The organism is Prochlorococcus marinus str. MIT 9515, assembly GCF_000015665.1.
GTDB classification, from domain to species: domain Bacteria; phylum Cyanobacteriota; class Cyanobacteriia; order PCC-6307; family Cyanobiaceae; genus Prochlorococcus_A; species Prochlorococcus_A marinus_P.
In genome coordinates, this window is sequence record NC_008817.1 from 863,024 (window position 1) to 974,857 (window position 111,834).

Annotated in this window: 144 protein-coding genes and 2 tRNA genes (2 of these 146 only partly in view); 82 read left to right on the top strand and 64 right to left on the bottom strand. The window is 28.7% G+C overall.

Annotated features, from left to right (window positions below):
* The 3 genes in view from P9515_RS04710 to dapF are tightly spaced (each overlapping or abutting the next) and all read right to left on the bottom strand, a layout consistent with a single transcriptional unit that may run on beyond the window.
* Positions 1-349, bottom strand: partial view of a DUF1995 family protein gene (locus tag P9515_RS04710; protein ID WP_011820277.1) — the 5' portion only. The gene continues 299 nt to the left of window position 1, outside the view; the window shows 349 of its 648 coding nt (coding positions 1-349); it begins with the start codon at positions 347-349; the stop codon falls past the left edge of the window.
* Positions 349-1,521, bottom strand: a complete 1,173-nt coding sequence (locus P9515_RS04715) for a cysteine desulfurase family protein (protein WP_041710595.1) — start codon at positions 1,519-1,521, stop codon at positions 349-351. The genes P9515_RS04710 and P9515_RS04715 overlap by 1 nt, the downstream gene beginning before the upstream one ends.
* A complete protein-coding gene (gene dapF, locus P9515_RS04720) occupies positions 1,522-2,382 on the bottom strand; it encodes a diaminopimelate epimerase (protein WP_011820279.1) in 861 nt (286 codons plus the stop codon).
* 109 nt (positions 2,383-2,491) lie between these two features.
* On the opposite strand from dapF, the gene leuS reads away from it, so the two are divergent.
* Positions 2,492-5,086 carry a leucine--tRNA ligase gene (gene leuS / locus P9515_RS04725; protein WP_011820280.1) on the top strand — a complete coding sequence of 865 codons (2,595 nt, stop codon included), beginning with the start codon at positions 2,492-2,494 and terminating at the stop codon, positions 5,084-5,086.
* Here the strand turns inward: leuS and P9515_RS04730 are convergent, their stop codons facing one another.
* Complete coding sequence (locus P9515_RS04730) at positions 5,087-6,670, bottom strand: glucose-6-phosphate isomerase (protein WP_011820281.1); 1,584 nt, start codon at positions 6,668-6,670, stop codon at positions 5,087-5,089.
* Positions 6,671-6,853: 183 nt separating this feature from the next.
* Here P9515_RS04730 and purN point away from each other — a divergent pair, with 183 nt between their 5' ends.
* Complete coding sequence (gene purN / locus P9515_RS04735) at positions 6,854-7,510, top strand: phosphoribosylglycinamide formyltransferase (RefSeq protein ID WP_011820282.1); 657 nt, start codon at positions 6,854-6,856, stop codon at positions 7,508-7,510.
* Here the strand turns inward: purN and argC are convergent.
* Positions 7,494-8,549 (bottom strand): N-acetyl-gamma-glutamyl-phosphate reductase, encoded by a 1,056-nt coding sequence (gene argC, locus P9515_RS04740; protein ID WP_011820283.1) that lies wholly within the window; start codon positions 8,547-8,549, stop codon positions 7,494-7,496. The genes purN and argC overlap by 17 nt on opposite strands.
* Positions 8,550-8,637: 88 nt before the next feature.
* Here argC and ribBA point away from each other — a divergent pair, with 88 nt between their 5' ends.
* A complete protein-coding gene (gene ribBA, locus P9515_RS04745) occupies positions 8,638-10,371 on the top strand; it encodes a bifunctional 3,4-dihydroxy-2-butanone-4-phosphate synthase/GTP cyclohydrolase II (protein ID WP_011820284.1) in 1,734 nt (577 codons plus the stop codon).
* On the opposite strand, the gene P9515_RS04750 is transcribed toward ribBA, so the two are convergent.
* The 5 genes from P9515_RS04750 to P9515_RS04770 form a co-directional block, all read right to left on the bottom strand.
* The gene (locus P9515_RS04750) at positions 10,368-10,805 is read right to left on the bottom strand and encodes a peptidylprolyl isomerase (protein ID WP_011820285.1); all 438 of its coding nucleotides are present in this window, start codon (positions 10,803-10,805) and stop codon (positions 10,368-10,370) included. The two genes, ribBA and P9515_RS04750, sit on opposite strands and share 4 nt — an antisense overlap.
* A 36-nt stretch (positions 10,806-10,841) precedes the next feature.
* Positions 10,842-11,222: a DUF3110 domain-containing protein gene (locus P9515_RS04755; RefSeq protein ID WP_011820286.1), complete on the bottom strand. Its 381-nt coding sequence runs from the start codon at positions 11,220-11,222 to the stop codon at positions 10,842-10,844.
* Between the two features lie 36 nt (positions 11,223-11,258).
* Positions 11,259-12,218 carry a DnaJ C-terminal domain-containing protein gene (locus P9515_RS04760; RefSeq protein ID WP_011820287.1) on the bottom strand — a complete coding sequence of 320 codons (960 nt, stop codon included), beginning with the start codon at positions 12,216-12,218 and terminating at the stop codon, positions 11,259-11,261.
* Positions 12,169-14,166: a molecular chaperone DnaK gene (gene dnaK / locus P9515_RS04765; RefSeq protein ID WP_011820288.1), complete on the bottom strand. Its 1,998-nt coding sequence runs from the start codon at positions 14,164-14,166 to the stop codon at positions 12,169-12,171. Before dnaK ends, P9515_RS04760 begins: the two co-directional genes overlap by 50 nt.
* Before the next feature lie 229 nt (positions 14,167-14,395).
* A tRNA-Ser gene (locus tag P9515_RS04770) sits at positions 14,396-14,482 on the bottom strand.
* Between the two features lie 49 nt (positions 14,483-14,531).
* On the opposite strand from P9515_RS04770, the gene P9515_RS04775 reads away from it, so the two are divergent.
* The 9 genes from P9515_RS04775 to psaK all read left to right on the top strand — a co-directional run bounded on the left by P9515_RS04775 (position 14,532) and on the right by psaK (position 20,766).
* Positions 14,532-14,906 (top strand): 2Fe-2S iron-sulfur cluster-binding protein, encoded by a 375-nt coding sequence (locus P9515_RS04775; RefSeq protein ID WP_011820289.1) that lies wholly within the window; start codon positions 14,532-14,534, stop codon positions 14,904-14,906.
* A gap of 5 nt (positions 14,907-14,911) precedes the next feature.
* Positions 14,912-15,760, top strand: a complete 849-nt coding sequence (locus tag P9515_RS04780) for an inositol monophosphatase family protein (RefSeq protein WP_011820290.1) — start codon at positions 14,912-14,914, stop codon at positions 15,758-15,760.
* Between the two features lie 22 nt (positions 15,761-15,782).
* Positions 15,783-16,934, top strand: a complete 1,152-nt coding sequence (locus P9515_RS04785; RefSeq protein ID WP_011820291.1) for an ATP phosphoribosyltransferase regulatory subunit — start codon at positions 15,783-15,785, stop codon at positions 16,932-16,934.
* Positions 16,935-17,079: 145 nt separating this feature from the next.
* Positions 17,080-18,984 carry a molecular chaperone HtpG gene (gene htpG, locus P9515_RS04790; RefSeq protein WP_011820292.1) on the top strand — a complete coding sequence of 635 codons (1,905 nt, stop codon included), beginning with the start codon at positions 17,080-17,082 and terminating at the stop codon, positions 18,982-18,984.
* 39 nt (positions 18,985-19,023) lie between these two features.
* On the top strand, positions 19,024-19,260 hold the full coding sequence (gene rpmB / locus P9515_RS04795) for a 50S ribosomal protein L28 (protein ID WP_011820293.1): 237 nt from the start codon (positions 19,024-19,026) through the stop codon (positions 19,258-19,260).
* Positions 19,261-19,265: 5 nt separating this feature from the next.
* Positions 19,266-19,799, top strand: coding sequence for a peroxiredoxin (locus P9515_RS04800; RefSeq protein WP_011820294.1), 534 nt, complete (start codon positions 19,266-19,268; stop codon positions 19,797-19,799).
* A 3-nt stretch (positions 19,800-19,802) separates the two neighbouring features.
* On the top strand, positions 19,803-20,105 hold the full coding sequence (locus P9515_RS04805) for a DUF2499 domain-containing protein (RefSeq protein WP_011820295.1): 303 nt from the start codon (positions 19,803-19,805) through the stop codon (positions 20,103-20,105).
* Complete coding sequence (locus P9515_RS04810) at positions 20,102-20,425, top strand: DUF3593 domain-containing protein (protein WP_041710596.1); 324 nt, start codon at positions 20,102-20,104, stop codon at positions 20,423-20,425. The genes P9515_RS04805 and P9515_RS04810 overlap by 4 nt, the downstream gene beginning before the upstream one ends.
* 77 nt (positions 20,426-20,502) lie before the next feature.
* Complete coding sequence (psaK, locus tag P9515_RS04815) at positions 20,503-20,766, top strand: photosystem I reaction center subunit PsaK (protein ID WP_011820298.1); 264 nt, start codon at positions 20,503-20,505, stop codon at positions 20,764-20,766.
* A gap of 10 nt (positions 20,767-20,776) precedes the next feature.
* Here psaK and dxs read toward each other — a convergent pair whose 3' ends face one another.
* Positions 20,777-22,672, bottom strand: a complete 1,896-nt coding sequence (gene dxs / locus P9515_RS04820) for a 1-deoxy-D-xylulose-5-phosphate synthase (RefSeq protein ID WP_011820299.1) — start codon at positions 22,670-22,672, stop codon at positions 20,777-20,779.
* Positions 22,673-22,788: 116 nt separating this feature from the next.
* Here dxs and ilvA point away from each other — a divergent pair, with 116 nt between their 5' ends.
* The 3 genes from ilvA (at position 22,789) to P9515_RS04835 (ending at position 25,204) form a co-directional block, all read left to right on the top strand.
* Positions 22,789-24,330, top strand: a complete 1,542-nt coding sequence (ilvA, locus tag P9515_RS04825) for a threonine ammonia-lyase, biosynthetic (RefSeq protein ID WP_011820300.1) — start codon at positions 22,789-22,791, stop codon at positions 24,328-24,330.
* Between the two features lie 82 nt (positions 24,331-24,412).
* Positions 24,413-24,895, top strand: a complete 483-nt coding sequence (scpB, locus tag P9515_RS04830; RefSeq protein WP_011820301.1) for an SMC-Scp complex subunit ScpB — start codon at positions 24,413-24,415, stop codon at positions 24,893-24,895.
* Between the two features lie 30 nt (positions 24,896-24,925).
* Positions 24,926-25,204, top strand: a complete 279-nt coding sequence (locus tag P9515_RS04835; protein WP_011132543.1) for a YggT family protein — start codon at positions 24,926-24,928, stop codon at positions 25,202-25,204.
* A 2-nt stretch (positions 25,205-25,206) separates the two neighbouring features.
* On the opposite strand, the gene P9515_RS04840 is transcribed toward P9515_RS04835, so the two are convergent.
* The gene (locus tag P9515_RS04840; RefSeq protein ID WP_011820302.1) at positions 25,207-25,536 is read right to left on the bottom strand and encodes a nucleoside triphosphate pyrophosphohydrolase family protein; all 330 of its coding nucleotides are present in this window, start codon (positions 25,534-25,536) and stop codon (positions 25,207-25,209) included.
* A 61-nt stretch (positions 25,537-25,597) separates the two neighbouring features.
* Here P9515_RS04840 and pyk point away from each other — a divergent pair, with 61 nt between their 5' ends.
* The 5 genes from pyk (at position 25,598) to P9515_RS04865 (ending at position 31,150) form a co-directional block, all read left to right on the top strand.
* A complete protein-coding gene (gene pyk, locus P9515_RS04845; protein WP_011820303.1) occupies positions 25,598-27,388 on the top strand; it encodes a pyruvate kinase in 1,791 nt (596 codons plus the stop codon).
* On the top strand, positions 27,381-28,610 hold the full coding sequence (locus P9515_RS04850) for an ABC transporter permease (RefSeq protein WP_011820304.1): 1,230 nt from the start codon (positions 27,381-27,383) through the stop codon (positions 28,608-28,610). Before pyk ends, P9515_RS04850 begins: the two co-directional genes overlap by 8 nt.
* A gap of 139 nt (positions 28,611-28,749) precedes the next feature.
* A complete protein-coding gene (locus P9515_RS04855) occupies positions 28,750-29,199 on the top strand; it encodes a biotin transporter BioY (protein WP_225867072.1) in 450 nt (149 codons plus the stop codon).
* Complete coding sequence (gene lspA / locus P9515_RS04860) at positions 29,199-29,657, top strand: signal peptidase II (protein WP_011820306.1); 459 nt, start codon at positions 29,199-29,201, stop codon at positions 29,655-29,657. The genes P9515_RS04855 and lspA overlap by 1 nt, the downstream gene beginning before the upstream one ends.
* Positions 29,658-29,659: 2 nt before the next feature.
* Positions 29,660-31,150, top strand: a complete 1,491-nt coding sequence (locus P9515_RS04865; protein WP_011820307.1) for a GTP-binding protein — start codon at positions 29,660-29,662, stop codon at positions 31,148-31,150.
* A gap of 129 nt (positions 31,151-31,279) precedes the next feature.
* Here P9515_RS04865 and P9515_RS04870 read toward each other — a convergent pair whose 3' ends face one another.
* Positions 31,280-32,662, bottom strand: coding sequence for a pyridoxal phosphate-dependent decarboxylase family protein (locus P9515_RS04870; protein WP_011820308.1), 1,383 nt, complete (start codon positions 32,660-32,662; stop codon positions 31,280-31,282).
* A gap of 62 nt (positions 32,663-32,724) precedes the next feature.
* On the opposite strand from P9515_RS04870, the gene P9515_RS04875 reads away from it, so the two are divergent.
* Positions 32,725-33,222 (top strand): nucleoside deaminase, encoded by a 498-nt coding sequence (locus P9515_RS04875; RefSeq protein ID WP_011820309.1) that lies wholly within the window; start codon positions 32,725-32,727, stop codon positions 33,220-33,222.
* Here the strand turns inward: P9515_RS04875 and P9515_RS04880 are convergent.
* Positions 33,197-34,381 (bottom strand): pyridoxal-phosphate-dependent aminotransferase family protein, encoded by a 1,185-nt coding sequence (locus P9515_RS04880; protein WP_011820310.1) that lies wholly within the window; start codon positions 34,379-34,381, stop codon positions 33,197-33,199. The two genes, P9515_RS04875 and P9515_RS04880, sit on opposite strands and share 26 nt — an antisense overlap.
* Positions 34,382-34,595: 214 nt before the next feature.
* On the opposite strand from P9515_RS04880, the gene glnA reads away from it, so the two are divergent.
* The 3 genes from glnA to P9515_RS04895 all read left to right on the top strand — a co-directional run bounded on the left by glnA (position 34,596) and on the right by P9515_RS04895 (position 37,457).
* Positions 34,596-36,017: a type I glutamate--ammonia ligase gene (gene glnA, locus P9515_RS04885; RefSeq protein WP_011820311.1), complete on the top strand. Its 1,422-nt coding sequence runs from the start codon at positions 34,596-34,598 to the stop codon at positions 36,015-36,017.
* A 109-nt stretch (positions 36,018-36,126) separates the two neighbouring features.
* Positions 36,127-37,182, top strand: a complete 1,056-nt coding sequence (locus P9515_RS04890; protein WP_011820312.1) for a class I SAM-dependent methyltransferase — start codon at positions 36,127-36,129, stop codon at positions 37,180-37,182.
* Positions 37,183-37,202: 20 nt separating this feature from the next.
* Entirely contained in the window at positions 37,203-37,457 is a 255-nt protein-coding gene (locus P9515_RS04895) for a DUF6439 family protein (RefSeq protein ID WP_011820313.1), read from the top strand.
* Here P9515_RS04895 and P9515_RS04900 read toward each other — a convergent pair.
* Positions 37,446-37,889, bottom strand: coding sequence for an ATP-binding protein (locus P9515_RS04900; protein WP_011820314.1), 444 nt, complete (start codon positions 37,887-37,889; stop codon positions 37,446-37,448). The genes P9515_RS04895 and P9515_RS04900 overlap by 12 nt on opposite strands.
* A gap of 49 nt (positions 37,890-37,938) precedes the next feature.
* Complete coding sequence (locus P9515_RS04905) at positions 37,939-38,658, bottom strand: GUN4 domain-containing protein (RefSeq protein ID WP_041710718.1); 720 nt, start codon at positions 38,656-38,658, stop codon at positions 37,939-37,941.
* 33 nt (positions 38,659-38,691) lie between these two features.
* On the opposite strand from P9515_RS04905, the gene mnmH reads away from it, so the two are divergent.
* The 3 genes from mnmH to P9515_RS04920 are packed head-to-tail and all read left to right on the top strand — an operon-like array spanning position 38,692 to position 41,211.
* A complete protein-coding gene (mnmH, locus tag P9515_RS04910; RefSeq protein ID WP_011820316.1) occupies positions 38,692-39,744 on the top strand; it encodes a tRNA 2-selenouridine(34) synthase MnmH in 1,053 nt (350 codons plus the stop codon).
* A gap of 55 nt (positions 39,745-39,799) precedes the next feature.
* On the top strand, positions 39,800-40,153 hold the full coding sequence (psb28, locus tag P9515_RS04915) for a photosystem II reaction center protein Psb28 (RefSeq protein ID WP_011820317.1): 354 nt from the start codon (positions 39,800-39,802) through the stop codon (positions 40,151-40,153).
* Positions 40,154-40,167: 14 nt separating this feature from the next.
* Complete coding sequence (locus tag P9515_RS04920; protein ID WP_011820318.1) at positions 40,168-41,211, top strand: AI-2E family transporter; 1,044 nt, start codon at positions 40,168-40,170, stop codon at positions 41,209-41,211.
* A gap of 206 nt (positions 41,212-41,417) precedes the next feature.
* Here the strand turns inward: P9515_RS04920 and secF are convergent, their stop codons facing one another.
* The 6 genes from secF to rsmA form a co-directional block, all read right to left on the bottom strand.
* The gene (gene secF, locus P9515_RS04925; protein ID WP_011820319.1) at positions 41,418-42,335 is read right to left on the bottom strand and encodes a protein translocase subunit SecF; all 918 of its coding nucleotides are present in this window, start codon (positions 42,333-42,335) and stop codon (positions 41,418-41,420) included.
* Positions 42,336-42,359: 24 nt separating this feature from the next.
* The gene (secD, locus tag P9515_RS04930; protein WP_011820320.1) at positions 42,360-43,820 is read right to left on the bottom strand and encodes a protein translocase subunit SecD; all 1,461 of its coding nucleotides are present in this window, start codon (positions 43,818-43,820) and stop codon (positions 42,360-42,362) included.
* Between the two features lie 3 nt (positions 43,821-43,823).
* Positions 43,824-44,807, bottom strand: a complete 984-nt coding sequence (locus tag P9515_RS04935) for a pyruvate dehydrogenase complex E1 component subunit beta (RefSeq protein WP_011820321.1) — start codon at positions 44,805-44,807, stop codon at positions 43,824-43,826.
* A 182-nt stretch (positions 44,808-44,989) separates the two neighbouring features.
* On the bottom strand, positions 44,990-45,307 hold the full coding sequence (locus P9515_RS04940; protein WP_011820322.1) for a DUF3082 domain-containing protein: 318 nt from the start codon (positions 45,305-45,307) through the stop codon (positions 44,990-44,992).
* 22 nt (positions 45,308-45,329) lie between these two features.
* Entirely contained in the window at positions 45,330-46,268 is a 939-nt protein-coding gene (gene ispE, locus P9515_RS04945; RefSeq protein ID WP_011820323.1) for a 4-(cytidine 5'-diphospho)-2-C-methyl-D-erythritol kinase, read from the bottom strand.
* Between the two features lie 4 nt (positions 46,269-46,272).
* Positions 46,273-47,103, bottom strand: coding sequence for a 16S rRNA (adenine(1518)-N(6)/adenine(1519)-N(6))-dimethyltransferase RsmA (gene rsmA, locus P9515_RS04950; RefSeq protein WP_011820324.1), 831 nt, complete (start codon positions 47,101-47,103; stop codon positions 46,273-46,275).
* 58 nt (positions 47,104-47,161) lie between these two features.
* On the opposite strand from rsmA, the gene P9515_RS04955 reads away from it, so the two are divergent.
* From P9515_RS04955 to P9515_RS04975, 5 genes are all read left to right on the top strand, one after another.
* A complete protein-coding gene (locus P9515_RS04955) occupies positions 47,162-47,473 on the top strand; it encodes a hypothetical protein (RefSeq protein WP_011820325.1) in 312 nt (103 codons plus the stop codon).
* Between the two features lie 20 nt (positions 47,474-47,493).
* Positions 47,494-47,907, top strand: coding sequence for a 23S rRNA (pseudouridine(1915)-N(3))-methyltransferase RlmH (locus P9515_RS04960; protein WP_011820326.1), 414 nt, complete (start codon positions 47,494-47,496; stop codon positions 47,905-47,907).
* Between the two features lie 86 nt (positions 47,908-47,993).
* Positions 47,994-48,410 (top strand): LexA family protein, encoded by a 417-nt coding sequence (locus P9515_RS04965; protein WP_041710598.1) that lies wholly within the window; start codon positions 47,994-47,996, stop codon positions 48,408-48,410.
* Positions 48,407-49,699, top strand: coding sequence for a Y-family DNA polymerase (locus P9515_RS04970; protein WP_011820328.1), 1,293 nt, complete (start codon positions 48,407-48,409; stop codon positions 49,697-49,699). Before P9515_RS04965 ends, P9515_RS04970 begins: the two co-directional genes overlap by 4 nt.
* Positions 49,700-49,707: 8 nt before the next feature.
* The gene (locus P9515_RS04975) at positions 49,708-50,166 is read left to right on the top strand and encodes a hypothetical protein (protein ID WP_011820329.1); all 459 of its coding nucleotides are present in this window, start codon (positions 49,708-49,710) and stop codon (positions 50,164-50,166) included.
* A gap of 12 nt (positions 50,167-50,178) precedes the next feature.
* Here P9515_RS04975 and dnaG read toward each other — a convergent pair whose 3' ends face one another.
* A complete protein-coding gene (dnaG, locus tag P9515_RS04980) occupies positions 50,179-52,215 on the bottom strand; it encodes a DNA primase (protein ID WP_011820330.1) in 2,037 nt (678 codons plus the stop codon).
* A 97-nt stretch (positions 52,216-52,312) separates the two neighbouring features.
* Here dnaG and P9515_RS04985 point away from each other — a divergent pair, with 97 nt between their 5' ends.
* From P9515_RS04985 to P9515_RS05005, 5 genes are read left to right on the top strand one after another with little or no spacing between them, the layout of a single operon-like run.
* Entirely contained in the window at positions 52,313-53,200 is an 888-nt protein-coding gene (locus P9515_RS04985; RefSeq protein ID WP_011820331.1) for a DMT family transporter, read from the top strand.
* Between the two features lie 22 nt (positions 53,201-53,222).
* Positions 53,223-53,573 (top strand): glycine zipper 2TM domain-containing protein, encoded by a 351-nt coding sequence (locus P9515_RS04990; RefSeq protein ID WP_011820332.1) that lies wholly within the window; start codon positions 53,223-53,225, stop codon positions 53,571-53,573.
* Entirely contained in the window at positions 53,574-54,260 is a 687-nt protein-coding gene (gene ruvA, locus P9515_RS04995; RefSeq protein ID WP_011820333.1) for a Holliday junction branch migration protein RuvA, read from the top strand.
* A 32-nt stretch (positions 54,261-54,292) separates the two neighbouring features.
* On the top strand, positions 54,293-54,562 hold the full coding sequence (gene rpsO, locus P9515_RS05000) for a 30S ribosomal protein S15 (protein ID WP_011820334.1): 270 nt from the start codon (positions 54,293-54,295) through the stop codon (positions 54,560-54,562).
* A gap of 9 nt (positions 54,563-54,571) precedes the next feature.
* Positions 54,572-55,018, top strand: coding sequence for a PAM68 family protein (locus tag P9515_RS05005; protein WP_011820335.1), 447 nt, complete (start codon positions 54,572-54,574; stop codon positions 55,016-55,018).
* A gap of 1 nt (position 55,019) precedes the next feature.
* Here P9515_RS05005 and P9515_RS05010 read toward each other — a convergent pair whose 3' ends face one another.
* The 9 genes from P9515_RS05010 to P9515_RS05050 all read right to left on the bottom strand — a co-directional run bounded on the left by P9515_RS05010 (position 55,020) and on the right by P9515_RS05050 (position 64,842).
* Positions 55,020-58,517: a DNA polymerase III subunit alpha gene (locus P9515_RS05010; protein WP_011820336.1), complete on the bottom strand. Its 3,498-nt coding sequence runs from the start codon at positions 58,515-58,517 to the stop codon at positions 55,020-55,022.
* Positions 58,518-58,595: 78 nt separating this feature from the next.
* A complete protein-coding gene (gene gatA, locus P9515_RS05015) occupies positions 58,596-60,050 on the bottom strand; it encodes an Asp-tRNA(Asn)/Glu-tRNA(Gln) amidotransferase subunit GatA (protein WP_011820337.1) in 1,455 nt (484 codons plus the stop codon).
* A gap of 33 nt (positions 60,051-60,083) precedes the next feature.
* A complete protein-coding gene (locus P9515_RS05020; protein ID WP_011820338.1) occupies positions 60,084-60,299 on the bottom strand; it encodes a DUF1816 domain-containing protein in 216 nt (71 codons plus the stop codon).
* Positions 60,300-60,450: 151 nt separating this feature from the next.
* A complete protein-coding gene (gene rlmB / locus P9515_RS05025; RefSeq protein ID WP_011820339.1) occupies positions 60,451-61,500 on the bottom strand; it encodes a 23S rRNA (guanosine(2251)-2'-O)-methyltransferase RlmB in 1,050 nt (349 codons plus the stop codon).
* 12 nt (positions 61,501-61,512) lie between these two features.
* Complete coding sequence (locus tag P9515_RS05030) at positions 61,513-61,905, bottom strand: ribonuclease III domain-containing protein (RefSeq protein WP_011820340.1); 393 nt, start codon at positions 61,903-61,905, stop codon at positions 61,513-61,515.
* Positions 61,902-62,270, bottom strand: a complete 369-nt coding sequence (locus P9515_RS05035) for an STAS domain-containing protein (RefSeq protein ID WP_071818455.1) — start codon at positions 62,268-62,270, stop codon at positions 61,902-61,904. The genes P9515_RS05030 and P9515_RS05035 overlap by 4 nt, the downstream gene beginning before the upstream one ends.
* A gap of 63 nt (positions 62,271-62,333) precedes the next feature.
* Entirely contained in the window at positions 62,334-63,473 is a 1,140-nt protein-coding gene (gene carA / locus P9515_RS05040; RefSeq protein WP_011820342.1) for a glutamine-hydrolyzing carbamoyl-phosphate synthase small subunit, read from the bottom strand.
* An 18-nt stretch (positions 63,474-63,491) separates the two neighbouring features.
* The gene (gene trpD, locus P9515_RS05045) at positions 63,492-64,520 is read right to left on the bottom strand and encodes an anthranilate phosphoribosyltransferase (RefSeq protein WP_011820343.1); all 1,029 of its coding nucleotides are present in this window, start codon (positions 64,518-64,520) and stop codon (positions 63,492-63,494) included.
* A gap of 25 nt (positions 64,521-64,545) precedes the next feature.
* The gene (locus P9515_RS05050) at positions 64,546-64,842 is read right to left on the bottom strand and encodes a DUF3288 family protein (protein ID WP_011820344.1); all 297 of its coding nucleotides are present in this window, start codon (positions 64,840-64,842) and stop codon (positions 64,546-64,548) included.
* 79 nt (positions 64,843-64,921) lie between these two features.
* On the opposite strand from P9515_RS05050, the gene P9515_RS05055 reads away from it, so the two are divergent.
* From P9515_RS05055 to P9515_RS05065, 3 genes are all read left to right on the top strand, one after another.
* A complete protein-coding gene (locus tag P9515_RS05055; RefSeq protein WP_011820345.1) occupies positions 64,922-66,667 on the top strand; it encodes an ABC transporter ATP-binding protein in 1,746 nt (581 codons plus the stop codon).
* 22 nt (positions 66,668-66,689) lie between these two features.
* Complete coding sequence (gene msrA, locus P9515_RS05060) at positions 66,690-67,418, top strand: peptide-methionine (S)-S-oxide reductase MsrA (protein WP_011820346.1); 729 nt, start codon at positions 66,690-66,692, stop codon at positions 67,416-67,418.
* 27 nt (positions 67,419-67,445) lie between these two features.
* A tRNA-Pro gene (locus P9515_RS05065) sits at positions 67,446-67,519 on the top strand.
* On the opposite strand, the gene P9515_RS09705 is transcribed toward P9515_RS05065, so the two are convergent.
* From P9515_RS09705 to P9515_RS05085, 6 genes are all read right to left on the bottom strand, one after another.
* The gene (locus P9515_RS09705) at positions 67,520-67,678 is read right to left on the bottom strand and encodes a hypothetical protein (protein WP_187146012.1); all 159 of its coding nucleotides are present in this window, start codon (positions 67,676-67,678) and stop codon (positions 67,520-67,522) included.
* Between the two features lie 60 nt (positions 67,679-67,738).
* On the bottom strand, positions 67,739-68,539 hold the full coding sequence (locus P9515_RS05070) for an undecaprenyl-diphosphate phosphatase (protein WP_011820347.1): 801 nt from the start codon (positions 68,537-68,539) through the stop codon (positions 67,739-67,741).
* A 510-nt stretch (positions 68,540-69,049) separates the two neighbouring features.
* On the bottom strand, positions 69,050-69,175 hold the full coding sequence (locus tag P9515_RS10060) for a hypothetical protein (RefSeq protein ID WP_011820349.1): 126 nt from the start codon (positions 69,173-69,175) through the stop codon (positions 69,050-69,052).
* A gap of 388 nt (positions 69,176-69,563) precedes the next feature.
* A complete protein-coding gene (locus P9515_RS05075; protein ID WP_011820350.1) occupies positions 69,564-70,505 on the bottom strand; it encodes a kinase in 942 nt (313 codons plus the stop codon).
* Positions 70,505-71,305 carry a mannosyl-3-phosphoglycerate phosphatase-related protein YedP gene (yedP, locus tag P9515_RS05080; protein WP_011820351.1) on the bottom strand — a complete coding sequence of 267 codons (801 nt, stop codon included), beginning with the start codon at positions 71,303-71,305 and terminating at the stop codon, positions 70,505-70,507. Before yedP ends, P9515_RS05075 begins: the two co-directional genes overlap by 1 nt.
* A complete protein-coding gene (locus P9515_RS05085; RefSeq protein WP_011820352.1) occupies positions 71,298-73,067 on the bottom strand; it encodes a sugar phosphorylase in 1,770 nt (589 codons plus the stop codon). Before P9515_RS05085 ends, yedP begins: the two co-directional genes overlap by 8 nt.
* A 49-nt stretch (positions 73,068-73,116) precedes the next feature.
* Here P9515_RS05085 and P9515_RS05090 point away from each other — a divergent pair, with 49 nt between their 5' ends.
* Positions 73,117-74,343, top strand: coding sequence for a glycosyltransferase family protein (locus P9515_RS05090; RefSeq protein ID WP_011820353.1), 1,227 nt, complete (start codon positions 73,117-73,119; stop codon positions 74,341-74,343).
* A gap of 74 nt (positions 74,344-74,417) precedes the next feature.
* On the opposite strand, the gene P9515_RS05095 is transcribed toward P9515_RS05090, so the two are convergent.
* Both P9515_RS05095 and P9515_RS09710 read right to left on the bottom strand, forming a co-directional pair.
* Complete coding sequence (locus P9515_RS05095; protein ID WP_011820354.1) at positions 74,418-74,612, bottom strand: hypothetical protein; 195 nt, start codon at positions 74,610-74,612, stop codon at positions 74,418-74,420.
* Between the two features lie 265 nt (positions 74,613-74,877).
* Complete coding sequence (locus P9515_RS09710) at positions 74,878-75,051, bottom strand: hypothetical protein (RefSeq protein WP_011820356.1); 174 nt, start codon at positions 75,049-75,051, stop codon at positions 74,878-74,880.
* A gap of 394 nt (positions 75,052-75,445) precedes the next feature.
* On the opposite strand from P9515_RS09710, the gene P9515_RS09715 reads away from it, so the two are divergent.
* The 5 genes from P9515_RS09715 to P9515_RS05115 all read left to right on the top strand — a co-directional run bounded on the left by P9515_RS09715 (position 75,446) and on the right by P9515_RS05115 (position 78,713).
* Positions 75,446-75,604: a hypothetical protein gene (locus tag P9515_RS09715; RefSeq protein WP_011820357.1), complete on the top strand. Its 159-nt coding sequence runs from the start codon at positions 75,446-75,448 to the stop codon at positions 75,602-75,604.
* A 61-nt stretch (positions 75,605-75,665) separates the two neighbouring features.
* Complete coding sequence (gene petP / locus P9515_RS05100) at positions 75,666-76,055, top strand: cytochrome b6-f complex subunit PetP (RefSeq protein ID WP_011820358.1); 390 nt, start codon at positions 75,666-75,668, stop codon at positions 76,053-76,055.
* A gap of 85 nt (positions 76,056-76,140) precedes the next feature.
* Positions 76,141-77,130 carry an ABC transporter ATP-binding protein gene (locus P9515_RS05105; RefSeq protein ID WP_011820359.1) on the top strand — a complete coding sequence of 330 codons (990 nt, stop codon included), beginning with the start codon at positions 76,141-76,143 and terminating at the stop codon, positions 77,128-77,130.
* Positions 77,131-77,922 (top strand): ABC transporter permease, encoded by a 792-nt coding sequence (locus P9515_RS05110; RefSeq protein ID WP_011820360.1) that lies wholly within the window; start codon positions 77,131-77,133, stop codon positions 77,920-77,922. It abuts the gene before it with no gap.
* On the top strand, positions 77,919-78,713 hold the full coding sequence (locus tag P9515_RS05115; protein WP_041710602.1) for an ABC transporter permease: 795 nt from the start codon (positions 77,919-77,921) through the stop codon (positions 78,711-78,713). The genes P9515_RS05110 and P9515_RS05115 overlap by 4 nt, the downstream gene beginning before the upstream one ends.
* A gap of 3 nt (positions 78,714-78,716) precedes the next feature.
* Here P9515_RS05115 and P9515_RS05120 read toward each other — a convergent pair whose 3' ends face one another.
* From P9515_RS05120 to P9515_RS05130, 3 genes are all read right to left on the bottom strand, one after another.
* Complete coding sequence (locus tag P9515_RS05120; RefSeq protein WP_041710604.1) at positions 78,717-78,983, bottom strand: hypothetical protein; 267 nt, start codon at positions 78,981-78,983, stop codon at positions 78,717-78,719.
* Positions 78,983-79,210, bottom strand: coding sequence for a hypothetical protein (locus P9515_RS05125; protein WP_011820363.1), 228 nt, complete (start codon positions 79,208-79,210; stop codon positions 78,983-78,985). Before P9515_RS05125 ends, P9515_RS05120 begins: the two co-directional genes overlap by 1 nt.
* A 476-nt stretch (positions 79,211-79,686) precedes the next feature.
* Complete coding sequence (locus tag P9515_RS05130; RefSeq protein ID WP_011820364.1) at positions 79,687-80,478, bottom strand: sulfite exporter TauE/SafE family protein; 792 nt, start codon at positions 80,476-80,478, stop codon at positions 79,687-79,689.
* Positions 80,479-80,641: 163 nt separating this feature from the next.
* Between P9515_RS05130 and P9515_RS05135 the strand changes: the two genes are divergently transcribed.
* Positions 80,642-80,983, top strand: a complete 342-nt coding sequence (locus P9515_RS05135; RefSeq protein WP_011820365.1) for an HNH endonuclease — start codon at positions 80,642-80,644, stop codon at positions 80,981-80,983.
* A 17-nt stretch (positions 80,984-81,000) separates the two neighbouring features.
* Here the strand turns inward: P9515_RS05135 and P9515_RS05140 are convergent, their stop codons facing one another.
* Positions 81,001-81,189 carry a hypothetical protein gene (locus tag P9515_RS05140; protein ID WP_011820366.1) on the bottom strand — a complete coding sequence of 63 codons (189 nt, stop codon included), beginning with the start codon at positions 81,187-81,189 and terminating at the stop codon, positions 81,001-81,003.
* A 9-nt stretch (positions 81,190-81,198) separates the two neighbouring features.
* Positions 81,199-81,561 (bottom strand): hypothetical protein, encoded by a 363-nt coding sequence (locus P9515_RS05145; RefSeq protein ID WP_420805072.1) that lies wholly within the window; start codon positions 81,559-81,561, stop codon positions 81,199-81,201.
* A 233-nt stretch (positions 81,562-81,794) separates the two neighbouring features.
* On the opposite strand from P9515_RS05145, the gene P9515_RS05150 reads away from it, so the two are divergent.
* The 7 genes from P9515_RS05150 to rpsU all read left to right on the top strand — a co-directional run bounded on the left by P9515_RS05150 (position 81,795) and on the right by rpsU (position 84,369).
* A complete protein-coding gene (locus tag P9515_RS05150) occupies positions 81,795-82,001 on the top strand; it encodes a hypothetical protein (protein ID WP_225867074.1) in 207 nt (68 codons plus the stop codon).
* 33 nt (positions 82,002-82,034) lie between these two features.
* Positions 82,035-82,259: a hypothetical protein gene (locus tag P9515_RS05155; protein ID WP_041710606.1), complete on the top strand. Its 225-nt coding sequence runs from the start codon at positions 82,035-82,037 to the stop codon at positions 82,257-82,259.
* A gap of 224 nt (positions 82,260-82,483) precedes the next feature.
* Positions 82,484-82,987: a hypothetical protein gene (locus P9515_RS05160; RefSeq protein ID WP_011820370.1), complete on the top strand. Its 504-nt coding sequence runs from the start codon at positions 82,484-82,486 to the stop codon at positions 82,985-82,987.
* A 76-nt stretch (positions 82,988-83,063) separates the two neighbouring features.
* A complete protein-coding gene (locus tag P9515_RS05165; RefSeq protein ID WP_011820371.1) occupies positions 83,064-83,249 on the top strand; it encodes a hypothetical protein in 186 nt (61 codons plus the stop codon).
* Between the two features lies 1 nt (position 83,250).
* Complete coding sequence (locus P9515_RS05170) at positions 83,251-83,646, top strand: phosphoribosyltransferase (protein ID WP_011820372.1); 396 nt, start codon at positions 83,251-83,253, stop codon at positions 83,644-83,646.
* Positions 83,643-84,107 carry a nucleoside 2-deoxyribosyltransferase gene (locus tag P9515_RS05175; RefSeq protein ID WP_011820373.1) on the top strand — a complete coding sequence of 155 codons (465 nt, stop codon included), beginning with the start codon at positions 83,643-83,645 and terminating at the stop codon, positions 84,105-84,107. The genes P9515_RS05170 and P9515_RS05175 overlap by 4 nt, the downstream gene beginning before the upstream one ends.
* A gap of 85 nt (positions 84,108-84,192) precedes the next feature.
* Positions 84,193-84,369, top strand: a complete 177-nt coding sequence (rpsU, locus tag P9515_RS05180) for a 30S ribosomal protein S21 (protein ID WP_002806486.1) — start codon at positions 84,193-84,195, stop codon at positions 84,367-84,369.
* A gap of 103 nt (positions 84,370-84,472) precedes the next feature.
* On the opposite strand, the gene P9515_RS05185 is transcribed toward rpsU, so the two are convergent.
* The gene (locus tag P9515_RS05185; protein ID WP_011820374.1) at positions 84,473-84,805 is read right to left on the bottom strand and encodes a helix-hairpin-helix domain-containing protein; all 333 of its coding nucleotides are present in this window, start codon (positions 84,803-84,805) and stop codon (positions 84,473-84,475) included.
* A gap of 514 nt (positions 84,806-85,319) precedes the next feature.
* On the opposite strand from P9515_RS05185, the gene P9515_RS05190 reads away from it, so the two are divergent.
* Positions 85,320-85,922 carry a uridine kinase gene (locus P9515_RS05190; protein WP_225867075.1) on the top strand — a complete coding sequence of 201 codons (603 nt, stop codon included), beginning with the start codon at positions 85,320-85,322 and terminating at the stop codon, positions 85,920-85,922.
* On the opposite strand, the gene P9515_RS05195 is transcribed toward P9515_RS05190, so the two are convergent.
* The gene (locus P9515_RS05195) at positions 85,906-87,066 is read right to left on the bottom strand and encodes an NAD(P)-binding protein (protein WP_011820376.1); all 1,161 of its coding nucleotides are present in this window, start codon (positions 87,064-87,066) and stop codon (positions 85,906-85,908) included. The two genes, P9515_RS05190 and P9515_RS05195, sit on opposite strands and share 17 nt — an antisense overlap.
* A gap of 13 nt (positions 87,067-87,079) precedes the next feature.
* A complete protein-coding gene (locus P9515_RS05200) occupies positions 87,080-87,898 on the bottom strand; it encodes a hypothetical protein (protein ID WP_011820377.1) in 819 nt (272 codons plus the stop codon).
* A gap of 236 nt (positions 87,899-88,134) precedes the next feature.
* Here P9515_RS05200 and P9515_RS05205 point away from each other — a divergent pair, with 236 nt between their 5' ends.
* Entirely contained in the window at positions 88,135-88,539 is a 405-nt protein-coding gene (locus tag P9515_RS05205; protein ID WP_011820378.1) for a hypothetical protein, read from the top strand.
* Positions 88,540-88,560: 21 nt separating this feature from the next.
* On the opposite strand, the gene P9515_RS05210 is transcribed toward P9515_RS05205, so the two are convergent.
* Positions 88,561-89,241: a peptidase E gene (locus P9515_RS05210; protein ID WP_011820379.1), complete on the bottom strand. Its 681-nt coding sequence runs from the start codon at positions 89,239-89,241 to the stop codon at positions 88,561-88,563.
* 20 nt (positions 89,242-89,261) lie between these two features.
* On the opposite strand from P9515_RS05210, the gene P9515_RS05215 reads away from it, so the two are divergent.
* From P9515_RS05215 to P9515_RS09725, 5 genes are all read left to right on the top strand, one after another.
* Positions 89,262-89,738 (top strand): GNAT family N-acetyltransferase, encoded by a 477-nt coding sequence (locus tag P9515_RS05215; RefSeq protein WP_011820380.1) that lies wholly within the window; start codon positions 89,262-89,264, stop codon positions 89,736-89,738.
* Positions 89,738-90,055, top strand: coding sequence for a hypothetical protein (locus P9515_RS05220; protein WP_011820381.1), 318 nt, complete (start codon positions 89,738-89,740; stop codon positions 90,053-90,055). The genes P9515_RS05215 and P9515_RS05220 overlap by 1 nt, the downstream gene beginning before the upstream one ends.
* Positions 90,056-90,182: 127 nt before the next feature.
* Positions 90,183-90,335 (top strand): hypothetical protein, encoded by a 153-nt coding sequence (locus P9515_RS09720; protein WP_011820382.1) that lies wholly within the window; start codon positions 90,183-90,185, stop codon positions 90,333-90,335.
* A gap of 96 nt (positions 90,336-90,431) precedes the next feature.
* A complete protein-coding gene (locus tag P9515_RS05225) occupies positions 90,432-90,749 on the top strand; it encodes a DUF3303 domain-containing protein (RefSeq protein ID WP_011820383.1) in 318 nt (105 codons plus the stop codon).
* Positions 90,750-90,774: 25 nt separating this feature from the next.
* The gene (locus P9515_RS09725) at positions 90,775-90,951 is read left to right on the top strand and encodes a hypothetical protein (protein ID WP_187146013.1); all 177 of its coding nucleotides are present in this window, start codon (positions 90,775-90,777) and stop codon (positions 90,949-90,951) included.
* Positions 90,952-91,161: 210 nt separating this feature from the next.
* Here P9515_RS09725 and P9515_RS05230 read toward each other — a convergent pair whose 3' ends face one another.
* Entirely contained in the window at positions 91,162-91,425 is a 264-nt protein-coding gene (locus P9515_RS05230; RefSeq protein ID WP_011820386.1) for a hypothetical protein, read from the bottom strand.
* A gap of 114 nt (positions 91,426-91,539) precedes the next feature.
* Positions 91,540-91,677, bottom strand: coding sequence for a hypothetical protein (locus tag P9515_RS09730; protein ID WP_011820387.1), 138 nt, complete (start codon positions 91,675-91,677; stop codon positions 91,540-91,542).
* 225 nt (positions 91,678-91,902) lie between these two features.
* On the opposite strand from P9515_RS09730, the gene P9515_RS05235 reads away from it, so the two are divergent.
* The 6 genes from P9515_RS05235 (at position 91,903) to pepN (ending at position 96,904) form a co-directional block, all read left to right on the top strand.
* Positions 91,903-92,283, top strand: coding sequence for a DCC1-like thiol-disulfide oxidoreductase family protein (locus P9515_RS05235; RefSeq protein ID WP_011820388.1), 381 nt, complete (start codon positions 91,903-91,905; stop codon positions 92,281-92,283).
* Between the two features lie 107 nt (positions 92,284-92,390).
* Positions 92,391-92,576 (top strand): hypothetical protein, encoded by a 186-nt coding sequence (locus P9515_RS05240; RefSeq protein WP_011820389.1) that lies wholly within the window; start codon positions 92,391-92,393, stop codon positions 92,574-92,576.
* Between the two features lie 43 nt (positions 92,577-92,619).
* Positions 92,620-92,928 carry a hypothetical protein gene (locus tag P9515_RS05245; RefSeq protein ID WP_011820390.1) on the top strand — a complete coding sequence of 103 codons (309 nt, stop codon included), beginning with the start codon at positions 92,620-92,622 and terminating at the stop codon, positions 92,926-92,928.
* 143 nt (positions 92,929-93,071) lie between these two features.
* Positions 93,072-93,788 (top strand): MBL fold metallo-hydrolase, encoded by a 717-nt coding sequence (locus P9515_RS05250; RefSeq protein ID WP_011820391.1) that lies wholly within the window; start codon positions 93,072-93,074, stop codon positions 93,786-93,788.
* Positions 93,789-94,052: 264 nt separating this feature from the next.
* On the top strand, positions 94,053-94,223 hold the full coding sequence (locus P9515_RS09975; protein WP_011820392.1) for a hypothetical protein: 171 nt from the start codon (positions 94,053-94,055) through the stop codon (positions 94,221-94,223).
* A 71-nt stretch (positions 94,224-94,294) separates the two neighbouring features.
* Positions 94,295-96,904: an aminopeptidase N gene (gene pepN, locus P9515_RS05260; RefSeq protein WP_011820393.1), complete on the top strand. Its 2,610-nt coding sequence runs from the start codon at positions 94,295-94,297 to the stop codon at positions 96,902-96,904.
* Here pepN and P9515_RS05265 read toward each other — a convergent pair.
* Positions 96,901-97,143: a hypothetical protein gene (locus P9515_RS05265; protein WP_041710612.1), complete on the bottom strand. Its 243-nt coding sequence runs from the start codon at positions 97,141-97,143 to the stop codon at positions 96,901-96,903. The genes pepN and P9515_RS05265 overlap by 4 nt on opposite strands.
* A 198-nt stretch (positions 97,144-97,341) precedes the next feature.
* Here P9515_RS05265 and P9515_RS05270 point away from each other — a divergent pair, with 198 nt between their 5' ends.
* On the top strand, positions 97,342-97,503 hold the full coding sequence (locus P9515_RS05270; protein WP_187146014.1) for a photosystem II reaction centre N prot: 162 nt from the start codon (positions 97,342-97,344) through the stop codon (positions 97,501-97,503).
* A 16-nt stretch (positions 97,504-97,519) separates the two neighbouring features.
* On the opposite strand, the gene P9515_RS05275 is transcribed toward P9515_RS05270, so the two are convergent.
* The 3 genes from P9515_RS05275 to P9515_RS05285 form a co-directional block, all read right to left on the bottom strand.
* The gene (locus P9515_RS05275; protein ID WP_011820395.1) at positions 97,520-97,717 is read right to left on the bottom strand and encodes a hypothetical protein; all 198 of its coding nucleotides are present in this window, start codon (positions 97,715-97,717) and stop codon (positions 97,520-97,522) included.
* 102 nt (positions 97,718-97,819) lie between these two features.
* A complete protein-coding gene (purT, locus tag P9515_RS05280) occupies positions 97,820-98,992 on the bottom strand; it encodes a formate-dependent phosphoribosylglycinamide formyltransferase (RefSeq protein WP_011820396.1) in 1,173 nt (390 codons plus the stop codon).
* A 17-nt stretch (positions 98,993-99,009) separates the two neighbouring features.
* Positions 99,010-99,249, bottom strand: coding sequence for a hypothetical protein (locus tag P9515_RS05285; protein WP_011820397.1), 240 nt, complete (start codon positions 99,247-99,249; stop codon positions 99,010-99,012).
* Between the two features lie 151 nt (positions 99,250-99,400).
* Here P9515_RS05285 and P9515_RS05290 point away from each other — a divergent pair, with 151 nt between their 5' ends.
* Complete coding sequence (locus P9515_RS05290; RefSeq protein WP_011820398.1) at positions 99,401-99,880, top strand: glutathione peroxidase; 480 nt, start codon at positions 99,401-99,403, stop codon at positions 99,878-99,880.
* Between the two features lie 174 nt (positions 99,881-100,054).
* Here the strand turns inward: P9515_RS05290 and P9515_RS05295 are convergent, their stop codons facing one another.
* Positions 100,055-100,816 carry a hypothetical protein gene (locus P9515_RS05295; protein WP_011820399.1) on the bottom strand — a complete coding sequence of 254 codons (762 nt, stop codon included), beginning with the start codon at positions 100,814-100,816 and terminating at the stop codon, positions 100,055-100,057.
* A 48-nt stretch (positions 100,817-100,864) separates the two neighbouring features.
* Entirely contained in the window at positions 100,865-101,257 is a 393-nt protein-coding gene (locus tag P9515_RS05300; protein WP_011820400.1) for a hypothetical protein, read from the bottom strand.
* 167 nt (positions 101,258-101,424) lie between these two features.
* On the opposite strand from P9515_RS05300, the gene dusB reads away from it, so the two are divergent.
* Positions 101,425-102,432, top strand: a complete 1,008-nt coding sequence (gene dusB / locus P9515_RS05305) for a tRNA dihydrouridine synthase DusB (RefSeq protein ID WP_011820401.1) — start codon at positions 101,425-101,427, stop codon at positions 102,430-102,432.
* Positions 102,433-102,451: 19 nt separating this feature from the next.
* Positions 102,452-102,706 (top strand): DUF2470 domain-containing protein, encoded by a 255-nt coding sequence (locus P9515_RS05310; protein ID WP_011820402.1) that lies wholly within the window; start codon positions 102,452-102,454, stop codon positions 102,704-102,706.
* Positions 102,707-102,950: 244 nt separating this feature from the next.
* Here P9515_RS05310 and P9515_RS05315 read toward each other — a convergent pair whose 3' ends face one another.
* Positions 102,951-103,196, bottom strand: coding sequence for a hypothetical protein (locus tag P9515_RS05315; RefSeq protein WP_011820403.1), 246 nt, complete (start codon positions 103,194-103,196; stop codon positions 102,951-102,953).
* 465 nt (positions 103,197-103,661) lie between these two features.
* On the opposite strand from P9515_RS05315, the gene P9515_RS05325 reads away from it, so the two are divergent.
* The 5 genes from P9515_RS05325 (at position 103,662) to P9515_RS09985 (ending at position 105,519) form a co-directional block, all read left to right on the top strand.
* Positions 103,662-104,075, top strand: a complete 414-nt coding sequence (locus tag P9515_RS05325) for an acyl-CoA thioesterase (RefSeq protein ID WP_011820404.1) — start codon at positions 103,662-103,664, stop codon at positions 104,073-104,075.
* Positions 104,076-104,132: 57 nt separating this feature from the next.
* Positions 104,133-104,333, top strand: coding sequence for a hypothetical protein (locus P9515_RS05330; RefSeq protein ID WP_011820405.1), 201 nt, complete (start codon positions 104,133-104,135; stop codon positions 104,331-104,333).
* Positions 104,334-104,372: 39 nt separating this feature from the next.
* Entirely contained in the window at positions 104,373-104,624 is a 252-nt protein-coding gene (locus P9515_RS05335; protein ID WP_011820406.1) for a hypothetical protein, read from the top strand.
* A 23-nt stretch (positions 104,625-104,647) separates the two neighbouring features.
* Positions 104,648-104,869, top strand: coding sequence for a hypothetical protein (locus P9515_RS09980; protein ID WP_011820407.1), 222 nt, complete (start codon positions 104,648-104,650; stop codon positions 104,867-104,869).
* A 212-nt stretch (positions 104,870-105,081) separates the two neighbouring features.
* A complete protein-coding gene (locus P9515_RS09985) occupies positions 105,082-105,519 on the top strand; it encodes a restriction endonuclease (protein WP_011820408.1) in 438 nt (145 codons plus the stop codon).
* Here P9515_RS09985 and P9515_RS05345 read toward each other — a convergent pair.
* Entirely contained in the window at positions 105,516-105,929 is a 414-nt protein-coding gene (locus P9515_RS05345) for an MAPEG family protein (protein ID WP_011820409.1), read from the bottom strand. The genes P9515_RS09985 and P9515_RS05345 overlap by 4 nt on opposite strands.
* A gap of 404 nt (positions 105,930-106,333) precedes the next feature.
* Here P9515_RS05345 and P9515_RS05350 point away from each other — a divergent pair, with 404 nt between their 5' ends.
* The gene (locus P9515_RS05350; protein ID WP_011820411.1) at positions 106,334-106,639 is read left to right on the top strand and encodes a hypothetical protein; all 306 of its coding nucleotides are present in this window, start codon (positions 106,334-106,336) and stop codon (positions 106,637-106,639) included.
* Positions 106,640-107,244: 605 nt separating this feature from the next.
* Complete coding sequence (locus P9515_RS05355) at positions 107,245-107,529, top strand: DUF1330 domain-containing protein (protein WP_041710722.1); 285 nt, start codon at positions 107,245-107,247, stop codon at positions 107,527-107,529.
* Between the two features lie 278 nt (positions 107,530-107,807).
* Here the strand turns inward: P9515_RS05355 and P9515_RS09735 are convergent, their stop codons facing one another.
* The 3 genes from P9515_RS09735 to P9515_RS05365 form a co-directional block, all read right to left on the bottom strand.
* The gene (locus P9515_RS09735) at positions 107,808-107,978 is read right to left on the bottom strand and encodes a hypothetical protein (RefSeq protein WP_011820413.1); all 171 of its coding nucleotides are present in this window, start codon (positions 107,976-107,978) and stop codon (positions 107,808-107,810) included.
* A 319-nt stretch (positions 107,979-108,297) separates the two neighbouring features.
* A complete protein-coding gene (locus tag P9515_RS05360) occupies positions 108,298-108,609 on the bottom strand; it encodes a hypothetical protein (protein ID WP_011820414.1) in 312 nt (103 codons plus the stop codon).
* Between the two features lie 121 nt (positions 108,610-108,730).
* Positions 108,731-108,910 carry a hypothetical protein gene (locus P9515_RS05365; protein WP_041710724.1) on the bottom strand — a complete coding sequence of 60 codons (180 nt, stop codon included), beginning with the start codon at positions 108,908-108,910 and terminating at the stop codon, positions 108,731-108,733.
* Between the two features lie 244 nt (positions 108,911-109,154).
* Between P9515_RS05365 and P9515_RS05370 the strand changes: the two genes are divergently transcribed.
* From P9515_RS05370 to P9515_RS05380, 3 genes are all read left to right on the top strand, one after another.
* Positions 109,155-109,337, top strand: coding sequence for a Nif11 family protein (locus tag P9515_RS05370; RefSeq protein WP_041710617.1), 183 nt, complete (start codon positions 109,155-109,157; stop codon positions 109,335-109,337).
* A 78-nt stretch (positions 109,338-109,415) separates the two neighbouring features.
* The gene (locus tag P9515_RS05375) at positions 109,416-110,168 is read left to right on the top strand and encodes a PAP/fibrillin family protein (protein WP_011820417.1); all 753 of its coding nucleotides are present in this window, start codon (positions 109,416-109,418) and stop codon (positions 110,166-110,168) included.
* A gap of 476 nt (positions 110,169-110,644) precedes the next feature.
* On the top strand, positions 110,645-110,959 hold the full coding sequence (locus P9515_RS05380; protein WP_041710619.1) for a hypothetical protein: 315 nt from the start codon (positions 110,645-110,647) through the stop codon (positions 110,957-110,959).
* Between the two features lie 15 nt (positions 110,960-110,974).
* Here the strand turns inward: P9515_RS05380 and P9515_RS09740 are convergent, their stop codons facing one another.
* Both P9515_RS09740 and P9515_RS05385 read right to left on the bottom strand, forming a co-directional pair.
* On the bottom strand, positions 110,975-111,136 hold the full coding sequence (locus P9515_RS09740; protein WP_011820419.1) for a hypothetical protein: 162 nt from the start codon (positions 111,134-111,136) through the stop codon (positions 110,975-110,977).
* 93 nt (positions 111,137-111,229) lie between these two features.
* On the bottom strand, positions 111,230-111,583 hold the full coding sequence (locus tag P9515_RS05385) for a hypothetical protein (protein ID WP_011820420.1): 354 nt from the start codon (positions 111,581-111,583) through the stop codon (positions 111,230-111,232).
* A 177-nt stretch (positions 111,584-111,760) separates the two neighbouring features.
* On the opposite strand from P9515_RS05385, the gene P9515_RS05390 reads away from it, so the two are divergent.
* Positions 111,761-111,834, top strand: partial view of a hypothetical protein gene (locus tag P9515_RS05390; protein WP_011820421.1) — the 5' end (the start) only. It continues 130 nt past the right edge of the window; only the first 74 of its 204 coding nucleotides appear in the window; the start codon lies at positions 111,761-111,763; its stop codon lies beyond the right edge, outside the window.

Below are 111,834 nucleotides of genomic sequence, written 5' to 3' on the forward strand. Positions count from 1 at the left end.
GTGGAAGTATAGAAATGACTATTGAGTCATCTTGATCAATATAAATAGATTCATTAAAACCATTAAATGTAAAAATATTTTCTTTTATATCCGGATAATCTCTCTGGGCTAAAGCTACAGCTCCCGGATCAGAGTAAGTAACAAAAACACTTTTTTTTATTTTTTTATTATTAAAATAATTTGCAAGGATCTTATAAATATTTATACCTATCTTATTAAACCTTAATCCCTCAAAATTAAATTCAACTGTGAATCTACTATTTGAATTTTTTAAACTAGAAATTATTGCACTTTCCATATTTTTTAAGGCATCATTAAGATCCTTTGGAAGTATATAGCTATTAGTCATTAGAATTTTTTTATACAATTTTGAATTAATTCAAACAGTCTATCTAAATCAGATTTTTTATTCATAGATCCTAAACTAACACGAATATTTGAATAAAGTTGATTACTATCATATCCCATATTCTCAAGAATTTGACTAGGTTTACCTGACGAGCTTGAACAAGCACTACCACTACTAATTTCAACATTATTATCAGACATGTAATTAATAACTTTATAAGCTTTTATAGGCTCACGTTGAGAATTAAATAAAATAAATGATATATGATTAGGAAGTCTTTGAGTATAACTACCAGTTATTTTAATATTTGGTATATTATTTATTTTGCTTATAAAGTAGTTTTTTAGTATTTCATTTTTGTTTAAATCAAATACTGTTTTATCTGAACTAAAACTAATTCTACCCTTGATATTTTTTATAGATTGATACATTCCAGCTATTAAAGGAAGAGGAGTTGTACCTTGCCTTATTTGATATTCTTGAGTAAGTGATATGTCCTTATTTTTTAAAAAAGATCTAGATTTTGAATTAGTCAGAAGTAAACCGATACCTTTAGGACCTCCAAATTTATGTGCTGATAAACTTAATAGATCACATTTAAGTTCTTTCCAATTAAAAATACCATTGCTCAGAATCTGAGTCCCGTCGATATGAAATAAAATATCTAACTCTTTACATTTAGTTCCTATTAATTGAACTGGTTGTAAACTTCCAATCTCACTTTGACCCCAAATAATCGAGACAAGATTTGTATTATTTTTAATTACCTCATCTACTTCCGAAATATTTATTATTCCATCGTGATTGACAGGCCATTCATAAATATCCCAGCCTTTTCGTTTAAGTTTATTTGCTGAAATAATTGTGGCTTGATGTTCAACTTTAGAGATTACAACTCTCCCTCTTTTATATCTATCAGAAAGATTACTAAAGACAATTGATGTTGACTCAGATGAACCAGAAGTAAAAATAATATCCTCAATCTCAGCATTTAAAATTTCGGCTATTTTTTGTCTTGTTTTTTCAAGATACATTGCACATTTAATCCCAGATTTATAAGTTGAAGATGAATTATTCCAAAAATTATTGTAAGTAGAGTTTATTTTTTTTAATACATTTTTAGATAATGGCGTTGTTGATGCATTATCAAGATAAATATAATTATTGAACATTTAGTTTAGAAAATAATTTCCAGAAAAAACTTTTTTTGCAGTACCGCTCATAACTATCTCTTCCTCTAATCTTGACCAATTTATTTTTAGATTACCTCCAGGCAGAATTATTATTGTTTCTGAATTACATAATCCCAGATTAAATGCTGCAACATGTACTGCACATGCTCCTGTTCCGCAAGCAAGTGTTGCTCCAGCTCCTCTTTCCCAGACAAGGACTTTAATAGTATCTCTATTAATTATTTGTGAAAAATGTACATTAGTTTTTTCAGGAAATAATTTATGATTTTCAAAAACAGGACCTAATAAAGAAAGAGATATTTTTGTGATATCCTCTACAAAAAATATTAAATGTGGATTTCCCATACCAACCGCATATCCTTCATATTCAAAATTAGATTCTTTAAAAAGAAATGCTGGCAGAAAGTTTTGTTTCTTATCTATATTAGTTGGAATAGACTTAATATCTATAATTGGTTTTCCCATTTTTACAGAAATTTGACCATCATTATATTGAGCAATTTTTAAGCCGGCTTTTGTTTCTATTCGATACTCAGAAGAGTTATGAGATCCTTTCTTAGAATTATGTAGATATTGAACCAAACACCTAATTCCGTTTCCACACATTTGAGCTTCTGAACCATCTGAATTATAGATAATCATCCTTGCGTGATTATTTCCATTAGGTTCCAAGATAAAAATCAAACCATCTCCTCCTATACCAAATTGTCGATCACACAATTCTTTAATATCGAAAATATTTTCTGATATAAATTTATTGAATATATTTTTGTTTCTAGTATCAATAATTATAAAATCATTACCATTCCCATGATATTTTTCAAAAATTATATTTTTCATTTAGGAATTAATATATCTCATAAATTTTAATAACAAATTAAACCTTTAACAATCTATTCCTTATTTATACAATGGATACTAAAATAATAATTTATTAAAGACAAAATAAGTGATTTATTCTGAGAATACAGATGAAAAGTCCAATCAACATACAAATAATTTATATAAACCATGTGAGATAGAAAATAAATGGCAGGAAATTTGGGATAAGGAAAACTTATATAAAACAGATGACAAATCTAGTAAGAAAGAAAAATTCTATGCGCTATCTATGTTTCCTTACCCATCAGGGAATCTTCATATGGGACATGTACGAAATTATGTAATAACAGATTTAATTGCTCGATTTCAAAGATTTCAAGGGAAATCATTATTACATCCAATGGGCTGGGACGCATTTGGTTTACCTGCAGAGAACGCAGCTATAGAAAGAGGAATTAACCCTAATGATTGGACCAAAAAAAATATCGCTCATATGAAATCACAATTAAAATTATTAGGTTTATCAGTTGATTGGGATAAAGAATTTGCCACTTGTGATGAAAATTATTATCTCTGGACACAATTTTTATTTTTAGAGTTACATAAATCAGGTCTTGTTTATCAAAAGGAATCAGAAGTTAATTGGGACCCAATTGATAATACAGTTTTAGCTAATGAACAAGTTGATTCAGAAGGTAAATCATGGAGATCCGGAGCAAAAGTTGAAAAGAAACTTTTAACACAATGGTTTTTAAAAATAACAAATTATACAGAAGAGTTATTGCAAGATTTAGAAAAATTAAGCGAATGGCCAGAACGAGTAAAAATAATGCAGGAAAATTGGATTGGCAAATCAAAAGGGGCAAATATAATTTTTAAAATAAATGAATTTGAAAATGAAAAAATAAAAGTATTTACTACAAGACCAGATACTCTTTTTGGGGTTACCTATATAGCAATTTCAATTAACAATCCTTTAATTAACAAAATTTCTGATAATGAAATCTTAAGTAAATTAGAAAATTTAAAAATTTATTTAAAGAAAAATCAAGATAAGGATCAAAAGAAAATTGGAATTCCAACCAATTTAAAGGCTATAAATCCTATAAATTCAAATGAAATTCCTATTTGGATAGCAAGTTATGTTCTTGATGAATATGGAACTGGAGCTGTAATGGGCGTTCCAGCCCATGATCAAAGAGATTTTGAATTTGCAAAAATTAATTTTATTGATATAAAACAAGTAATTATTAAAGATAAGGATAATGATAAAAGTACTTTTAAATTAAAAAATGCTTTTACTGATAATGGCTTTTTAATTAATTCAAACAATTTTAATGGATTATGTAATAATGATGCCAAAAAGCAAATACTTGAACAAGGCAAAATAAATGGATGGGCAGAAGAAGAAATTCACTATCGATTAAGAGATTGGTTGATTTCAAGGCAACGATATTGGGGATGCCCAATACCAATTATTAAATGTAATAATTGTGGCTCTATTCCCGTAAATAAAAAAAATCTACCTGTGAAATTACCGAAAGAAATTGAAATTTCTTCTAATAAGATTAATTCTCTAGGTAGTTACAAGGATTGGGTTAAAACAACATGTCCAAAATGCGGAAATTTGGCGAGTAGGGAGACTGATACTATGGATACCTTCATGTGTTCATCATGGTATTTTTTACGTTATCCCTCATCAAAATGTAAAACAAAGCCATTCGAAAAAGATAATGTAAACAAATGGTTACCTGTAGATCAATATGTTGGTGGTGTAGAACACGCAATTCTTCACCTTCTTTATGCAAGATTTCTTACCAAAGCACTTAGAGATAATAACCTTTTCGATATTGATGAACCATTTAAAAAACTTTTAACACAAGGTATGGTTCAAGCTGCAGCTTATAAAAATACAAAAACAGGAAAATATATCTCTCCAAAAGATATTAAAGATTTTAATAATCCTACTGATCCAAACGATGATTCAAAACTTGAGGTTCTTTTTGAAAAAATGTCAAAATCTAAATATAATGGGATAGATCCGGAATCGGTAATTAAAAAATATGGAGCAGATACAGCCAGAATGTTTATATTATTTAAGGCTCCTCCAGAAAAAGACCTTGAATGGGGTGACTCTGATGTAGAAGGACAATATAGATTTTTATGTAGAATATGGAAACTTTTCTTAGATTACAGAAATAACGAAAGCTGGGATAATCAAAAGAACTACAATAGAGAAAAAGAAAATTCATTAACTAAGTCTATTAATATAGCTATTAAAGAAATTTCTAATGATATAAAAAATAATCAATTTAATACAGCTATATCCGAATTGATGAAATTTTATAATTCATTATCCTCCAGTATGATTTACGTAAATAAAGACTTAAGGAAAGATGCTTTTAAAAAATTCTGTATATTACTAGCACCATTTGCTCCTCACATAGCAGAAGAGATTTGGAATTTAATAGGTTATCAAAAATCTGTACATTTAGAAAGATGGCCAATATTTAATGAAGATGCTTTAAAGGAAGATTGTTATGAATTAGTCATCCAAATCAATGGAAAAGTTAGAGACAAAATTAATGTAGGAATCGATATTTCTGAAGATCAAATTAAACAAAAAACATTAACAAGACCTAACGTAAGAAAATGGATTGATCAAAAAACCATAAGAAAAATAATAATTGTAAAAGGTAAAATAATGAATATTGTTGTTTAATTATTTACTATTTTTTTTAATGATTATTGAAATAGGGTTTGACCAATCTCCTTTTATTAGATAATCATCATTGCCAAAGCACATCTGACGTATTATAAAAAATATTGGTTCAGATGTTGAATTCTCAATAAGAGAAGTAATTTTTTTTATTGAGAATTCTTCTCCATTATTTAATAATTCAGTAACTTTTTTTTGATATTCAAGTATTTCTGCTGCTGCTTTTTTACCTGCTTCAACTCCAGGTTGATCATAAGCATTTATATCAACTAATTCTGCGTAAAAAGAAACAGCTCGCTCAAATAATGCAATTAAGGCTCCGAGAGTTAAACAATTTAATTTATCTAAGGTAATTGTTATGCTTTGTCTGTTTTCGTTAGATAATGCTGATCTTGTACCTTGCAAAAATCCAGATAAAAATTCTTTAGGATTTTCAGAACCAAAATATTTATTGTCATCAGGAATATCAAGTAACTCTATGAAAACACAAAAGAAATTATCAATTCCATCTCTTAACTGTTGAACATATGCATGTTGATCAGTGGAGCCTTTGTTACCAAAAACAGAAATTCCTTGATGAACTATTTTACCCTTTCTATTGAATTTTTTTCCTAATGATTCCATAACTAGTTGTTGAAGATATTTACTAAATACTTGTAACCTGTCTCTGTAAGGTAATACGACCATATCTCTTTTCCCTATTCCATTTCCAGAAAAAAACCAAGCCGAAGAAAGTAATGCAGCTGGATTATCTTTAATGTTAGTTATCCGGGTTAACTCATCCATTATGGATGCTCCTCTAATAAATTCAGAGACATCTTGATTAATAAGGGCTAAAGGAAGCAGGCCAACTGAGCTCGTTATACTTGTTCTTCCGCCAACCCAATCAGGTAAATTAAAGATTTTTAACCAATTCTCTAATTTTGCTTTTTTATATAGTTGACTATTTTTCATTGTTATAGCTATTGCATTTGAATTCCACAATATATTTTTATCTTCAACATGCCTCTTAATTATATTCATTGCTATTTTGGGTTCAGGTGTTCCACCTGACTTACTTACAACGACAAATAATGTGGTAGGCAATTTGTCCGATAATTCATCTAATTTCTCACTTATTAAGAATGGATCAATATTATCAATGTATGAAAAATTTAATCCAACAGAATTTTCTTGTAATGCTTCAGTTATTAGTAATGGTCCTAGACCACTTCCTCCAATACCTATCCATAAAACATCAGTATAAGTTTGATTTTTATTATTTTTAATTATACCCTTTAAAACCTTATCTCCAAATTCTGAAATATCTCTAATATCTTTAATAATTTCATCCTTTATAAATGTATTTGGAGCTATAGATGGATTTCTTAACCAATAATGCCCAACTTGTCTTTTCTCATCTATATTTGAAATCGCACCTGCTTCTAATTCCTTTATGGAGGAAAAGACACCTATAAATTTATTTTCTAAAGATGAAATTTGATCATAAGAAAAATTAATTTTGCTGATATCTAACCAAATATTTATTTTTTGGTCATACCAGAGGTAATCACAATATTTGTCCCAAGAATTAAAATCATTATTCATTTTATATTTTTGACTTTTTCTGATTTTATTTATTATATCTAGTTTATTGCTTGTAAATACTAATCATTTCAATTTATTTAGTTATATTATTTTTAAATAATAATGTTTGTGATTTTAAATAATTAATATAAAGGGTTTTATTTATTTATTTCTGATTTATTATTCAATTAAAAATATCAGATTTTGGATAAGTCATTCAATTATTTAATTTCACCCGAGACTATAAAACTTAGGGGATTTTCACCAAAATTAAAAATTGCAATTTTAGCTTCAGGTGAAGGATCAAATTTTCAGGAATTAATTGACCTATCTAAATCTAATAAATTTGATATTGATATTAGAATTCTAATTACAAATAAATCAGATGCTGGTTGTATATCAAGAGCAAAAAAATCTAATATTTCCTACAAGATAATTAAAAAATCTGACAATGAAAATAACGATTGTTTTGAGGAGGAAATTATCAACACTATAAAAAATTATGATGTAGAACTTATTGTTATGGCAGGATGGATGAAAATTATGTCATCGAGATTTGTTAATGTATTTAGGAGTAAAATAATAAATATTCATCCATCCTTACTTCCTTCCTTTAAAGGAAATAATGCGATTAAAGAAGCCATAAAACATGATTCCAAGATCACTGGTTGTTCAGTACATTTTGTAGAACCTGAAGTTGATAGCGGTGACCTAATTATGCAAGCAGCATTACCTATTCTTGATCAAGACAACTTAGAGACCATATCGAAGAAAATACATTTTTTGGAACATAAGATTTTACCACTCTCAATTTCGCAGGCAGGATTTATAGTAAGAAATAGCTTCAAGGGTAATGATTAATCATTTCTAATCCATTATTTAATGGTAAACCAGATATAAGATTAAGATTTTGTATAGCTTGACCTGTTTGTCCTTTAAGTAAATTATCTATTACTGATAATAAAATAATTCTTCCATTTCTATTATCAACTTTAACGGATAAGTGAATTTCGTTTGTATTTTTGACCCATTTGGTGGAAGGGTAAATATCAACAGGTAAAACTCTAATATTAGAATAGTTTCTATAGAAATTTTCTAATATAATTCTACAATCAGAAGAAGTTAAGCCTGGATCTCTTAATCTTCCATATATTGTCGAATGCATACCTCTTATCATTGGTAATAAATGCGGAGTGAATAATAGTTCAATATCGTTACCTGAAATAAAACTCGCGATTTGCTCTATTTCAGAAGTATGTCTATGATTAATTAATCCATATGCAGAAAGGCCATCTCCACATTCCGAAAATAATAATTTTTGACTAGATTCTCTTCCACCACCTGATGTACCACTTTTAGAATCTATTATTATGCCCTCATTATCAATAATTCCTTGAGATAAAAAGGGGATTAGAGGAATTAGAGCAGAAGTTGGATAACAACCAGGACATGCTATTAACCTTGCTTTAGAAATATCTTTATTATTAATTTCAGGGAGACCATAAACTGCTTCCTTACACAAATCATCATCATCTCTTTTATATTTTGCCGCTTCATTAGAGTAAATTCTTTTCCATTGTTCAAGAGACTTGTATCTATAATCGGCTGATAAATCAATTACTTTTACACCTTTTTCTAATAAACCTCTTGTTAAAGTAGAAGAAATTCCATTCGGTAAGCAAAGTAAAGCAACATCTGCTTTATCAGCGATCCTGTCTATGGATATTTTTTCAATTAAATTATTCGAGTCTAATTTTATAAATGGAAAATTATCACTCCATTTTGTTCCTGAAGTTTTATACCCTCCTAAATAGGATATTTTGTAGTTTTTATTATCCTTTAATAAATTTACTGATTGTATTCCCCCGTAACCAGTAGCACCAACTATTGCAACATTCATATCTCTTTATTGGCAAACTTTAAGTTAGGATTAATAGTGTTGAAATAAACAATAATTAAAACACTTTTTTCTATCTTGAATAGTAATAATGAAAGAAACAAGTCCCAAATCAAATAATGGAACAATTTTGGATAATAATGAAAAGTTTAAAATAGAATTTGATCAGATAAGCGATGCATTAGCTGCTATAAGGAATGGAGAATGCATCATTGTAGTTGATGATGAAAGAAGAGAAAATGAAGGAGATTTAATTTGCGCTGCTCAGTTTGCAACTCCTCAACAAATTAACTTTATGGCAACTGAAGGAAGAGGACTTATATGCTTAGCAATGCAAGGAGATAAATTAGATGCATTAGATCTTCCTTTAATGGTTGATCGAAATACTGATAAGAATCAAACTGCCTTTACTGTATCAATAGATGCTGGGCCAGAGAATAATGTAACTACAGGCATATCAGCAGAGGATAGAGCTAAAACTATACAAGTAGCAATAAATCCTTCAACGAAACCTGAAGATTTAAGAAGACCTGGACACATATTTCCACTTAGAGCAAAAAAAGGAGGAGTCCTAAAAAGGGCAGGACATACCGAGGCTGCTGTTGACATTGCGGCAATGTCTGGTCTATATCCTGCTGGTGTTATTTGCGAAATCCAAAATCCGGATGGCTCTATGTCTCGACTGCCTCAACTTAAGGAATATGCTAAAGAATGGGGAATGAAGTTAATATCTATTGCAGACCTTATTAGTTATAGATTTCAAAACGAAAGATTTGTTTATAGAAAATCAGAGACAATTCTTCCAAGTATTTTTGGTAATTTCAAAGCATATGGATACATAAATGATCTTGACGGCTCTGAACATATTGCATTAGTAAAGCAAAAATCAAATAAATTAAGTGAACCAGTTTTAGTAAGGATGCATTCAGAATGTTTAACAGGAGATGCTTTTGGCTCACTACGATGTGACTGCAGACCTCAGCTTGAAGCGGCATTATCTAGGATAGAAAAAGAAGGCGAGGGAGTAGTTGTTTATTTAAGACAAGAAGGAAGAGGGATCGGTTTGATTAATAAATTAAAAGCATACAGCCTACAAGATGGAGGTTTGGATACTGTGGAAGCAAATGAAAAATTAGGTTTTCCCGCTGACCTCAGGAATTATGGAGTTGGAGCTCAAATATTAACTGACTTAGGTATCAAAAAATTAAAACTACTAACTAATAATCCTAGGAAAATTGCAGGATTAGGTGGTTATGGAATAGAGGTTACTGAGAGAGTTCCACTAGTCATATGTCCTGGAGATCATAATGCTGAATATTTAAATGTAAAAAGACAAAAACTTGGTCACTTATTAGAAGAAGATAAAATAAATTCTAGATTTGTGGACCCATATATTGCTATTTTCTTAGATGGTGATTACAAATCGATTGATTTAGTTCCTATCAAAAATAAAACATTTGAATTCTGTACCAAAAAAAATATAAATATTATGTTAGAGAGTTCTCCAAGATTATTAGCTTTTTGGAATAGACCAAAATTAGTATGGAGAATATTACATGATAAAAACAGAGAAGATTTCACAATAAACGATAATGAAATTAAAAATATAGAAATTTTTATTAAGTTTTTATCTGAATTTGATAAAAGCTCGAAAGTTGGTATTATCGTCTCCAAAAATATCGAGCAGGCGTTACATCCGAAAAATAACATTAAATTGAAAAATACAAAGTTTTCAATAAAAAATGATTATTTATATTCCTCTACTAGAAAATTTAATCTTGATAAAGAAACTTTTAGTATTATATTTAATAAAGATTTAGCTTAGACTAAGCTAGCTTTAATAATTTTTGATCCGTTTGTAAGTTTTAAAACAATATCCATATCTTCTGTTTTTCCAAAGACAGTATGAACTCCGTCTAAATGAGGTTGAGATTCATAGACTATAAAAAATTGGCTACCACCAGTATCTTTACCTGCATGTGCCATAGAAAGTGAACCTTTAAGATGTTTATTTGAATTAATTTCGCATTTAATATTGTATCCCGGTCCCCCTGTCCCAGGCATTCCTGAAGATCCTTCGCGGGTATTAGGGCAACCTCCCTGAGCCATAAAGCCAGGGATGACGCGGTGAAAGGCCAAACCGTCATAAAAACCTTCAGTAATTAATTTTGTGAAATTATTAACTGTATTAGGTGCGTCATTGGTAAATAATTCAATATTAATAATGCCTGCATCAGTTTCAAATAAAGCTTTTGTCATTTTAAATTTTATACTTTGATATTTGCATAATAAACGTTAAAGAAGCTTTTCAAGATTCTCCTTAATGGAATTTAAATCAATATTTTCATCTTTATGTTCATCTTCGTTCCAATTCTCTACTTCTAAATTTTTTTGAGGGGGAGAGATTAATAATCTATCCTCTGCCGTTTTTGGAACAAAATTCTTCTCAACTAATTTACATTCATAATCTAATTTGATACAAAAATCTCTAATTTCATCGATCGAAATCATTTCTACAGAGGGTAAGGGGAAATCTTGAGCCTCTAAAAGTCCACAGTAACGTTCTGCGTCTTCTTTTTCTTCAAACATTAAAACTATAGTTCTACCTTTTAGTTCTATTGAATGTATACCTTCTTTTTCTGTTCCGAAGTTATAAAGTAAAACATAAATATTCATAAGAACATCCTAGCGTAAATAAATATTATTTAACTATTAATCTGATAGTGATAATTCTTGAAGCCTTGTATACAAAGCAATTTCTTCATCATTAATATCAGCAGGAATAACTACAAGAATTTCGACAAACTGATCCCCAATGTTATCTCCAAAAATCAAACCTCTCCCTTTTAATCTAAGTAATCTTCCAGTCGATGACTTTGGAGGAACTTGAAGAGTTACATTTCCATCAAGAGTAGGAACTTCTACTGCACAACCAAGAAGAGCATCTGGCGGAAACAACTCTAATTTATAAAGAACACGTAAGCCGTCTATGCGAAGTCCATTTTTAGTTTGGACCTTTAATTGTAAATAATGGTCCTTTCCACCTTTTGCAATATTCTCTAACCTTAATCTCCAACCATCTCCAGCAAATGGTGGAGTATCTACTTCTACAACAGTTTGATCTTCTAGTTCTATTAATATAGATGCTCCACTCAAAGCTTCTTCTGGAGTTAATTCGATAATAGTTTCGATATCTTGATGAAGTTTTACTGGTGGTGGTTCATCTGGAGATGTTGCTGGGTAGTCATAATTATTAAATACTTCATCTTGTTTTTCTTCTTCATAAACATCAGAGAAGTTATCATCATAATATTCGTTATCTAACTCAGATTTATATTCAAAGCCAAATAGGGAATTTAAATAATCCTTATATTCAGGAAACCCTGTACTGAAGTTATTTATGTTTTCATCATTAGAAGAATTAAAATCTTTAGAGGTAACTCTTCTGTCAGGATTTCGTAAGAATTCGTAAGCTTCATTAATTAGTTTAAATCTCTCTTCAGCATTAATATCATTTTTATTTAAATCAGGATGCCATTTTCTAGCTTCCCTTCGAAAGGCCTTTTTAAGTTCATTATCATCAAATTCGTAGGATAAACCTAAAATCGATAAGTAGTCTTTTTTAGAGGAAGTAGTCATTGTCCCACGGATCGTCGTTCCTAGAATTACCATACCTCGAATCTCTATAATTTCTATTCATTTGATTATCCCAAGGATCATCATCCCAGTAATCATCTGAAAATAATTCATCTTTTAAGGAACCAAAGGTATTTTTAATGCCTTGTAAGGGATTATTATCAACTTTCTTCACAGACGCAAATTTTCTATTTAAACCAAAAAGAGCTTCTTGTAAGGAGCTTACAGAAATTTCTAATTCTTGAGGATCATTATCATCTATAAATTCCTCCACATCTTGAATTGCAATTTCTACTGCCCTTTGTTGTCGCTCTGCTCCATATGGACCAAATTCTAAGGCAGCATCTCTTAACCTCCTTTCAGCTTGAGCAATTAATGTAAGTGCATTGTTTTTCCTATCAATTACTGATCGTTTCATCCTATCTTCAGTTGCTTTTGATTTAGCTTCAGCGATCATCATATTAATTTCCTGTTCATTAAGATTAGAACCCCCAGTAATACTTACTGTTTGTTTTCTTCCAGTGGTTCTATCAGTTGCACTCACTTCTAGCAAACCATTTGCGTCAATGTCGAAAGCTACTTGTACTTGAGGGATTCCCCTAGGAGCTGGAGGAATTCCTGACAATCTAAATTTTCCTAACGATTTATTCTCAGAGGCTAATGGTCTCTCTCCTTGTCTTATCTGTACAACGACCGATGATTGATTAGATTCCGAAGTACTAAAAACATCTGATTGTCTAACAGGTATTGGGGTATTACGTGGAATAAGCACCTTCATAAGTCCACCAATAGTTTCTAATCCTAAAGATAAAGGAGTAACATCATTTAAAAGTAAATCACGTAAATCTCCACTAATTATTCCTGATTGTATTGCCGCACCAATTGCCACAACTTCATCCGGATTTACAGACTGACATGGTTCATTAGGAACAAGAGTCTTAACTAGTTGTTGAACCATTGGTATACGTGTGCTTCCACCAACAAGAACGACTTCATCTATTTCATCAGCATTCCAACCAGAATCCTCTAAAGCAATCTGAACGGGTTCAAGCAACCTGTCAAGAAGATCTTCAGATAAAGATTCAAATAATTTCCTGTCAAAATCCTCTTCAATATGTAATGGACCATCATCGTTTGTCGTTATAAAAGGTAATGAAATTTTAGTTTTTTGCAACCCTGACAATTCACATTTAGCTTTCTCAGCGGCTTCGCTAAGTCTTTGATAAGCTTGTCTATCTCGTCTTAAATCAATCTTGTGTTTCTCAAGAAATCTTTCGGCAATCCAATCAACTATTTTGGAATCAAAGTTATTACCTCCTAGTTGAGTGTCTCCACAGGTGGCTTTTACATCAAAAACGCCATTAGATATCCTCAATAAAGAGACATCGAAAGTACCTCCCCCCAAATCAAAAACTAATACATTATGAGAGGAGCTTTTTTCAAAACCATACGCTAGAGCTGCTGCAGTAGGTTCATTTAAGATTCTATCAACTTTTATCCCAGCCAATAATGCAGAATCCTTGGTAGCTTGCCTTTGAGACTCATTAAAATAGGCAGGAACAGTTATTACGGCAGAATCAATAGTATCTCCTAAATAAGTTTCAGCGTCATTGATTAATTTTCTTATTATGGAACTTATCAATTCTTCTGGAGCATACTCCCGCTTAGTAAATGGACTTAGTATCCTCACACTTCCATTATCATTCGATTTGACATTATATGGGACAGAAATACTCGTTTCATCAAGTTCGTCCCAATCCCTACCTACGAATCTTTTTAAGTTATAAAATGTATTTTTAGGATTCAAAACAAGTTGCCTTCTAGCCTGATCACCAATAACTATTTCAGAGTTTTTGGTAAAACCAACTATTGAAGGAGTGGTTCTTGTACCTTCTGAATTTGCAATCACAATGGGGCGACCGGCCTCTATAACTCCTATCACGGAGTTAGTAGTGCCTAAATCAATTCCAACTATTTGCCCCATAGTATTACTTGATTAATTAAAAGTTATCCTTAACCAATAATTTAATCAATTTAAATTCTTTAATATGTATACATATAATAATAAAAATCATTTATTTTCAACGTTGTTTAAATAAATAAACTTATTTTTATTGATAAAAGACAACTTATAAATAGTTAATGTATTTTATATATTATTGACTAGTAAAAATTCTAGTTGATATTTTATATTTTAATCGATTAAAATAAAACGGAGAGAGAGGGATTCGAACCCTCGATAAAGTTGCCTCTATACAGCATTTCCAGTGCTGCGCCTTCAACCACTCGGCCACCTCTCCGAAGATTTATATTTTACCCTTTTAATATCCCATTGTTGAGGAAAGTTACTTGAACAAGACTTATAAAGTCACTATTAGGAATAAAGAAACTGGTAAAATATATCAGGAAAATATCAGTGATGAGGAATATATCCTAAAAGAATTTGAAAAAAAAGGATTAAAGCTTCCATTTTCTTGTAGAAATGGATGCTGCACCAGCTGTGCCGTAAAAATTGTTTCAGGTAAACTTACGCAACCTGAAGCCATGGGAGTATCTCAAGAGTTAAAAGATAAAGGTTATGCTCTTCTTTGTGTTGCGAAAGTGATAGAAGATATTGAAGTTGAGACAACGTATTATGATGAAGTTTATGATTTACAATTTGGACAGTATTTTGGAAAGGGTACTACTAGAAAAGCACCTCCATGGGAATTTGAGGAAGATTAATTATAATGTTTGAAATTAATGTTATTGATGAAATAAAATCAGAATTCGATTTAACGAATCTCACCCAAATAGCAAAGGATACTGCACTAATAGGTAATGAGATTCTCATTAAAAATTATAATAAAATACAAACAATTACTTCAAAGGGAAGAAAAGGTGATTTAGTTACAAACGTAGATTTAGAAGTTGAAGAAAAGATCAAGGAGTATCTATCAGCAAAAACACCAAATATTTCAATACATGCAGAAGAATCTGGAAAGTTAATAAAGTCTTCTAAGTTGACTTGGTGCATCGATCCATTAGATGGAACTACTAATTATTCCCACGGATATCCTTTCTTTGGTACTTCAGTAGGTCTTTTATATAAAAACAATCCAATACTAGGTGCTATATCGGTTCCTTACTTAAATGAACTTTATTCTGCCTGTATTGGAAAAGGATCATACTGTAATAATAAAAAAATAAGAGTCTCTAATACTTCTAAACTTATTGAAAGTCTTCTTGTTACTGGTTTTTCTTATGACAGATTTGATATTGAAGATAATAATTATTCTGAATTTTGTTACTTAACACATAAAACAAGAGGAGTAAGGAGAGGTGGAGCTGCGGCGGTAGATTTAGCATTTGTTGCTTCGGGAAAGGTAGATGGATACTGGGAAAGAGGCTTAGAAATTTGGGATTTAGCTGCTGGTGCTATTATTGTAAAAGAAGCTGGTGGAATTATTTCTGATTATCCAAATGGTGAATTTAGCCTTAGTTCGGGAAGAATATTGGCTTGCAGTCCAAAATTAGAAGAAGAACTTAAATTAGAACTAGGAAACGTAACTCCTTTTAATAAAAACATTTATACTTAAAAATGCAATTTATAATATTAATATGAGTGATATAAAAGAATTTAATTTAATAGATGTAAGGAATAATTCCACAATTGTTAATGATTTAAATAATGTATATAAGCTTTGGGGTTACGAAGAAGTTTCACCTTCATTTATTAATAACCTTGACACAATTAAAGGTAGTGAAGTAATCAATGAGGATGAACTTATTGGAATAGTTAGTAATAATTCATTATGCTTAAGACCTGAAATGACAACATCAATTGTTAAGTTAACTTCAACAAGATTATTAAATAAGAAGAGACCAATAAGGCTTTATAACAGTGGTATTGTATTTAACAAAAAACAAAGCTATAAAAATACTTATAAATTTCAAGAAAATTTACAAAGTGGTATTGAACTAATTAGTTATGATACAAAATTTCCCGAAATTGAAGTAATAAATATATTATTTGATGCTATTGATAATATAAATTTAATAGAGAATAGTAATCTTACTCTCCTTGTCAGTACAACAAAAATAATGGATTTAATTTTATTTAATTATAAAAATAATAATTATGAGGAAATTAAAAAATGTATGGTTAACCTCGATCAAGAATCATTGAATAGATTAAATATTGATAAAAATGATCAAACTATATTAAAGGAGTTAATCTTTACGAGAGGAGAACCAGAAATCATACTTAAAAAGCTTAAAAATATTTACGGTTACAATGATGTTATTAAGGAACTTGAAAACTTTTTTAATACTTTATCTAAAATTGCGAAAAGATATAATATTAAAATACAACTTGATCCTACATATCAACCTCATCTTAATTTATATGCAGGTATAGTTTTCCAACTTATATGCGAAAATAGTTTTGTTAAAACAATTATTGCAAAAGGTGGAAGGTATGACGAATTAGTAAGGTACTTCAATCCTAATGAAAAAATAATTAATGGAATTGGTTTTACAATCTCTATAGATAATTTAAGGGAATTAATTATTGACGATTCGCAATCTAAAAAGAAAGTATTGTTGTTATTTAAAGATTCTTGCTTATTAGATAAAGGTATAAACGAGCAAAAAGCTTTGCAAAAAAAAGGAATAACTACAATATTACATTTGAATCCATGCAATGAAAATTCAAAAGCTAATATTCTTATGAAAGAACATAATTGTACAGAAATACAATGGATAAAATAAAAATCTCTCTTTAAAATTTTTAAAGAATAAAAAACTAGAAACTTTTATTTGTTAATTCAATATTTTAAGTACGGACAATACTCCTGTTAATGGTTGATTAAGCCGAAAATAGGAAATAAGATTTAATAAATTTGTATTTTTAAAAATGGAAAAAGGTGAAATCAGAATTAATACTGAAAATATATTTCCAATAATAAAAAAAGCTGTATATTCAGACCATGAAATATTTTTAAGAGAATTAGTAAGTAATGCGGTAGATGCAATTAGTAAAAGAAGGATGGCCTCAATGGCTGGTGATTGTGAAAATTCAGATAAACCTCAGGTCAAAATCACTATTGACAGGGAGAAATCTATATTAAAAATTTCTGATAATGGTATCGGAATGAATGATGATGAAATTAAAAAATACATAAACCAAGTAGCATTTTCTAGTGCGGAAGAATTTTTAACAAAATACAAGCAAGGAAATGATGAATTTATAGGTCATTTTGGATTAGGATTTTATTCTAGTTTTATGGTTGCTGACAGAGTTGACATTCTAACCAAATCAGCAATAAGTGACAGTAAAGCTTTTAATTGGTCATGTGATGGTTCACCTAATTTCACCTTAGAAGAATCTGAGAGAGATTCAGTTGGGACTGATGTAATCCTTCATTTAATGGATGAAGAGAAAGAGTTTATAGAACCTGAAAGAATTAAATCCTTAATAAAAAAATATTGTGACTTTATGCCTATAGATGTGCTTTTAGAGGGTGAAATAATTAATAAAAAAAATCCCCCATGGAGAAAACAACCAAATGAATTAAAAGATGAAGATTATATTGAGCTATACAAATATCTATATCCATTTCAAGGTGATCCTCTCCTATGGATACATCTAAATACAGATTATCCATACGACATACAAGGAATTTTATATTTTCCAAAACTAACAGGTAGAGCTGATTGGGAAAAAGGTGAAATTAAACTATTTTGTAATCAGGTATTTGTAAGCGACTCAATTAAAGAAATTGTACCTAAATATTTATTACCCTTAAGAGGAGTAATTGATTCAACAGATATACCTTTAAATGTAAGTAGAAGTGCCTTACAAACTGATAGAAAAGTAAGATCAATTTCATCCTTCATATCAAAAAAAATTGCCAATAAGCTAAAGGATTTACTCAAAAATTCTCCTGAATTTTATACACAGATATGGGACTCTATTTCTGCCTTTATTAAGATTGGTGCCATAGAAGACGAAAAGTTTGCTGATCTCGTAGAAAATAGTATTATTTTTGAAACAATTATAAATTCAGACAAAGATATAACAAAATATATTGATGATAAATCTCTTATAAAATCTAATGATAAATTTTACACAACCCTATCAAATTACAAAGATAGAAATAACATTACCGATTCCAAAAAAATTATTTATTGTTCTGATGTAATTGGTCAATCCAGCGCATTAAATATTTGTCTCTCTGATAACAAAGAAGTGATCAAATCTGATCCATTAATAGATGCACAATTTCTTCCATGGATAGAAAGTAAGCATGATAATTATCAATTTCAAAGAGTTGACTCAGAAATAAATGAGCTTGAAGATAAAGATTCAAAAGAAATTGTTGATAAAGATGGGAAATCAAGCACAGACAATCTAAAGGATATTATTTCAAAAGCATTAAATAATGAAAAAGTAACTGTAAAAATTCAATCTCTTACTAATAAAGATGCTCCTCCAGCAATGATATTGTTACCGGAACAAATGAGAAGAATAAATGATATGGGAGCATACATGGAACAAAAGATGCCTAGCTTACCTGAATATCATGTCCTATTAATAAATAAAGAGCATCCTTTAATTTTAGGATTAAGTAATATGACCGGAAGCAAATTAATTCTTGATAAAAAAGATCCAGGTGAAAACCCTTTAGCATCAAAAATTGCTAATCATGTTTATGACATGGCCAAATTAAGTGTGGGAGGATTAGATCAAGAACAAATTATAAATTTGCAAAATAATAATGCCGATTTAATTTCAGATTTACTTAAATCATCAACATAAATAATATGTTAAAATTAGTAATAATATTTATCAAATAATATGTCTAGAGTTTGTGAATTAACTGGAGCAAGAGCGAACAATGGGATGGCAGTAAGTCACTCCCATATTCGTACTAAGAAGCTACAACAAGTAAACCTTCAGAAAAGGAGACTTTGGTGGCAAGAAGGCAAAAAGTGGATCAACATAAAAATCAGTACCAAGGCATTAAAGTCTATACAAAAAGTAGGTTTAGATAAAGTTGCGAAGACAAATGGGGTGGATCTTAATAAGTTCTAAATTAGATGAAGAGTTTATTTAGTATTTTTATAATAATAATTTCATTTTTTTTTAATTTCAAATCTGTAATTGCCTTTGATTATGCCCCAGAAGTGGGAGATATTGCTCCTAGTTTTCATTTAGAAGGAATAAACAAAAATATCAAATCAAAAAAAATATGGGACTCTAATGAATTAAAAGGCAAATGGGTAGTTTTATACTTTTATCCTAAGGATTTCAGTGCTGGTTGTACTCTGGAAGCCAAAGGTTTTTCTAAATTAAAAAAAGACTTTTCAAAATACAATGCTGAAATAATTGGAATAAGTGCTGACAAAGAAGAAACACATGAAAGTTTTTGTAGTGAACAATCAATAAATTACACTTTATTATCTGACCCAAATGGAACTATTAGTGAAAAATATGGTTCTTGGATCCCTCCTTATTCTGATAGAAATACTTTTTTGATTTCACCAAAAGGAGAAATAGTATTCAGATGGATAAGTGTCTTACCTATAAACCATGCGAAAGAAGTTCTTAATGTATTAAAGAAAAATATATAAATTTTGCACGAACTCTCCTTTGGCACATGGTTAATTCATATTAGTTCAGTAATAGAATGGATATTTTCAATTTTTATAATTTATAAAATAAGTACGTTTAAAAATTTTAACATTTATTACTGGTTAAGTCTTGCAATGATTCCCAATTTAATAGGAGCTATGTGTGCAATAACATGGCATATTTTCGATAATCAAACAGCACTATATGGGTTAGTTACACTTCAAGGAATATTTACTTTTATAGGAAACTCAACATTAGCGATAGCTGCATTTGCTATTTATAAATATGAGGAATCTTATTTATGAATGATTTTTTTTTAAGATTTATAGATTTCTTGTCAAAATTTGATAATACAGCTTTGTTTGCAGCATCAATAATCCCATATTCAATTTTTTTATATTTTCTGTATAAAATAAAATCGATTAACAAACTAATCAAAACTGGATTTTCATTAACTGTGTTGTTTGTATTTATAACTATTGTAATTTCTATATATTCATTAAGTTATTTGAATTTAACGCTTGTGGAAGTTGACGTACTTCATGGCTCAGCTGAATTTTTTTTAACGTTAAGTGATGCAGTGATTTTAGTAGGATTTATAAAAATGTTTAAAGTCATTAGATAAATAACTCTTAAGACCTTTTACAATTTTGTGTTTTTTTGCACAAAATGTAGGAAGATATAAAAAAATAACATTTTCTTATGCTTACAACATTATTTGCCGCGGCATCTGCTCCAGCAACCTTTGAATGGTCTCCAAAATGTGCTGTAGTGATGATTGCATGTAATATATTGGCTTATGCAATAGCGAGAGCAACAATAAGAAAACCAACAGACGGTTTTATGATGCCTAATGCTAGATTTTTCGGAGGATTAAGTCATGGTGCTTTTGTAGGAGCTAATTGTTTAGGTCATTTATTAGGAGTGGGTTCCATATTGGGTCTTGCTTCAAGAGGAGTTTTGTAAAAAGTTATATTTAGAAATTTTTTATTAAATTGAATCTATTAATAATATTCTCAGACATCTGATTGGGCATAAGACCTAATTGTGTTTTGCTTTGATCAGGTGAAGCATGGTCAACTAATACATCTGGTATTCCAATTCTAAAAACAGGAATGTTAATATCATTATCATTTAATAATTCAACGATTGCAGAGCCAAATCCTCCAATCAAAGTACCCTCTTCCATAGTTACAACTTTTTTAATTTTATTTGCTAAAGGTAGTATTAAGTCTTTATCAAGAGGTCTTACAAACCTAGCATTAATGACACAAGGTGATATATTTTTATCTTTTAATAATTTTGATGTTTCAATAGCTGAGGAAACCATAGATCCATAAGCAACTATAAGAATATCCTCCCCATCTTCTAATATTTCGCCTTCACCAATATTTAAAGGTTCCCATCCTTCATCCATAACTGCAACACCACGCCCTGAACCTCTAGGGATACGTAATGCAGTAGGACCTTTATGATTAATTGAAGTAATTAACATTCTCTGCAATTCGGCTTCATCCTTTGGTGCCATCAAGACAAAATTTGGAATTGATCTCATATAGCTAATATCGTACTGACCTTGGTGTGTAGGACCATCAGCACCTACGATACCCGCCCGGTCAAGAACAAAAGAGACTGGCAAATTTTGAATACCAACATCATGAATTAATTGATCAAAAGCACGTTGTAGGAAGGTGCTGTAAATAGCAACTACAGGTTTTAGACCATCGCATGACATGCCTGCAGCAAGAGTAACAGCATGTTGTTCTGCTATACCAACATCTATATATTGTTCAGGAATATTCTTCTGTAACAAATCAAGGCCTGTTCCTGTAGCCATAGCAGCTGTGATACCAATTACTTTACTGTCTTGTTCACAAATTTTCAAAAGAGTTTGGCCAAATATTTTACTATAACTAACTGGTTTAGGTTTACTTGATGGGATAGATTTTCCAGTTGTTAAATTGAAGGATGACTGAGCATGATAACCTACTTGATCCGCTTCAGCGTATGGATATCCCTTTCCTTTAGTTGTAACCACGTGAACAAGTACAGGTTTTTTAAGTCTATGAGCAGCATTAAAAGTATTAATAAGATTAGAAATATCATGACCTTGAATTGGACCCATATATGTAAAACCAAGTTCTTCAAAAACTGCACCAACTTTAGGAACAGCTAATCTTCTCACGCTTCCTTTTATAGTTTTTAATTCTTCAGGTAGATCCTTGCCTATAAGCGGAATATTTTTAACACTTTCTTGAACACTATTTGATAAAAATTGTAAAGGAGGACTTAATCTAACTTTATTTAGATAGGTAGAAAGGGCTCCAACAGGTGGAGAGATAGACATGTCATTATCGTTAAGTATTACTAAAAAAGGAGTCTCTGGTAAGGTCCCTGCATGATTTATAGCTTCTAAAGCCATTCCACCTGTTAGTGCTCCATCTCCTATAACAGCAACGCATTTATGATTTTCACCTTTAGCATCTCTTGCAATTGCCATTCCCAAAGCTGCTGAAATAGAGGTACTTGCATGACCTGCTCCAAAATGGTCGAAAATACTTTCAGAGCGTTTTAGATAACCTGCTATGCCTTTTTGTTGACGTAAAGAATCGAATTCATTAAAACGTCCAGTAACTAATTTATGTGGATAAGCTTGATGACCAACATCCCAAACAACTTTGTCGAAATCAAGATCTAATGTTTGATATAAAGCAAGTGTTAATTCAACTACGCCTAGTCCAGGACCTAAATGACCTCCACTTGTTGAAACTACCTGCAAATGTCTTTCTCTTATCTGACAGGCAATTTCTTCTAATTGTGATACCGTTAAGCCATGTAATTGATTTGGATGGCTTAACTCACTTAAAAGCATTATAAAAAAATATTATCTTATATAATCTAAGACGTTAAGGTGCAAAATGAGTATTTTTTTTGAAATAGATTATGTAATGTTTTATTAGATTAATAATTAATGCTAAAAATATACATATGGAAGATTATTTTAAAAAAATACTTCAGGCTCAAGTCTATGAAGTTGCTAAAAAAACACCTTTAGAAAAAGCAAATAATTTAAGTAAAGCACTTAAAAATAATATTTTTTTGAAAAGAGAGGATCTTCAAGATGTATTTTCTTTCAAAATAAGAGGAGCTTTTAATAAAATGAGGCAACTAACTCCATCACAACTTACAAATGGAGTCATAACATCAAGTGCTGGTAATCATGCGCAAGGGGTTGCATTAAGTGCGTTAAAATTAAATTGTAGTGCAACAATATTGATGCCTATAACAACACCTTTAGTAAAAGTAAATGCTGTTAGAAATTTAAAAGCAAAGGTAATCTTATTCGGCGACAATTATGATGAAGCATATAAAGAAGCCATACGTATTAGTGAAGAGAATAATTTATGTTTTATTCATCCATTTGATGATACGGATGTAATAGCTGGTCAAGGTACTATCGCTATTGAATTAGAACAACAACTACAAGATCCACCAGAAGCAATTTACATCGCTGTGGGGGGAGGAGGACTGATAGCTGGTATTTCAATATATATAAAGAAGATTTGGCCTAAAGTACAAATAATTGGTGTAGAGCCTGAAGATGCTGCTGCAATGTCTAAATCCTTAAAAAGGCTTGAAATAATAGAATTATCTTCAGTTGGTCAGTTTGCTGATGGTGTAGCAGTAAAAAAGGTTGGAGAAAAAACCTTTGAAATTGGCAAAACACATATAGACAAAATGATAACTGTAAATACCGATGAAATTTGTTCCGCTATTAAGGATGTTTTCGAAGATACAAGATCAATCTTAGAGCCAGCTGGTGCTTTATCCATTGCTGGCATGAAAAAAGATATATATGAATCCAATTACATAAATAAAAATATGATTGCTATTGCCTGTGGAGCAAATATGAATTTTGAAAGGCTTAGATTTGTTGCGGAAAGAGCAGCACTTGGTGAGTACAAAGAATCAATGTTTGCAGTTGAAATACCAGAAAAGGCAGGTAGTTTAATTGATTTCTGTAGTTTGTTAAATACTAGAAATTTAACTGAATTTAGTTATAGGATGTCCAACTCAATAAATGCTCAGATTTTTGTAGGCATAGAGGTTAATGGAGTAAATGACAAAGAAAAACTTTTAAATGAATTCAGGAAATCAAATTATCCTTTTATAGATATCAGTAAAGATGAATTATCTAAAAACCATTTAAGACATATGGTAGGTGGGCGACTACCCCAAAAATTTACAAAATTAGACAATTCAAAACATATCGAATTGTTATATAGATTTGAGTTTCCAGAAAGACCGGGAGCATTAATAAATTTTCTAAAAAAAATGAAAACAAATTGGACAATCAGCATATTTCACTATAGAAATCATGGATCTGATGTAGGAAAAATTGTTATAGGAGTGTTAATAGATAATGCTGAAATTAATTACTGGAATAAATTTGTTGAATTTTTAGGATATAAATATTGGGATGAAACTAATAATCCAACATATAAATTGTTCCTTGGTGCATCAGAATAAATATAAGGTAACTTGGGTAAGAGTTAGGTAGAAAAAAATTAATCAAGCTGATCTTATTACTACAAAATCACCAGACATAGACTTGGTTACCAGAGTTGAGGCTGTTCTTTATCTTAAAGGGAGGCCTATATCAAAAAAGAATCTTTCAGAAATTACTAATACAGATATAAATTCAATTGACAATGCATTAAAAGAATTAAAAGAAAAATATTCAAACTCAAAATCAGCAATTGAATTAAATGAAGTTAATAATACGTTTTGTCTAGAATTAAAATCAACACTCAATGAATATGTAGAAGATTTATTACCATCAGAATTAAGGACATCAGAATTAAGGACATTGGCAACAATTGCAATTAAGAAAAAAATATTGCAATCAGATCTAATAGTTTTAAGAGGATCAGGCGCTTATGAACATATAAAGGAATTAATAAATAAAAAATTCATTATTAAACGTAAACAAAAAGATGGAAGATCGTATTGGTTATCATTATCTGAAAAGTTTTTTCAAACTTTTGCTGTCAGCAATGAATATTTATCGCAAATAGGCGGCAATAAAAAGTAAATGTTAGAATAATTAAAACACTGTAAAATAATGTTATCTGAGATTTTTGCTGTATTAGGTCAAACTTTATCAATTTATTCATTTATTTTGATTATTAGAATTTTATTGACATGGTTTCCCGGAATTGATTGGAGCAATGGAATATTATCAGCATTAACATCCATAACAGATCCATACTTAAATATATTTAGAGGAATTATTCCACCTATAGGTGGATTTGATATTTCATCATTATTAGCTTTTCTCCTACTTAATGTTATTCAAAACCTAATTACAAACCTACAATATGCCAGTTTAGGTTATGGTTAATATCAACGATCATCTCCTGACCCAGATATTCTACCTTTAGCCGCTCTTGATTTTAATTTTTCTAAATTTTGTAAGGCAACATCTTCTAAGTTAAAATCAAACTCATTGCAAAGATTAGATAAATACCATAAAACATCACCCAGCTCTTTTTTTATACCATTTTTGGATTCTGCATCAAATATTCCTTTTTTATCTCTAATTACCTTTTTGACTTTTTCTGCAACTTCACCAGCTTCGCCAACTAAACCAAGGGTTGGATATATATTGTTTGATCCTAGATTTGGATATTGAGCTGTCAATCGAGCTTTTTTCTGATAAGTTTTGAAATCCATAGATTAAATAACTAACTTTAGGTATGTTAAATTTATTTATATCTAGCAATATTATTTATATATGTCGAATATTGATTTAAAAAGAAGAACAAAAATTGTAGCAACAATTGGACCAGCTACTCAGTCTGAAGAAGTAATTACTGATCTTATAAAGGCTGGGGTAACAACATTCCGATTAAATTTTTCCCATGGCGATCATAAAGATCATGAAGAAAGGATTAAAACTATAAGAAAAGTTTCTAAAAATCTTGATCTAGATGTAGGAATACTACAAGATCTGCAAGGACCTAAAATAAGACTAGGAAGATTTAAAGATGGTCCCGTTAAAGTAAAAAAAGGAGATAAATTTACATTGACTTCTAACGAAGTTGAATGCACTAAAAGTATTGCAAACGTTACTTATAATAGACTCGCGCAGGAAGTTACCGAAGGCAAAAGAATATTATTAGACGATGGTAAAATTGAAATGATTGTTGAAAAGGTTGACTTACCAAATAATTTATTAAAGTGTAAAGTAACTGTCGGTGGGGTACTTTCTAACAATAAAGGAGTTAATTTTCCAGATGTGCAATTATCGGTAAAAGCTTTAACTGATAAAGATATAGATGATCTTGAATTTGGATTAACCGCTGGAGTAGATTGGATAGCTCTAAGTTTTGTAAGAAACCCCTCAGATATTAATGAAATAAAAAATTTAATAAATAAGAGTGGGCAATCAATACCTGTGATAGCAAAAATTGAAAAATTTGAAGCAATAGATCAAATAGATTCAATACTACCCTTGTGTGATGGAGTTATGGTTGCAAGAGGAGATTTAGGAGTTGAAATGCCAGCGGAGGAAGTTCCACTTTTACAAAAAGAGTTAATAAGGAAAGCTAATACATTTGGGATCCCTATAATCACGGCTACACAAATGCTTGACTCCATGGCATCAAATCCCAGACCAACACGAGCGGAAGTTAGTGATGTGGCTAACGCAATTCTTGATGGGACTGATGCAGTTATGCTCTCAAATGAAACTGCCGTAGGTGACTATCCTGTAGAGGCTGTTGAAACTATGGCTACTATTGCCAGAAGAATTGAAAGAGATTATCCATTAAAAGCAATCGAGAGTAATCTGCCTAGTACTATCCCAAATGCAATAAGTGCTGCAGTAAGCAATATTGCGAGGCAGCTTGACGCTGGAGCAATAATTCCTTTAACTAAATCAGGATCCACAGCACGTAATGTAAGTAAGTTCAGACCACCTACTCCTATCCTTGCCACGACTACTGAGAAGAGTGTCGCAAGAAGATTACAACTTGTGTGGGGAGTGACACCATTATTAGTAAAATCTGACGATAGAACAGCAAGAACATTTAGTATTGCAATGCAAATAGCTCAAGAAATGGGGATTCTTAAGCAAGGAGACTTAGTAGTACAAACTGCTGGAACTTTGACAGGAATAAGTGGATCTACTGACCTTATAAAAGTTGGCCTAGTAAGAAAAGTGATAACCCGAGGAATATCAATTGGAGAAATAGGTGTTACAGGTAAAGCGAGAAATATAGAAACAAGTCTTGATTTATCATTAATAACTCACGGTGAAATATTATTTGTATCTAAGAATCTATTAAAAGATTTACCTTACTCAAAAAAAATCACAGGCATCGTTACTGATGAAACTGTTGATGAATGTTATAAGATTTTTAAAAAAAATAAAATTAAAATATCTTCAATTTGTAATTTATCTACTATTGATAATCAGGTAACAAATGGTGATGTAATAACACTACAACTTAATGAAGGAGTAATTTATATGGGACAGATAGAGGAAGATGAAGAGGCACTAGACAGATATAAATATGTCTAGGAATATATCTTTTAAAGAAGCTTTTAAAATGGCTTGCAAAACATTAGTTTCTAATAAATTGAGAAGTTCCCTTACTATGTTGGGGATAGTTATAGGAAATGCTTCAGTAATAACACTTGTTGGCCTAGGAAGAGGGGCTCAAACTCTAGCTAAAAACCAATTAAGTAACTTAGGGGCGAATGTGTTATTTATAGTTCCAGGGAACAACGATACCCGAAGAAGAGGTATTTCATTTCCTAAAAATCTTGTTTTAGAGGATTCAATTGCAATTAATAATCAAGTCCCGAGTGTTAAAAAAGTTGCTCCACAAATCTCTGCAAATGAAATTGTTCAGTCAAATTCAAAAAGTTTAAATATTTCAATCGCTGGAGTCACACCAGAATTTCTAAAAGTAAGAAGTTTTGAAGTAGATGAAGGTAGATTCATCTCTGAGAGTGATGTTAATTCAGCTAGAAGTTTTGTTGTGATAGGTCCTGATCTAAAAGAAGAATTTTTCAAAGGGAAAAAAGTAATTGGAAAAAAAATAAGAATAAAAGACCATACTTATGAAATAATTGGAATGTTAAAACCGAAGGGCGCTGTTTTCGGTAGTAATCAAGATAAAAATGCATATATCCCACTTACTACAATGGTGAACAGAATTACAGGGAAAGACCCTACATACGGAGTTAGTTTAAGTTTTATAAGTGTAGAGGCAATTAATAAAAACAAAACCAGTGCTGCGAAGTTTCAAATTACAAATTTATTACGTCAAAGACATAACATAATTAGAGACGATGATTTTGCCGTTAGATCTCAAGAAGATGCATTAAGCATAGTCACGAATATTACAAGTGGTCTTACTTTTTTACTAGCAGGTATCGGAGCCGTATCACTAATTGTTGGCGGTATAGGGATAATGAATATAATGCTTGTTTCTGTTAGCGAAAGAACAGAGGAGATTGGTCTTAGAAAGGCAATAGGTGCTAGACAATCAGATATTCTTATTCAATTTTTATTTGAGGCATTAATACTATCTACTATTGGAGGTTTAGTGGGAACAACAACTGGTCTAACAGGCGTATTTCTTTTAGGAGTAATTACTCCATTACCCGCCTCTGTTGGATTAACAACAACTTTTTCTACAATGATAATTTCAGGTTCAATAGGACTTATCTTTGGAGTATTACCAGCAAAAAGAGCATCAAAATTAGATCCGATTGTCGCTCTAAGAAGTTTGTAAAACTAATTTATATATGCTCAATTTTAATAAAATTATTGAGGTACTTACAAGTCTACAAATTATTATAATTTCTACTTTTATTCCCTTCAGCATATCTCTACCATTCACAAATAAACTTAATCAGATATTAGATATACCTATGTCTTTGCAAATACCATCAATTATAATAATTACCTTAATTTTCAAGCGTGAGGTTGTAATAATATCATATAGTATCTATCTATTAATAGGTTTATTCTTTTTACCAATATTTCAAAATGGTGGATCAGTAGGCTATATTCTAACTCCAAACTTTGGATACTTATTAGGTATATATCCTTTAATTAATATTATTAATAAAGTAAATAAAATAAATAGGAAAATTCATTATTATGATCTATTGCGATATGGAGTATTAGGAATATGTAGTACGCATATTATAGGTATCATTTATAGTTCCATTCAAATATTATATTTTAAACAACCAGATACATTGATATATAATATTTCAAAATACTCATTTGGAAAGTTTTTTTACCACTTACTAATGCTAATACCGATAACTTTATTAAGTAAATTTCTTAATATTAAATATAGAAATAAAAAATAATGATAAATATTATATATAATAGATTTTATTTTATTTTATTAAGTACATTAGTTTTTCTGTCTGATCAATACGCAAAAATTTTTGTTAGTACAAATTTTAAATCATTAATAAATAAAAGCTTTTTAATTTTTAGTCTTGATTATGTAAAAAATTTCGGAGCTGCTTTCAATCTATTTAGTGGTAATAGGATTTTCTTATCACTTATAAGCATAATAATTACTATACTACTTATATATTTTATTTTAAATAAAAAAAATATTAGTAATTTAGAATTACTAAGTTTTAGCTTTATATTAGGCGGTACATTAGGAAATGGAATAGATAGAATAAATAAGGGATATGTTATAGACTATATAAATTTAAACTTTATAAATTTTCCTGTATTTAATATTGCAGATATTTCAATTAATATTGGCCTCATATTAATTATATATAGTTTTATTAAATTCAAAAGATAATAATGTATAAGTTTATATTTAAATACTATAAATACTTATTTATTTTAATATTTATTTATTTTCTATTATCCTTACTTAGAAATATTTTTAATCTATATTTCTTTATGATTTTACTTATTATTTTATCGTATTTTTATAATAAAAATAAAAAAGTATTTAAAAAAGTTGTATATAAGATTATTTTTAATAATAAGAAAAATATTCCGTTCAAGAATAATTATGGTGCTGCAATAAATATTCTTGAAAGTATAGAAGAAATTAATAAAAAAATATCTAATAAAGTAGAGTCAGAGTTATTAATATACGAAAAAAATAAATTAACAGAACAATTAAAATATGGAGATTACAATGTTATTTTATTTGGAGCTGGATCCTCTGGAAAAACATCAATAGCAAGAGCATTATTAAAAAACTTAATTGGAAAAATTTCGCCAACAATTGGAACCACAAAAAATATTGCAAGTTATAAAATCAGAATCCCAATTCTAAAAAGAAATATAAATATAATTGATACTCCAGGCTTATTTGAGGCATCAATAGATGGAGAAAAAAGAGAAAAATCTACAATAATTGAGGCATCAAAATCAGATCTTATCCTTTTTGTTTTAGATCAGGACATTAATAAGTTTGAACTATATTTAATTAGAGAATTACTAGAGTTGAGAAAAAAAATAATAATTGTACTAAATAAATGTGATTTAAGATCAGAGAAACAAAATAATAATATTAAAGAAAATATTATTTCAATGACATCCTCAAAAAAAATAAAAATCTCAGTAGTAAAAACCATTGCTTCAAATAATTTATCTCCAAACCATTCATTAGGCTCAATAGATGTTAGTAATTTATTTAAAGAAGTAATAGAAACCCTTGATGAGAACGGAGAAGAGTTATTAGCTGATAATATTCTTTTTAGATGTAATAAATTAGGTCTAATTAGTAAAAAAGTAATTTCTGAACAAAGAGAGTCAAGTGCTATAAGGGTAATAAATAAATATACTTGGATAACCGGAGGAGTAATACTGGTTAACCCTTTGCCTGTTGTTGATTTTATAACAACAACATCTGTAAATGTTCAAATGATCCTTGAGATTTCAAAAATATATAATGTCAGGCTAAGTAAAATTGAAGCAGTTGATTTATCAAAATCATTAATAACTACACTTGCCAAACTAGGAATATTAAAAGGGGGTTTGAATGTTATTACAACTGCATTATCTTCTAATTTTACTACCATCTATATTTCAAAATCAATACAATCTTTAACCTCATGTTGGTTAATAAAAATAGTTGGTTTATCAATAATTGAATATTTTAAAAATGGACAAAATTGGGGAGATGCCGGGATTCAAGAAGTTATTGATGATATTTACAAATTAAATAAACGTGAACAATTTTTAAATAAATTTATTAAAGAAGCAATTAATAAAATCAACATTAAAGAAGATAATCAATCTCAAAGAAAACTACCGCCATATTTTCAGAAAGATTAGTTATTTGTTCATTTAATAACGATCTAAAATCAAAAACTGTTATTAAGAGTAAGTACATAATACATATTATTATTGAAATAAAACCCGTAATGATCGCTATAAATTTTGATCTGCTAATATTCATAAGTTTTAATGAAGTAATTTCAAGAGTTCTTTGATATGAGTTCTATCAGTATTGAAATTCCCTAACACTGCTCTTAAAAAATATCTATTTTTAATAAGAGGTCTAGAAAGCATAAAATTATTTTTCATAAGACTTATTCTTTTATCTAAAGTCCATGCATCTGATTCATTTTTATTCATACTTTTTGGTAGAAATGAAACTATATGCAAGGGACCTGAACATAATTCATATTGTTCTTTACTTAAATTATCTTCAAAAAATTTCCTTTTCTCAATGGACGAACTTAAGACATCCTCTATGCCTTTCATTCCAAGATATCTTAAACCTAACCAAAGTTTTATAATTTCAGCAGGTCTAGATCCTTGAATTCCAAGTTCACCTCTATTTAAAAAATTATCTTCAGAAGAAATATAAGGTAATCCTGTAGCAAAGGTATTCTTAAGTACTTCTATATCTGAGACTAATAATATAGATGAAGTTTTTGCAATCCCAAGAATTTTCTGAGGATTAATAGTTATTGAATTAGCAAAATTAACATGACTAATTCCATTAATTGGGATTTTAGTAATCGCAAAAATACCACCAATAGAACCATCAATATGTAGCCAAATATTTCTCTCTTTACAAATTCTGCTTATCTTCTCAATAGGATCTATTGCTCCACGTATTGTTGTGCCAAGAGTAGCAACTATGGAAAATATTTTTTTACCTTCCCTATAACATTTATCAATAATCTTTTTGAGATCAATAATATCCATACAACCATCATTATCTGTTTTGACCTTTATTAGATTGTTTTTGTCTAAACCCATAATTAAGGTACATTTTATGAATGATGAATGGGCATCTTCACTAATTAAAAAAACAGCGTTATGATCTGATGCAAGTCCAGCTTGATTCCGTGCGGCCACTAATGCATTTAAATTACTTAAAGTCCCACCGCTTGCTGCTATCCCTCCAGAAGATTCAGTAAAGCCAATTTTTTTTGAGAACCATTTACAAATTGATTCCTCAAGAAGAGAAATACTTGGTGATAGTTCATGTGCGAGAAGATTATTATTTAAGCTAGCAGCTATTAAATCTCCCAAAATAGAGATAATCAGAGGTGGGGGATCGAGGTGTGCTAGTGATCCTGGGTGTACTGGATTAAAAGAGCTATAAATGAGACTTTCAATCTCAGAGAATAATACATCTGTTGACTTTCCAGTTTCATCTGGAACTGAACACTTGAAATTATTATCTATTGGTAAAGGGCCTAATTTTTCAGCATTTGAAAACCAATTGCAAATAACTTTGGAGGTTTTATTGAGAAGAGCAATAAAACTATCGTTACTTCCTGAATATGTAGGGAATAGTTTTTCTTTTTTATTAATTGAATCTACAGTCATTCTATAAAAAATTTATTTAAGTAATTTATGATATTTATAAATGGGAATTACTACTAATAATAATGAATCATGATTTTGAAATTCAACATAGAGAAATTACTAATATAGATTATATTAAATGGATGAGATCTATTTTAAGAAGATCAGATGAAGTCGGGAAAGTGGAATTACCAATAACGGCATTTATAATAGATGAGAGAGGAAGATGTATTGGAAGAGGAAGTAATAAAAGAGAAACTAATAATGATCCTTTAGGTCATGCTGAACTAATAGCACTTAGGCAAGCGTCTTGGATTAAAAATGATTGGCGATTTAATGAATGCAGCATTATTGTTAATTTAGAACCTTGTACAATGTGTGCGGCAGCGTTAGTTCAAGCAAGAATGGGGAATGTTATATATGGTGCTGAAGATCATAAGAGAGGTGGTTTCGGAGGTACTATTGATCTATCTAAACACGAAAGCGCTCATCATAAAATGAATGTCATACGGGGAATATTAGATAAGGATTGCGAAAATAGAATAAAGATTTGGTTTAAAAAGTTGAGGAATCAAAAATAGTAAATTTCTTTAATTCAGTATCGAATAAATTTAATAATCGATCAACATTTTCATCACTTGAATTAAATCCCATTAAACCAATACGCCATACTTTGCCTGATAAAGAACCTAAACCATTTCCTATCTCGATACCAAAATTTTTTAATAAATGATTCCTAAATGCGTCGCCGTCAACTCTAGAAGGAATTTTTACTGTTGTAAGCGTAGGTAATCTATTTTCGCTAGAAACATGTAGTTCCATTCCTAAAGATTCTAAACCTTTCCATAATTTAATTGCATTAGAATTATGTCTTTCCCATATATTTTTCAAACCTTCATTGGCTATCAATCTCAACCCCTCTCTTATTGCAAAATTCATATTAACAGGTGCTGTGTGGTGATAAACCCGATCAGAGCCCCAATATTTATTCAATAAAGATAAATCTAAATACCAATTTGGAACTTTAGAAGATCTTGAACTAAGTTTATCTTCAGCTCTTTTATTCATTGTAAAAGGGCTTAATCCAGGAGGGCAGCTTAGACCTTTTTGGCTGCAACTATAAGCAAGGTCAATTTTCCATTTATCAATATAAAGTTCTAGCGCTCCTAAAGATGTAACTGCATCAACCAGGAACAAGCAATTATTTTCTCTGCATAAATCTCCAATGCCTTCAAGAGGTTGCAATACTCCAGTAGATGTTTCAGCATGAACAATAGCAAAAATGGCTGGTTTATTTGTTTCGATTTCATATTTAATCTCTTCAAAAGTAAAAGCTTCACCCCATTCTTTATCAATTACAGATACTTCTGCTTTATATCTGGATGCCATATCTACCAAACGATCCCCAAAATATCCTTTTCTTGCAATAAGAATTTTTTCACCTGGTTCAATAAAATTTGCTATCGAGGCTTCCATAGCTGCGCTGCCAGTACCACTCATTGGTAAAGTTATTCGATTATTACACTGCCATGTATATCTCAGTAATTTTTGAACATCAGACATTAATTCTATGTAAGCATCATCTAAATGCCCTATTGGATTAAGTGATAAAGCCTTTAGAACTTCAGGATGAGCATTTGAAGGACCAGGTCCTAATAAAAGTCTTGAAGGAACGTAAGTTTTACCCAGGAGAGGTAAATTCTCTTCATTTATAGTTGAAATGAGTTTTGTTTCAGTCAAAACCTTTTATAGTGTTACTTTTAAATTAAACTAAATTCTCCATTAAAGCGATGAATGTTTAAAGAAATTCATTCAATCTAAATATTTAAGCTAACAATTAGTAAACATATAACTTGAAACACTCAAAGAACTAAGCAAGTGTTGAAAAAAGTTATCGTTGATACATAATTAGATTCATCAACTTACTAATTTTATTTCAAGTATATAAAAAGCAATGGCTAAGTCTCCCCAAGATGTTCTAAGTCAAATCAAGGATGAAGGAATTGAACTCATCGATCTAAAATTCACAGACATTCATGGAAAATGGCAACATCTAACTTTGACATCGGACATGATAGAGGAAGAATCATTCACTGAAGGTTTAGCCTTTGATGGATCTTCAATAAGAGGTTGGAAAGCTATTAATGCATCAGATATGTCAATGGTGCCTGATTCTAGTACTGCATGGATTGATCCTTTTTATAAACATAAAACCTTAAGCATGATTTGCTCTATTCAAGAGCCAAGAAGTGGGGCTCCATATGATAGATGTCCAAGATCATTAGCACAAAAGGCACTAAGTTATCTAGATTCCACGGGGATAGCAGATACTGCTTTTTTTGGACCAGAGCCAGAATTCTTTTTATTTGATGACGTCAGATATGATTCAAAGGAGGGAGGGTGCTTTTATAGTGTAGATACTAACGAAGCTCCTTGGAATACTGGAAGAACAGAAGAAGGTGGGAACTTAGGATATAAAATTCAATATAAAGAAGGATATTTTCCAGTAGCACCTAATGACACTGCACAAGATATAAGATCTGAAATGTTATTACTAATGGGTGAATTAGGCATTCCAACTGAGAAGCATCACCATGAAGTAGCCGGAGCAGGACAACATGAACTTGGAATGAAATTTGATTCCCTAATTAATGCTGCTGATAATGTAATGACATATAAATATGTTGTAAGAAACGTAGCCAAAAAATACGGCAAAACTGCCACCTTTATGCCAAAACCTGTTTTTAACGATAATGGAACAGGTATGCATGTTCATCAAAGTTTGTGGAAAAGTGGTCAACCTTTATTTTTTGGTGAAGGTTCATATGCAAATCTATCTCAAACAGCAAGATGGTATATCGGAGGTATTTTGAAGCACGCTCCATCATTCCTTGCATTTACTAATCCAACTACTAATAGCTATAAAAGATTAGTTCCAGGTTTTGAAGCGCCAGTAAATTTAGTTTATTCTGAAGGAAATCGCTCGGCAGCTGTAAGAATCCCTTTAACAGGACCTAGTCCAAAAGCTAAAAGATTAGAATTTAGATCAGGAGATGCACTTGCTAACCCTTATTTAGCATTTTCTGTAATGATGTTAGCTGGCATTGATGGTATTAAAAATCAAATAGATCCTGGTGATGGAGTAGATGTGGATCTATTTGAATTACCAGCCGAAGAGCTCGCAAAAATAGATACAGTTCCCTCATCTCTAAACGACTCATTAAATGCGCTTAAAACAGACAAAGACTATTTATTAGCTGGAGGAGTATTCACAGAAGATTTCATAGATAATTTCATTGATATTAAGTATGAAGAGGTCCAACAATTAAGACAGAGACCTCATCCTCATGAATTTTTCATGTACTATGACGCTTAAATCGCAGATAAACATTTAAGCATTTTTTAAAATGTCATTTTGAGAATTATCACAAATAATTCTCAAATTGATTTTTTTTTTGTTGAAATATAGTTAAGTAGTAAAAAAAATGTCAAGAGAACCAATTTCAAAAATCGCTTATAAAACACTTCAACAGGGAAAAAGTATTGCTGGACTAGCTCATAAGGAATTAAGTACAAGGATCATGAATTTTATTCTTCCTGACAATAAATTTGGCAATTTAGATATAGATAAAAAGCTCTTGGTTGATATTCAAAATTCAATGGATCGTCTCAGAGAAGAGGATTGGGATGATGCTGAAAAAAATATTTATCCTCAAAAATTACTATTTGATGAACCTTGGCTAAGATATTTGACCCAATATCCAAAAATTTGGTTAGATATGCCAAACACATGGGACAGAAGAAGAAAACAAAATTATAATGATCTTCCTAAAAATATTGATAATGAGAACTACCCAAAATATTATTTAAGAAACTTTCATCATCAGACAGACGGATATTTATCAGATTTTTCAGCAAGTATTTATGATTTGCAAGTAGAAATTCTTTTTAACGGAAGTGCCGATGCTATGAGGAGAAGAATAATTAAACCACTTAAGGAAGGTTTAAATAATTTTAGCAGTCGAAAAAAAAGTTCTTTAAACATACTAGATGTTGCTACAGGTTCCGGTAGAACACTTAAACAGTTGAGAGGGGCATTTCCTAAAGAAAAGATAATGGGATTAGATTTGTCTGGATCCTACTTAAAGGAAGCCAGCAGATTTATTTCAAATTTAGATGGTGATTTAATTGAATTAATTAAAGGTAACGCTGAAGAATTACCATTCGAAGAAAATACCCTCCAAGGAATTACATGTGTTTATTTATTTCATGAATTACCTAGAACTGTAAGAGAGAATGTCTTAAAAGAATTTTTTAGAGTACTTGAACCGGGTGGCAGTTTAATACTGGCTGATTCGATACAAGTAAGTGATTCTCCTGATTTTATAAAGATAATGGAAAATTTCTATAAATCATTTCATGAACCATTTTATTGTGATTACATCAAAGAAGACATAACTACTAAAATAAAAGAAATTGGTTTTAACAATGTAAAATCAAATTCTTTTTTCATGACTAAAGTATGGTCTGCTATAAAATAGAGAGATAATATAAAATTGCCATGAATAACTGGGACGAAGATATTATAGAACTTGCACAAAAATTGAATTCTAAACTAAAAATTAATCATATTGATTGGCACAAACTTAAGGGAAAAAAAATAAATAGATCGGCAGAACTAATCTCAGCCGCTTTATGCCAACTACTAATTTCAGAGAATGAAAAAGATACCATAAATTATTTGGAAGAAAGTATAAAATGGCTTAAAGGAATTAATATAGATAAACCCTGTCCAAGTAAAAACTCATCTCTTTAATGCCAATTGGAGTCGGTTACCTTTATTACTCCATCTAATATCATCAAAACATTCGTTTATGATATATAGACCACGCCCATTCAACGCACTAAGTTTTTCAGGCAATTTATAAATTCTTTTTTTTATTTCTAACCCATTACCTTGATCTTGAATCTGCCAAACGCACCAGTTAGGAGTAATAATTCTTCGAACTCTGATTGATTTTTTAGGATCTAATTTATTGCCATGGGTAACAGCATTTATAAGAGCTTCATGCAAACCAAGTCTTGTTCGATATGAATATTGCGAAGTCTTTAAGGGTTCTAACAATAAATCGACAAAATCATTTAGTTGTATTGATGAGTCTAATTCAAAATTAGACCAGTTAATTGTTGGCCTATATAGTAAGTTTGTAATAAAATTCAAAAGAATTTTGCCCTGAAAAAAGGACATAACTTTGTGACTATATTAATCACATATTAACTTATCAAAGAGCTCAAGATCAAAGAATATTATTATGCCTCAAAGAAATTGCTGGATGCCTTAGTATCGAGTCCATAAGTCTAACGCCTCTTAGTTGATTTATTAATGGCATGTGTCCATCAGGTGCATCTAAAGACCAGCTAAACGAACCTGGATATCTAGTCCAATATCCATCTTTTTTCCACCCTATCTTTGGCCATAACAATTCATATTTTTTTTCAACTGACTTCAGAATTTTTGCCTGTATTGAGAAACCAAACCTACCATTTGAATAAATACTCCATAATCTATCTATAGTTTGAAGATCAGTGCCAGACATACTATTAACCTCACTATAAAAAACATATCCACGATTTACAGCGAGCTTTCCAGCAAGTTGTCTTAAATATGAACTTGTTAATCTATCAGCCTCCTCAAAATTTTGTTCTAATAATTTCAACTGGAGTTCTTCATAATTAATATTTTTATCTGAATAGGTAACAAACCAATTATTGTATTTTTTATCTTTAAAAAAAAGTGGTTTATGTTTTTTTAATACTTGTAATAACCAACCAGCTGCCCAATCATCACCTTCTTGATCAAAATCATCAAATATTTTTGTACCAAACACAAATAAATTATCAACTTCTGATTCAATTTCTGATAATAATTTTAGTCTTTTTCGTTGATTAGATTCAACAAATTTTTTAACTAAAGCTAATGTACTCTTATAATGGTAATCTTGATCTTTGTTTTTCATTTCTAATAAACTCATCTAATATTTAAACCATCTATGTACTCCAAAAGAGAAGAACTAGAGAAATTTAGGAAGCGTAACGGACCACTTATCGATGTTAGAAGTCCCGGAGAATATTATAAAGGAAATATGCCAAATTCTATAAATATTCCGTTATTTGATAATGAAGAGAGATCAATAGTAGGAACTATATATAAAAAGCATGGAAGAGAAAAAGCAGTAATTCAAGGTTTGGAATTTATAGCTGAGAAAATAGAAACTATTGTGAATAAATTATTTGAGACTATTAATGATTATAATTCTAAAAATTATATTTCAAAATTAGAAGAGCCTACTTTAAAAATTTACTGTGCTAGAGGTGGAATGAGGTCTCAAAGTATATCTTGGCTTTTAGAAAAATACAATCAGAGAAGCGTTATATTGGAAAATGGTTATAAAAGATATAGAAAATGGATTTTAGAAAGCTTTAATCAAGAGTGGAAAATAATTGTTATTGGAGGTAAAACCGGTACAGGGAAAACTAAATTATTAAAATTACTTGATAAAAACAATTATCAAATAATTGATTTAGAAGGGTTAGCTTGCCATAGGGGAAGTACTTTTGGAGGCCTAGGAATGAGAGAACAACCTTCAAATGAACAATTTGAAAATAAAATAGCAGAGGAGCTAAAAGGATTTAAAAAAAACAATAAAATATTCGTTGAAGCAGAAAGTTCAAATATTGGAAAATGTAAAATCCCTCATGAGTTTTTTAATCAAATGAAAACAGCAGAAAGAATTGAGATCAAAAAAAGTGAATCAAATCGTTTAGAAGAATTAATACAAACATATAGTATCTTCCAAGAAAAAGACCTTATAGAAGCAGTTTTAAGAATAAAAAAAAGACTAGGTCCACAAAGAACAAAAAATGCAATTGAGTCAATAAAAATTAAAGATTGGAAATCAGTTTGCAAATCTGTTTTAGAATATTATGATAAATGCTATGAATATGAAAAAACTGGTAAAAACAATATAAAAGTAATTGACATGACTGATATATTTGACGATCAAAAAACTTTGAGATTAATAAAAGAATTTATGAAATTCTAAATTTTAACGAAATTTGCTTTTATTATCTACAATATGAAATTAACCCCTAATTATTATGGCAGCAAATAACTTAGCAAAGATTCAATTTTATGAAGGAACTAATGAACCAGTGGTGCCTGAGATTAGATTAACAAGAGGTAATGATGGAACTACTGGACAAGCTATATTTATATTCGAAAAACCTCAGGCATTATCTTCAATAACTGAGGGAGAAATTACAGGTATGAGAATGATTGATTCTGAGGGAGAAATCATGACAAGAGAAGTTAAAGTTAAATTTGTAGATGGTGAACCAATGTATTTAGAAGGTACATATATTTGGAAAACTAAATCTGATTTTGATAGATTCATGAGATTTGCGAATAGTTATGCCAAATCAAATGGTTTAGGATATTCTGAAAAGAAGTAAGTAGATTGTAAAAGTTGAGTAGTTCCTTCTATTTTAAATTTGCAGTAGTAATAATATCCTTTTTAATAGTATGGACATTAAGAGATTTCCTGCTTCTAATAATTTGTTCGTTAGTAATATCGAATGTAGTTAGTAATTTATGTAATCAAATACAATCCATTTTAAAACTACCAAGATTCTTTTCTTTATTAATTGTTATATTCGGAATATCATTCATAATATTTATTATTTCTATTCTTGTCTTACCTCCTTTCGTAAGAGAATTTAATGAGATTTTAATAGACATTCCAAATGGGTTATCAAAAATTAATGTATTAATCAACTCTAACCTTAATAAATTTAACGATTTACTTTATGGTGAAGAATCTGAGAATGTAGTTGACATATTTAGCCTTGTTAACGATGTAGTTCCAATTCCAGATGGAGCTACTATTGCCAAGGCGATTCAAGAAAGTTTTGTAAATATAATTAATTTAGCTGGAAACCTCGGGACTGGGCTGATAAGAATAATCTTTGTTTTAGTTGTAAGTTTTATGATATCAATTGAACCAAAAGCTTATAAAGAAGGAGTGCTCCTTATTGTTCCCAAAGTTTATAGAAATAAATCCAGAATTATATTGGACAAGTGTAATGTTGCATTAACAAATTGGACTTTTTCTATAGTTATAAGTTCATTATCTGTAGGTTTATTATCATTAATTGTTTTATCAATCTTAGATGTTAAATATGTAGTATCAAATGCAATTATTGCTATGACCTTAAACATAATTCCTAACATCGGACCTGTTTTAAGTGGAATATTTCCAGTTTCAATAGCACTTTTAGACAATTTTTGGAAACCAGTAGCTGTTTTTGGTGCCTACATAATCATTCAGAATATAGAAAGTTATGTCATCATGCCTTTTATTTTGAAGAAAAAAACAAATTTACTTCCTGGGTTAACATTAATATCTCAATTTGGACTTACTTTCATCTTTGGACCTTTAGGTTTAGTCTTATCTTTGCCAATTGCGGTTGTAACACAAGTTTTAATCAAAGAGATCATTAATGAAAATTAAGTAATTTCAGTTGTTTAATTTCCTATATAAATATGGATAAGAAAAAAGAATAAAGAAAGAGAGAGGATGTTTAGATAATGAAAAAAATAAAGAATTAAAGGTAAAATGATCACTTAGAATTTTTAATTCTGTAGATAGATCTATTAAAACCAACGAGAATAATAAAATTAAATAGTAATTTATTTTCATTAATTTGAAACTTTCATTTAATCTTTAATTAGAAAAGAAGGTGCTAATAGGATACTTGAATAACTCCCAATTAGAATTCCCAGTGACAAGGATACAGAAAACCAAAAGAGTGAATATGAACCAAAAATCATAAGTGTTAGTAGTGGTATTAATGTTGTAATGCTAGTGAAGAGTGTTCTTCGAAAAGATTCATTAACAGAAATTTGGATTGTGTTGTTAAAATCCTCTGGGTTTTGTTTTAAATTTTCCCTAATCCTATCAAAAATGACAACCGTATCATTAACAGAATAGCCAGCTATTGTTAATAAAGAAACTGCAAACAGACTATTTACCTCAATTGAGACAAGTACACCTAACCAAGAAAAAATGCCAAAAACAATAAATAAATCATGGAATAAAGCTAATAAAGCAAACAATGCATATTTCTTATCAAATCGAATAGAGATATATAAAGATATTGCAAATAAAGAAACTAATAAGGAGGTTGCACAATTGATAAGTAGTTTTTTACCTAGTTTTGGACCTATAATTCTCGAGTTTTTACTTTCATAATTTAAAGGACCTAAAACTTCATCAACATTAGAAATTAAATAATTTGATTCCTCTATTGTTAAATAAGGAGTCCGAATCGAAATTAAACTATTATTATTTTGAATTTGTAATTTAATATTATTTAAGAGTTTTTTATTATTAGAAAATTTTTTAAGTTTTTCAATAACTAAATCTGGTGAGATATTTTTACATTCTTTTTCACAAATCCTTTCAATTCTTAATTCATTACCGCCAATAAAATCCATTCCAAGATTAATAGGTTTTTTAAATGAAGTATTAAAAGTTGAATATATAATTCCTATTAAACTTAACAATATAAGAAAAGATGAAAATCCAAATATATTATTTTTATTTTTAATTAAGTTAAAATTAAATGAAGCCATGAACTAAATAATTAATAATTTAAATTAGAGGGGATTAGACCTATTTAAATACAGATTTTTTTGTCTTAAAGATTGATAAGTAGTCAAAAATCTTAAAATTGTTTTGGAGCAATTTAATGAGGTAAATAAACTTATCACAACACCAATGCCAAGTGTTGCAGCAAATCCTTTTACAAAATTAGTTCCTAAGAAAAACAAAACTAAACAACTTACAAGGGTTGTAATATGACCATCGATAATGGATGAATTAGCTCTTAGGAATCCACTATCAATTGATCTTATAAGAGTATTACCATTTAAAAGTTCTTCTCTAATCCTTTCAAAAATTAAAACATTTGCATCTACGGCCATACCAATACTTAAAATTAATCCAGCAATTCCTGGTAATGTTAAAGTCACGGGGATTAAAGAATAAAGAGCTAAGTTGAAAAACCCGTAAAAAATTAACGAAATTACAGAAACAAATCCAAGAATTCTATAATTAAAAATCATAAATATTCCAACAAACATCAATCCACAAATAGCGGCATAAAGACTCTTCAAAATATTTTTCGATCCAAGTAAAGGACCTATTGTATTAGTTTCAACAATTTCAATAGGTAAAGGCAAAGAACCACCTTTGAGTTGAACTTCTAGTTCTCTGGCGTTCTCAGCTGAAAAATTTCCACTTATAGTTGCTGACCCACCCGTGATGCCAGTATTTATAAATTGACTTCCCACACTAGCTTCGCTGATAGATTCCCCATCAAGAACAATTGACAAAAGTTGATCAGTACCTGCTATCGATTTAGTAATTTCCGCAAATTTGTCACCACCTTCACTACTAAAGGATAATAAAACCTCCCAATTGTTATTAGTTTGCTCTTGCCTTCTACCAGCATTTACTAAATCTTTTCCTGATAAATCTGTTTTGTTGAACAGATTTACAATTTCATTACTTATAAATTTTTTAGTATCGACCAATCTATCAAATAATTGCTGATTTTTAGAAGAATAATTAATATCCTTTTCTAATTCAGTTAGATTATCATAAAAGTTTAAAGAAATATCTACATTTCTTTTATTATCAATATTGAATTGATCGATCAAATCGTTTATTTTTATCCTCTGTATTTGAAGATTATTTAGTTCAGATATTGTGTTTTCTTTTTGAGTTCTAAATTCTAATAAAGCAGTTTTACCTAATATCCTTGAAGCTGATAAAGGGTTTTGCTCTCCTGGTAACTCTAAAATTAATTGATCTCGTCCTAAGGTTTGTAAATTAGACTCTGCCACTCCTAAATTATTTACACGTTTATCTAAAACTGCATTGACAGCCTCTAACTCTTCTTTTGTAACTTTCCCATCCTCTTTAACTAATTGAAGAGTTAGTTGAGAACCTCCTTTTAAATCTAGACCTAATTGTAATGGGAAATTAATTAATAAATAAATAGATAAAGTCAGTAAGAAAATAATAAAAAAAAACCAACCTTGCCTTTTTTTCATTTCTTAAATACTCCCATTGATTATTTCTTCTACTTTTTCGACTATTTGATGCGGTTGAATTATTGTTAAATTTTCTAAATTACCATTATAAGGAGTAGGAATATCCTGACTAGATAATCTTATAGGTCTATGATCAAGATCATCAAAACATTCTTCTGTAATCAAAGCAATCAATTCTGCTCCAATTCCTCCAGTTTTCATACATTCTTCTACAATAATTACATTATTAGTTTTTTTAATAGATTTCGAAATTGTTTTCATATCAAAAGGTTTTAAACTTATCAGATCTATTAATTCGACATCGATATTCTTCTTATCTAACTCTTCAATAGCTTTTAAACAATGATGTCTCATTCTTGAATAGGTAAGAATCGTAATATCTTTCCCCTCTTTGACTATGTCAGCTTGATCTAAAGAACAGATATAATCTCCCTCAGGCAATTCCTCAGATAAATTGTATAAAAGGACATGTTCAAAAAATAAAACGGGATTATTGTCCCTTATAGCAGCTTTCATTAATCCTTTTGCATTTGTGGGGGTACTACAAGCAACTATCTTGATCCCAGGAACTGCGTGAAAGTAAGCCTCTAATCTTTGACTATGTTCAGCGCCTAGTTGTCTCCCAACACCGCCAGGGCCACGAACAACTGCAGGTATTTTATAATTGCCCCCACTTGTATATCTGAGCATGCCCATATTATTAGAAATTTGATTAAAGGCTAATAGTAGAAATCCCATGTTCATACCTTCCACTATCGGTCTTAATCCTGTCATTGCAGCACCAACTGCCATCCCCGTAAAACTATTTTCGGCAATTGGAGTATCTAAAACTCTTAATTCGCCATATTTTTCATATAGATCTTTAGTGACTTTATAAGAACCACCATATTGGCCTACATCTTCTCCCATAACGCAAACGTTTACATCATTTGCCATCTCTTCATCAATTGCTTCTTTCAAAGCATTAAATAATAAAGTACTAGCCACGAGTAATTCCCTAATTGATCATATATATAAATTTATACCATCAAGGTTAAATTAGCCTCCTTCTACAAAAGTTATAAGTAGTAATATTGACAAAATCATGCCGGGAGACAGCAAAAGTATTAACAGGCCTAAGTCATGAACAGACATTAAAAAACATTAGTTTTATTTATAATATTATTAATTTATTTTTTTTTAACCAAAAAACTTCGAATAAATACAATAAAAAGACCTAAACCTATAAAAGCAAAGGAAAAGGTTAATAAGAAAGACAAACCAATAATTAATGTATTAATGCTAGAAGATATACTTTGTACGATTTCGGATGTATTGGATGGTTTGTGAATTGCAAAATAAATTGCAATTTTATTACTTATAAAATAAAAAAATAGACAAAGAAGAAAACTTGTTAATGAACCAGTTATAAAACTTAAGGGGCCTTTTTCAGGGATATTTTGATTTTTAATAACATCGTTAATATTGGATGATTTTTCATTATTCATTTTCTATAGAAAAAAAAGGTTTTTACAAAAAGGTTATGCCACTATTAATTAATTTACAGACCCACGCTTCAAATCCATTATTATTAAACATTTTATGATTTTGTTCAAAAACTTCATTAGCCTTATTTATATCTTTAAAAAGAGCAAAACATGTTGGGCCAGATCCACTCATTGAAAAAGATAAACAATTTTGCAAATTTGAGAGAAGATATAATGCCTTCTTTACAGAATCATTTTCTTTTTCAACGATAATTTGTAAATCATTTTTTACTTTTATAATCTGATTTGAAGAATTAAGATCATTAAATCCGTTTATTCTCAAATCATTTCTGATATCATTTGTTTTTTCAGATTCAGTTAAAAAATTTGAGCAATATTCCTTACTATATTTTTTGTAAGTATCTGCAGTTGAGATTGAAATATTTGGATTTTTTAAGAGTATTACGCCATAATCAAATTTAGAATTATAATTTTCAAGAATTTCTCCCCTTCCAAAACAAAATTGGCATCCTCCGTTTATAAAAAAAGGTACATCTGATCCTAGTTTTGAGGAAAGTGAAAGCATAGTTTCGTTATCAAGATCCAAATCCCATAATTTATTAAGTCCAATTATTGTTGCGGCTGCATTGCTGGAACCTCCAGCTAAACCAGCACCAATAGGAATATTTTTTTTAAGAAAGATATTAGCTCCTAAATCTTTTTTTTTTGATATATCTTTTACATAATTTGCTGCTTTTATTATTAAGTTATCATCCTTGAGACTTAAATCTTTGTTATTAGACTTTAATTCAATATCACCTATTTGATTATTCTCAAATTCTATATAGTCAAAAAGATCAATATTCTGCATTATCATTGCTAATTCATGATATCCATCCTCTCTTTTTCCGATAATTTCAAGATGGAGGTTTATCTTCGCAGGTGATTTCACACAAATTTTAGTTGTAGATAATTTTGTCATTTTACTAATTCTTATTTGTTATTTTAATACATCCCTCTGCAAGCTTAATCCATTTATTAATTGAAATATCTTGAGGTCTTGAATTAAAGCATATTTCAGATAATTCAGCTAATTTCTTAATCTCATCCTCTGAGAGGATTGAATTAAGAGTATTTCTAATCATTTTTCTTCTTGAATTAAATGAAATTTGAAGAAGTTTATCTATATATCTCTCTAGTTTAATATCTAATCGTTTCTCAGGCCTCAATGGTTCAAAAACAACCAAAGAAGAAAATACTTTTGGAGGTGGGTTAAAAGATGATGGAGGCACATCGCATATTCTTTTTATGTTAGAGATAAGTTGCATCCTCACACTCATAGCTCCTGCATTCTTACTACTTTCTTTAGATAAAATCCTATCCACAACATCCTTCTGCATTAAGAAAATTATTTTCTTGTAATTATTCTTACTAACTATTCCTAATCTTCCAATAAAAATATCCAATATTGGACCTGTAATATTATAAGGAATATTTGCAATCACTTTTGTAATTTTTTTATTTATGGAGTCAAGATTTGTTGAAAGGATATCGCCTTGTTGAAGTGAAAACTTTTTATCATTTCTAAATTTATTATTTAAAAGGTCAATTAAATCTTTATCCAATTCGACGGCATGTAATCTACTAATTTTTGAATCTAACAATTTCGATGTTAAAGCCCCTTTTCCCGGACCAATTTCTAGAATAAAATCTTTTTCATCGAGTTCAGCGACTTCTTTTATTTTTTCCAATATTAAATTATTAACCAACCAATGTTGTCCAAATCTTTTTTTTTGATGATGGTTCTTAAAATTCATCCAAAAGAGAAATATTATGTTTAAATTAAATATATAGTTTATATCTTTATTAAATTGTATGGGCCTATCAAAAAAGAATTTAGGTAAACTCAATACTTTTAAAAAAAATAATAATTTGTTTAACAATAACAATTTAATTCAAAATCCTCAAAAACTTTCTAATCCGAAAAAATTTGAAGAACCTTCTAAGATTTTTTATTCGATAATTGATAACTCAGATAATCTAAATGAGACAGTAGAAGCAAATCAATTATTAAAAAAAAGTGAGGACTGTTTTCATAATATAAATTCAAGAAAACCTAGTTCCTCAAAAAATCTATCTATCGAAGATGAGCTTTATGACGAATTTAATTATCTTCTTGATGAATAGAGAAATTTTTCTTTTTTTTCATGCTTAAGGCTAACAGGCTATCAATATATGCTATTGGTAAAATTAAAAAAAAATGGATAAGAGAAGGAATTAATCAATACAAAAAAAGAATGCCTGATCTTATTATTAATGAATCCAAGAGTTTTAATATAGATAATATTCGAGTTAATAATATTATTATTTGCCTTACTGAAGAAGGTAAATCTTTTAGTTCAACTGAACTAACCTCCTTACTTTTGAATTTTAAAAATAAAAAAATTAATTTTCTCATTGGAGATGCCGATGGAATTCCTTCAGATATTAAAGACAAATCACATCTTCTACTAAGCCTCTCTCCTCTTACTTTTCCTCATGAACTTGCAAGATTAATTCTAGTCGAACAAATTTATAGAGTTATTTCTATTTCTAATGGTTCGCCTTACCATCGTGCCTAAAGAGAAAATTTAAAATTATTATATAAAATCTTAAAACAGACACAATTTCAATATTTTAATATATAGTATATATGTACTATATAAAAATGCATTCTTCTGATTTGACTTTTAAAAAGGTGAAAATTCCATTATTAAGTGATTCGGTCTCAGCAGGTTTCCCATCTCCTGCAGATGACTATACTGAGGAAAATATTGATTTGAATGAGCATTTAATATCTAATCCTTTTAGTACTTTTTTTCTTAGAGTTAAAGGTGACTCAATGATAAATTCAGGAATTAAAGATAAAGATTTAATAATAGTAGATAAGAGTTTAACTGCTAAACCAGGGAATATCATCATTGCGATGATAGATGGAGAATTTACAATAAAAAGATTATCTATAAGAAATAATGAATTATATTTAAAAGCAGAAAATCATAATTACCCGGACTTCAGTTTTAGGAATCATGTTGATATACAGATTTGGGGAGTTGTAATTTATTCAATACATAGTTACTTATGAAAAGCAAAAGCTCAATTACTGAAGCAATAGCTCTCATAGATGCTAATAATTTTTACGCATCATGCGAACAAAGTATTAATCCACATTTAAGGAATAAACCAGTAGTAATCCTATCTAATAATGATGGATGCATTATCGCAAGAAGTCCTGAAGCTCGTGCTTTGAGAATCAAAATGGGAATTCCTTATTTTAAAGTAAAAAAAAAATTGAATAGCTTAGGAGTAGCAGTTTTAAGTTCAAATTACTCTCTCTATGGAGATATGAGCAAGAGATTAATGAATTTATTAAAGGATTATTCTGAAGAGATCGAGATTTACTCTATAGATGAAGCCTTTGTCTCAATTCTGAGACCTAAAGATAAAAATTTAAATCCTTGGGCAAGAAAAGTAAGGTGCTTAATATATCAAAATTTAGGAATAACTTTAACAATCGGAATAGCAGAAAACAAAGTAAGAGCAAAAATTGCTAATAAACTAGCTAAGAATATAGATTCTTCAGCAGGAATATTTGATTTAGTCAGAATCCATGATGAGACTAATTACTTAAGAAAAATTAGTGTGGGAAAGGTATGGGGTGTCGGGAAACAAACATCTAATTGGTTACAGAGCAAAGGGATTAAAAATGTCAATGAATTAAGAGATATGGATGAAAATGAAATCATTAAGAAATTAGGTATTATCGGGAAAAGATTACAACTTGAATTAAGAGGAGAGAAATGTCTTCCGATAGAAACAAGTAAGAAGCCAAAGAAAGAGATTCAAGTAAGTAGAAGCTTTGGTAAGCCAATTACAAAATTAGAAGATTTGACTCAAGCATTAGCAATTTATGCAATAAAGGCATCCGAGAAAATGAGAAATCAAAATTTAAAATCATCTACCATTACTATATTTACAAGAACTAGTCATTATTCAAATCATGCTTATCAAAAAAGTGCTTATAAAAAACTTATCAATGCAACAGATAACACAAGTACTATTTTAAAAATAGTAGTTGAATTATCTAAAGAGATTTATACGCCGGGATATAAATTATCTAAAGCTGGAGTTTTAATGCAGGATTTAACTAATTGCAAATATTTACAAAAATCAATTATCAATAATGAATTTCAAGAAGACTCAAAAAAAACTATACGACTTATGAAAACAATTGACTCCTTGAATAAAAGATATAATAATGAAGTAATTACTTGGGCAATTGCAAAAAAACAACAAGTATGGGCAATGAATAGAAATTCATTAAGTTCCGGATCTACAACAGATATTAAAAAAATTCCAAATATAATTAAATAAAAAGGAATATGTTTGAATTTATATTATTTATAAACAAAATTGATAAAGAAATAATAGAACTAATCAATAAATCAAATCATTCAATAGAGGAAAATACAGATCTTTGTCTTATAGATGAAAAGTTTGTAGGTTTTTATAAAAAGAGAGAAAAAGCGATCGTTATATGTACTGAAAACGCTAAAAAATTAGGCGGTTATAGAGAAGACAAACGTTACGACAATCACAAAACAAGTCTATATATAAAAAGAGCATTAAGGCATGAGACAACGCATCTAGTCCAGTATTGCAATAACAACAAACCTACAGGAGTAATTAAAAACATAGAAGATAAAATTCATGTAGGAAAATTAAAAGCTTTAAAAAATTCAGTAAGAATATCTGGAAATTATGAAAAAGAATTAGAGGCTTATGTTATGGAAGACAAGCCAAGAAAAGTAAGAGAGATAATTAAAAGCTATTGTTTATAAATTCGTTTAAAGTTATTGATTAGAAGAAAAATTTCCACACCGTTGTTTATCAAGAAGATTAATGTGCTGTCTTTCTAGATAATATAATTCTTGAAATTTTATAGCATCAGAGTTTAAATCATTAAAGACATCATCAATCTCTTTATTCGATTCTGAAGATTCTAATAAAGAATTATCGATTAAAATAGAAATACAGTTTTCTAAAGTTTTAAGTCTTTGAGAACCCCAAGATTCAATAAGATGTCTACACCTTTTTAATGATTTGTATCTTTCTAAAAGAGACAAGGTTCCGAGAAGATTATGTTTAGGATTTTTTAAAGTAGTTAAAAATAATTCATCTGGATTAATAAAAGTATTTATTTTATTTAAGACTTCTAAATTATTAAGAGCTAAGTGATCAGGCAATAGTGAAATTAAATTTAGAGAAATAAAGTCATTATTAAGTTTTTGATTATTTGAATTTCTCAAATCATCTAAATAATTTGAACCAAAATTATTTCCTTCTATTGTTGAAATAGAGTCCCAAATGAGACGAATATATTCAGTGTTAAATTTTTCTATTTCTCTTTTAAGCAATTCTTCACGAATAAAAAGTCTGTATTCAGGACAATGTATATAGTAATAAATAATCTCTGATTCATTTTTTTCACGTTGACTTATTTCATTTGGCTGTTCAAATTTTTTTGATCTTCCATGCCAACGAAACCCTTTAACTTGTTTTCTTAAGTCTTCTTCAAATTTGATAGCTAATCTCGCTTGCCCCATACTTAATCTTTCAGAGACTTTTTGCAAATAGTGAGTTCTTGTAGCAGATTGAGGAAGTTTGCTTAATAACTTAACTAAAGAGGAAATAACGTTCTGAAAAATATCAGATTTAGATAAATCCTTATTCTCAAAAATTTGATCAATTTCCCAATCTATCCAAAAAGAAGCGTTATCTATTAAATTTATATAATCTTCTGGAGTGTTTCTTTTAAGATACTCATCAGGATCTTTAAATGATTTTATTTGGAGTATTTTTAGATTTATTTGGTCATGAAGTGATAAGATTTCGACCTCGTTTATAACTCTTTTAGTAGCTAATATCCCTGCATTATCAGAATCAAAATTAATTATTATATTTTTACTATCGGTACATCTACAAAGTTGGGAAATTTGATATTTATTTAACGCTGTTCCGAGAGAAGCAACAGAATTCGTAATGCCTTTTGCATGAAGTGAAATAACATCAAAATAACCTTCCACTACAACAGCCTTATCACTTTTTCTAATATTGCTGGATGCTTTATCAAACGCAAATAGCATTTTACCCTTCTCAAAAACTTCCGATTCGGGAGAATTTAAATATTTTGGTTCTTGACCATCAAGAGATCTTCCTCCAAAAGCAACCACTCGCCCTTGCATATCAAAAATAGGAACTATCAATCTATTTCTAAAGCGATCATAGACCTTATCAGAATTTTCTTTAGAGACAACAAGACCTGCACTTAAAATTAACTTCAAAGGGAATTTCTCTACTTTTGAGAGATAATTGAATAAATCGTTCCATGAATTTGGAGCAAAACCTAATTGAAAATCATTAATATTTTTAATATTTAAATTTCTTTGCGAAGTTAAATAGTTTAGGGCCTCTTTACCCAAGGAATTATTTAATTGTGAAACAAACCAATCTTTTGTAACTCGAAGAATCTTATAAAGTTCTTCTCTTCTAGATAATTGTTTTTTATAAACCTCTTGTTGAGGGCCATCAACATTTATAACATTTATATCATTCTTTTTTGCGAGAGAGAGGACTACGTCTGTAAAGTTATTACGAGTAAACTCCATTAAAAATTTAATAGAATTACCTCCAGCTCCACATGAGAAACAATAATAAAATTGTTTCGCAGGAGAAACTGTCATGGACGGCTTATTATCATCATGAAAAGGGCATATCCCAACAAATTCTTTTCCCTTTTTCTTTAAGACAATATGTTCAGAAATAACATCTACAATATCTGCCTTATCTTTAACCTCCTGGATAGTTCTTGGATGTATTGAAGGTCCCATTTATATATTTTCTAAAAAGATGTCCTAATTATCATTATGTTATAAGTCAATCCTTTAAAAGAATCTACTTAATTTCACAATAAAATTATTTTTGGTAATGTTGAAAGATTTTCTAAATCAAAATAATAAATCATTTAATAAAATTAATTTAATATTTGCTTCATTCTTCTTTAGTCTTATGACTCTTTGCGTGAAGAAGATCGATAATGGGATACCTATATACGAATTGGTATTCTTTAGATCATTATTCAGCTTGTTAATAACATCTTTGATAATTAATAAAAGGAAAGTAAATCCTTGGGGAAAGAACAAACCATTACTTATACTAAGAGGCCTTTTAGGGACAATAGCTTTAGTTTGTATATTTTATGCTATTCGCAATATGCCTTTAAATATTTCTACTGTTATTCAATATACATACCCTATATTTATATCTATATTTGCAGGAATTCTAATAAACGAAAAAATCTCTAAGAATATAATTATTGCATCTTTAGCAGGTTGGTTTGGTATATTAATCATCTTAAATCCATATCAATTATCAAGTTTAAACATTGAGATAGATAAAATATCTGTATTAATAGCATTTCTTGGTGCCATATCAACCTCGCTTGCCTACATTACTGTCAAAAAATTATCCTTATCGGAAGATATCTTTGTAATAATTAAATACTTTCCATTAATATCTGTAATTACATTATCACCAATAGTATTTTTTAATTGGGTAACACCAAATATTAACGATTTAATATGGATCATAGGTATAGGAATGTTTACCCAAGCAGGGCAAACATTTTTAACCATTGGATTAAAGAAATTACCAACTTCGGAAGCCGCTACGATAAACTATTTGCAAGTACTTTTTGGCTCTATTTGGGGAATTATTTTCTTCAATGAATTAATAAACATAAACTTTATAATAGGCTCATTACTTGTTTTGTTAGGAACTATTATTTCTACTAGCAAAATTATGAAAAAGATTTAAAATATAAAAAAAAGTATTTTTAATGAAATTATTCTTATTAGCACTTTTCAGTTTTTATCCATTTCTTCAAGTAAAAGCATCAACCCCTAAATCCGTAACATGTACCAGGACTGAGTATAGGGAAGAATATATTCCAGGGACAAAATCAAGCCCTGGATATGTTAGAAATTATGAAATTGACGTGGAAATTCCATGTGGTGGAGAGAAAGCCAATAATATTGATGACAATGACTGTAGTGAAGGGTCAGTAATAGGTGGTCTTCTTGGCGCTGGATTAGCTCTCTCTTCATCTAGGGGCAAAGACAGATTTTGGGCTGTTCCAGCAGGTGGAACCGCCGGTGCTCTTATCGGATGTCAGGTGGATGGTGGTTAATTGATTAGTTGGGTAAAGGGAAAATTAGTAAGTTCATGGCAAACTAATAATAAATTTTATATTCTAATAAATTGTCAGGGATTAGGCTACGAAATTCAGACAATAGAATCTGTTTTTAATGAATTAAATTCAAAAAATGTTTCTGATAAAGAAATTATACTTTGGTTAAAACACATCAAAAAAGAAGATTCTGATTCACTTTTTGGCTTTTTCACTAAGGATCAAAGAGATTTTTTTATTCAAATCCTAAATATTAAAGGTATTGGATCTCAAATAGGAATTGCATTATTAAATAAATTTACTTTAAATCAAATAATTAATGCAATATCAAATAATGACAAGAAATTGATAAGTTCTGTTCAAGGAATTGGACAAAAAATGACAGATCGAATAATACTTGAATTGAAAAGTAAAGTATTTACTCAACAAATTGAAAAAGAAAATTTAAAAACAAATAATTTTCTTGAAGAGAATAAAGAATTAAATTCAATTTTTGAAGATCTTGAGCTAACACTTCAATCTCTAAATTACCCAAATAAAAAAATTAAAAACTTGTTCCCTAAACTCATTAATGATATTAAAGATAATAAAATAGCGACATTAGAAATAAATTCCATTTCGTTTGAAAGCTTACTAAAAGAAGCAATGAACTATTTAGACAAAAATAGTAGTAATTTAGGCCAATAACGTAGTAAAGTGGTAATAAGTAGATAAATTTAATGACTCTAGATACAGCTGAAAAACAAAAACTAATTGAATCTCATCAAGTACATCCAACAGATACTGGATCAGTTGAGATACAAGTTGCAATGATCTCTGAAAGGATTACAAAATTAAGTGAACATCTTCAAGGAAATATTCATGATTACGCTTCTAGGCAAGGCTTATTAAAAATGATAGGTAAAAGGAAAAGGTTGCTATCATATATAAAAGGTAAAGATCCCAAAAACTATCAAGACCTTATTAAAAAAATTGGAATCAGAGGATGAATTCCTTTAATGAAAAAAAAACAATCTAAAAAGAAAAACTTTACAAAAAAGAAAAAGATAGTTGAGAGTGATGCCTTTAGAAGTATAGAAAAAAAGGTCCCAACAATAACCTCCAATACTAAAAAATCAACTGGAATACCAAAATATGTAGCTGACAGGATGGCAAGAAGAATCTTTTTTACTGCAGGAATACCAACAATCATGGGTATGTCCGTATTTGTTGTAAGTTATATAATTGTCACAAGAAATATTGCTGAAATACCTCCTTCTTCAACGATAGCAATATCGGCATTATTCTTCTTACTAGGACTAGGGGGGCTAAGTTTTGGCATATTATCTGCAAGTTGGGATAAAGAACCGGGAAGTTTTTTTGGTATAGAAAATATTCCCTTGAATATTGAAAGAGCGAAGGCTGCTTTTAAACCAGCATCTCAAAATTTTGATAAGAAACAGTAAATTAGGCAATCAACGATTTTAAATTTACTTGGAAAGATTTATCAGAGAGTAATTTCGTAACACCCACAATATCTCCTACGCAAAACTGATCTCCAAACTTAACATAGGTTGTGGATTCATTATTCTTAACTGCTGCTAATACTGGAATTTTAATTCCACATTTATCCCTATCTGGTTTAAATTTTACTAAGCAATCTCTTATTGTGTTTTGAATTCTTATATCTGAGGCTTGGGAATTATCAAGGTCAATAACAAGTAATTTAAGATTATCTATTTCTCTACAATCATCAATAATTAGTTGTGTCTTATCACTTTTTTTATCAATAGTTCCCCAAACTAATAGTCTGGTATCAGTAAGTAAAAATTCAGATAATCTACAATATGTTTTTGGGAATACTATTGCCTCGCAAGTTCCAGATAGATCCTCTAACTGAACAATTGCCATTCTGTCACCTTTTCTAGTCGTAATTTGCTTTAATTCAGGAATCATTCCAACCAAAGACACTTTAGTTCTATCGTGAGAGTTTTCTAACTGAGAAATACTTATAGGCGAAACAAGCTTAGCTGGCTTTGCAAGATGTTTTAAAGGATGATCTGATAAATAAAAACCTAAAAGTTGCTTTTCTAGTTTTAGCTTTTCTATTAGGGAATAATCATCAACTTTGGATCCTTTAGGTAAGGAAAATTCCTTATGTTCAATATTACTGATGGAGTCAAACAAATTTCCTTGCCCAGAGATCCGATCACGATTTCGTGAGGAAGCCCATTCCATTACATAATCAAGATCAGAAAATAGTTGAGCTCTATTTTTATTCTCGGAAAATTCATCAAGAGCTCCACAATGAATTAAAGATTCAAGATTTCTTTTATTTAAAATATTTGAAGGTAGACGATCACATAAATCAGAAAATGATTTAAAATTTCCTAGTTTGTTACGATTCTCTATTATATTTTTTATGGCAGAATCTCCTAGATTTTTAATAGCAGATAACCCAAATAATATTTGATCCTTTTTAACAGTAAAGTCAATTCCAGATGAATTAATACTTGGAGAAATGACTTCTATTCCCATTGAATAACAATTAGAAATATACCTCTGCATTTTGTCGCTTGAACCAGCATTAACACTTAGTAAAGAAGCCATATAAGCTACTGGATAATGAGCTTTTAAAAAAGCAGTTTGATAAGTAACTGCTCCATATGCAGTGGAATGACTTTTATTAAAACAATATTCAGCGAATAGAACCATCTGATCAAAAAGATCATTAGCAATTTTTTTATCTACCCCTTTCTTACAAGCTCCCTCAATAAATATATTGCGATGTTTAACCATCTCAGATACTTTCTTTTTACCCATTGCTCTGCGTAATAAGTCAGCATCACCAAGAGAATAGCCTGCCAAATCTTGAGCAATTTTCATAATTTGCTCTTGATAAACCATTATTCCATAAGTTTCAGTAAGAATTGATTTAATTAAAGGATGAGGAAAATCTATTTTTTCACTCCCATTTTTTCTATTGATAAACTTTGGTATGAGACCAGCATCAAGAGGTCCTGGTCTATATAAGGCTAAAATTGAGGAGATATCTTCAAGAGAATTTGGCTTAAAGTCTTTGACAACTTGTTTCATCCCGGAGGATTCTAGTTGAAAGATGCCTTCCAAATCTCCTCTTCCAATAAGATCAAAAGTTTTATTATCATTTGGAGGTAATTCATCAACATTGATTTTTTGTCCCGTGGAGGACTCTATTAAAGAAATTGTCTTATCAATCATCGTAAGATTTTTAAGACCTAAAAAGTCCATTTTCAATAATCCTAGCGATTCAATGTCATCCATTGAATATTGAGTGATTATTTGTCCTTCATTATTCCTTTGAAGAGGGACAAGCATATCTAAAGACTCTGATGCTATTACAACACCCGCAGCGTGCACACCATATGTTTTATTAGTTCCCTCTATTCTTAATGCTAAGTCAACCCATCTTTTTACCTTACTATCTTTTAAATATTTATCTCTGAATTCAGGACTGGGAGATTTTTTATCAATCATTTCATTGAGCTTATATGGTTTTCCTCTTACAACTGGTATTAACTTTGCCAACTTGTCAGATTCCCCATAAGGGATATCTAGAACTCTGGCAACATCCTTGAGTACAGCTTTAGATGTCATTTTGTTAAAGGTAATTATTTGAGCCACTTTATCTTCGCCATATCTATTAGTTACATAATCAATAACTTCGCTTCTCCTATCTATACAAAAATCTGTATCAATATCAGGCATTGACTTTCTTGCCGGGTTTAAGAATCTCTCAAATAACAATCCATGTTTAACAGGATCAATATTTGTAATTTGAAGAGAAAATGCAACCAATGAACCTGCAGCAGATCCTCTCCCAGGACCAACAGGTATTGAATTATCTCTAGCAAATTTTATATAGTCCCAAACGACTAGAAAATAATCTGGGAAGCCCATGTCATTGATTATTTTTAATTCTGAGGATAATCTTTTGGTATAAATCTCATCAACTTCATCTAAATTAGCTTTATTAAGTCGTTTTAAAAGACCCTCCTTAGATATTTTTGTCAAAAAGGATAAAGAATCCTTCTCTTCTTTTAATGGAAATTTAGGCATTCTATAGGTTCCAAACAAATCAAAAACTTCAATCTTTTGAGAAACCTCAACCGTATTATTAATAGCTTCTTTAATAGATTCATTATCAATATGATCATTAAAAAGTCTAAGCATTTCAATCTCACTTTTAATATATTCTGTTCCTGTATACCTCAATCTCTTTTCATCACTTATTAATTTTCCTGTAAGGACACAAAGTAATGCATCATGTGCTTCAACATCCATATTCGAAATGTAATGAGCATCATTAGTAGCAATAACTTTAATTTGATATTTTTTACCAATTCTAATCATTTCAACATTCACAATCCTGTCTTCCATGGAGCCATGATCTTGTATTTCTAAATAAAAATCCTCTCCTAATAAATTTTTATACCAACATGCAATATTTTCAGCTACATCTATCCTTCCTTTTAATATTGCTTGAGGTATTTCTCCACCTAAACATGCTGTTGAAATAATAAGACCATCTTTGTATTTTTCTAAAAGAGATTTATCAATACATGGTCTAGAAAAAATACCTCGACCCCTCATCCCATTAAGATGGCTAATTGTCGTTAATTTAACAAGATTCTTATAGCCTTCATGATTTTTTGCTAAAACCACCAAATGGTATCTTTTTTCCTTCTTTGGTTGAGGATCGTCAATAGAACCATTAATGATATACATTTCATTACCAATAATTGGTTTTATACCTTTGTCTTTGCATTTTTTAACTAAGTCAAGAACTCCATACATTACTCCATGATCAGTTAAGGCAATTGACTCCATTCCAAGTTCTGATGCCCTATCAACTATTTTCGAAACTTGACTTGCTCCATCTAGAAGACTGTAATCGCTGTGATTATGAAGTGGAACGAATCCCATATTTAAACAATTTATATTTACAAGATAGAGAATATTTTAAAAATTTCTATGTTTAACTCACACAAATTAATTATTAATTCAAATTTCAATACTAGGTTTTCTCTTCATGACGTCAGCATCCTTTTCAAATATATTTGCGACGTTTAATATTCGATGCTCCTCCAAAACATTCCCGATTAATTGAAGACCAATAGGTAAGCCTTTTTTATCAAATCCACATGGAATACTAATTGCTGGTAGCCCTGCAAGATTAGCTGGAACAGTTAAAAGATCTGACAAATACATAGATAAAGGATCGTTTATAAAATCACCTTTCAAGAATGCAGTAGTAGGGCATGTAGGGGTTAATAAAACATCTACCTTATCAAAAGCACTATCAAAATCCTTTCTAATTAAAGTTCTTACTCTCTGAGCTTTCTTATAATAAGCATCACTATATCCGGCAGATAAAGCATACGTACCAATCAAAATTCTTCTTTGTACTTCATTTCCAAAGCCTTCTGCTCTACTTTTAGAGATCATTTCTACTAAATTAGTATCTCCATCTGATCTATATCCATATTTAACTCCATCATATCTTGCCAAATTAGCAGAGGCCTCACATGGAGCTATTACATAATAAGTTGCTATTCCATCATTAAATCTTGGACATTTTACATCATGAATTTCAGCACCCAGAGATTTGAGTCTATCTACAGCTGATAAAACAGATAATTTGACTTCTTGATCAAGTCCAGGATGATTAAAGCATTCTTCAATAATTCCAATTTTTAAACCTTTAATAGATTTATCCAAATCAGATAAATAATTTGGTACTGGTTTATCAAGGCAAGTAGAATCAAGAGGATCCTTTCCGGACATGGAATATAGTATTTCAGCTGCATCAGAAACAGTATTTGTAATTGGACCAATTTGATCTAGAGAGCTTGCAAAAGCAATTAATCCCCATCTACTGACTCTTCCATAGGTGGGTTTCAAACCCACTACACCACAAAAAGATGCAGGCTGTCTGATAGATCCCCCAGTATCAGAACCAATAGAGGCTGCACATAAACCAGCAGCTACTGAAGCAGCGCTACCCCCAGAACTACCTCCTGGAACTCTTTTTGTATCCCAAGGGTTTGAAGTTGTACCAAATACGGAAGTCTCTGTAGAACTGCCCATTGCGAATTCATCAAGATTAGTTTTTCCAAGAAAAATACCACCCGATGACCATAATTTACCTGAGACAGTAGACTCGTATGGAGAAACAAAGTCTTGAAGCATTTTACTTGAACAAGAGGTTACTACTCCTTTAGTACAAATATTATCTTTTATCGCAATGGGTATTCCTGCAAGAGGCGGTAATTGTTCATTATTACTAATTAATTTATCTATTTGTTCAGATTGAGAGTTCGCTATTTCTTTTGTTAAGCAAGTATAGGCATTTATTTTTGGATCTAATGAATCAATTTTCAAAAAAAATTCATTAATTAACTCCTTAACTGAGGCATTTCCACTTTTAATTTCCTTTCGAAAAGAATTAAAGTTCATATCAAGATAGAGTTTTTGAGATTAATTTAATTATCAAACAGTTAATGGTTCTTCTCTTTTACATCTAATAATACTATGTTGAATATCTATTGAACCCTCATCAGAAAGATCATTAAGGAATTTTTTTAAATTTTTATTTAAACTACGTTTTGTTAGAAATGGTCCGTACCAATAAGTTGCAGCAGGAGTTACTGTTTCAACTTTAGCCCACCACGCCAAACCAAGTTTGTTACCAAAATTTCTAATCAATTTAATTAGCCTTCTGTTTAAGACTATAAGTTCTTGTCAAATTGTATACAATTTTTGAGTAATTATTCAATAAATAATAGTCAAATGGATAAATATATTGAAATAACGATATAAATTCATCCTGATTTTAAATTTTTCGTGTTTAGTCACACTAAATATTTGACAAATAACATAAGGAAATAGCTGCTGCTACAGAAGCATTTAAACTAGAAGTTTTGCCTCTAAGAGGTATCTTAAGCAAGTAATCACATTTTTTTTGCGTGAGCAAAGATATTCCTTTATTTTCAGCTCCAACAACTACTACAATTGGTGCCTTTTGATCAAATTTAGAAATAGGAATTTGCCCATCCCCTGATAATCCAACAATTAGAAAACCATTTTTCTTTAATTCATCTATTGCTCTATTTAGATTCACAACTCTACTTACAGGTATATGTTCTAATGCTCCAGCAGCAACTTTTGCAACAGTTCCAGTTAATCCTGCAGATCTTCTTTGAGGAATTATTATACCTTTACAATCAAAAGCTTCTGCAGATCTAATAATTGCTCCTAAATTATGAGGATCAGTTATGCCATCTAATGCTACAAAAATAGGATTATTAGACTTACTTTTAGTTATACCAATCAATTTATCTAAAGATAAAGTTTGAGAAGTTGCTAACTGCAACGCAACTCCTTGATGAACGGCACCGGATGTTAATTGGGAAAGTCGTGACCAAGATACTTCTTCAACTAAAACACCTTTAGATTTTAGATCCTTTAATAACAAAAAAAATTTTTCTGACGAAAATATTTCTGAAGTACACCAAATTCTGTTAATTGGTCTTTCAGTATTTAATGTCGCAAATACTGAATGCTTACCCCATATCCAATCATCAAAAGTTTTGACATTGGTATTTATTAATAAATTTTTGGAACTATTTTCAGCATACTTTTCTGCTTTTGTATTATTTGTAGAAATTTTTCTTTTGGGTTGAATGAAATTATTTCTAGATTTTGCTTTTGATCTTAAAATATTATATTCATTACCTTTGAAATCATCACTTTTTTTTAAATTAGTTCTTTCAAAAGTATTATTTTTAATTGAGTTAAATCTTTCACCTTTAAAATCATTAGATTTTTCTCGATTTTTAGATTGTGATCTTCTTGAATATTTATCATTATTTTTTCTTGAATAATTATTTTTAGAAAAATTTTTCATAGTTTTATTAAGTTATATACACTCTAGGTATTCAAAAATTTTAGACAATCTTTTAGGGTCCTTTAAAAACAACCAACCAATTAAAGTTTCAAAACCGGTGGCTCTTGAATAAACAACAGGATCTGAGGACTTTGGAAATCTCTTTGTTTTATTTCTAGCTCGCCTTACTAAATTAATTTCAAAAGAGTTTAACAAATGTTCTATATCATCCAATGATTTTGATTGAGCTTGAGCTTTAACTTCATTTACAACTGAAAGATGGAGTTCTTTAGACTTTAAAGGTATATGTACATGACGTAATCTTTGATGTAACTCCCATACAGAATCCCCAAGCCAAGCAAGTTGAATAACACCTATCTCATCAGGAGAACCGTAAGGTGTAAGATTTTTTATCCAATAATTCAATTCTTCAAATAAATTAATGCATCTTCAACTGTAGCCTTCAAATGAAGAAAGTCTCCTAATCGTACTAATTTAATAGTTTGAGCAACTCTAGAATTTCCAACCACCGAAAAACCAATTTTAAGTTTTTTGCATTCCTTGGAAGTTTGAACAAGTGCACCTAAACCTGATGAGTCAAGGAAATCAATTTTGCTTAAGTCAATTACAAATGGTTGAGGATCGTTTTTTAGGGTATTAGTAATAAAAGTTTTAAATTGCTTTTCAGAAAATGCATCTAATTGCCCTTTAAAAGTAAAAACAATAATATTTGTCTTTACTTCAATATTCCCTCTTAAGGAAACAGTTAGCTTTTGGAAATCTTCTATGATTTAATCCCTCCAAGGAAAATAAATTTATTAAATGTAATTATCAAATCAAAAAGAATCAACATGTCAACATCTTTCTAACATTAGAGAAACAAAATTTTCAAATAAATAATCTGAGTCGTGAGGTCCCGGGCTTGCCTCTGGGTGATATTGAACACTAAATATAGGCTTATTTTTAAGTTTCAATCCAGCGACAGTTTTATCATTAAGGTTAAGATGAGTTATTTCAACAATTTCATTTGATAAGGAATTTGGATCTATGGCAAAACCATGATTCTGACTCGTTATTTCAACATTATTATTCATCCCACAGGGATGATTTAAACCACGATGTCCAAAAGGTAATTTATATGTTTCCCCTCCTAATGCCAAACCAAAAATTTGATGACCAAGACAAATTCCAAACATAGGAATTTTTCCATAATTTATTAGTGATTTAGCTAAATTAATCCCATCAAGAACAGTAGAAGGATCACCTGGACCATTCGAAAAAAATATCCCATCAGGATTATTGCCTAAAACATCTTCAAAAGAAGAATGTGAAGGCAATACCAATACCTCACATCCATGTGAAACTAATCTATTAAGAATTGATTTTTTGATACCAAAATCAATTGCCACAATTTTTAATTTATTTTTTGTACCAATATCCTTTTTTCTTATATCAAAACTTGTCTTAGTGGTCTCTTTCCAAAAATAATTATTCTTTGTTGAAACTTCTCTTGATAAATTTAAACCATTCATATCCGGAGCATTAGAAATAAGCTTAAGACAACTATCTAAATTATTATTTTCTGAAGTTATAAGACCATTCATCGAACCGTTAGATCTTAAAATTTTGACAAGTGCTCTCGTATCAACTCCATAAAGTCCAATAATATTATTATCAATCAGCCACTGATTTAGGCTTATTTGGGATCTCCAATTACTATTATTATTTGAGTAATTACGAACTATTAATCCTTTAACACAGTTGTCTGATTCAGAATCTTCGAAATTAATTCCTGTATTTCCTATCTCAGGATATGTAAATGTTAGTATTTGACCAAAATAACTTGGATCCGTTATTACTTCTTGATAACCAGTCATACCAGTATTAAAAACAATTTCGCCTAGAGTTGTACCGACGGCACCAAATGAATAACCAGAAAAAGTAGTCCCGTTACTTAAAACAAGTTTTGCATTTTTCTTAAAAGGATGATTCATTAATTAAAAAAATGTTTCTTATGTCTCAAGATAAGCTTTCAAACTTAAAAATTTATCCCACGGTTTTGCTTTACTCATAGAAAACAAAGCTTTTTCAAACCCTTTTTCAATATCCTTTTCAATACCCGCCACCCAAAGAACTAATGAAGTATTTAAAGCCACAACATCAATATGAGCTTTTTGACCGGAACCCTTCAAAACAGATTCCAATATATTTTCATAAGATTGATTATTTGATACGATCAAATCATTATTTGAGGTATTTTGAAAATTAAAATCAGAAACATTGAGTATTGAATGTTTTAGCTGACCATTATCTACAAAGATAATTTTATTATCGCCTTCTAATGAAGCCTCATCAAGGCCTCCATAGCCATGAACAACTATTGCTCTATCCATTCCCATTTTATTTAAAGCAGAAGCCATAGGAGTAAGAAGATCTTCAGAAGCAACGCCTAAAACTTGTGCATTAGGTCTTAATGGATTTACTAATGGGCCTAATTGATTAAAGATTGTTCTGATACCAAGCGCTTTTCGTAAGGGAGCTAATTTAATCAATGATTTATGCCAAATAGGAGCAAATAAAAAAGTTATCCCAATATCATCTATTGCAGAAATTACTTTATCTAAAGAAGAATTTAAATTAATCCCAAGATTAGACAAAACATCTGCAGAACCAACTTTTCCACTGGCACTTTTATTTCCATGTTTTGCTATATTTACACCACAGGCAGAGGCAACAAAGGCAACAGCTGTAGAGATATTAAATGTATTTGAACCATCACCGCCAGTACCACAAGTATCAACCATAAACAAATCCGGCCTATCAATAGGCAGTTTACAAGCGTTCAAGAGCTCTTCTGCCATACAAGACAATTCCATACCTGTGGCGCCTTTAGCTCTTAATGCACTTAAAAAGGCTCCTGTTTGAACATCTAATATTTCATTATTTAACCACCTTTTCATCAAAACTCTTGAAGTTTCATCATCAAGGTTATGTCCAAAAAGTAATTGATCTAGAATTTCTGAATTTTTTTTATTAGACATTTATTATTAAATAATGATTAAGTGTTCAATTAGAGGTATCAAAACCTGAACCGACTAGATCTTTAGTGGTATTTGAAGGTCTAAAGTTATTTGACCATAATTTCTTAGTCTTAGAAAAAAGTATATCCTTTGTAATATTCCAAAATTTTAGTGTTTTATTGATATCATCCTTAATCTCAATTTCACCAGGAAAGTTATCATAACGATTAATTAATCTAGCTAAATTAATTAAATCGATATCTTCTGGCATCTGTTTACTTATAAGTGAATCTATAATCTTTTTATCAGTTGCATGTAATGGATGAGTTTGTTCATTGCTCATAATAAAAACCAAATCATTAATAAAACTAGCTCACATATTCTAAAATGAAACATTATCTTAATCATATGGGAAATATTAAATGAAGAATCTTAAATTAAAAGTAATAATAAAGTATCTTAAACCGTATAAGAAAGAGTTTTTATATGGAGGCATAGCTCTTTTAGCAGTAAACATTTTAAGTGTTTTAATTCCATTAGAAGTCAAAAACATAATTGATCAATTGAAAGATGGATTTTCTCCAAATTTCATTATTTCTAAATCATTATGGCTAATGTTTCTTGCTACCTGTATGGGTCTCATAAGATTATTTTCTAGGCAGATTGTTTTTGGAATTGGAAGAAAAGTTGAAGTTAATCTTCGTCAAAAATTATTTGATCATTTAATAACTCAAGATCCAGATTGGATTCAAAAAAAAGGCAGTGGAGATCTTATTAGCAGAGCAACCAGTGATGTTGAAAACATTAGGAGACTTTTAGGTTTTACAGTTTTAAGTCTTTGCAATATCGTTCTTGCTTATTCTCTAACAATTCCTTCAATGTTATCGATTAATAAAACTTTAACAGTTTCCGCATTAATGATATTTCCATTGATTTTAGTAATGGTAAGTTTATTTGGAGGGAGGATGGTGAGTCAACGAAAAATACAGCAAGAATCACTCTCTAAACTAAGCGATTTAATACAAGAAGATTTATCAGGCATAAGCGCTATTAAAATATATGCCCAAGAAGATGTTGAGAAGAAAGAATTCAATAATTACAATAGAATTTATCGAGACTCAGCAATAAAACTTGCAAGAACAGCAAGTACATTATTCCCACTTTTACAAGGCATATCTTCCATTTCACTACTTATACTTTTAGGTCTAGGGACCTCTCAACTTGAAAATGGATTCATCACTATTGGAGGATTAGTTGCCTTAATATTATTTGTCGAAAGACTTGTATTTCCAACAGCTCTATTAGGATTTACATTAAATACTTTTCAATTGGGACAAGTTAGTATTGATAGAGTTGAAGAGATATTTCAAAACACTCCAAAAATTGTAGATAAACCAAAAGCCAAATTCATAAAGAAAAAAGTAAATGGATTTATTGAAGCAAAAGATTTAAAAATAAGATATGAGGATTCAAAATTCAACTCATTGAATGGATTAAATTTTAAAATTAAACCGGGAGAACTTGTCGCAATAGTTGGACCAGTTGGATGTGGGAAAACCACCTTAACAAAATCATTAGGTAGAACTATTGAAGTTCCAGATGGACAATTATTTTTAGATAGTGTTGACATCAAGGATATTAAATTAACAGATTTAAGAAAACACATTTCTATCGTTCCCCAAGAAGCATTTTTGTTTACATCTACAATTTCAGAAAATTTAAAATTTGGAGAACCAACAGCTTCCAAATTAAGAGTTAAAAAAAGCGCGGTAAATGCCGGATTAATTGATGACATTAATAGTTTTCCTGAAGGTTTTAAGACAATAGTTGGGGAAAGAGGCATTACACTTAGCGGTGGGCAACGCCAAAGAACAGCTTTAGGTAGGGCACTTTTAGTTGATGCTTCTGTTGTGGTCTTGGATGATGCTTTAGCAAGTGTGGACAATAAAACTGCTGCTAAAATTATTGAGGAGATGAGAGAAAACAAAAGCAAAACAATATTAATGATTAGTCACCAATTATCTGTAGCAGCTACCTGTGACAGGGTCCTTGTAATGGATAAAGGTGAAATAGTGCAAGAGGGGATCCACAAAGATTTGATAAAAAGAAAAGGACTATATAAAAAACTTTGGGAAAGAGAAATAGCTACCAATAAAATAGTTAGTTAAATAAAATTATACTGATATTAAAATGTTTAAATTCCTAAAAAAAATCATGAATAAAAACGAAACAATTTCGGAAAATAAAAATAATTTCCTCCATAGAATACTAAATACAAACATAAGAGAGGAACCTAATTCTCAAGAGGATTCAATAATATTTGGATGCGGGTGTTTCTGGGGGGCTGAAAAATGTTTTTGGAAACTTCCTGGAATCGTTACAACTTCAGTAGGTTATGCGGGAGGAGAGAAGAAAAACCCTACATACTATGAAGTATGTTCAGGTATTACTGGTCATGCAGAAGTGGTTAAGGTGGTTTGGAATATCAATGAGTTAGATATAAGTGATTTATTAAAAATGTTTTGGGAATGTCATGATCCAACTCAAAAAAATAGACAAGGTAATGATATGGGAACTCAATATAGATCAACAATTTACTACACAAATAAAAATAGTAAAGACATAATTAACTTAAGCAAAGAAGCTTATCAAAAAGAGCTTACAGCTAATAATTTCGGGGAAATCGAAACAGAGATAAAAATGATTGACACTTATTATTATGCAGAAGAATATCACCAGCAATATTTAGCTGTAGAGGGAAGTAGGCAATATTGTTCAGCATCACCAACTAAAGTAAAGTTGGGAAATTTTAATGGCAGCAATTACAGACTACCGAAAGAAATCTGGGATAATTTTAATTGGGACATAGATAAATGTGTATTGAGATCTAATAATAAACCTATAGAGATTAACAAATGAGAGTCATTTATATTTATAGTATTGTTACGGGGCGTAGCGCAGTTTGGTAGCGCACCACTTTGGGGTAGTGGGGGTCGTGGGTTCAAATCCCGCCGTTCCGATTAAGTTGCAGAATCATCATTATTTATTAAAGATTTATACAGCTTATAAGAGCTTATTCCAACAGCAATGAAAGTAAATGAAGAAAAAATTGCACATATTATTATAGTAAGATTAGAAACTTCAACCTCACCAAGTTGATATGATATAAAAAAATCCATTCTTAAAACAATATTCAAAACACTAACATACAAGCAGTTTAATATTTTTATTATTACTAGTTATAAATTTAAAATAATTAATATCCCAAAAACCAACCTATAGTAAATAAATATTTTGAGTCCATTAGAGGAAACATATTTTAATAAGAAATCAATAGCTAATAAAGAAGAGAAGAAGGTTGTGATTAAACCAACAAAAAGAGGAAGAAATGGAAATGTTGAGAATTCATTTATCGAAGTAATAAACTCAACAAAAGCTGCCAACGAGATCGAAGGAATGCCCAAGAGAAAAGAAAATTTTGCGGCATCTTTCCTATCCCAACCAGATAAGAGTGCCATAGAAATAGTAGCTCCAGAACGGGACACGCCTGGAATAATTGCAAACGCTTGCGAAATTCCGATAAATAAACTATTGCGATATTTATGATTACTTAAATTAATAAATTTATTAGTCGAAATATCTGCTAAAAACATAATTAAAGACATTAATATAGACACTACTGCTATAGAAAAATTTGAACGGAAGAAGGAATTAGAGAAATCAGTAACAAAAAGTTTTACAATACCACCAATTAAAACAATTGGAATTGTTCCTATAAAGATAGATTTATATATTTTATTTGAAAAAAAAGAAGGTCTAAGTATTTTTGAATTTGAATTAATAGTATTAAAAATATATTTTCTAAAATACCAAAATATTGCAAGAACACTTCCGATTTGTATAATTGCAGACAATGAAGAGCCAGGATCTTTTACACCGAATAATTGAGATATAATCTTTAAATGAGCAGTACTACTTACAGGTATAAATTCCGTTAATCCTTGAATTATTCCATAAAAAATAAATTTTAAAAAATCCAATATTTTTTAATTTAAGACATTCTTCTAATAATAATATCAATTAAAGAAATTACAATTTATATTCTCATAAGACAAGTTAAGTTAGAAATATCATTAAAAAATTTGCTATAAAATTACTTTTTCTTCCTAAATCTTTTTATATAAGCCGACTTTGTTAAATCTAATTATTAATTAATATTAGAATTTAGAAAAAAGGATTCGGAGGAAGTCCTAAGGTCTTGGGATTAACAAGCCAATTTTTATGGAAAATATTTAGACATGCAAAATCCAAGAAAGATTTACCAACAATTCTGGCAATTTAATAATTAATGGACGCGCATATGTAGCGGTATTTCTAATTAAGTTATCTTTTCACATCATGAGCACAACCGTCACCTTTATAATTCTCACTTTCGTAAAAGTCATTTTTTGTCCCAAAATATGCAGTTAATAATACAAAAGGCAAACTAATTATAAAAAGTACAGCGGTAAGGTCCATCGTAAATAAGATTGTTTAAAATTTTTTTGTTATTAATAATCTGTTGGTCCTTTTAATCCAAGATAAAAAAACGCTCCGAGACCGATTAATAATAAAACTCCGGCGATAGCGGCTGAGGGGACAAATCCTCCGATAGCAAAAGAAGCAAGTTGTGTCATTATAATAAACAAAATATACACTTTGATAATATCAATAAAAATAACCCCGTTAATTAAAAATTCTGACTCGAAGACAATTTAAAATTAAATAAATTACACAACTACAGATTTGCTTTCATTTTCAGATTAAATTCTAATTATTTCATTTATTTTATAGCCATAAAATTCATTACCTCCAGTCTTAATAATGTATTATGAGGAGTCTTAAAAGTAAGGTTATAATTCTTTTACGAGATTATTTCAAGAGACCTTTAAACCTTAAAAATACAGCATTTTGAGTCTTAAACTTTGCAAAAGAAGTCAACTATCTAAAGATTATTAAAAAAAAATTAATTAAAACAAAAAAAGTTATAAAAAGGATACTGAATAAATAATATTTTGAGGAATATTAATTTAATCCAACATTTATTAATTTTCTCTCTTGATTAATCAACAATAAGACATCCGAACTTATAAGATCAAAACTTTGATGTGGAATAGAAACATTTAACATCCGAATAAAATCATTTAATCTGTTCTCTTTTAATGAACTTCCTTTTTTAACAAACATACTTTTTTCTTGATTAGATTTCCATTCATTCATAAATTCAAATTTCAAAGGTTTTAAATGCCAAATTTGATCAATCATATTCCAAATATCTAAGTAATTGATTAAATTATTTTGGATTTTATATCTATAAGAAGATTCATGTGGACTTAATGGTGGTGTGATTATTTCTAAACTATGAGAGTCTTCAGAAAAAGGTTTCACACCTAAGAACCATCCCTCTATTATTAACAAATCAGGTTTCTCCTCTCTCCAATAAGATCTATCCCCTAAACCTTTTCTTAAAGATTTATCAAAAACAGGTACATTTAATTTCCCATCAGTTTTCCATCTTAGTATTTTCTCTTTCATTAAATCAATAGAGTGGCTGCCTGGGAAACCACGCGAAACATTCCATGGATTATTCTTAATAGCCAATGCCATTTCTTCAGAAGGTAGATAAAAATCATCAATTGAAATAACAGATATCTTAAAATTTAGTTTTAAAGATATAGTCTCCAACCATTTACCTAGGGTTGTTTTACCAGTCCCAGGAAGAGCTGAAATTCCAATAATTTTACGTTCATGAGATTCTAAATTTAATTTATATGCTTGTGACAAAAGAGGTAAAGCCAATCCCCAAATCCAATCATCATTTACATTTTCATCCCAAAAATCATCAATAGAAAGCATCTCTTTCTTAAGCTTCCAAAAATCAAACCATTCATCCAAAGAACTCCATCCAATTTGAAAAATTAATTTTTCAAAATTATCTAATGGAAATTCAATATTTAAATCTTTCATTACTTAATCAATATTAATTTATTTATTAACTTATTTATTTCACTTTTCCAACCAAATCCATTTGGATAACTTGCTAGAGTAAATTCATGATCTTTTAATTTTTCTAATAATTTTATGTTTGGACCTTTAGGGCCAGGAATAACAATCTTGTAATCAGAATTCAATAATAAAGGTAAATCATTAGGAGAATCTCCCAGACCAATAACTTTAATATTTTGATTATTTGAGTATTTCTTGAGTGCTTTTATTGCTTTTCCCTTATTTGAATTAACTGACAACATATGGCTCATCCTATTACCTTTGAAAATTTCTACGTTAAATCTTTTACAGCGAATATTAATTTCTTCTTCCATGTTTTCTGGAGGATTTAAAAATGGCATACTCCAGTGTCTATCTCTCATTAATGCAAGAGATTGACCTTTTAAACCAGTTAGTTCTGTTGCCTCTTTGTCGGTAATATTATTTAGTGGTTGTAAACTATAATTGATTTCATTAGAAATACAATTCAAAATATTTTCCAGAATTTCGTATTTCTCTCCAAGAATAATCTCCCCATTTACTTTGTTTAATGATTCACCATATATGGCTGCTCCATTTTCTACAATGTAAGGATCCGTTAAATCAAGTTGTTTTCTAATAACCTTAACTTCCGCAGCAGTTTTACTGGTGCATAATATAACGGGGATAGATAATTCTTGAAGTAATTTTATAGTTTCTTTTGCTGGAGTTAAATCATAAGAATGATCCATTAATGTTCCATCTACGTCACTTACTACCCATAAGGAAGAATTTTCAATCATCTATCAAAAAGCCAAGCCAAATAACTTGAAAAGGTTCAAGTTCAATATTATTAGAATTATATTTATTTGATGTTAAATAATCCTGCATATTCTCATCATTTTTAATCAATTCAGTAAATTCATTATCAATAAATCTATAGTTAATTTTATTTTCCGTCATATTGTGAAGTGTGAGAACAGATTTCAACCCAGTACCCCTTTTAATAACAACAATATCGCCCCTACTTTTAGACAAGCATTCCATTTGAGACTGAGGATGGAATTGAGGTAATTTTGCTCTGATATCCATTGCATTCCTAAGATATCTAAGATTTTTATTTGCATTAGATTCTGGATTTTTAAAAACTGCTGATAGTTTGTCTAACTTAAATTTTTCCCTATTTAAATCTCTTCTTTGACCTGTCTTTGAAAAACTCTTTATATCATTTTCTGAAGCCAGCAATGCGGGGAGATAAAAGGCAGGAACCCCTCTCAGAGACATCACAAGTAATTGTGTTAATAAAAACCTTTCATGTTGAAAACGATTTGAATCTCTACCCGGATCTTCCATAGCACTCCACCAACTAATATTTAATTCATATGGTTTATCTTCACCATTTGATAATCTTCTATGACTTACTAATCCACCTCTTTTCTCGCAATTAATCAATAACTCCTTAATTCTTTGTTCATTCATGAGGCCCTCTAAAGCCCTTAAACCAATCCCATCATGAGAAGCAGTGAAATTAAATAGTGTCGTGGTATCTGGCAACTTCGGCCAATCACAAATCCATGAATTTAAAATATCTGCTCTTGAAGTGATTATTGCTTCTAAAAGAAGAGGAGGTAAAGGAAAATTATAAGCCATGTCCGCCTCATCCTCTGGAATTAAATAAGAAAGGTTTTCTTTCTGTGGAACATTAGTCTCTGTAATCAATACACCATCTTTAAGGAGATCGTTAAGTAAAATTCTTAGAATCTTTACGATTGAATGTGCCTTGGGTAAATGCAAACATGTTGTTCCTGGTTCCTTCCAAATAAAACCTACAGCATCTAGTCTTAACCACTTAATACCATTTGATAAATAAGTAATAATTAAGTTAAGAAACTCAATTGTCATTTTTGGATTAAGCCAATTCAAGTCAACCTGATCTGGTCCAAAGGTCGTCCAAACTTGTTTTTGTCCATCTTCAGTATTTATTTGTGAGAAAAGAGATGAACTTCTTGGTCTAATAACATTTTTCCAATCAAGTTCTTGTGATGGAGAAAAGATATTAGATAAACCCGGTTCTTGACATTTAATAAATTGCTGAACCCATGGATGAGATGATGAAACATGATTTAAAACCAAATCAGCCATTAAATAATGTTTATTAGAAATACTATTCAGATCCTCCCAACTTCCAAATTTCTCTTCTAAAGACTCGTGACTTGAGACAGCAAAACCTCCATCACTTGTTGATTTAAGAAATGGAAGAATATGAACTACTTTAGAGAGACTTCCAAAATATTTACTTAGTAATTCTCGAAGTGTGACAAGTGTTGATTCACCATTTTTATAAACCCCATCAGCATAAGTTATTAATACAGCATAAGATTCGTCCCATTTTGTACCATAATTTATTTCTTCATAACGAGACTTCTCTGAGAAATTATCTAAAATCTGCAATAATTGATTACAAATAAAGTTGATCTCTTCGATAGTATGATCCTTATAAATTGTTTCTAGCAATTTACTAAGTTTTACTCTATTAAATTTTTTCTCTGAATCATTTTGCGTCACTTTAAAAAATCATCGAAGTATTAACACTATTCTGAACATCAAATAGAACATGGACTTTCAACAAGGTTTAATCACAACAATACATGAATATGGTGTCACGAAGGATCTACTTAAAGAATTAAATGGAAGTCTAAAGAATAAATCAACTGCAATATTAATTCCTTGTCTTTATGAAGAATTTGAACGTCCTGCCCTAAAAAACATAAAAGAAGTATTAAAAAATCTTACAGGATTAAATGAATTAGTTATAGCTCTTTCTGCAAAAACTATTGATCAGGTAAATTCTGCCAAATCATTTTTTGATTCAATGCCTTTTCCCGTTCATATTCAATGGACAAATTCTCCATCTGTAATTGAACTTTTAAAAAACCAAGAAAAAAATGGTCTCGAACTACTAGGTACGCCCGGGAAAGGATGGGCTGTATGGCAAGGAATAGGCGTTGCAACAAGAAAATCTGAAGTGGTTGCATTATTTGATGCTGATATAAGAACATTTAGTCCTTTATATCCATCAAGAATGATACTTCCGTTATTAGATGAGTCATATGGAATTTCCTATGTAAAAGCCTTTTACAGCAGATTATCCCTAGAAAATAATCAATTACAAGGAAGAGCAACTAGATTATTTGTGGGACCTCTTTTGGCAAGTTTGGAGCAGTTAGTTGGTAATGGACCATTCTTACAATATTTACAGTCATTTAGATATCCACTGGCTGGTGAGTTCGCATTTACAAAAGATTTGGCAATGAATTTAAGAATTCCTTGTGACTGGGGTTTAGAAATAGGACTTCTTTCAGAAGTTTATAGAAATGTTAGGACTTCGAAAATAGCTCAAGTGGACCTTGGGTTATTTGATCATAAGCATAAAACAATAGGATCATCCTCCAAAGAAGGTCTTCAAAAAATGTGTACAGAAATACTTTCTAGTGTTTTGAGAGGATTAATGGAACATCAAGCAGAGACGTTAACGAGCACTCAATTATCTACACTTGAAGTTCTATATAAAAGGGTAGGAGAAGATAGAGTCAAGCAATTTGGATTAGATTCTGCAGTTAATAAGCTTCCATATGATAGACATGAAGAAGAATTATCAGTTCAAAAATTTGCTAAATTATTAAGACCTGCAACTAAAGGTTATTTATCAAATCCAACAACTCAACAACTTCCTAGTTGGTCAAGAGTCCTATCATGCGAAAATAAACTACAAGAGGATTTAGCGAATGCAGGATCTAAAGAAATAAATTCAACCAAAAAAGAATTAATTAATAAATGTTAAATTAAAAAAAATACTGTGATAACAAATAGATATTATTGATTATTTGAAAATATAAAGTTGATACTTCCAAAAACCTATTGGTGAGAGGTTATATTTTCACATCTTATCAAATCAATACTATTAGGATGATCATATATATATTTATTGAATTCCATAGCCAATGTTCTTGCTTCATAGGCGTCTAAGGCATAAAAACAATTTTCTAATCTAAGATTCTGAAAATCTCTATAATGAACAGTATATGGTTTTAAAAAGGTGCTGTTCTTCATTTATTTTGTAATATTTAGAAGCTATTGTTCTATATTCTTTAACAATGCATAAATTATTGAATTAAAGAAATATGTTTTGTTGCTTTCAATATATTATTAATCAAAAACTTATATGAAGTATTAAAAAATTTTTTCGATCAAAAGTTATTCTGTTTTTTTTTATTTACTTTTTTTTTTTACCTTCAATTAAAAAAACAAATTTTGATAAAATTCCACCAAAAAAAGGAACCCATAATTTTTCATATAAATACTTCATAATCAAAAACTATGAGGCAACACTAATATCTTCTTTACTATCCATAACATCTAATAATTCTAAATCAATCGAATTAAAAAGATTTTGGAACAAAAGAAGATCAAGCTCATTATGTAATAAATTAACATCTGAAGAGAGTAGATCATCTACAAAATAATTAAAGGTTTCCAAGTTATTATTCATAATAATGATTTTTACTTTTGAATATTATTAGTCTTAAAAAACTAAAAGTCAATTAAAATTCCAAATCAAAACAAATCAAGATATTTTATACCGAAAATGTATCAAAGTTTTAAAGTCTTAGATTAAAAAAAATTAGTTTAAATCCTTTTGCATAATAAATTTAAAATCAATACGAACTATTAAACCAATAAGGATTAAAAAAATTCCTAAATATGAATTAAAAGATAGTTCCAAAGTTAAAAAATTTCATATAGTCATATATTATCCTAATTAATACAAGCAACAAATCTTGGATTTTAAACCCTATAATTACAATAATTTATAAGCATTTAAATTTAATTAACAAATTAATTCAAATATAAACTAAATTTGATGCGTAAGAAATTAATTATTTATGCAAAAATTTTTACAACAAGATCTTAGTTCAAGCTTATTATCAATAGCAGTATTGTTTGGATGGCTTGGGATAAGCTTTGTTTTCTTGAGATTATTAGCTCTATCTATAAAAAAAATTTTAGAAGCCGTATTCAAGAATACTAATCAATTAAAATAAAAAGAATTAATTCTAAAGTTATTCACGATAATAAGTATGTGTTGAGTATAATTACCTGTATATGACAATCCTCGATAAAGTAAAAATAGGAAACAAAGTTAATGTTAATCTATTTCTTTCAAAAGATAGGTTATCAAAAGAGACCATTGAAGCAATAAATATTTCATCAGAATGCACTATAAGTGATTTCAAAATCACGGATGGTAAAGGTATAGGTGTAATCGTAAACTTGCCTAATGGGAAGGAAGAATGGTTTTTTGAGAATGAAATTCAAATATTTGATGATAAAGGAAACATAGTAGAAAAGGAAGAAAACATTAACGAAAACAATAATTATGTATTTGATTTAATTAATAATCTGAGTTATGAACCTAAGTTTAAACCTATTAAACTTATGAATCCGATTAATTTTTTTAATTGGCTTATTGTTTCAGTAAAAGATATTTTTTAATTTAATATGATTATTAAATAAAAATATACGTTATCGATCTTTAAAATTTATACTATCCAAAAGATTAAATTAATATTTTAATAATATGAAAGAGAATATTATTCAGGTTAGAAATTTATCAAAATCATTTGAGATATCCTCAAAAGATCATGGCATTAAAGGAACTCTTAAGCATTTTTTCAAAAGGGAAACAAAAAGTATTGAGGTTATAAAAAATATAAATTTCGAAATAAATAAAGGAGAAATAGTAGGTTTTCTTGGAGCTAATGGTGCGGGGAAAACAACTATTCTTAAAATGCTCTGTGGTTTGATATACCCGAGTAGAGGTAAATTGTCAGTTGCAGGTTATGCACCATTTAAAAGAAGGACTAATTTTTTGAAAAATATAACTTTGATAATGGGACAAAAACAACAACTAATTTGGGATCTTCCTCCTATTGAATCTTTTTACTTAAATGCAGCAATTTATGACATAGAAAAATTTGAAGCCAAAAGAAGAATTAAAAAGTTATCAGATATGCTTGAGATTGAACAAGAGCTTAATATACCTGTCCGAAAATTATCTTTAGGTCAAAGAATGAAGGCAGAATTATTAGCAGCTTTAATTCATAAACCAAATATTTTATTTTTAGATGAACCTACACTAGGTCTAGATATTAATGCTCAAAGAAATCTCAGAAAATTTCTACAAATTTATAATAAAGAAACAGATGCAACAATTTGCCTAACTAGTCACTATATGAAAGATATTACATCTTTATGCAAGAGGGTAATCTGTATTCACGAAGGATGTATTACATATGATGGGAAGCTGGATAAATTATTAAAAAAATTATCGCCTGTCAAGGATATCCTAATTATTTGTAAAACTGAAAAAGAGGCTAGAGAATTAAGCAATTCAGGATTTACCATAAAAAACAGGAATCAAAAAGAAATTACAATAACAATTAAGAAAGATTCTATTAAATCTTCTTTAAATGAGATTCTTAAAAAATTTGATATAGAAGATCTCTATATAAACGAGCCTCCAGTTGATGAAATAATTGGAAATATCCTTGTAAAGGAAAAAGTATAAATGTTTAATTTAAATAAAAATAAACTCATAACTTTATTGAAAGTACAGTACTCAAATATGTTGGAATACAGAGTAGAAATAGCTTTATGGGCAATATCGGGAATAATACCTTTTTTCATGCTCAATATATGGACAAGCAATAACTTAAACGAATCTATTAATTTAAGTAATGTAATGCTCTCTAGATATTTTTTGAGTGCGTTCTTTGTAAGACAATTTTCAGTAGTTTGGGTTGTTTTTACTTTTGAAGAAGATGCTCTTTTAGGTAAAATTTCTCCATATTTGATTCAACCTTTAAACCCATTTTTTAGATATTTTGCTCAACATTTAGCAGAACAAATTACACGCTTCCCTTTTGCCATTATTATTGCGATAATTTTTTTTCTAATAAATCCAGAAAGTATATGGATACCAAGCTTAGGTATTTTTTTATTATCTTGCGTATCAACATTTTTTTCTTTTTTAATTCAATTTCTTATTCAATCAATAATTGCTTGTTTGTGTTTTTGGACAGAAAGAGCTTCTTCAATAGAAAGATTATTATTTATCCCAACTCTTTTCCTCTCAGGACTTTTAGCCCCAGTAATATCATTCCCAGAGTATATAAAATCATGGATATACATAACGCCATTCCCATACTTAATTGATTTTCCAGCAAATTTATTATCTGGAAACGATACAAATGCAATTTCTGGATTTGTTATGCAGATAATTTGGATTCTATTTCTTTTCCCTATATTTAAAAGGACTTGGAATCTTGGAACAAAAAAATATACCGCAATGGGGTCATGAATATAAAAAAATATTTAAAAGTTTATTCATTATTTTTATATACTTCCATAGCGTCAGAATTGGAATACAAGACTAACGTAATCATTGACTTCATTACTGCAATTCTAAGCTTGTTAGGCAGCTTATTTCTATTAACAATATTTTTCCAAAATACGGATAATATCGGTGGATGGAATTTTGAACAAGCTTTAATTATTCAAGGGATTTATACAATCCTAAATGGAATTACTAATACATGGTTCAATCCTAATCTTAAAGAAATAGTTAATTATATTAGAGAAGGAACCTTAGATTTTGTACTTCTTAAACCTATAGATAGTCAATTTATTATTTCCTTAAAAAAAATAGCACCATCCGGATTTTTAGAAATAATTTTAGGTATTGCCTTACTATTTTATTGCATAATTATTAATCAAATAAATATAAATTTAGTTTTTTTATTTTTATGCTTCACAACATTATTTTGTTCTATTGGAATTTTGTATAGCTTATGGTTTTTAATATCAACAACAACAATTTGGTTTGTAAAGACATGGAATGCCACAGAAGTATTACGTTCTTTTCTTTATATAGGAAGATTTCCTTTAAACTCATTTTCATTTTCTTTAAGGATATTCTTTAGTATTTTTATTCCAATAGCATTTATAACAACAATCCCTTCTGAAGTTTTTCTGGGAATAGCCCAACTTTGGGAAATACTACTAGAACTAATTATTTCTTTTATATTTTTTATAGTTTCTAGAAGATTTTGGTTATTTGCTCTGAAATATTACACATCAGCTTCTAGTTAATTTTTATTTGACAATTTCTCTACATAAATCCCAAATTTTTTGCCTGTTGTTTTGATTAGTTAATTTGGATAATTTCTTGAAATTAGTTGATGACTTTTCAATTGTAAGGAGATTACAAAAATAATTTATTTCATAATATCTTGAAATCTTTCCAAGTTTAATTGAAAGGTTGGAGAGGACTACTATAAATGAAAGAAGAGCCAAAGCTAATAAGAAATTAAAGGAAGATTTCCAAAATTCATCATCTTTAGTTTTAACTTCGAATTTCATTATTCCATAATATGTTGAGGGCACTTAACAGCTGCAATGGCAATTGCAGCGACTTTAAAATTTTCAGATTTTTCGATTACTTTTTTAACTTCTAATGGGCCAAATTTTTCACTTGCATCACTATAAGAAAGAAGTAAGGATTTGTAATTATCATGACCTACATTTCTATATTCACAGAAATTATCTCCAACAAAATTCAAGAGTGTAAGTAAAGTCAATTCAATCATTGAATTTTTATTATTATCACTTTTATGAATGATACATTGTATCTAAGCTTTAACAAGCTTGAATAGTTAATAAATTTCTTGATTTAAAGATTATTTACTTGAATAAAGATTAAGTTTATTACAAAATATTATGAGTATGTTCAAGACTATTTTTAAACCTCACTCAAAAGCGCTATCAGTAGTGTATGAATCTCATACTTTACCCACTACGGATGGGGGGTTGCATTTTTATTTAAATTGGTTTAAAAATAAGGTTCCCCATCACCTGGTCTCACAAATGTGAGGCCTTTTTTTTTTATAAGGTTTAAGGTGTTAAAAAATAAAATTTGGTTTTAAAATATATTCTATTGAAACTACAATCCAATAAGATACTAATATTTTAAAATTGTTCTTAAAATTAAGCTTTCACTGTTAAATTCAAAAGAGGGAGTAGGCATTTTTAAGCTAAAAAAGGTTTTTCTTATGCCAAAAGTGGCTTATTTCAAGTTAGCAATTGACTTTAACAACAAACTAACTCCAACAAGCAGGCATACAATAGTAAAGGTATTTTTAATGAGTTTGTTCCCTTTTAAATTTGATAAATGAGCGCCAAAATATCCCCCAGAAAAAGAACCTAATATAAGAATTACTAATAAATTCGTTGGAATAGAACCAATCCTGCTTAGAAAAAATGCTCCTATTGCATTCCAGAAAATACCTACTGTAAAAAAGGTTAAACTAACTGCTCTAAGAAAGTCCATCTGAAAAGTTTTAATTAATAAGATAGTTACTAATAAACCAGTTCCTGAAGAAACAGAACCATTTAGTATTCCAATTAAAAAAATAGGTATAATGAATTTAAACTTTAAGTGGGAAATGATTCTATTATTTACTGAATACAACCCAAAACTAGGTTTACGAAATGAGTATATAGCTAAGATTATTGAAAAAAGTCCTAAGATTAAGTACAGAATTTCCTCAGAAAGGTAATTCACAATAGATGATCCCAAAATAACTCCAGGAGTTCCAAAAAATAGTATTTGCCATAAAACATAAATATCATTTTTAATAGATTTAAAATTCCTTATAGATCCACCTAATCCCAAAGCGACCGTGGCAACTTTGTGAGTAGCAAGAGCTTGATAATAAGGTAATCCCAATAATAGTAAAGCAGGTAATTGAATTAATCCCGCACCACCTCCAGAAATTGCCGAAAATGTATTAGAGAAAAAAGAAATTAAAAATATTAAAACATTATTATAAAAATAAAATTCGTTAGTGGTTTGCAACTATGTAGAAGTAGTTATCAGTTAATATAATTCTTACTTTTTTAAAAAATTTAATCAATTACATGTTATTAACATTACATATTTCTTAAATACCACAGATATTTTTTTAGTTAATCAGAACTTTAGAAAAACTGTTAACATCATCTTATTTATCAAGAAAATTATGCATAATCAAGATGCTATTTACCTTGATCAACTATGCCCTAAGATCAGTAATAAAAACTGGAGAGAATCTCTCCATAAATTAACTAAAAATACATGTATTTATTGCGGCAAACCCTCTGAATCTCTTGATCATTTACATCCAAGGTCAAAAGGAGGAGAAAGTATCACTAGTAATTGCGTTCCTTGTTGTTTATCTTGCAATGGAAAAAAGTCTGATACTGAAGTGCTTAATTGGTATAGAAGTCAGAATTTTTATGATCCAAGAAGATCTATGGCAATTAGAGCATGGTTTAATGATGATTTAAAGCTGGCCTCAGTCTTATTAGATTACATAAATTAACTTGTAATTATAAAAACTCAGTAAGATATTACCAAAGCAAATAATTCTTTACTATGTGAAGTTGTAGAAGAAAAGTCTTCTTTCCACATAATAGGAGATTCAATAACTTTTCTTTCAGGTGATTTAACAGAAAAAATGAAAACAAAGACTACAAAAATTGTTATCAAAATTATCAGTATCACATTTTTATCTGAAATATTATTCATAAAATTTATTTAACTAGTTAATTTTTTATTAGGGGTGGTCTTATCATAAATTTCTAAAAAATATGATTTAAAATAGTCAATCCCCTCTTTACCCATTAATCCAAAATTCCAGCCACAATTGTTTATAACTTTTATAGAAATTTGATTGGCCAAATCCTCTTTTTCAATAAACTTTTTTTGAGGATTATAGAAAAATGAAACAATATTTTCAGTTTTAATTATGGCAGAAGTCATAGCTTCATCTTTGGACAATCCATTTTGTATTGCATTACAAAATTTCTTTGAAAAATTGTTTGATATCCTACTTTGAAGAAGACTTACCGTAGGATCAGAAGTATGCGATGCGAATGTACTTAAAGGATGTAATAAAATCACAACGAAAAATACAAAGCTAAAAATTAATTTTAACAAATCGCTTAATTTATTATTATTAAACAGTATAAATAATTATAATTTATTTTTTTAAAAAATATAATTTCTAAATAAATATCTTTTAAATAGTTTTAATTTAAATTTCAATTTATTAAATAAAAACGAATATTGATAGAACTTAGTAATATTATTTATAAGTAAATTTGGATTAAAGTAATATGGACCATTCTTTAATGACACTCCTTTTCTTTCCTGATTGGACAAACGGATTACCTTCAGATTTTTTAATACTTCATTTCTTTGTTGGAGCTGTGATTTTTCCGTTTAATCTAATACATTCAAGAGCAAGAAAGTTTGATGCTCAAAATCCTGAAGAAGCAGCTACGGGATATAAAAATTCAAATAATACAACCTATTATGGTTACGAAGAAATTAGTTAAATAGAAAAGAAATTTATTAATTAATTACTTTTGATGATTATTTTTCTAAATTCAGCTATAGATTTAAAAATTTTTAGTCCAACAGAACCTGTTGGAATAATAATTTTATTTGTAGGCTTAATTTTCAGTGGTATGATTTTCTATATTATTTACGCTGTAAGTACAAATAAAGAATCACTTGAAGATAAAAAAATCAGAAATGAGAGAGAAATTAATCAACAAAAAAGAATTGGGAAATTGTTTCCTAAGAAAAAATAATTTTTATTGTTTTATTTTTCAGTAAAACTAAGTTTATGTATGTTACAAACAGGTCAAGTGGATCAATAAACATTAATCTTACCTCATTCCAATAAAACATCGTAAAGCCTTATGATATCAATACTTTTTCAAATCCGTGAGTGTATATTTAATGTGAATTAATCGCAAAGCTATTTTATTTATTGTCCTTTAATGCTAAAACTTAATAGTGAGGAATTTTTATTTTGCAAAATAAATATTTATTTCTGATTTTAGCTAGTGGAGTTGTAAATGATCAGGGTTTTTGGCTAATTGGAGTCAAAAATAGTGACTCAATAATACTTGATGATAAATCACTCTTAGAATGCCACAGGAAAGAGCTTATCGGTGTTGAGTCCGCAAAGGATATTCTTAATGCAATAAATTTAAATTTAGATAATCTAATGAGCGATTTAAAAAAAAAAAAAATACCCTTAGACGCACCTCCAAAAGGAATTTCCTTTAACATTCCATTAAACACACTAGAAAATATATTTGATTTTTGGTTAGACAAATATAAGGATAAGCAAGCATGGGAAACTTGTTTTGGACTTCTAAAAATCAGAAGAAGAGTATCATTAACAAATTTAATAAATAGCGAAAGCATAAAAGGAGATTCAAAAAAATGGGCTTTAGAGATTGAGGAGCTTCACACTTATAAGCCAAATTTAATAAAAAACGATAACTCAATTGATCCAATGTGGAAATAAATTTATCTTTTTTGAATAAAAATGTTTACTTATTTAAAATTTAAGTAAGTATAAAAATATATATATAAATAAAAATATGAATAAAACATATTCATTTAATCAAGATCAAATGAATGGAATTGTAGAAGATACATATACAAACATAATAAATGAATGCGAAAAATTAAAAGCTGAGACAAATTGTCCTAACGAACAAGTCGTGGCACTTTTAAGTGTTATTGCTTCGAACTTTGCTCCATTAGTTGAAAATAAAAATAATTAGGATGACGAGGTATTTTACTTGGAGTGATTTTGATAAAAGTGTAGATTATATTGCTAATCAATGTAAATTCATGAATTTATCTGGGATATACGGGGTTCCAAGAGGAGGACTATGTCTTGCTGTTGCTTTAAGTCATAAATTAGATATTCAACTAATTGAAAAACCCTCTAAAAATTCGTTAATAGTAGATGATGTTTTTGAAACAGGGACTACACTAAGAAATTTCAAACATATTGAGGGAGCAAATTTCTTTGTTCTAGTTAGTAAGCAGAAACCTATTTGGTGGAATGCTGTAAACTTAACTCATAAGAAAGAATGGATTGTCTTCCCATGGGAAAACAAAAGAAATGAATTGCAAGAAGAAAAAGAATACAAGAAGAAAAGAGGTTTAAATTGAAAAAGAAATTATATTTAGCTAATTCATATGGTTTTTCAAAACAAACTAAAAAGCTATTACCTGAATTCATTAAAATTTTCCAAGATTTAAATATAGAAGTTTATGAACCTTTTGAAAGGACAAAGCATTTAATAAATAATAAAAATTACTGGGCTTATGAAATAGCTAAAACAAATTTCAAAGATTTAAATTCATGTGATTGTATTTTTGCGATTGTTAATGGGAACCCCCCTGATGAAGGTGTGATGGTAGAAATAGGAATTGCTACAGCTCTCAAAAAAGAAATATTTTTGTTTAGAGATGATTTTAGGAATTGTGCAGATAGTGATCAATACCCTCTTAATTTAATGTTATTTGTAGGAATATCTAAGAAAAATTGGCAAAAAAATTATTTTGAAACCTTAGAGGATATAAAAAACCCGAAAAAGAATTTTTTAAAATGGGCAGAGTGGAAAAAATAAAAATTTACGTTTTTATTTAAATATCAATCAAAAAAAAGCAGTAATAGTACTTTAAAATGATATAATTATATTTATTTACTAAATTTTGACACAAGTAACTGTAGGGGAAAATGAGGGTATTGAATCTGCCCTTAGAAGATTTAAAAGACAAGTATCAAAATCAGGGATTTTTGCTGATTTGAAAAGATTGAGACATCATGAAACTCCTATCGAGAAATATAAGAGAAAATTGCAGCAAAGAAGAAAAGCAAGAAGAAGATAATTTATCCAAGATTAAATACCCTTTTATGTTTATTTAGAGGAATATATCAGTGAATAATTATCCCACTGATAATAATCAGTAGATCTAATTCTATAATATGTTTTTAATTAAGATTTTTTAATTTTTTTACAAGGTTGATTCCAACACCAGGAACAGCGAGAAGATCTTCATCATTAGCTGAGGTAATTGCTTTTGGAGTTTTAAATCCAGCTTTATAAAAAGCCTCTGCACTCTTAGCTCCAACCCCAGGAATAGCTTTTAAAGCTTCGATCAATTTTTTTTGTTCATCTTTTTTTGTTTTGGATTTTGAAGTCTTGGAAGACTTTGGTGACTTCTTTTTAGCTTTTGTTTTAGTAATTTTAGCAGTAGATTTTTCGGAAGAGGCCTTACTTTTAAAAAGAATTGATTTTAGTTTGCTTAAGAATTTAGTGATCATTTATTCATAAGTTAGGTAATTTATTAAATTCTAAATCCATTCAAGAAACCATTAAACTTTTTTAAGGGATTAATAATTATATTGAAGAAGGAATAATAGAAAATAATTTTTTATTTACATCTATATAAAGACATATATTCATTTATGATGCAAGTAGAAAAATCTAATGACCAACTATAAAATTATTTTAAATAACTATTTCATTTGCTGATTTACTTTAAGAATAAAATATTTAGTTTATTATTCTTAACTTTTGGATAATTAATCGACATGCTAATTAATTTAAGATTTCACCCTTATGACATTTAATGAGATAGCTAAAAACTATCATTCTGAGAAAATTTTTCTCTTCGAAATCTCCAAATATATGAATAAGGTATGATCGAAGATGAACAATTCTAAAATATGCTAAGAAAAAATTGTAAAAATTTAAATAATATACTCATTTAAACTGTTAATAAATTTACTATTACGAGATTTAAGCTAAAACAATATTTATTGGGTATTTAAAATGATGATAATAATAGTTAGTGGTCCTTCAGGTAGTGGGAAGACAATACTTTCAAAATTAATTTTAAAAAAATTAAAAGATGGAATAATCTTAAGTACCGATAATTATTACAAAACAGGAATAAGAAGCAAAATATTTTCGAAAATTATTCCTTATTATTTTGATAGAAAATTAAGTTTCAACAATAAACTATTTAAAAGAGATCTAGATTTTATTTTAAAAAATGGATTTTCAAACTTCTCCTATAAATATAATTTCGAAAGAAATTCGATTAAAAAGATATATAAAACCACTAACAATATAAGATTCATCATACTTGAAGGAATTTTTGTAAGAGAAATAATCAAATCTCTCTCAAAAAATTTCTGTATTTTCATTAAATTAAAAACTAAAAAACAAACTTGTATTAATAGAGTAATTAAAAGAGATTTTAAGGAAAGGGGTAAAAGTAAAAATCTTGCGCAAAAAGATGTTATGAAAGCGTGGGAATTATTTTATAAAAATAAAAATGAAAATTATTCAAGAAATTACCTAAATAAATTTATTGTAAAAAATAAAAAAGACATAAAAATCTTACTAAAAAAAATAACTAAAACAATTTATTAATTTTGTGAGACAAATTCAAAGCGCTCAAAATCGCACCCTCCATCCTTCCAAATCCCTCATTACCAATCCAATCGCCACAAAAAGCTATATTATGACTTTCACAAACTTGTAAGTTTTCAGGAATACCTATGCCCGAAGGTTGTGAAGCCCTCCATTTCATTATGGAAATATCCTGATAATCTATTATTTTGTTTATATGTGGCTGATTTTGAAATATTTGATTGAATTTTAATAATAAATTTTTTTTGAATAACTTTATATTTTTATTTTGAAAATATTCATTTATAAATTCATTATTTCTTGTATGAATTACTATTCCTAATTTATTATTTTTTTGTCTCTGAAAAATAATTCTTTCAAATTTATATTTTTCTTCAAAAACATTGTTTAATATAAAATATCTATATTTTTTTTTATAATCGTCTTTATAATCATAATAAGAATTTGTATATATCATAAAAGTTAACCTTTTAATGTAATTTTGTTGATTTAGGAGATTTATGATTTTATCTAATTTTTTATCTTTATATATTGGTATAGCTTTCCTTAAAGGAGTTTGACTGATCTTCATAATATCTAAAGATCTTTTATGTAAAATTAAATTGCTTGAACAAATAAGAAATTTAGAGTTTATTTCATATCCATTTTTTGAAGTTAAAATCCATCTATTATCTTTAAAATCTAATTTGAATATTAAAGTTTCAAAGAAATAATCAACTTGATTTCTTAAATTATTATAAGAAATTATATTTTTTGCTAATTCAGACATCGAAGTTCTTGGGATATAATTTGTCCCACTATGAAAATCACTATCTATTTTAGAAGGAATGTAATCTTCATTCAATTCAATAAATTCCGAGGTATCTTGCTGGATAATTTCTTCATCTAATAATTCTTGAATAAAAGTTTTTAGTAATTGATTATTTTTCTTATTGCAAATATTAAGATTTGGAGAACCATGATTAAGCTCCCAGCCATTATTAATTTGACTATATCTAGTACTAGATCTTCCTCCAAGATTTCGTCCATTTTCAATTATTGCTAATTTTCCACTAAAACCATTTTTAATATGACTAGAGGTAAATACCGATGAAGAAATCCCTCCTCCAATTATGGCAATATCGTATAGTTGTTGATTTTGCATAAGTGATATTTAATTAGATTTTCAATAAATTATCTATTTCCATCATTTTTTTTGTAGAGGTAAAGTCAGTTTCAATCACAGGACAAATATTATTATCAAGATAGAATTTGATTAAATCCTTAGTAAATCTTCTAAAATCATCTAGAGAATAAAGGTATTCATCTAAAATATAAACACCCTTCCATGGGCGAAATTTAAATCTTGAAATAAATTGTTTAGAGGGAATTAATAAGCTCCCAAAAAATTTTATACTTTCTTTATTACTGTTAGATGAATTATTCAAAATAATTTTTTTTAAAATATTAAATTCAGATTCAAGTAATTTAATATCCGTTCCAAATTGAAACCAGATTGATTTAGTTAGTCCCGAAGAGATTTTTTTCTCAAACCTTACTCTCTCTTCTGATTTATTAAAGTATTTTTGCAAATAAGGGTTATATGCAACTCCTATGTTAATGTCTACTTTTTTTTCACTTCTATAATCAGTTAATACATCTAAAACTTCAAAATTCTTTCTCTTGTTAGATCCTGAAACAAGTAAAATGTCTTTATTTTTATAATAAATACATTTTTCAATAAAATTTAAAAACTCTAAATATGAATTTCGTCTGTTGACAGTATATTGATGATAAAAACTATAGTGATAAACTACATCTATCCCTTTATATTTATTACCAATATATTCGATCGTTTCATTTAGCAATTCTTTTTTTATAAGCCCTTTGCATGGAATATTAATTTTATTAATTTTATTAGATATGCAAAAATCAATTTTATTTTCTAACTGTAAGATATTCTTAAAAGATAATTCAAACCTTAGATTATTATACATTTATCAATTATAAAACTTTTTAGAACAAGGAGTGTAAAAAAAAATCCTCAAATACTATTAATATTTGATAGTTTCTAACTTTTCAACTTAATAATTAAGATTTAATATTACTCAAAAGAAAAATAGTTAATTGAAAATTATAAAATTAATTTAAATCAACATTTAGAGAACTTGATAAATAAAATTTATCTTGAGGTCTAGGGGTTAGAATAATCCATACAAAATTACAAAAGAATATGGCAAGTCAAGATTATCTAATCGCAATTGCATTAATAGAGCAAAATGATCTAAGAGCTATGCCTTTAGGTGGAAAAGAAATCAAAGTAAATCTTGAAGAAAAAGGTAATCTGAATAAACTTGGAGAAGAAGTAATTTTAAATCTTCTTCTAAGAGTATTTCAAAGAAGTGATGAAGGAGCATTAAGAAGAGTTTCAGAAGATAAAGGTTTATTATTAGTTCATATGCATCCAAAAAGGATGCAAAAAGAATTGCCGTTTATTAAATCTGAATGGATAAGAGATGGAGATACAAATCAATTTTTAAAATACTTAGGTAATCTTTCCAAAGAAATTTGGACAGCTTCCTTCATAAAATATAAAGGTATTGAATTAGTATCAATAGCAAAAAACGATGAAATCTAATATTTTTTGTAAGTTAATTACCTAAAGTATTTTCCTAATTAATTTATCATTTTTTTTAAAGATTTTAAGACAATTCTTATTCTCTCCAAAATTAATTGTTTCATAATTAAAATCATTTTTAATATGTAAAGCACAATTACCTTCAATACATATACAAGAAGTAATTCTTTGACTTTTGATTATTTCATTAACGAACGGCTCTCTTTCTTTTTCTTCATCATAATGTGGGCAAGCAATACCTTTTACTATCCCTAAGCAATCAATTACCTCCAATTTATCTGAGAAAGAATCCGTTATACCTTTATCAAACCAGCATATAGCACCTGCACTTACCCCACTCATTACAATACCTTTTTCATAACCAATTTTCAAAATATCATTAAGGCCCCATTCATTCCAAACAGCCAACATACTTTTTGTATTTCCTCCTCCAACAAAAATAATATCCTGAGATAGGATTTTTTTTTCTAAGTTTTCTGTTCGAGAGAAGAAGTCTAAATGACTAGTAATACAATTTAATTTTGAAAAAGCCCTATAAAAATTTAATTTATATAAGTCATTATCTCCAGATGCAGTAGCAATAAAACAAATTTTTGGCCTATCTTTTTTAATTAATGATGTAATATATTTTTCTATCTTAAGTTTCCCCAAAGAGCGACCAAAACCACCGCCTCCAATTGCAACAATATTTTTATTTACCATTTTAACTAATTACCAACTTTATGAATTTAAAACAAATTACGAAAAAAGATCAACTTGATTTAAAGAAATTATATTTTGATTCAATTTTATCAATAGATGAGAAAATCTATAATAAAGATCAAAAAAGAGTTTGGGCAAGCCAAGCTTGGGATAATAAAATTTTTGATTCAACAATAAATGCTGGTCAGGGGTGGTTAATTAATGAAAAAAAGAAAATAATTGCTTTTGCCGCAAGATATCCAAATAATAAAATTGCCCTTTTATACTGCAAAGGCGATCATCAAAGAAGAGGTTATGGTACAAAGTTAGTGAATAAGTTAGAAAAGGAAGCAAAAAAAGAAGGAGTTACTTTTTTATCAACTGAGGCAAGCTTAATAAGTTATAAATTATTTCTTAGGAATAACTGGAAAATAATTCGTAAAGAAAAAATAATTATTAAAAATATAATATTTGAAAGATATAAAATGATAAAAAATCTTCAATTAATTAATAAATAATGGGTAGTAAAAATAAAAACATAATAATAGTCAAAAGATTATTTATATGGATTTTATATTTATATGCAGGCTTTATACTTTACGCTAAAAAGGGATATTTATTTCCCTTCATCATTACATTCGCAAAGGTAATTTATCCATTATCAATTTTTTGGCTTCAAATCAGAATAAAAACAAAAGATAACTTCTTACCAATAGATGAGACGATGAGAACAAGTCAATTATGGTTTAATATTTTACCTGTTTTAGCATCTTTCATCACAGTAATAATTACTATTTTGAATGTATTTTTGTACTTAACTTATAAATTAATTTAGGATAAGATTTCCTGAATATTTTTCACTCTAAAAATAGGTAATTTTGCTTAAAGTACAAAACATTATGTAAAGATTATTGCCTTTTCAAATATATTGCTTAAATTTTAAGTAGTAATAAATATTTTTTATGGAAAATATTACTTTTGAGGGGAATATGAATTTTGATAATAAAGAAGAAGAATTTAACGAAAATGAATTATTCTCACTAAAAATAACTGATAGTTTGTATAAAAAAGATATTGGGAAATTCCTAGAAATCCTATCCTCGCATTTCATATAGTTGTTAATAAGAATAGCGTTATGATGTTCAAACTAAAACAGTTCTAGAAATTAATAAGTTTTTGACAGATACTATATTTAGATTACAAAAAATTAAATGCAATTGTTTCTTGCAGACTGTCAGTTCTCTGACATTGATAACCAAATAAAAGCCTATAAATTATTTATTGAGGCCTGGGAAAATGGGGAAATGGCTAAATCAGATAAAACAGATGATTTTGAAATGCTTTTTAGAGTTCATGCTCCAGGAGAAGGAAGAGTAGTTTGTTTGTGTAAAGCTAAAAGTGATAAGGAAATATTTGAACATTTTGCTCCATGGAGAGCAAAATTTGGAATACATATGGAATTTACACCTGTAATCAGTTGTCAAAACATTGTCGATTATCACAAAAACTTATTTAACTCAATGACTTGATTGCTGATTAAATTCATTTTCTAACGTGACTAAAATTTTTTCAAATCAAATTAAGAGATCTAAAGATAAAACTAAAGCTTCATCGACTAATCTTGAAGATAAAGCAAACGAGAAATCAAAACCAATGATAATAATTGGTTTAATAGTATCTTTATCATCTATATTTTTGTTGCTTTTTACAATAAAAAACAAATTTGGATGATTTGAGTAATTAATACAATTACTTAAATAATATAAATAGATTATATTGATCAAAAATAACTTTATAAAATGGCTTTTAAGGAAGGTGGAATGGCATCTGGTTTACTTATAATAGTTATTTCAATAGTATTTGCCGCTGGATTTGGTTTTTTAGTCCTTCATTTTGTCCCTGGAACACCTTTCTAAAAGATTATTATTAATGTCTTAATAATTAGATATTGACCGTCTCAAGATCTTGAATAGAATTATCTGCGGTCTTATTCTTAGCTCTATAAGCATATATCAATGATCCAACAGCTATTGATGTTGAAGCTAATATTCCTGAAATAAGTATCAAGGCAAAAAGACCACCAATTAAGCCTCCTTTTAACCTAAGTAGATTTGATTTTATAAGAAGAATTAGTAGAAAAAAAGTAGTCGCCTTAAGGGAAGTGATTTTGATAAAGGCTAATGGAGCAAAAGGATTTAGTAACATTAAATTAATTTATATATTTTAATTTTAAAAAAAAATTCGTATAACTGCTTAAATCCCATTAAAAAAGACTCAAAATGAGTCTTTTAGAAATTAAATTAATTAGCTATTACTTGTTTATTCATCAGAATCAAATTTGCTAAGATTCGGTCCTGCGACTAAACCAACTAGCCCAAAGAGGACTAAAGAACCAATCCCAACTCCTGCTGCCCAAGGATTGAAACCGCCAATGGCGAATGAAGCTAATAAATTCATGATTTTTTAAAAACAATTATCTCGGAGTTAGCATACAGAATTATTGAAGGAAATATACCTAAATTGAGACATTTCTTTGTAATTGGAAAGTAATTAAATTAATGATTGAACTTTACAAATTCTTGGGAATTTTATATAAAACTTATATTTACCATAAGTATTTAGCGTATAACAACAAGTCACAATATTTTCAATTACGATATATGGGTGTATGTTTGTAAAATTATGAACACGGATCTAACCTTTATATACGATGGAGAATGCCCTTTCTGTGATCATTTCGCAGAGTTATTAGAACTTAAAAGTAAAATAAATAATATATCTATTCTTGATGGAAGAAAAAATCCAGATATTGTTATTTCGATGTTAAAGCAAGGCTACGATATTGATAAAGGGGCAATTCTTATTAAAGGTGAAGATATATTTCATGGTGCTGAAGCGATAAACAAAATATGTTCCCAGATAAATAATCCATCTGGCAGCCTTTTAAAACTCTTATCAAATATCTTCAAATCAGACAAAAGAACGAATTTATTGTTTCCTTTCCTTGTAACAGCAAGGAGATTCGCCTTGATTTCAAAAGGCGTATCAACTTCTTTGATTTAAAATCAATTTCCTCCATAACAATAAATGACATATTTATAAGCTTATTAATGATTAGAAGTTAATTTGGTATTTCTTAGCTAGAACATAAGAGTGATATCTAGATAATAATGATAGAAAACTTCAATCCATTTATTTCATTAGGCGGAAAAGATCAGAAAATAAATCATATGGCTGAGGCAGCACTTGAAATGAACTTAACATGCAACGATTTAAAAAAAGATCTTGATTTAACGGATGGAGACGTAGTTGACATGTTGCAATTAGTAATGGATGGGTTTAAAAATAGAAATTAAATAAATATTCTTATTAAAAAATTTAGCTCTTTTTAAATTTTTAATGAAAAGTATACAAATCGAATTTTCAAAATATGATTCAGTAAATTCTTTATGGTCTGAATTAATAGAACATCATGGATTTGAAAGAGCTAAAAATATTGTTTCTCAAGCTATAGATTTGCAGAAAATGAACGGAAATAAAAATATAACTATGCCTATTATATTTTCTGGAACTGGAGGATTAGCATTAATTCCCATTAAATCATTAAAAGAGAAGAATTTAAAAAGTAATTTAAAAGAAAATCAAGTACTAATATTTAATATTAAAAAGAAATCATTTCAAATCTTAAATGAAGCTAAACATTACTAATTATTTTTGAAAACCAGTTTTTAGTAAGATTAAACTAAAAATATTAAATCTGAGGACCACTACATCTACCGAGACTTTAGTAATTTCTATTCTCAATACCTATAAATTTAATTTATAGTAAGTTTTCACATTAATATTAAATAATGTCTTTTGAAGCTACCTATCTAGGTTCAAATGGTTGGTTGATCAAATTTGACAAGACCAACTTAATAATAGATCCATGGCTTACTGGGGATTTGGTATTCCCCCCAGGAGAATGGTTTTTTAAAGGTTCACTAGAAAACGATGTTTTAATTAAAGAAGAAATTAATATAATTCTTTTAACGCAAGGCTTACCTGATCATTGTCATGTTCCTTCATTAAAAAAATTTAAAAAAGATATCGATATCATTTGTCCAAATAGTGCAAAAAACATTCTAGAAAAATTAGGTTTTACTTCGATCAAAGTTCTTAAACCTTCAGAAAAGATCAAACAACAGGGGTTAGAAATTGAGGCTACCGCTGGTGCTCCCGTACCTCAAATTGAAAATGGATACATAGTAAAAGATCAGGAAGGAAGAGGGTTCTACATAGAACCACATGGATATCTTGATGAAAACGTGAAAACTCAAGATATAGATGCTGTTATAACTCCAATAATTAATCTTGAATTACCTCTTGTTGGATCTTTTGTAAAAGGTGCAGATGTACTACCAAAGTTAATAAATACTTTTAATCCAAAATATATTCTTTCAAGTACTACCGGAGGAGAAGCAAAATATACAGGACTTTTAAATAAATTTATATCAGTTCAGGAATTCGCCAAAGAAGTTAAATGTAACGTATTAACTCTGAATAGTATGGATTCTGTAAAAATTTAAAATTTTTATAAAAAAACATTTATGTGTACATGAATAATACATAAAAACTAATAAAATAAATATAAAGACGGAGTACTTAAAATTTATTCGATATTTTTTTCAACAATTTTTCTATTTGCTATAAATACAACTTATTTTTGCGAAAACTTAAAACTCGATTTAGTAATTAGAAACAATATTAATGGAGATTTTTCAATAGTTAAGAATATTTCTGAAATTAAACCTGGAGCATTTATTAACATAACTTGGAATAAAAAAAATCTTATGCTTCCATATTCTCTTAGAAAAGATTACTTATCATTTACAGACAGAAAGTGGGATTGGAGATACCAAATTAATAAAGAGGGTTTAGTAGAAGATAAAAATCCGATATTGTATGAGTTACAGCCATCTGGGGTAATCAAGGAATATATCTGTCAAATAGAAGAAACTTAATTATTTTTAATTTAATATATGCATAACATCTTTTAAAAAATTCTTCAGTTAAATTAATCTTTTTAATAAATATGGTTAACTTTACAGACACACGTACTAATAAGGAATATATAAAATTAAGTGACTATAAATCCTTTGATTATGAAATACCTAATATTTTTTTGGATTTCATAATTGAAGACACAAGTGTAACTATTAAAACTGAGCTAAAATTAGTAAAAAAGAATATTAATACTAATACTCTTATTCTTGATGGAATAGATATATTTGTTGAAAAAATATATTTAGATGAATCCTTATTAAAAGAAAATAATTATTCAATCCAAAAAAATAAATTATTAATTAAATGCATTTTTAATGAAACTTTTACCATCAAGATTGAGGGGAAAATTAAACCAAAGGAGAATGTTTCACTTTTAGGAATGTATGAAAGTAATGGAATTATTACTACGCAATGCGAAGCAGAAGGCTTTAGAAGAATAAGTTACCATTCTGATAGACCTGATATTTTGAGTAAATATAAAGTAAGGATTGAAGCAAATAAAGAAGATTATCCAGTATTACTTTCAAATGGAAATCTAATCAAAGCTAATAATCTTGAAGATAAAAGACATGAGGTAATATGGGAAGACCCTTATCCAAAGCCCTCATATCTTTTTGCTTTAGTTGCAGGAAAACTAAATTGCATTAAAGATGAGTTTTATACTAAATCTAATAAAAAAGTAGAAATAAATATATACGTAGAAAAAGGTGATGAGAAATACGTACAGCATTCAATAAATTCTTTGAAGAAGTCTATGAAATGGGATGAAGAGAAATACAATCTCGAATACGATTTATCATTATTTAATATTGTTGCAGTAAGGCATTTTAATATGGGCGCGATGGAAAATAAAAGCCTCAATATATTTAACTCGAAATTAATACTTGCAAATGCGGAGACTGCGACTGATGAAGAGTTAGAGCGTATAGAAGGTGTAATCGCCCATGAGTACTTTCATAACTGGACGGGTAATAGAATTACTTGTAGAGATTGGTTTCAATTATCATTAAAAGAGGGTTTAACAGTATTTAGAGATCAGGAATTTACCGCAGATCAACATAATCGTTCAATAAAAAGAATTGAGGATGCAAAATACTTGAGGAAAGCACAATTCAGAGAAGACTCTGGCCCAACATCACATGCAGTCAGGCCTGAAACATATTTAGAAATAGACAATTTCTATACAACTACTATCTATGAAAAAGGAGCCGAAATAATAAGGATGCTAAAAACATTAGTAAAAGATCAAAACTTTAATAATGGTTTTAGCAATTTTATTGCAACGTATGATGGGAAAGCAGCAACTATTGATCAATTTGTTGAAAAGGTTTTAGAGAATAATAAAGAAATAAATATTGAAAAATTTAAAACTTGGTACAAACAAAATGGGACACCATTGGTTAAATTTAATAGGAAATGGGATAGAGAAAAAGAAATTCTCAAAATAAAAGTATCTCAAATTAATGCAAACAAAAAAAATTATTACAATGAAAGACCTCTAATAATTCCAATTAATATTGGAATACTTTTAAGCAGTTATGAAAAAATAAATAAGACAATTATCTTAAAAGAAAAAGAAGAAGAATTTATTTTTGAAAATATAAAGACAAGTTTTGATTGTCCAATAATTACATATTTTCGAAATTTCTCTGCTCCAATCAAATGGGAAACCGACACTACATTTGCTGAAAAATTATTAATTATAGAATTTGAAAATGATTATTTCACCATATATGACACGATAAAGGGTGTATACAAAGAAATAATTTGTAAAAGAATAGATAAAAAACCAGATACTAATATTGAAAATAAACTAATAACAATTTTAAAATCAATACTTAGGAATAAAAAAAATATAAATTCATCATTCTTATCTGAAATACTCAGTATCCCAACCTTCTCAGAAATAGAATCAGAAATAAAAAGAATTGATCCAATAAAAATTTACAAAACTATTGACGAATTAAATTATTTATTTGGCAATAAATTAAAAGTAGAACTTTTGAATAAGCTTAAAGAGATTAATAAAAACATCTATAAAGTTTGGCCAGAAGGTAAGGATGAGAGAAAACTTATTGAAACCATATGGAAGTTACTATTGCATAGTAAAGATGAAGGAATTAAAAGTAAAATAGTTGGATACGTAGATAGTAATTCAATGACACTTTCAAAAGCTGTATTGAATGTCTTCACAAGAATTAATTGCCCAGAAAGAGAATTAATCTCAAAGATTTTTTTTGAAAAGTGGAAAAAAAATCCAGTAGTTTTAGATAATTGGTTCTTTTTTAAAGCCTCCATTGAGATAGATAACAATCAAAAAAGTATTGAAGATCTTTTTAAAAACAAATATTTTGATGTCAAATCACCTAATACTTTAAGATCTATATTAATGGCTTACGTAACAAGAAATTCTTTATTCCACTCCATAGATGGATCAGGATATAGTTATATAGCAAATAAAATTATAGAGTTTGATAAATCAAATCCAATAGTAATTTCTCGTTTTTTAAAAATATTTAGTACCTACAAACAATATGAAGATCCTTATAAAAAAAATATAATTAGAGTTCTAAATCATATACAAAAAAATAAACTCTCATCAAATACAAGAGAAGTAATAGATGCCATTTTAAATTAAGAATTATTATATTTATATAAACTTATAAGGAGTATTATTAAAAAAACCATAAAAGTAATTAACGTTTTATTAGAGATAAGATTTCTGAAATTATTTAATTTTTCCTGTTTGTGTTCCTTATCCCACTTTCTTTTAACGTAATTATTAGTGACAAATTTATTAGGTCTACCACAATATAGACAAGTTGGAGCTTTTACTGAGATTAAATTTTTACATTGAGGACATTTTTTCTGTTTCATAATTATCTTATTTTAGCAAACAAAAAATTTTTAATTTTTATATAAATGAAAATACATAAATAATTAATTTAATAAGAGAAATATTAAAGTTTATTAATACAATATATTTCGCAAATAATTAAATTAAGTTTCAAAAGAATAACCCATTAAAACTAATTAATAATGTGGAATATAATTAATTATTATTTTAATTTTTTCATGTTTGCAATTGCATTAGGTTTAGGTCCTTTAGAGACAATTACAATAGCAATATCAGCTATAGTTTTCATTGCCGCTTTTACATGGGTATCAATTAAAGGTGATTTGAGAGAACTTGCAAACGAACTTATTGACGAGAAGACTGAAAAAGAAGAGAATTAATTTATTTAGTAAATAATCAATTATGTAGCTTTGGATAATCAATAATATGTCTTATTTCCTTAAGAGATGCTCCATAAATACTATTTCCCTTTAAATTAACTCCTTTCCACTTTTCTTTTTGATTAAAAGTGTTTTTAATACTTGAGTTTTTAGTAAAAGAATGATTGTCATCCCATGTCAAAGTTATATCCCAACCTTTATAGTTTTCTATCATAGAAAAGAAAAATAATATATCTAAATATTACATACAGAAATTAAAAACAAAAACAAAGGAAATAAGTAGTTTTTTTATAATATTTATTTAATACTATTTTAATTAGGATACTATTTTAATTTTAGATGCTGACTTGTCAGCATTTTTTCTTGCAATATTTAAATCATCATCAGACGAAAGGACTACCCCCATTCTCCTTCCTTTCTTTGAGGTTGGTTTCCCAAAAATTAGAACTTTAGTATTCTCTACTTCAAGTGCCTCATTAAGTCCAGTGTATGAGGGGTTAATAGATTCTTTTTCTGAAAGTATTACTCTTGTTGCTGATGGCTTTAATAAGGAAATTTTTGGTATTGGTAGATTTAAAAAGGCTCTTAAGTGTAATTCAAATTCGTTTAAGTTTTGACTTACCAAGGTGACCATTCCCGTGTCATGAGGTCTAGGAGACAATTCTGAGAATATAACCTCTTTGCCTCTAACAAAAAACTCAACTCCATATATACCCGAACCATTTAGATTATTTAATATTTTATTTGTCATATTTCTAGCTTCATTAATTAAAGATTCATTCATGTCCAATGGTTGCCAACTACATTGATAATCTCCTTTGTATTGCTCATGACCTATTGGTTCACAAAATACATTTTCTCCACTACTTTTTCTTACTGTTAAAAGAGTAAATTCATAATCAAAATTTAAAAATTCCTCGAGAATTACACCTTCTATCTTACCTCTTGAGTTTTTCAGAGCATCTTCCCAAGCTAACAAAAGATCCTCTTTCCTTTTAACTAAACTTTGTCCTTTACCGGATGAACTCATTAGAGGCTTTAACAAAAGAGGGAATCCAATTTCTGACGATTTCATCTCTAGCTCTTCAGCATTAAATACGTAACTAAAATTTGCAGTTTTTATGTTTAATTCCTTAGATGCAAGATCTCTTATTTTATGCCTATTCATTGTAATTTCAACAGTTCTAGCATTTGGGACAATATTTATTCCTTCTTCTTCCAATTCCTTTAAAGCTTCTATCGAGAGTGCTTCAATTTCAGGAACTACAAAATCAGGCTCTATTTTTTTTATCGTATTTATTAAAGTTTTTTTATCATTCATATTTATTACAAAAGAATGATCAGCTAATTGCATTGCGGGTGCATTTTCGTACTTATCAATAGCTATTACTTCTAAACCTAATCTTTTAGCTTCAACCACTAACTCTTTTCCAAGTTCGCCGCTACCAAGTAATAATATTTTCTTTTGAATAAATTTAAAACTGTCCATTACTGAATAATTTATGTTTAATCATTATCGGATGACTTGTTTGAAAGCTTATCTTTTCTTTTAGCGGATTTTGAACTAAACAAAAATGCATTGTTATCAAACCAGTCGACTTGCTTAAGGCCTTTTATCATTGAGGTTAAAATGGCACCAAGAAAGAAGAAGCCCATCATTACCCATAAAATTCTTTCTAGAGCAATCGAAGGCGAGAAGCCTTGACCAGATTTAACAATCTCAGTAAGAGGGTCTAAAGGATCCAAATTAATTTTTTTTTTGTTAACTAATTATATAAGCTAAGAAAAGACTTTTTACTAATAATTACAAATAAAAATAATACGGAAATATGATCTTAAAAATGACGCAAAAACTATAATTCAATGTTATCTTCTATATTAATTATTTATAAAAAATATGGTAATAGATGTTCAAAACACCCCTGTTCTTTCAGCGGATGGGAAATCTAAAAAGCTTGGAGAATTTTCAAAAGATGTAATTTTAATAGTTAACGTAGCAAGTTATTGTGGCAATACAGCTCAATATGAAGATCTACAAAAGCTTCACAAAATATATTCAAAAAAAGGTTTGAGAATACTTGCTTTCCCTTGCAATGATTTTGGTAATCAAGAGCCGGATTCCCTTTCAAAGATACAAAATTTTTGTACTACTGAATATGGGGTAGAATTTGAAATAATGGAAAAAGTTCATGCTAAAGGTAATACTACAGAACCATATACAACTCTTAATAAGGTTGAACCAAAGGGAGATGTAGAATGGAATTTTGAAAAATTCTTAATTGGTAGAGATAGCAATGTGATTGCAAGATTTAAACCTAGTGTTAAGCCTTTCGATGATAATTTGATTGCCGCTATTGAAGTCGCATTAGATTCTTAATACAGATAATCTTATAGAATGTAAAATCTTACTTAATTAAAAATAATTATATAAATATTTTTTGAATTTATAAAAAAATGATTATAGGTAGAATTATTAAGCTTAGATAATATTTAATTATATACAAGTAGTAAAATTTACTCTCTAAATTTGATTTCTTGAATCTTAGTTTACTTAAATACCCTCTGTTTTATCTGACTTTTCTTTTATTAACTCAGACTTTGATTTTTTTGCCTCTTTGTTGACTTCAATATCCTCTGCTTTTACTGACTTTTTTTCTTTTGCTTCTAACTTTGATTTTGTTAGCTTTTTATTGACTTCAATATCCCCTGCTTTTACTGACTTTTTTTCTTTTGCTTCTAACTTTGATTTTGTTAGATTTTTATTGACTTCAATACCAATTGCTTTCTCTGCCTTTTCCTCTTCTTTCACTTCATTAATAACTGCTTTCTCTGCCTTTTCCTCTTCTTTCACTTCATTAATAACTGCTTTCTCTGCCTTTTCCTCTTCTTTCACTTCATTAATAACTGCTTTCTCTGCCTTTTCCTCTTCTTTCACTTCATTGATAACTGCTTTCTCTGCCTTTTCCTCTTCTTTCACTTCATTAATAACTGCTTTCTCTGCCTTTCCCTCTTCTTTTACTTCATTAATACCAACTTTCTCTGCCTTTTCCGCTTCTTTTACTTCATTAATACCAACTTTCTCTGCCTTTTCCTCTTCTTTCACTTCGGTAATACTTTTTTCTAGTGAATTCAAATTTATTTGCGAGCCATCATTTAATATCTCATTAGAAAAATCATTTTTATTACTTAAAAGAAACTTTAATAAACGTTGGAATAAAAACCAACCTTTTTCTATTCTTTTTGGACCTAAAATTATAAGAATAATTACTGATATTATAAAAATTACTGGAGAATTTAAACCTAAAAAATTCATCAATTTAAAATATTCTGATTGTACTTTAGTACATCACAAAAATTAAGGCTAATTATTTTCAAACGTCGGTAAATAAAGCTCTCTATTTGAAGCAATAATCCCCTCTTCTTTAAAGAATATTTCTAATTCATTTAAATCACTAATATTAATATTATCTCCGCAATTATCTAAAATATTATTTGATGTAAATTCCCAGAGGTCATCTAAATATTGATCATCATCAGGAAATGCAACAAATTTAAGGTATGTATTATTTAGGGCATACTCGCTAGCAAATTCAGAATCTAATCCCTTTTTTTTAGCATCACAAAAGACCTTGGCAAACCTCTTACCAACTGATGTCTGAGCACTTGACAAATCTAAATTCCCTTGAATCGCATAAACATTAGTCGGGGCAATAAAAAGAAATATTGGAATGATAATTGATAATAAAAAGATCAAAAAGAGAAAGACCTAAAAAATTTATTTCATCTTTAAGATAGCAAAAAATATTAACTATTTAAGACAATAAAAAAAAATCTGATTATTCTTTTAAGAATTAAAAAAAAAACAACAATGAATGGTAATTCATCAACTTATAATAAGTTTACGTAAATTATATTTTTATAATGTCCTCAGTTATAAAATTAAGAGGAAAAGGTTTATCTAGAATAATAAATAGTAAAGTAATGTTATCTCCACTAGCAGGAGTTACAGATAAAGTATTTAGAAAATTAGTAAGAAAATGGGCTCCGGATTCTCTTCTATTTACTGAAATGATAAATGCCACAAGTTTAAAGGAAGGACATGGCACTCAAAAAATTAAGCAACTGGAATTAGAACAAGGTCCTATTGGAGTACAGATCTTTGACAATAGACCCTTTGCCGTTTCAGAGGCAGCTAAACTTGCTGAAGATTCCGGAGCATTTCTTATAGATATAAATATGGGCTGTCCAGTAAAAAAAATCTCAAAGAAAGGGGGTGGAAGTGCTTTAATTAAAGATCGTTTATTAGCTGTTGAATTAGTAAAGAGAGTTTCAAAAGCTGTTAAAATTCCAGTTACAGTAAAAACAAGACTTGGATGGGATAATAAAGAAGAAAATATAGAAGAATTTCTATTAAGTCTCCAAGATTCAGGTGCAACAATGATAACCTTGCACGGGAGGACAAGAAAAGAAGGGTTTTCAGGGGCAGCCGACTGGGATATGATTGGAAGAATTAAAGAGCATTTAGAAATACCCGTTATTGCTAATGGAGATATAAAGACTCCTGAGGATGCATTTAATTGCTTAAAAAAAACAAATGCTGATGGTTTAATGATTGGGAGAGGCATACTTGGTTCTCCATGGAAAATAGGAGAGATAGATTACGCAATTAAAAAAGTTAAAGGTTTTAAAGAACCTAATGTTGAAGAAAAACTACTGTTAATTATTGAGCATTTAGATGAATTAATTAAAGAAAAGGGAAATCATGGTTTACTAATAGCCAGAAAACATATTTCTTGGACATGTAAAAATTTCCAAGGAGCAAATAACCTTCGTAATGAATTAGTCAGAGCAATCAACGTTAAGGAGGTTAAAGAATTAATAAATAAAACTATAGAGAGACTAAAAACTGATCAAACATTATTAATATAATAATAATTTAACCTATAAAATGAAAATAATTAGTTCAAAGACAAGTGAAAGAGTTTGTAAACATATGAATAAAGATCATATTGAATCTGTACATAAATACTTAAGGCATTATGGAAAAATTTCAAAATTTAAGGAGGCTTATTTAGAAGAAATTTCTAGTCAATTCATGAGAATTAAATATGATGGTAAGTATAAAATTATAAATTTTAAAAATGAAATATCAGAGGAAGAAATTCATGAAACTCTAGTTTCTATGATAAGAGAAATTGAATAGATTTATTTAATCTGATCTTCGTAACAAAAACATATCTAACAATTTCTTTCATAATAATCCGTAATTGCTTTACATTCTTCAAACGTTAGGATACTCAATCTAGAACTAGCCTTATATTTTAAGATTGCACAAACTGCCAAAAGATCTGAGATCTCTACATTAAGTGCTTCAGAAAGCTCTAAAACTCGAATGCCTTTCAATATTTTTTAATTAGAAATAATTTGATAAAAAATTGTATTTTGAATTAATGTGCAGCATTTTTTCCTAATCCAGCTATGAATGGAAAAGTTTGTTCATCCCCAAAGATATCTTTATTAGAAGCTTCAGGGAGATCAGCCTTATCATTAATATCATTTTTAGCATCATCATATTTTAATTCATTAGATATATCATTATTTAATTCACTATTAATTTCATCGGACAAGCAGTCATTAACACTAAAAAAAATGGAGATAACAAAAATACATACAAATGAAATGAAATTTTTCATAAAAAAAACTATTTAATAAATATTCTCTTACGAAAATAAATCTAAAAAAAAAGATTTACAAATATTAAAACAATTCTAAATATATTATTTTAAGGGTGAATTCAAACTATTTATTTAATTTTCTTCTGTTATTAAATCTTACCAAGAAATAGATTCCAATAAGTAAAAGAATAGCCATTGAATATTTAAAAAGGAACATATAAACGAAATAAACTAAGAGGGGAAAAAAACACGCTCTTTTAAAATTTATTTTTTGAGATGAGGTCATTTTTTTCCAATTTAAATATTCCTTCCACTGAAATATTTTCTTCATTTTTCTTCCTTTTCTATTACGATTAAACATAATCTTAAAATATGATTTATTTAATATTTTTATTTTAATTAAGATGGAACAAATTCACTAACAATATTTAAATTTATTTGATTATAAATATACACATATACTTTTCTTAAATTTGAAAGTTAATGAAAAAGATTTGGAAAATTAATAAGGTAGTCTTACCACAGCATTCAGATCATGCTGGGGTTATGTGGCATGGTACCTATTTTAATTGGCTTGAAGAAGGTCGGATTGATGCTCTTTCAAAAGCAGGTATAAATTATGTTGATTTAACCAATTATGGTTTTGAAATGCCATTAATAGAAACCTCAGTAAAATATATTAAGCCTTTGCTTCTTGGAGAAAAAATAACAATTGAGACCCAATTTAATATAAGCAAAAGTCCAAAAATAAAAATCTATTCAAAATTCGTTAACGAAAGTAAAAATGTTTTGACCAAAGCAGAGGTCACTTTGACGCTAATAAATAAAAATAATTTTTCTATTATTAGAAATAGGCCCGATTTTATTTCAAACGCTTTTCTAGAATTAAACGGCTAATACTATAATGTCTAACAGTTTTATTAATTATCTAAATTAATTAGATTATATTCGCCAATGAAAGATATATTTCTAGTCTTGGATTCATATCAATATCAAATGGAATCAAGATATCAGGAAACATCATCTCTTACAAATCTTTTTACCGAAAACAAATTTATAGGGTGGTTGGGACTTTTTATTGTATTCTTCTCAATTTTTGCAATTATAATTTTTCAATTTCTTGAGTGGGAAAGTAATGACAAAAATAAGGAATAAAAAAGACTTGACTTATAATATAAACAAACATGTTTTAAAATGGCTATTTACCTAAAAATAACTAATTCAACTGAAGTTGTAAAAAAAAAGACCTCTAAATGGCTTACAGATATAACGCCCAAAAGAATAGATAGAAAATTAGTTGAGGATGAAGTTATTAAAGGTATTATAGAGCAATTAACATTAGAGGGTATCGAAGGTGAGATATCCGCTATCAGTGGTTTTGATGTTAAAAACTCTACCTTAATTACAAAAAATGATTTTGTAATTAGAAAAACAAAATCTTTTTAATCTAAAACTTAATATAAAAATTAATGAATAATAATATTATTATTTTAGTTTCTTTAATTACAATATTTTTGGGAGCTATTTTCAGAAATTTTTTATTAAAAAAAAGAAAATATAAATTAAATAATGCCTTAAGTGCAAATTACTTTTTAGAAACGTTAAATAAACTAATTGAAGAAAATAAATACAATCTGTTAGAAGAACGAATCAGATTAAAAGATGTAGATGCTTATGAAACGAGAAATTAAAAAAGTGGTTTGTTAATCCTCCTCTGGATGAAAATTCAATAAAAATAATTTTTAATAATGGTTCAAAAAGATTTAAAGAGGGTATACCTTATTTTTCGGAAAAAGTTATTTTAAAAAATTTTTCAGGTCAAGAATCATTTTTTGAAAAATGGAAATCTTATCGAAAGATTAATCCCATTATAAATGATGAAATAATTGGAGCTAACAGAAATTTGGAAAAAGAGGACTGGTTTATATTTATAGCTAGTCAAATAGAAAAGACTTGTTTAAATGCAATTGAAAATAACACCTCAATTAACAAAAATCAAAACTATAAAAAAGGAATCTTTTTTGAAAATCATTGTATAAAAATACTCAAAGAAAATGGTTGGAAAGTTAAAGAAACTCCTAATACAGGGGACCAAGGTGTAGATATAATAGCCTCAATTGATAATTATAGAATCTGTATTCAATGTAAGAATCATAAAAAACCTATAGGTAATTCCGCTATTCAAGAAATATCAGCAGGAAAAACTTATTGGAAAGGAACTCATGCGGTTTTAGTTTCAAAATCTGGTTTTACTAAATCTGCACAAAAGCTTGCTCGAGCTAACAAAGTCAAATTAATAAATGAATTTGAATTAAAAGAGTTAGGAAATTTTTTAATTTAGTTAATTAACATAATCTTTGTTAAACCTTCTTTATATAAAACTATTGTCGTAAAAAGTCCAGAAGCCCACAATAATCCCCTAGCAATAGGAACATTAAAAACATAAGCCCCTATATAAAATAAACGTAAAAGAGGGTGTATCCAAGCTGCTATTAATGAGATATTTGAATTAGGTAAAGTAATTAAACACAGTATGCAAGCTGGAGCATGAATAGAAATACTTTCCCAACAATTCTGATGACACCATACAGCTCTTTTCCCAAAGTCTGGCAGTTCATCAAATAATGCTCTTGGCGCAGACATATTCTCCATTGAATAACCCGCCTTAACTCTTCCGATTGTTAAAGGAATTGTTGATAATAAAACTACCAAAACAGATAGACAAAGGCTCCAAGCAAAAACTATTGGCATATAAATTAAATGTTTATCTTAGCTTAGTAATTACTTCTGATTATCGCGGAATAAAATTTAATATATAATTTTAAGAATTTTAAATAATAATTTGTATTCATAAGCTATATTTAAAAAAAAATTTTGTAATGGACATTTCAAAAATATTATTAATACTTCTTGGAAGTATTATAATTTATTTATCTTTTTTATTTTTGGGATTTAATTTAAGAAATAAAAATATAAAAGCACAAGGTATATCTAAAGAAGAGTAATAATTCTTTTATTTACAAAAATATTAAATTAAAATTCTTTGAAAAATTTATTTATTTTTTTTTATTATATTTTGTGGAAATATATAAATCTACAAATAAGATAAAACTAAGACATTTTTAAAAATCAATTCTGTTTTAGATTCGAAAATAATGAAAAAGATCTATAAATTTATAAAAAGTTTTTTATTTATAACTTGTTGGCTAATAATCTCATCTTTTTTACAAAGATATTGGAATACATTTCATTGGGAATATATATATCTTAATTTAAGAAATGTCTTTGATCATGAATTTTGGTTCTTTTTAGAAAAACACTTATTTGGTCTTGATCTGGGTTATTGGATAGAGGAATTATTAAAATTCATTACATATGAGATACCTAAAGAGACATTTAAATATCTACCAATATTCATTTTTTTAAAGAATATTTGGATTAAAGGACAAAAAAAGAGTTAAAGAGACTTATAAATTTCTGAAATTATTGAAAAATCTTGTCTTTAATTTCTCTAAGCATGAATAAAGCTCCTTTATCCCACTACAAATCCTAAGATCATCATTTAAAAAAGTTATTACCAAACAACCCTTTTGTCCTTTTTATCTTAGTAATAAATCTTAACTTTCCTTTTCCAAAATTTGGTCAATTATTCAGACATGCGGAAACACAACTCCAATTTTCCTTTCATTAGAAGATTTAAATTTCGCTACAATTTTAGTGCTGGAGATATCTTTTAATACTTTAGGTCTGAGTAGATTTAAACCATTAAGATTAAATTGTTCAAGAATTTGAAGAGTATCAATAGGGTGGATATTTTATAAATGGACATTTCAAACTACTCCATCTAAGTTCCCATAATCCTTTTAACCTTTAGATATCATTTTTGAGAGTAAAATTTGATTCGCATTCTAGTTTTTCGGAAGCTTTTTAATCTTTTTTGTGCTCTACCTTTAGTTTTTTGATTATAAGAGATATTTTTCTGATTAAATTTAAATAAATCGATAAAAAAGCTTGAGCAAAAATACCCACGTCAATGTGCTATATTCTACTCAAATGTTTTGATTCCATGACAAAGAGTTACTGGCTTAAGAAAATATCCATACCAAATGCGGATCTATTTCTCGAATACATAAGGACAGTTTTACCCTGGATAAGATCAGTAGGTGGCGTTGTTATAAAAAAAGACATAGTACAAAATTCTAATTCACACAATTGGGACGGGGGCCAACTAGGCATAGTAATAGAGTTTGAATCAAAGATAGCTGCAAAAAAAGCATTTTATTCAGATGTATTTCAAGACTATCTGAGATCTAGAGATTTAATGGAACTAGTAACAATAAGTACTCTTTGAGATAAAAAAGAGAAAAAAAAGACCACACTTGAAATAATTACTTACGATAACAAATAGACTATATTCACAATTTTTATAAAATTTTAAAAATACTAAAAATTATTAGGATTATTAAAAAAACTACTTTAATCAATAAGAAATATACTTAATGAAAGTCTCCATTCGAGAGGAATTTAAGGAAACTATAAACCACTATTAAAAATATAATGTCATTAATTTTCCAAATGTCTAAGATTGCAATTTACAGCTCTAAGGAAGAGGATTACAAAATGTTTTAATTAGAGCGTTTTAAAATAATAGAATCCACCTATTAGGAAAGGTAATAAAATGCCAATGAATAAGAGAAATGATTTTTTAGATTCTCCCTCTGTTATTAGATTAATTTCCGGCTCAATTGCAAACCCATTTTGTCTACCGCCGCTTTCTGTTGTATAACCTTTTTTATTCATAATTTAAAAATTTCATATGATTATCGCATGAATTTTTTTTTGTTAAAATAAATTTTACATTTAGAGAAATATGTATCCTTTTAAAAGATTATGCTAAAACTAATATTCATTCAGGTTTTAAACAATAATTACTTTTTTGAGTAAGATAAAAAATCCTACAGTTGAGAATGATGTTTAGGAATTAAATAGCTGAATTTTTAAATTGCCAAATCATAAAAAAGCTAATAATAATTAAGTATAAAATCTTTAAATTTAATTACCTTTCAGAGATCAAATCAAACAACTTCCCATCTTATGTTTACCTAAATGTCTAAATGGTTTAATTTTTTCTTCCAAAAAATCCTTTTTTCTTAGGTTTTAAATCCTCTTTTATTGGTTCTATTTTCTTACCAAATAATCCTTTTTTCTTGGGTTTTAAATCCTCTTTTATTGGTTCTATTTTCTTACCAAATAATCCTTTTTTCTTAGGTTTTATCTTTTTATTTCTTAATTCATTTGCTTTTTCTCTTGGAGATTTTATCTGCGTATTGGTTGTTTTCTTATCATCTGATATGAGCTGATAAACAAAAAATCCAAAAACGGCAAAAAAACCAACGGCTTGGACTATCGCGGTGCCTATATTATCAAACATTTGTGATTCTAAGTTTTAAATTTTATTTTCTAATTATGGAAAAATATTTTTGTAAATGCGAAATAAAAGATTACAAACATATAAATTAAAAATTAAGATATTAAGACTTTTTTTAATATGGCTATTTATAGTAGTTAACCAAATCGATTATTAAAATTATCAAAAGAGATATTCCCAAAATATAAGGAAAATATGGATATTTATTCAATAGTTGGTTATATTTGTTTTTCGAATCATTTTTTGCTACTTTTTTTTCTCTAGGTGGCAAACCTAGTTCTTCTCTCCTTTTAGCTTCTCCCATTTTTAAATATCCACTTAAAAACAAATATAGTCCATAAATATGTTCGAATACAATACCTGAATAATTAATGAATTTGAGTACAAAATTCACTATGAATTCAGTTAATATAGGTATGTAGATAAAAACAAAATGATAGAAATAGTTTGGTCGGTAAATATTATGGTTGCAATTTTAATTGGTGGAGTTGGCTGGATATTATATTATATATTTACTTACGATCAGAAATATACTTCTTAAGATCAAAATGGCTGAAAGCGATTTAATAAATTTCCTAAAAAAAATTGAACAATTAAATAAAATATCTGAATTAATAAAAAAAGATCCTTTTAAAAAGAAAGAATTGTCAGACTGTAGTAATCATGAAGAAGTAATAAACTTAACATCTAAATGGGGTTTCGAAATTGGAAAAAGATGGGGTGAATATTGAGCGTAATTTTATTACTAGTATTACTAGATCCACTATTGAAAGATAATTATTAATAGAATCAAAAAAAAATATTTAATTATGCAAGATACAGATGAAGTAAAAAAGAAGATATACCAAATAGCCGCAATCACAGATAGAGGTCAAAGATTAAATAAACTTATATCCCCCATATATCAGGAAAAATTAGAAGAGATGGAAGCTTTGATAAAAATTCTTGAATGTTTAAATTTTGAAATATCAGAAGAAAAATTATCTGGTGAGTGGGAACTAATTTATTCAACAGTGGAATTATTTAGGAGTTCTCCATTTTTCTTGGCTATTGAAAAAGCACTTAATGACGAATTCAAAAGTAATCTCTTTTTTAAACTTCATCAGTTGCAAGTTGGATCATTTGGTTTATCTACTATTGGAAGAATTGCCCAAAATATTGATTTTAATAAAAAAGAATTCATATCTACATTCGACACAATAATTTTTGGCCTTTCTACAATCCCTATCCTTGGTTGGTTTAAGCTTCTTCCAACATTTGGTGGAAGAGTAATTACCCTTGCTGATGATTTAAATTTAAAAGATAATTCACTTCAAATGAATTTGCAAAAGACTAAAGTCTCAAAAGTCGAGGGACTAAATAAAATTCCAATATTTAGTACACTTCTCATGGATAGATGGTATCCAGTAAAAGGAGTTTGGGATAAATTGCCCTGGAATAAAGAATCTCCGTCTTGCGAAGTTTCAATAATATATTTAGATGAAGAAATGAGGATTATGAAAGATATTTATGGATCGATTTTTATTTACGTTAGACCAACAATATCATTGTTAAAATCCTAAATAATAGTATTTATCAATTTAATAATTAACTTTAGACTTTTCAACTCTTGGCAAAGTTATTTGTATATAAAAGTGGTAGAACTATATTTTATTTAAAAACTAAATATTTGATAATTAAAGCCTTTTACCTTAATGGTAAAAAAATCTACTCCTCAAACAATTATCTTTTACCAAAACTCTAAAGGTTACTGAGTAAGGATAATCAGCTTTCCTAGTAAAGATTTCACTACAAATTTTTTTGTATTTTCAGCATTGAAAGAATAATATGAATTTAAATATTTTGTTGAAAATATGTTTGTACCACTTAAATTTATAAAAACTAAAAATCTTTGCTTTGGTAAGGGTTGATTCTATGTTTTGGAGCAAATTCATTACAAATACTCTAGAAAACTATTAAATTTGAGTAATTTTACTTAACAGGACTATCGCAAGATCTCAATAAATAAGTTATGTTCATAATAAACATCTATAGTGTCATGCTTAAAAATAAAGAAAAGAATTCTGTGGTAAGAGGAATTTTTTTGATTGGAGGTTGGGGTCTAGGTTTAGATAGATTCTACGAAGGAGATAAAAAAGGTGGGGTCTTGTCTATACTTGGGTGGAGTATCACATTTTTTAGTTTTTTATTTCTAAAATGTTCTGGATATGAAACTGTTGAAGGCGTAAAAAATTATTCAGATTATTCACCCAATCCTTTAATTGTTCTGCCTTTAATTGCAGGCGCATATGGACTTTTTCTCATAATTAAAAAATCTTTTAGGTTAGCTAAACAGTTTGAGAATGCTGAATAATTGATTAAGACAGTTTCAAGATAATAATCCAGTTCCTTTCAAATAAAATTTAAATAATATAATAACTAGTAAATTAACGATAGCTAGTGCCACTAATCCATTCCTATTTCTAACATCAAGTTTCTTAATTAAATTAGAAAGATAAACTACTGGGTTCTCTGGTTCTTTGTTATTCAATATTAAAAAATAAATTTTGAGATTAAATTATCATGGATTTTTTTTAAGTCCTAACAATGTGAAGAACAGATTATTAAAAAGACATAATTAGTTTTACATTATTCCTGCTTTCCTTAAGAAAGCTTTACCTAGGTTTCCAATAACAAAAAAGAGAGACAAATTAATTAAAAGAATTATTAATAATGCCAACATCTTATAATTAGGATTTGATGAAATTCCATCAAACCCATCATTTAGAAATCTTTTAAAAAGTGAATTTTTCTTGGCTTCTACTTTTCCTCCTTTCAAATTAGAATTTACTTTTACTTCTTTGCTTTCTTGATTACTTGCTGTTTCAAGGAATTCAGTAAATGCCTTAACATTTTCTTCTTTATTACTCTCTTTCTTTATATCTGGAGATGATTCAGAGGAATTATTATCTTCAGGGAGTTGCTTTGAGTCTTCCAAATTTAAAATTTATGCTAGAGATATATTACACCATAAAAAAACCCACTCGATCAAATGAAGAGAAGGTTAGTTAAGATTAAAGTTCTAAAATAATAATAATTAATTTTGATTGGTTATGCGATCATAAATTAAAAAGCTAAACAAATAAAATTGTTAAAGTAACTAATAAAATCAATTATGCTTGATTCACATACAAAAAAAAGCTGTAAAGAGAATTCTGAAATAAGAGACATTAAGATAAAAAATATTGA

Bases quoted from the DNA above. Each gene is read 5' to 3' on its own strand.
- P9515_RS05245 (WP_011820390.1), top strand. From the start codon at position 92,620: ATGAAAAGTATACAAATCGAATTTTCAAAATATGATTCAGTAAATTCT.
- argC (WP_011820283.1), bottom strand. From the start codon at position 8,549: ATGAATGTTGCAATAGTTGGTGCTACTGGTTACGGGGGAATACAATCA.
- P9515_RS04890 (WP_011820312.1), top strand. From the start codon at position 36,127: ATGTCAAGAGAACCAATTTCAAAAATCGCTTATAAAACACTTCAACAG.
- dxs (WP_011820299.1), bottom strand. From the start codon at position 22,672: ATGCTTTTAAGTGAGTTAAGCCATCCAAATCAATTACATGGCTTAACG.
- P9515_RS05200 (WP_011820377.1), bottom strand. From the start codon at position 87,898: ATGTATAATAATCTAAGGTTTGAATTATCTTTTAAGAATATCTTACAG.
- dnaG (WP_011820330.1), bottom strand. From the start codon at position 52,215: ATGGGACCTTCAATACATCCAAGAACTATCCAGGAGGTTAAAGATAAG.
- secF (WP_011820319.1), bottom strand. From the start codon at position 42,335: ATGGCTTCATTTAATTTTAACTTAATTAAAAATAAAAATAATATATTT.
- P9515_RS05195 (WP_011820376.1), bottom strand. From the start codon at position 87,066: ATGCAAAATCAACAACTATACGATATTGCCATAATTGGAGGAGGGATT.
- P9515_RS05150 (WP_225867074.1), top strand. From the start codon at position 81,795: ATGACACTCCTTTTCTTTCCTGATTGGACAAACGGATTACCTTCAGAT.
- gatA (WP_011820337.1), bottom strand. From the start codon at position 60,050: ATGAACTTTAATTCTTTTCGAAAGGAAATTAAAAGTGGAAATGCCTCA.
- P9515_RS09705 (WP_187146012.1), bottom strand. From the start codon at position 67,678: ATGGATTTTTTTATATCATATCAACTTGGTGAGGTTGAAGTTTCTAAT.
- P9515_RS05250 (WP_011820391.1), top strand. From the start codon at position 93,072: ATGTCTTTTGAAGCTACCTATCTAGGTTCAAATGGTTGGTTGATCAAA.
- P9515_RS05005 (WP_011820335.1), top strand. From the start codon at position 54,572: ATGAAAAAAAAACAATCTAAAAAGAAAAACTTTACAAAAAAGAAAAAG.
- P9515_RS05350 (WP_011820411.1), top strand. From the start codon at position 106,334: ATGAAAAAGATCTATAAATTTATAAAAAGTTTTTTATTTATAACTTGT.
- rlmB (WP_011820339.1), bottom strand. From the start codon at position 61,500: ATGAAAAATTTTTCTAAAAATAATTATTCAAGAAAAAATAATGATAAA.
- petP (WP_011820358.1), top strand. From the start codon at position 75,666: ATGACAATCCTCGATAAAGTAAAAATAGGAAACAAAGTTAATGTTAAT.
- P9515_RS05090 (WP_011820353.1), top strand. From the start codon at position 73,117: ATGGACTTTCAACAAGGTTTAATCACAACAATACATGAATATGGTGTC.
- P9515_RS05230 (WP_011820386.1), bottom strand. From the start codon at position 91,425: ATGTTACTAAATCCTTTTGCTCCATTAGCCTTTATCAAAATCACTTCC.
- rsmA (WP_011820324.1), bottom strand. From the start codon at position 47,103: ATGAATTTTAAGAACCATCATCAAAAAAAAAGATTTGGACAACATTGG.
- P9515_RS05165 (WP_011820371.1), top strand. From the start codon at position 83,064: ATGAATAAAACATATTCATTTAATCAAGATCAAATGAATGGAATTGTA.
- purT (WP_011820396.1), bottom strand. From the start codon at position 98,992: ATGGACAGTTTTAAATTTATTCAAAAGAAAATATTATTACTTGGTAGC.
- P9515_RS04785 (WP_011820291.1), top strand. From the start codon at position 15,783: ATGAGTGATATAAAAGAATTTAATTTAATAGATGTAAGGAATAATTCC.
- P9515_RS10060 (WP_011820349.1), bottom strand. From the start codon at position 69,175: ATGACACAACTTGCTTCTTTTGCTATCGGAGGATTTGTCCCCTCAGCC.
- P9515_RS05010 (WP_011820336.1), bottom strand. From the start codon at position 58,517: ATGGGATTCGTTCCACTTCATAATCACAGCGATTACAGTCTTCTAGAT.
- P9515_RS05190 (WP_225867075.1), top strand. From the start codon at position 85,320: ATGATAATAATAGTTAGTGGTCCTTCAGGTAGTGGGAAGACAATACTT.
- P9515_RS04955 (WP_011820325.1), top strand. From the start codon at position 47,162: ATGGGCCTATCAAAAAAGAATTTAGGTAAACTCAATACTTTTAAAAAA.
- P9515_RS04850 (WP_011820304.1), top strand. From the start codon at position 27,381: ATGTCTAGGAATATATCTTTTAAAGAAGCTTTTAAAATGGCTTGCAAA.
- P9515_RS05210 (WP_011820379.1), bottom strand. From the start codon at position 89,241: ATGGTAAATAAAAATATTGTTGCAATTGGAGGCGGTGGTTTTGGTCGC.
- P9515_RS05275 (WP_011820395.1), bottom strand. From the start codon at position 97,717: ATGATAGAAAACTATAAAGGTTGGGATATAACTTTGACATGGGATGAC.
- P9515_RS05115 (WP_041710602.1), top strand. From the start codon at position 77,919: ATGAATATAAAAAAATATTTAAAAGTTTATTCATTATTTTTATATACT.
- P9515_RS05330 (WP_011820405.1), top strand. From the start codon at position 104,133: ATGAAAGATATATTTCTAGTCTTGGATTCATATCAATATCAAATGGAA.
- psaK (WP_011820298.1), top strand. From the start codon at position 20,503: ATGCTTACAACATTATTTGCCGCGGCATCTGCTCCAGCAACCTTTGAA.
- carA (WP_011820342.1), bottom strand. From the start codon at position 63,473: ATGAATCATCCTTTTAAGAAAAATGCAAAACTTGTTTTAAGTAACGGG.
- pyk (WP_011820303.1), top strand. From the start codon at position 25,598: ATGTCGAATATTGATTTAAAAAGAAGAACAAAAATTGTAGCAACAATT.
- P9515_RS04960 (WP_011820326.1), top strand. From the start codon at position 47,494: ATGCTTAAGGCTAACAGGCTATCAATATATGCTATTGGTAAAATTAAA.
- rpmB (WP_011820293.1), top strand. From the start codon at position 19,024: ATGTCTAGAGTTTGTGAATTAACTGGAGCAAGAGCGAACAATGGGATG.
- P9515_RS04865 (WP_011820307.1), top strand. From the start codon at position 29,660: ATGTATAAGTTTATATTTAAATACTATAAATACTTATTTATTTTAATA.
- P9515_RS05355 (WP_041710722.1), top strand. From the start codon at position 107,245: ATGACAAAGAGTTACTGGCTTAAGAAAATATCCATACCAAATGCGGAT.
- P9515_RS05290 (WP_011820398.1), top strand. From the start codon at position 99,401: ATGGTAATAGATGTTCAAAACACCCCTGTTCTTTCAGCGGATGGGAAA.
- P9515_RS05225 (WP_011820383.1), top strand. From the start codon at position 90,432: ATGCAATTGTTTCTTGCAGACTGTCAGTTCTCTGACATTGATAACCAA.
- P9515_RS05050 (WP_011820344.1), bottom strand. From the start codon at position 64,842: ATGAGCAATGAACAAACTCATCCATTACATGCAACTGATAAAAAGATT.
- P9515_RS05215 (WP_011820380.1), top strand. From the start codon at position 89,262: ATGAATTTAAAACAAATTACGAAAAAAGATCAACTTGATTTAAAGAAA.
- P9515_RS09715 (WP_011820357.1), top strand. From the start codon at position 75,446: ATGCAAAAATTTTTACAACAAGATCTTAGTTCAAGCTTATTATCAATA.
- P9515_RS04755 (WP_011820286.1), bottom strand. From the start codon at position 11,222: ATGAATATTTATGTTTTACTTTATAACTTCGGAACAGAAAAAGAAGGT.
- P9515_RS09980 (WP_011820407.1), top strand. From the start codon at position 104,648: ATGAATAATAATATTATTATTTTAGTTTCTTTAATTACAATATTTTTG.
- P9515_RS05375 (WP_011820417.1), top strand. From the start codon at position 109,416: ATGCAAGATACAGATGAAGTAAAAAAGAAGATATACCAAATAGCCGCA.
- P9515_RS04900 (WP_011820314.1), bottom strand. From the start codon at position 37,889: ATGTCCTTTTTTCAGGGCAAAATTCTTTTGAATTTTATTACAAACTTA.
- P9515_RS05235 (WP_011820388.1), top strand. From the start codon at position 91,903: ATGAACACGGATCTAACCTTTATATACGATGGAGAATGCCCTTTCTGT.
- P9515_RS05205 (WP_011820378.1), top strand. From the start codon at position 88,135: ATGGCAAGTCAAGATTATCTAATCGCAATTGCATTAATAGAGCAAAAT.
- P9515_RS05370 (WP_041710617.1), top strand. From the start codon at position 109,155: ATGGCTGAAAGCGATTTAATAAATTTCCTAAAAAAAATTGAACAATTA.
- glnA (WP_011820311.1), top strand. From the start codon at position 34,596: ATGGCTAAGTCTCCCCAAGATGTTCTAAGTCAAATCAAGGATGAAGGA.
- P9515_RS05295 (WP_011820399.1), bottom strand. From the start codon at position 100,816: ATGAATTTTTTAGGTTTAAATTCTCCAGTAATTTTTATAATATCAGTA.
- P9515_RS05125 (WP_011820363.1), bottom strand. From the start codon at position 79,210: ATGATTGAATTGACTTTACTTACACTCTTGAATTTTGTTGGAGATAAT.
- ilvA (WP_011820300.1), top strand. From the start codon at position 22,789: ATGGAAGATTATTTTAAAAAAATACTTCAGGCTCAAGTCTATGAAGTT.
- P9515_RS04895 (WP_011820313.1), top strand. From the start codon at position 37,203: ATGAATAACTGGGACGAAGATATTATAGAACTTGCACAAAAATTGAAT.
- ribBA (WP_011820284.1), top strand. From the start codon at position 8,638: ATGAAAGAAACAAGTCCCAAATCAAATAATGGAACAATTTTGGATAAT.
- P9515_RS04875 (WP_011820309.1), top strand. From the start codon at position 32,725: ATGAATCATGATTTTGAAATTCAACATAGAGAAATTACTAATATAGAT.
- P9515_RS04800 (WP_011820294.1), top strand. From the start codon at position 19,266: ATGAAGAGTTTATTTAGTATTTTTATAATAATAATTTCATTTTTTTTT.
- msrA (WP_011820346.1), top strand. From the start codon at position 66,690: ATGTTTAAATTCCTAAAAAAAATCATGAATAAAAACGAAACAATTTCG.
- dnaK (WP_011820288.1), bottom strand. From the start codon at position 14,166: ATGGGGCAAATAGTTGGAATTGATTTAGGCACTACTAACTCCGTGATA.
- P9515_RS05185 (WP_011820374.1), bottom strand. From the start codon at position 84,805: ATGATCACTAAATTCTTAAGCAAACTAAAATCAATTCTTTTTAAAAGT.
- P9515_RS05380 (WP_041710619.1), top strand. From the start codon at position 110,645: ATGCTTAAAAATAAAGAAAAGAATTCTGTGGTAAGAGGAATTTTTTTG.
- rpsO (WP_011820334.1), top strand. From the start codon at position 54,293: ATGACTCTAGATACAGCTGAAAAACAAAAACTAATTGAATCTCATCAA.
- P9515_RS04905 (WP_041710718.1), bottom strand. From the start codon at position 38,658: ATGAAAAACAAAGATCAAGATTACCATTATAAGAGTACATTAGCTTTA.
- P9515_RS04940 (WP_011820322.1), bottom strand. From the start codon at position 45,307: ATGAATAATGAAAAATCATCCAATATTAACGATGTTATTAAAAATCAA.
- P9515_RS05335 (WP_011820406.1), top strand. From the start codon at position 104,373: ATGGCTATTTACCTAAAAATAACTAATTCAACTGAAGTTGTAAAAAAA.
- P9515_RS05265 (WP_041710612.1), bottom strand. From the start codon at position 97,143: ATGAAACAGAAAAAATGTCCTCAATGTAAAAATTTAATCTCAGTAAAA.
- P9515_RS05170 (WP_011820372.1), top strand. From the start codon at position 83,251: ATGACGAGGTATTTTACTTGGAGTGATTTTGATAAAAGTGTAGATTAT.
- P9515_RS05110 (WP_011820360.1), top strand. From the start codon at position 77,131: ATGTTTAATTTAAATAAAAATAAACTCATAACTTTATTGAAAGTACAG.
- yedP (WP_011820351.1), bottom strand. From the start codon at position 71,305: ATGATTGAAAATTCTTCCTTATGGGTAGTAAGTGACGTAGATGGAACA.
- P9515_RS05075 (WP_011820350.1), bottom strand. From the start codon at position 70,505: ATGAAAGATTTAAATATTGAATTTCCATTAGATAATTTTGAAAAATTA.
- P9515_RS04990 (WP_011820332.1), top strand. From the start codon at position 53,223: ATGAAATTATTCTTATTAGCACTTTTCAGTTTTTATCCATTTCTTCAA.
- P9515_RS05095 (WP_011820354.1), bottom strand. From the start codon at position 74,612: ATGAAGAACAGCACCTTTTTAAAACCATATACTGTTCATTATAGAGAT.
- P9515_RS04970 (WP_011820328.1), top strand. From the start codon at position 48,407: ATGAAAAGCAAAAGCTCAATTACTGAAGCAATAGCTCTCATAGATGCT.
- htpG (WP_011820292.1), top strand. From the start codon at position 17,080: ATGGAAAAAGGTGAAATCAGAATTAATACTGAAAATATATTTCCAATA.
- P9515_RS04975 (WP_011820329.1), top strand. From the start codon at position 49,708: ATGTTTGAATTTATATTATTTATAAACAAAATTGATAAAGAAATAATA.
- P9515_RS05365 (WP_041710724.1), bottom strand. From the start codon at position 108,910: ATGGGAGAAGCTAAAAGGAGAGAAGAACTAGGTTTGCCACCTAGAGAA.
- P9515_RS05120 (WP_041710604.1), bottom strand. From the start codon at position 78,983: ATGAAATTCGAAGTTAAAACTAAAGATGATGAATTTTGGAAATCTTCC.
- P9515_RS09975 (WP_011820392.1), top strand. From the start codon at position 94,053: ATGCTTCCATATTCTCTTAGAAAAGATTACTTATCATTTACAGACAGA.
- P9515_RS05345 (WP_011820409.1), bottom strand. From the start codon at position 105,929: ATGCCAATAGTTTTTGCTTGGAGCCTTTGTCTATCTGTTTTGGTAGTT.
- P9515_RS05220 (WP_011820381.1), top strand. From the start codon at position 89,738: ATGGGTAGTAAAAATAAAAACATAATAATAGTCAAAAGATTATTTATA.
- P9515_RS04840 (WP_011820302.1), bottom strand. From the start codon at position 25,536: ATGGATTTCAAAACTTATCAGAAAAAAGCTCGATTGACAGCTCAATAT.
- P9515_RS05310 (WP_011820402.1), top strand. From the start codon at position 102,452: ATGAAAATAATTAGTTCAAAGACAAGTGAAAGAGTTTGTAAACATATG.
- P9515_RS05140 (WP_011820366.1), bottom strand. From the start codon at position 81,189: ATGAATAATATTTCAGATAAAAATGTGATACTGATAATTTTGATAACA.
- pepN (WP_011820393.1), top strand. From the start codon at position 94,295: ATGGTTAACTTTACAGACACACGTACTAATAAGGAATATATAAAATTA.
- dapF (WP_011820279.1), bottom strand. From the start codon at position 2,382: ATGAAAAATATAATTTTTGAAAAATATCATGGGAATGGTAATGATTTT.
- P9515_RS05055 (WP_011820345.1), top strand. From the start codon at position 64,922: ATGAAGAATCTTAAATTAAAAGTAATAATAAAGTATCTTAAACCGTAT.
- P9515_RS05360 (WP_011820414.1), bottom strand. From the start codon at position 108,609: ATGTTTGATAATATAGGCACCGCGATAGTCCAAGCCGTTGGTTTTTTT.
- P9515_RS05270 (WP_187146014.1), top strand. From the start codon at position 97,342: ATGTTTGCAATTGCATTAGGTTTAGGTCCTTTAGAGACAATTACAATA.
- P9515_RS05325 (WP_011820404.1), top strand. From the start codon at position 103,662: ATGAAAAAGATTTGGAAAATTAATAAGGTAGTCTTACCACAGCATTCA.
- P9515_RS05240 (WP_011820389.1), top strand. From the start codon at position 92,391: ATGATAGAAAACTTCAATCCATTTATTTCATTAGGCGGAAAAGATCAG.
- mnmH (WP_011820316.1), top strand. From the start codon at position 38,692: ATGTACTCCAAAAGAGAAGAACTAGAGAAATTTAGGAAGCGTAACGGA.
- P9515_RS05105 (WP_011820359.1), top strand. From the start codon at position 76,141: ATGAAAGAGAATATTATTCAGGTTAGAAATTTATCAAAATCATTTGAG.
- P9515_RS04760 (WP_011820287.1), bottom strand. From the start codon at position 12,218: ATGGTAATTCTAGGAACGACGATCCGTGGGACAATGACTACTTCCTCT.
- secD (WP_011820320.1), bottom strand. From the start codon at position 43,820: ATGAAAAAAAGGCAAGGTTGGTTTTTTTTTATTATTTTCTTACTGACT.
- P9515_RS05155 (WP_041710606.1), top strand. From the start codon at position 82,035: ATGATTATTTTTCTAAATTCAGCTATAGATTTAAAAATTTTTAGTCCA.
- P9515_RS05135 (WP_011820365.1), top strand. From the start codon at position 80,642: ATGCATAATCAAGATGCTATTTACCTTGATCAACTATGCCCTAAGATC.
- P9515_RS04985 (WP_011820331.1), top strand. From the start codon at position 52,313: ATGTTGAAAGATTTTCTAAATCAAAATAATAAATCATTTAATAAAATT.
- lspA (WP_011820306.1), top strand. From the start codon at position 29,199: ATGATAAATATTATATATAATAGATTTTATTTTATTTTATTAAGTACA.
- P9515_RS09735 (WP_011820413.1), bottom strand. From the start codon at position 107,978: ATGAATAAAAAAGGTTATACAACAGAAAGCGGCGGTAGACAAAATGGG.
- ispE (WP_011820323.1), bottom strand. From the start codon at position 46,268: ATGACAAAATTATCTACAACTAAAATTTGTGTGAAATCACCTGCGAAG.
- P9515_RS04855 (WP_225867072.1), top strand. From the start codon at position 28,750: ATGTCTTTGCAAATACCATCAATTATAATAATTACCTTAATTTTCAAG.
- psb28 (WP_011820317.1), top strand. From the start codon at position 39,800: ATGGCAGCAAATAACTTAGCAAAGATTCAATTTTATGAAGGAACTAAT.
- P9515_RS04730 (WP_011820281.1), bottom strand. From the start codon at position 6,670: ATGAATAATGATTTTAATTCTTGGGACAAATATTGTGATTACCTCTGG.
- P9515_RS04870 (WP_011820308.1), bottom strand. From the start codon at position 32,662: ATGACTGTAGATTCAATTAATAAAAAAGAAAAACTATTCCCTACATAT.
- P9515_RS05315 (WP_011820403.1), bottom strand. From the start codon at position 103,196: ATGAAAAATTTCATTTCATTTGTATGTATTTTTGTTATCTCCATTTTT.
- P9515_RS04835 (WP_011132543.1), top strand. From the start codon at position 24,926: ATGTTATCTGAGATTTTTGCTGTATTAGGTCAAACTTTATCAATTTAT.
- P9515_RS09720 (WP_011820382.1), top strand. From the start codon at position 90,183: ATGGAAAATATTACTTTTGAGGGGAATATGAATTTTGATAATAAAGAA.
- P9515_RS04810 (WP_041710596.1), top strand. From the start codon at position 20,102: ATGAATGATTTTTTTTTAAGATTTATAGATTTCTTGTCAAAATTTGAT.
- P9515_RS04715 (WP_041710595.1), bottom strand. From the start codon at position 1,521: ATGTTCAATAATTATATTTATCTTGATAATGCATCAACAACGCCATTA.
- P9515_RS04750 (WP_011820285.1), bottom strand. From the start codon at position 10,805: ATGACAAAAGCTTTATTTGAAACTGATGCAGGCATTATTAATATTGAA.
- P9515_RS04965 (WP_041710598.1), top strand. From the start codon at position 47,994: ATGCATTCTTCTGATTTGACTTTTAAAAAGGTGAAAATTCCATTATTA.
- P9515_RS04780 (WP_011820290.1), top strand. From the start codon at position 14,912: ATGTTTGAAATTAATGTTATTGATGAAATAAAATCAGAATTCGATTTA.
- P9515_RS09710 (WP_011820356.1), bottom strand. From the start codon at position 75,051: ATGAATAATAACTTGGAAACCTTTAATTATTTTGTAGATGATCTACTC.
- trpD (WP_011820343.1), bottom strand. From the start codon at position 64,520: ATGTCTAATAAAAAAAATTCAGAAATTCTAGATCAATTACTTTTTGGA.
- P9515_RS09730 (WP_011820387.1), bottom strand. From the start codon at position 91,677: ATGAATTTATTAGCTTCATTCGCCATTGGCGGTTTCAATCCTTGGGCA.
- dusB (WP_011820401.1), top strand. From the start codon at position 101,425: ATGTCCTCAGTTATAAAATTAAGAGGAAAAGGTTTATCTAGAATAATA.